The 115,343-nt window shown below is 57.1% G+C and carries 83 protein-coding genes (2 of these 83 running past the window's edge); 41 read left to right on the forward strand and 42 right to left on the reverse strand.

Translation table 11 applies throughout. The annotated features are described in order from the left end of the window. Together FHS27_RS01130 and hemQ are read left to right on the forward strand one after the other, a co-directional pair. A protein-coding gene (locus tag FHS27_RS01130; RefSeq protein ID WP_184300574.1) for a hypothetical protein crosses the window boundary here: on the forward strand, positions 1-748 show its 3' portion. 143 nt of this gene lie to the left of the window's left edge; only the last 748 of its 891 coding nucleotides appear in the window; the start codon falls outside the window, past its left edge; it ends in the stop codon at positions 746-748. A gap of 206 nt (positions 749-954) precedes the next feature. Next, a complete protein-coding gene (gene hemQ, locus FHS27_RS01135) occupies positions 955-1,764 on the forward strand; it encodes a hydrogen peroxide-dependent heme synthase (RefSeq protein WP_184301173.1) in 810 nt (269 codons plus the stop codon). A gap of 39 nt (positions 1,765-1,803) precedes the next feature. Here hemQ and FHS27_RS01140 read toward each other — a convergent pair whose 3' ends face one another. The 3 genes from FHS27_RS01140 to FHS27_RS01150 form a co-directional block, all read right to left on the reverse strand. Continuing rightward, positions 1,804-2,616, reverse strand: a complete 813-nt coding sequence (locus tag FHS27_RS01140) for a PP2C family protein-serine/threonine phosphatase (protein WP_246418972.1) — start codon at positions 2,614-2,616, stop codon at positions 1,804-1,806. Between the two features lie 70 nt (positions 2,617-2,686). Continuing rightward, on the reverse strand, positions 2,687-3,535 hold the full coding sequence (locus FHS27_RS01145) for a serine/threonine-protein kinase (protein ID WP_044255735.1): 849 nt from the start codon (positions 3,533-3,535) through the stop codon (positions 2,687-2,689). A gap of 97 nt (positions 3,536-3,632) precedes the next feature. After that, on the reverse strand, positions 3,633-4,967 hold the full coding sequence (locus FHS27_RS01150; protein WP_184300579.1) for a GNAT family N-acetyltransferase: 1,335 nt from the start codon (positions 4,965-4,967) through the stop codon (positions 3,633-3,635). Between the two features lie 228 nt (positions 4,968-5,195). Between FHS27_RS01150 and FHS27_RS01155 the strand changes: the two genes are divergently transcribed. Together FHS27_RS01155 and FHS27_RS01160 are read left to right on the forward strand one after the other, a co-directional pair. Continuing rightward, positions 5,196-6,491 carry an outer membrane protein assembly factor BamB family protein gene (locus FHS27_RS01155; RefSeq protein ID WP_315854449.1) on the forward strand — a complete coding sequence of 432 codons (1,296 nt, stop codon included), beginning with the start codon at positions 5,196-5,198 and terminating at the stop codon, positions 6,489-6,491. 173 nt (positions 6,492-6,664) lie between these two features. Then, a complete protein-coding gene (locus FHS27_RS01160) occupies positions 6,665-7,747 on the forward strand; it encodes a PDZ domain-containing protein (protein WP_184300582.1) in 1,083 nt (360 codons plus the stop codon). A 381-nt stretch (positions 7,748-8,128) separates the two neighbouring features. On the opposite strand, the gene FHS27_RS30910 is transcribed toward FHS27_RS01160, so the two are convergent. After that, entirely contained in the window at positions 8,129-8,578 is a 450-nt protein-coding gene (locus tag FHS27_RS30910) for a transcriptional regulator (protein ID WP_246418974.1), read from the reverse strand. Between the two features lie 301 nt (positions 8,579-8,879). Between FHS27_RS30910 and FHS27_RS01170 the strand changes: the two genes are divergently transcribed. The 9 genes from FHS27_RS01170 (at position 8,880) to FHS27_RS01210 (ending at position 16,057) form a co-directional block, all read left to right on the forward strand. Next, positions 8,880-9,941 carry a hypothetical protein gene (locus FHS27_RS01170; RefSeq protein WP_221224788.1) on the forward strand — a complete coding sequence of 354 codons (1,062 nt, stop codon included), beginning with the start codon at positions 8,880-8,882 and terminating at the stop codon, positions 9,939-9,941. Continuing rightward, a complete protein-coding gene (locus tag FHS27_RS01175) occupies positions 9,938-10,630 on the forward strand; it encodes a hypothetical protein (RefSeq protein ID WP_184300585.1) in 693 nt (230 codons plus the stop codon). The genes FHS27_RS01170 and FHS27_RS01175 overlap by 4 nt, the downstream gene beginning before the upstream one ends. 60 nt (positions 10,631-10,690) lie before the next feature. Further along, complete coding sequence (locus FHS27_RS01180; RefSeq protein ID WP_184301186.1) at positions 10,691-11,545, forward strand: sugar phosphate isomerase/epimerase family protein; 855 nt, start codon at positions 10,691-10,693, stop codon at positions 11,543-11,545. Between the two features lie 125 nt (positions 11,546-11,670). Beyond that, positions 11,671-12,747 (forward strand): 3-deoxy-7-phosphoheptulonate synthase, encoded by a 1,077-nt coding sequence (aroF, locus tag FHS27_RS01185; RefSeq protein WP_184300588.1) that lies wholly within the window; start codon positions 11,671-11,673, stop codon positions 12,745-12,747. Continuing rightward, a complete protein-coding gene (gene tpiA, locus FHS27_RS01190; protein ID WP_009101323.1) occupies positions 12,744-13,508 on the forward strand; it encodes a triose-phosphate isomerase in 765 nt (254 codons plus the stop codon). The genes aroF and tpiA overlap by 4 nt, the downstream gene beginning before the upstream one ends. Before the next feature lie 82 nt (positions 13,509-13,590). Then, a complete protein-coding gene (gene secG, locus FHS27_RS01195) occupies positions 13,591-14,130 on the forward strand; it encodes a preprotein translocase subunit SecG (RefSeq protein WP_184300591.1) in 540 nt (179 codons plus the stop codon). Positions 14,131-14,178: 48 nt separating this feature from the next. Further along, complete coding sequence (locus tag FHS27_RS01200) at positions 14,179-15,138, forward strand: YicC/YloC family endoribonuclease (protein WP_246418975.1); 960 nt, start codon at positions 14,179-14,181, stop codon at positions 15,136-15,138. A 35-nt stretch (positions 15,139-15,173) separates the two neighbouring features. Further along, entirely contained in the window at positions 15,174-15,800 is a 627-nt protein-coding gene (gene gmk / locus FHS27_RS01205; protein ID WP_044255721.1) for a guanylate kinase, read from the forward strand. Continuing rightward, positions 15,785-16,057: a DNA-directed RNA polymerase subunit omega gene (locus FHS27_RS01210; RefSeq protein ID WP_009101316.1), complete on the forward strand. Its 273-nt coding sequence runs from the start codon at positions 15,785-15,787 to the stop codon at positions 16,055-16,057. The genes gmk and FHS27_RS01210 overlap by 16 nt, the downstream gene beginning before the upstream one ends. Before the next feature lie 157 nt (positions 16,058-16,214). On the opposite strand, the gene FHS27_RS01215 is transcribed toward FHS27_RS01210, so the two are convergent. The 3 genes from FHS27_RS01215 to radC all read right to left on the reverse strand — a co-directional run bounded on the left by FHS27_RS01215 (position 16,215) and on the right by radC (position 18,821). Beyond that, entirely contained in the window at positions 16,215-16,964 is a 750-nt protein-coding gene (locus FHS27_RS01215) for a sulfite exporter TauE/SafE family protein (RefSeq protein ID WP_184300594.1), read from the reverse strand. A 14-nt stretch (positions 16,965-16,978) separates the two neighbouring features. Further along, positions 16,979-17,707: a deoxyribose-phosphate aldolase gene (deoC, locus tag FHS27_RS01220; RefSeq protein WP_184300597.1), complete on the reverse strand. Its 729-nt coding sequence runs from the start codon at positions 17,705-17,707 to the stop codon at positions 16,979-16,981. A gap of 166 nt (positions 17,708-17,873) precedes the next feature. Beyond that, positions 17,874-18,821 carry a RadC family protein gene (gene radC, locus FHS27_RS01225; protein WP_184300600.1) on the reverse strand — a complete coding sequence of 316 codons (948 nt, stop codon included), beginning with the start codon at positions 18,819-18,821 and terminating at the stop codon, positions 17,874-17,876. A 103-nt stretch (positions 18,822-18,924) separates the two neighbouring features. On the opposite strand from radC, the gene FHS27_RS01230 reads away from it, so the two are divergent. Both FHS27_RS01230 and FHS27_RS01235 read left to right on the forward strand, forming a co-directional pair. Then, a complete protein-coding gene (locus tag FHS27_RS01230; RefSeq protein ID WP_184300604.1) occupies positions 18,925-19,263 on the forward strand; it encodes a histidine triad nucleotide-binding protein in 339 nt (112 codons plus the stop codon). 261 nt (positions 19,264-19,524) lie between these two features. Then, positions 19,525-20,157: a hypothetical protein gene (locus FHS27_RS01235; RefSeq protein WP_184300607.1), complete on the forward strand. Its 633-nt coding sequence runs from the start codon at positions 19,525-19,527 to the stop codon at positions 20,155-20,157. A gap of 143 nt (positions 20,158-20,300) precedes the next feature. Here FHS27_RS01235 and FHS27_RS01240 read toward each other — a convergent pair whose 3' ends face one another. Beyond that, positions 20,301-22,286, reverse strand: coding sequence for an ABC transporter ATP-binding protein (locus FHS27_RS01240; RefSeq protein ID WP_184300610.1), 1,986 nt, complete (start codon positions 22,284-22,286; stop codon positions 20,301-20,303). 312 nt (positions 22,287-22,598) lie between these two features. On the opposite strand from FHS27_RS01240, the gene FHS27_RS01245 reads away from it, so the two are divergent. From FHS27_RS01245 to FHS27_RS01260, 4 genes are all read left to right on the forward strand, one after another. Then, on the forward strand, positions 22,599-22,802 hold the full coding sequence (locus FHS27_RS01245) for a hypothetical protein (RefSeq protein ID WP_009101309.1): 204 nt from the start codon (positions 22,599-22,601) through the stop codon (positions 22,800-22,802). Beyond that, the gene (locus FHS27_RS01250; RefSeq protein WP_009101307.1) at positions 22,799-24,058 is read left to right on the forward strand and encodes a DUF1559 domain-containing protein; all 1,260 of its coding nucleotides are present in this window, start codon (positions 22,799-22,801) and stop codon (positions 24,056-24,058) included. Before FHS27_RS01245 ends, FHS27_RS01250 begins: the two co-directional genes overlap by 4 nt. A 309-nt stretch (positions 24,059-24,367) precedes the next feature. Continuing rightward, positions 24,368-28,168, forward strand: a complete 3,801-nt coding sequence (locus tag FHS27_RS01255; RefSeq protein ID WP_184300612.1) for a PVC-type heme-binding CxxCH protein — start codon at positions 24,368-24,370, stop codon at positions 28,166-28,168. A 15-nt stretch (positions 28,169-28,183) separates the two neighbouring features. Then, positions 28,184-29,338, forward strand: a complete 1,155-nt coding sequence (locus tag FHS27_RS01260; protein ID WP_184300614.1) for a hypothetical protein — start codon at positions 28,184-28,186, stop codon at positions 29,336-29,338. Here FHS27_RS01260 and FHS27_RS01265 read toward each other — a convergent pair. The 3 genes from FHS27_RS01265 to FHS27_RS01275 form a co-directional block, all read right to left on the reverse strand. Beyond that, positions 29,335-30,189, reverse strand: coding sequence for a UbiA family prenyltransferase (locus FHS27_RS01265; protein ID WP_184300616.1), 855 nt, complete (start codon positions 30,187-30,189; stop codon positions 29,335-29,337). The two genes, FHS27_RS01260 and FHS27_RS01265, sit on opposite strands and share 4 nt — an antisense overlap. A 191-nt stretch (positions 30,190-30,380) precedes the next feature. Next, positions 30,381-31,226 (reverse strand): inositol monophosphatase family protein, encoded by an 846-nt coding sequence (locus FHS27_RS01270; protein ID WP_184300618.1) that lies wholly within the window; start codon positions 31,224-31,226, stop codon positions 30,381-30,383. A 30-nt stretch (positions 31,227-31,256) separates the two neighbouring features. Further along, the gene (locus FHS27_RS01275; protein WP_184300620.1) at positions 31,257-32,027 is read right to left on the reverse strand and encodes a rhomboid family intramembrane serine protease; all 771 of its coding nucleotides are present in this window, start codon (positions 32,025-32,027) and stop codon (positions 31,257-31,259) included. Positions 32,028-32,189: 162 nt separating this feature from the next. On the opposite strand from FHS27_RS01275, the gene FHS27_RS01280 reads away from it, so the two are divergent. Continuing rightward, the gene (locus FHS27_RS01280) at positions 32,190-32,717 is read left to right on the forward strand and encodes a hypothetical protein (protein ID WP_184300622.1); all 528 of its coding nucleotides are present in this window, start codon (positions 32,190-32,192) and stop codon (positions 32,715-32,717) included. 89 nt (positions 32,718-32,806) lie between these two features. Here the strand turns inward: FHS27_RS01280 and FHS27_RS01285 are convergent, their stop codons facing one another. Beyond that, positions 32,807-33,232 carry a VanZ family protein gene (locus tag FHS27_RS01285; RefSeq protein WP_184300624.1) on the reverse strand — a complete coding sequence of 142 codons (426 nt, stop codon included), beginning with the start codon at positions 33,230-33,232 and terminating at the stop codon, positions 32,807-32,809. 97 nt (positions 33,233-33,329) lie between these two features. Between FHS27_RS01285 and FHS27_RS01290 the strand changes: the two genes are divergently transcribed. The 4 genes from FHS27_RS01290 to FHS27_RS01305 all read left to right on the forward strand — a co-directional run bounded on the left by FHS27_RS01290 (position 33,330) and on the right by FHS27_RS01305 (position 36,386). Continuing rightward, a complete protein-coding gene (locus FHS27_RS01290) occupies positions 33,330-34,097 on the forward strand; it encodes a hypothetical protein (RefSeq protein WP_184300626.1) in 768 nt (255 codons plus the stop codon). A gap of 63 nt (positions 34,098-34,160) precedes the next feature. Further along, positions 34,161-34,643 carry a tRNA adenosine(34) deaminase TadA gene (tadA, locus tag FHS27_RS01295; protein ID WP_184301192.1) on the forward strand — a complete coding sequence of 161 codons (483 nt, stop codon included), beginning with the start codon at positions 34,161-34,163 and terminating at the stop codon, positions 34,641-34,643. A 124-nt stretch (positions 34,644-34,767) separates the two neighbouring features. Further along, positions 34,768-35,982 carry a GAF domain-containing sensor histidine kinase gene (locus FHS27_RS01300; RefSeq protein ID WP_184300628.1) on the forward strand — a complete coding sequence of 405 codons (1,215 nt, stop codon included), beginning with the start codon at positions 34,768-34,770 and terminating at the stop codon, positions 35,980-35,982. 26 nt (positions 35,983-36,008) lie between these two features. Continuing rightward, positions 36,009-36,386: a response regulator gene (locus tag FHS27_RS01305; protein ID WP_184300631.1), complete on the forward strand. Its 378-nt coding sequence runs from the start codon at positions 36,009-36,011 to the stop codon at positions 36,384-36,386. On the opposite strand, the gene FHS27_RS01310 is transcribed toward FHS27_RS01305, so the two are convergent. Next, positions 36,383-36,814, reverse strand: coding sequence for a GNAT family N-acetyltransferase (locus tag FHS27_RS01310; RefSeq protein WP_184300633.1), 432 nt, complete (start codon positions 36,812-36,814; stop codon positions 36,383-36,385). The two genes, FHS27_RS01305 and FHS27_RS01310, sit on opposite strands and share 4 nt — an antisense overlap. Positions 36,815-37,001: 187 nt before the next feature. Between FHS27_RS01310 and FHS27_RS01315 the strand changes: the two genes are divergently transcribed. Continuing rightward, positions 37,002-37,898, forward strand: coding sequence for a sugar phosphate nucleotidyltransferase (locus FHS27_RS01315; protein WP_184300636.1), 897 nt, complete (start codon positions 37,002-37,004; stop codon positions 37,896-37,898). After that, positions 37,895-41,263 carry a UTP--glucose-1-phosphate uridylyltransferase gene (locus FHS27_RS01320; RefSeq protein ID WP_184300639.1) on the forward strand — a complete coding sequence of 1,123 codons (3,369 nt, stop codon included), beginning with the start codon at positions 37,895-37,897 and terminating at the stop codon, positions 41,261-41,263. Before FHS27_RS01315 ends, FHS27_RS01320 begins: the two co-directional genes overlap by 4 nt. Before the next feature lie 162 nt (positions 41,264-41,425). Here the strand turns inward: FHS27_RS01320 and FHS27_RS01325 are convergent, their stop codons facing one another. The 3 genes from FHS27_RS01325 to FHS27_RS01335 all read right to left on the reverse strand — a co-directional run bounded on the left by FHS27_RS01325 (position 41,426) and on the right by FHS27_RS01335 (position 52,776). Then, complete coding sequence (locus FHS27_RS01325; RefSeq protein ID WP_184300642.1) at positions 41,426-44,017, reverse strand: hypothetical protein; 2,592 nt, start codon at positions 44,015-44,017, stop codon at positions 41,426-41,428. Positions 44,018-44,225: 208 nt separating this feature from the next. Then, the gene (locus FHS27_RS01330) at positions 44,226-50,438 is read right to left on the reverse strand and encodes a protein kinase domain-containing protein (protein WP_246418976.1); all 6,213 of its coding nucleotides are present in this window, start codon (positions 50,436-50,438) and stop codon (positions 44,226-44,228) included. Next, the gene (locus FHS27_RS01335; protein WP_184300648.1) at positions 50,422-52,776 is read right to left on the reverse strand and encodes a hypothetical protein; all 2,355 of its coding nucleotides are present in this window, start codon (positions 52,774-52,776) and stop codon (positions 50,422-50,424) included. Before FHS27_RS01335 ends, FHS27_RS01330 begins: the two co-directional genes overlap by 17 nt. Before the next feature lie 281 nt (positions 52,777-53,057). Between FHS27_RS01335 and FHS27_RS01340 the strand changes: the two genes are divergently transcribed. Beyond that, positions 53,058-53,876: a hypothetical protein gene (locus FHS27_RS01340; protein WP_184300652.1), complete on the forward strand. Its 819-nt coding sequence runs from the start codon at positions 53,058-53,060 to the stop codon at positions 53,874-53,876. A gap of 28 nt (positions 53,877-53,904) precedes the next feature. Here the strand turns inward: FHS27_RS01340 and FHS27_RS01345 are convergent, their stop codons facing one another. The 8 genes from FHS27_RS01345 to FHS27_RS01380 all read right to left on the reverse strand — a co-directional run bounded on the left by FHS27_RS01345 (position 53,905) and on the right by FHS27_RS01380 (position 63,193). Further along, entirely contained in the window at positions 53,905-54,291 is a 387-nt protein-coding gene (locus FHS27_RS01345; RefSeq protein WP_009101270.1) for a F0F1 ATP synthase subunit epsilon, read from the reverse strand. 3 nt (positions 54,292-54,294) lie between these two features. Next, the gene (gene atpD / locus FHS27_RS01350; protein ID WP_009101269.1) at positions 54,295-55,737 is read right to left on the reverse strand and encodes a F0F1 ATP synthase subunit beta; all 1,443 of its coding nucleotides are present in this window, start codon (positions 55,735-55,737) and stop codon (positions 54,295-54,297) included. A gap of 115 nt (positions 55,738-55,852) precedes the next feature. Next, entirely contained in the window at positions 55,853-56,749 is an 897-nt protein-coding gene (atpG, locus tag FHS27_RS01355) for an ATP synthase F1 subunit gamma (RefSeq protein WP_184300655.1), read from the reverse strand. Between the two features lie 65 nt (positions 56,750-56,814). Beyond that, entirely contained in the window at positions 56,815-58,332 is a 1,518-nt protein-coding gene (gene atpA, locus FHS27_RS01360) for a F0F1 ATP synthase subunit alpha (protein WP_184300658.1), read from the reverse strand. A 69-nt stretch (positions 58,333-58,401) separates the two neighbouring features. Continuing rightward, entirely contained in the window at positions 58,402-59,025 is a 624-nt protein-coding gene (gene atpH, locus FHS27_RS01365; RefSeq protein WP_315854450.1) for an ATP synthase F1 subunit delta, read from the reverse strand. 159 nt (positions 59,026-59,184) lie between these two features. After that, complete coding sequence (gene atpF / locus FHS27_RS01370; RefSeq protein WP_184300664.1) at positions 59,185-59,910, reverse strand: F0F1 ATP synthase subunit B; 726 nt, start codon at positions 59,908-59,910, stop codon at positions 59,185-59,187. Positions 59,911-60,003: 93 nt separating this feature from the next. Then, complete coding sequence (gene atpE, locus FHS27_RS01375; protein ID WP_009101262.1) at positions 60,004-60,261, reverse strand: ATP synthase F0 subunit C; 258 nt, start codon at positions 60,259-60,261, stop codon at positions 60,004-60,006. Positions 60,262-60,748: 487 nt separating this feature from the next. Continuing rightward, entirely contained in the window at positions 60,749-63,193 is a 2,445-nt protein-coding gene (locus tag FHS27_RS01380; RefSeq protein WP_184300667.1) for a hypothetical protein, read from the reverse strand. A 99-nt stretch (positions 63,194-63,292) separates the two neighbouring features. On the opposite strand from FHS27_RS01380, the gene mnmG reads away from it, so the two are divergent. Continuing rightward, entirely contained in the window at positions 63,293-65,143 is a 1,851-nt protein-coding gene (mnmG, locus tag FHS27_RS01385; RefSeq protein ID WP_184300670.1) for a tRNA uridine-5-carboxymethylaminomethyl(34) synthesis enzyme MnmG, read from the forward strand. Between the two features lie 166 nt (positions 65,144-65,309). On the opposite strand, the gene FHS27_RS01390 is transcribed toward mnmG, so the two are convergent. After that, entirely contained in the window at positions 65,310-65,933 is a 624-nt protein-coding gene (locus FHS27_RS01390; RefSeq protein ID WP_246418977.1) for a hypothetical protein, read from the reverse strand. A 52-nt stretch (positions 65,934-65,985) separates the two neighbouring features. Then, complete coding sequence (locus FHS27_RS01395) at positions 65,986-66,819, reverse strand: SDR family NAD(P)-dependent oxidoreductase (protein ID WP_184300673.1); 834 nt, start codon at positions 66,817-66,819, stop codon at positions 65,986-65,988. Positions 66,820-66,933: 114 nt separating this feature from the next. Here FHS27_RS01395 and pyk point away from each other — a divergent pair, with 114 nt between their 5' ends. Beyond that, complete coding sequence (pyk, locus tag FHS27_RS01400) at positions 66,934-68,382, forward strand: pyruvate kinase (protein WP_184300676.1); 1,449 nt, start codon at positions 66,934-66,936, stop codon at positions 68,380-68,382. A gap of 123 nt (positions 68,383-68,505) precedes the next feature. On the opposite strand, the gene FHS27_RS01405 is transcribed toward pyk, so the two are convergent. Next, positions 68,506-70,986 carry a multiheme c-type cytochrome gene (locus tag FHS27_RS01405; RefSeq protein ID WP_184300679.1) on the reverse strand — a complete coding sequence of 827 codons (2,481 nt, stop codon included), beginning with the start codon at positions 70,984-70,986 and terminating at the stop codon, positions 68,506-68,508. A gap of 328 nt (positions 70,987-71,314) precedes the next feature. Beyond that, positions 71,315-73,015, reverse strand: a complete 1,701-nt coding sequence (ilvD, locus tag FHS27_RS01410) for a dihydroxy-acid dehydratase (RefSeq protein ID WP_184300681.1) — start codon at positions 73,013-73,015, stop codon at positions 71,315-71,317. 100 nt (positions 73,016-73,115) lie between these two features. On the opposite strand from ilvD, the gene FHS27_RS01415 reads away from it, so the two are divergent. The 3 genes from FHS27_RS01415 (at position 73,116) to FHS27_RS01425 (ending at position 77,465) form a co-directional block, all read left to right on the forward strand. Then, positions 73,116-73,991 (forward strand): 3-keto-disaccharide hydrolase, encoded by an 876-nt coding sequence (locus FHS27_RS01415; RefSeq protein WP_184300684.1) that lies wholly within the window; start codon positions 73,116-73,118, stop codon positions 73,989-73,991. A 372-nt stretch (positions 73,992-74,363) separates the two neighbouring features. After that, positions 74,364-75,806, forward strand: coding sequence for a hypothetical protein (locus FHS27_RS01420; protein WP_184301198.1), 1,443 nt, complete (start codon positions 74,364-74,366; stop codon positions 75,804-75,806). A 51-nt stretch (positions 75,807-75,857) separates the two neighbouring features. Further along, positions 75,858-77,465, forward strand: a complete 1,608-nt coding sequence (locus tag FHS27_RS01425) for a hypothetical protein (protein WP_390852385.1) — start codon at positions 75,858-75,860, stop codon at positions 77,463-77,465. Between the two features lie 147 nt (positions 77,466-77,612). Here FHS27_RS01425 and FHS27_RS01430 read toward each other — a convergent pair whose 3' ends face one another. Together FHS27_RS01430 and FHS27_RS01435 are read right to left on the reverse strand one after the other, a co-directional pair. Next, complete coding sequence (locus FHS27_RS01430) at positions 77,613-78,107, reverse strand: hypothetical protein (RefSeq protein ID WP_184300689.1); 495 nt, start codon at positions 78,105-78,107, stop codon at positions 77,613-77,615. A 73-nt stretch (positions 78,108-78,180) separates the two neighbouring features. After that, positions 78,181-79,281 carry a hypothetical protein gene (locus FHS27_RS01435; protein ID WP_184300692.1) on the reverse strand — a complete coding sequence of 367 codons (1,101 nt, stop codon included), beginning with the start codon at positions 79,279-79,281 and terminating at the stop codon, positions 78,181-78,183. A 496-nt stretch (positions 79,282-79,777) separates the two neighbouring features. Between FHS27_RS01435 and FHS27_RS01440 the strand changes: the two genes are divergently transcribed. Further along, positions 79,778-80,614, forward strand: a complete 837-nt coding sequence (locus FHS27_RS01440; RefSeq protein ID WP_184300695.1) for a glycerophosphodiester phosphodiesterase — start codon at positions 79,778-79,780, stop codon at positions 80,612-80,614. Positions 80,615-81,167: 553 nt separating this feature from the next. Beyond that, positions 81,168-82,295, forward strand: a complete 1,128-nt coding sequence (locus tag FHS27_RS01445) for a DinB family protein (protein WP_184300698.1) — start codon at positions 81,168-81,170, stop codon at positions 82,293-82,295. Positions 82,296-82,331: 36 nt separating this feature from the next. Here the strand turns inward: FHS27_RS01445 and FHS27_RS01450 are convergent, their stop codons facing one another. From FHS27_RS01450 to FHS27_RS01475, 6 genes are all read right to left on the reverse strand, one after another. After that, positions 82,332-83,222: a transglutaminase family protein gene (locus FHS27_RS01450; RefSeq protein ID WP_184300702.1), complete on the reverse strand. Its 891-nt coding sequence runs from the start codon at positions 83,220-83,222 to the stop codon at positions 82,332-82,334. A gap of 102 nt (positions 83,223-83,324) precedes the next feature. Next, on the reverse strand, positions 83,325-86,150 hold the full coding sequence (locus FHS27_RS01455) for a circularly permuted type 2 ATP-grasp protein (protein WP_184300705.1): 2,826 nt from the start codon (positions 86,148-86,150) through the stop codon (positions 83,325-83,327). 113 nt (positions 86,151-86,263) lie between these two features. Then, the gene (locus FHS27_RS01460) at positions 86,264-89,683 is read right to left on the reverse strand and encodes a transglutaminase family protein (protein ID WP_184300708.1); all 3,420 of its coding nucleotides are present in this window, start codon (positions 89,681-89,683) and stop codon (positions 86,264-86,266) included. Positions 89,684-89,737: 54 nt separating this feature from the next. Continuing rightward, entirely contained in the window at positions 89,738-90,688 is a 951-nt protein-coding gene (locus FHS27_RS01465) for an alpha-E domain-containing protein (RefSeq protein WP_184300711.1), read from the reverse strand. Between the two features lie 97 nt (positions 90,689-90,785). Next, entirely contained in the window at positions 90,786-92,306 is a 1,521-nt protein-coding gene (locus FHS27_RS01470; protein WP_246418979.1) for a circularly permuted type 2 ATP-grasp protein, read from the reverse strand. Positions 92,307-92,606: 300 nt separating this feature from the next. Further along, positions 92,607-93,008 carry a nucleotide pyrophosphohydrolase gene (locus tag FHS27_RS01475; protein WP_184300714.1) on the reverse strand — a complete coding sequence of 134 codons (402 nt, stop codon included), beginning with the start codon at positions 93,006-93,008 and terminating at the stop codon, positions 92,607-92,609. A gap of 221 nt (positions 93,009-93,229) precedes the next feature. Here FHS27_RS01475 and FHS27_RS01480 point away from each other — a divergent pair, with 221 nt between their 5' ends. Continuing rightward, complete coding sequence (locus FHS27_RS01480) at positions 93,230-94,459, forward strand: S49 family peptidase (RefSeq protein WP_184300717.1); 1,230 nt, start codon at positions 93,230-93,232, stop codon at positions 94,457-94,459. Between the two features lie 134 nt (positions 94,460-94,593). Here FHS27_RS01480 and FHS27_RS01485 read toward each other — a convergent pair whose 3' ends face one another. Next, complete coding sequence (locus tag FHS27_RS01485; RefSeq protein WP_246418980.1) at positions 94,594-97,749, reverse strand: vitamin B12-dependent ribonucleotide reductase; 3,156 nt, start codon at positions 97,747-97,749, stop codon at positions 94,594-94,596. 1,413 nt (positions 97,750-99,162) lie between these two features. Here FHS27_RS01485 and FHS27_RS01490 point away from each other — a divergent pair. From FHS27_RS01490 to FHS27_RS01500, 3 genes are all read left to right on the forward strand, one after another. Further along, entirely contained in the window at positions 99,163-100,827 is a 1,665-nt protein-coding gene (locus FHS27_RS01490) for an efflux RND transporter periplasmic adaptor subunit (RefSeq protein WP_221224824.1), read from the forward strand. Then, positions 100,827-104,135 carry an efflux RND transporter permease subunit gene (locus FHS27_RS01495; protein WP_184300721.1) on the forward strand — a complete coding sequence of 1,103 codons (3,309 nt, stop codon included), beginning with the start codon at positions 100,827-100,829 and terminating at the stop codon, positions 104,133-104,135. The genes FHS27_RS01490 and FHS27_RS01495 overlap by 1 nt, the downstream gene beginning before the upstream one ends. A gap of 279 nt (positions 104,136-104,414) precedes the next feature. Further along, on the forward strand, positions 104,415-105,146 hold the full coding sequence (locus tag FHS27_RS01500; RefSeq protein WP_184301211.1) for a PIG-L deacetylase family protein: 732 nt from the start codon (positions 104,415-104,417) through the stop codon (positions 105,144-105,146). 124 nt (positions 105,147-105,270) lie between these two features. Here the strand turns inward: FHS27_RS01500 and leuD are convergent, their stop codons facing one another. From leuD to glmS, 4 genes are all read right to left on the reverse strand, one after another. Beyond that, on the reverse strand, positions 105,271-105,864 hold the full coding sequence (gene leuD / locus FHS27_RS01505; RefSeq protein WP_009101200.1) for a 3-isopropylmalate dehydratase small subunit: 594 nt from the start codon (positions 105,862-105,864) through the stop codon (positions 105,271-105,273). Between the two features lie 107 nt (positions 105,865-105,971). Further along, a complete protein-coding gene (gene leuC, locus FHS27_RS01510; protein WP_184300724.1) occupies positions 105,972-107,429 on the reverse strand; it encodes a 3-isopropylmalate dehydratase large subunit in 1,458 nt (485 codons plus the stop codon). A 324-nt stretch (positions 107,430-107,753) separates the two neighbouring features. Beyond that, complete coding sequence (locus tag FHS27_RS01515) at positions 107,754-107,954, reverse strand: hypothetical protein (RefSeq protein WP_009101195.1); 201 nt, start codon at positions 107,952-107,954, stop codon at positions 107,754-107,756. A 134-nt stretch (positions 107,955-108,088) separates the two neighbouring features. After that, a complete protein-coding gene (gene glmS / locus FHS27_RS01520; protein WP_184301214.1) occupies positions 108,089-109,942 on the reverse strand; it encodes a glutamine--fructose-6-phosphate transaminase (isomerizing) in 1,854 nt (617 codons plus the stop codon). A gap of 451 nt (positions 109,943-110,393) precedes the next feature. Here glmS and FHS27_RS30915 point away from each other — a divergent pair, with 451 nt between their 5' ends. The 3 genes from FHS27_RS30915 to FHS27_RS01535 all read left to right on the forward strand — a co-directional run bounded on the left by FHS27_RS30915 (position 110,394) and on the right by FHS27_RS01535 (position 114,943). After that, positions 110,394-111,041 carry a DUF502 domain-containing protein gene (locus FHS27_RS30915; protein WP_184300727.1) on the forward strand — a complete coding sequence of 216 codons (648 nt, stop codon included), beginning with the start codon at positions 110,394-110,396 and terminating at the stop codon, positions 111,039-111,041. Between the two features lie 216 nt (positions 111,042-111,257). Beyond that, positions 111,258-112,847, forward strand: coding sequence for a hypothetical protein (locus FHS27_RS01530; protein ID WP_246418981.1), 1,590 nt, complete (start codon positions 111,258-111,260; stop codon positions 112,845-112,847). A gap of 5 nt (positions 112,848-112,852) precedes the next feature. After that, complete coding sequence (locus FHS27_RS01535; RefSeq protein WP_246418982.1) at positions 112,853-114,943, forward strand: MutS family DNA mismatch repair protein; 2,091 nt, start codon at positions 112,853-112,855, stop codon at positions 114,941-114,943. Positions 114,944-114,982: 39 nt separating this feature from the next. Here the strand turns inward: FHS27_RS01535 and FHS27_RS01540 are convergent, their stop codons facing one another. Then, positions 114,983-115,343, reverse strand: the 3' portion of a protein-coding gene (locus FHS27_RS01540) for an alpha/beta hydrolase-fold protein (protein ID WP_184301221.1). 2,189 nt of this gene lie beyond the right edge of the window; the window shows 361 of its 2,550 coding nt (coding positions 2,190-2,550); its start codon lies beyond the right edge, outside the window; its stop codon occupies positions 114,983-114,985.

Genomic DNA, 115,343 nt, shown 5'->3' on the forward strand with positions numbered 1-115,343 from the left:
TGTTGGCGGGTTGAGCGAATTGGGGAGCGAGGAGCGAACGGATGATCGTGCGAAGGAGGATGCAATCTCCTCAAAAACATCTTCTCGCCGCAACGCGGCACAGCGAAACTCACCGACACTAGCGAGACCGATGGATGGTTCAATCGATCGGGCTTCGCACGTCGAGCCTGCCTCGTCCGTGCTCCAGTCGATCGATCAAGACGGGCGATGGGTAGAAATGCCGCAATCGGATTGGGAGCCGGATGCGAGATGGACGGCCGTTCCTGGGAATGCCGTGACGACGCCCTACGTGCCCGCTCCGCCGCATCGAGTGATTCAGTCGCCGCGTCCAGCACCGCAGCCAACGCCCGGGCACACGACAGCGGTCGTCCCGAGCACGCATCACGCCCAAGGCCAGACTTGGCTGGGTTATCAAGAAACGCCGGGGCAAACAAGCGTCGGCTACCAGAACCATTCTCCTACCGGTGTGAGTGGGTCAGCGTCCGGTGCGGTGCCGGGTCTGCATCATCATTTGCCAGACATGCCAGGTGTGGAGAACGATCCGCACAGCGTCGGACCCGGGCATCTCGGGATGGGCACCCATTGGTTAAAAACGCGTCCGCAACCGCGGCAGACGATCCCCGGCGCGACGGTCGCTCCGAGTTGGAAAACGCCGTATTCGTATGGCTATTTCGGCTCCGAAGGCAAACGCCACTGGACGCGACAACACGGATATCGTGACCGCTATCTGCAATGGACGTTGCGTTAAACGGTTCGCGGGGAGAAACTAGACGGTCTGAATGAAATACCGTTGACGTCCGATCTCCCCATTCACGCGAAGCCAGTCCGTTGTCCGATCGACCCTCTGCTCCCTCACCTTCTGAATCACGCCCTTCTGGTCCTCCGGCAGGCGGTCCGCCCGCTTCCGGTGGACGTCCTGGTGGTCCACCACCCGGTGTGCGCCCGCAAGCATCGTTGCCCGAACCGTCGGTGATTCCGGAGCACGGTTGGCACGTTGGTCACTACTTCTATCGCTTCCGTCGCGATTGCCTCGATGCTCCGTTAAGTGCTGAGTTGTGTGAGCAGTTTTGTGCGGCGTTGGCTCCGGGCGATGAGGACATGCCAAAGCGATTGGCGTCGTATTGGATCAGTGGGCATGACGCTGACTTCGGGTTTGTTGTGATGGATCCCGATCCGGCGAAAGTGGAAGGCGTTCATCAAGCTTTGTTGGCACCCGGAATTGGCCGCTGGATCGAACCGGCGTGGTCGTTCATCTCGGTGAGCGAAGTCAGCGAATACGTTCCCACGGTGGAGGCGTATCGTGCTCGATTGATCCGCGAGGGAGCCACGCCAGACACTCCCGAACTCGACGCAAAGGTTACCGCCTATGAACGCCGGTTGCCGATGATGAACCGTAACCGGTTGGAACCAGAGTTTCCCGAATGGCCGTCGGCGTGTTTCTATCCGATGAATAAGAGTCGGGTGCCGGGTGCGAACTGGTTCACCGAACCGTTCAGCCATCGCAACCAAATGATGGCCGAACACGCGCAGAGCGGGATGGCGTTCGCGGGCAAAGTGAGCCAGTTGATCTCTGTCGGCGTCGGTTTGGACGATTGGGAGTGGATGGTCACCCTTTGGGGACGCAACCCTCAGTACCTCAAGGACATCGTGTACAAGATGCGTTTCGACGAAGCGAGCGCGAAGTACGGAGAATTCGGTCCGTTTTACGTCGGATACCGGGCCAATGGCGACGAAATCCTGAAGCACTGCCGGATGAAGGGCTAGTCACGATGGCGTGTTGAACGCCGCCACGCAAGGCCAGAATTAAGGTGCCAGTAACAACACCGCGAGATCGTCCGGCTTGCCGGGCGAATCCGGAGTCGTGAGATTCATCCGGTCGCTCGCTAAGCGGATCAACGCGTTCATCCGCTGCAAAGGTTGGCCGACTCGGGCGAGTTGCGAGATCTCGCTCAGGTGCAAGTTATCAAACAACCCGTCGCTGGCAACGAGCACCGTGTCACGCGGCGTGAGCGTGATCGCGGGGCCGATTTCGATGTGCATGAATCGCGAGCCGACCAGGTTCGAGACAATGTGTCGCTCGTCATGATGCATCGCGTCTTCTTCGGCGAGCATGCCTGACTCGATCGCGTAACCGACCGGTGAGTGCGATGTCGATTTCCATTTGACCGTGCCACGTCCGCCGACAAAGATCGCCATCGAGTCACCGACTTGGTAACCACGTGCGATGCGGTTTTGAATCTCGACGACGCAGATCGTGGTCGCGGCGCCGGTTCCCATGTCGAGGATTTCCTCGTTGGCTTTCTCGATACCGTCGAGGATTGCGGGACGCAGGTCGTCGGATGAACCGTGGGTTGCGAGGCTTTCGGCTAGGCACTGAACCGCGATTGCGGACGCCTTGTATCCGACAGGGGCTCCGCCGACGCCGTCGGCAACCGCCAAAACGAGTCCGCCGCCGGGCGTTTGCACGACCACGGCACTGTCGTCGTTAGGTTCTTCTTTTCCGGGACAGGTTCGCGAGAACGCGACCACGCTTCCCTGTTCACCACGATGCAGCACGGGCGTTTCCATCTCGCTCTCGAGGTAGAAAGTCGTTGATGCGTCGAGGATGGTGGTCATGGAATCGGGAACCCGGAGGTCGACCATAATGGAAGCGGATTGGTACGAAAGGTGAATGCGACGGTAAAGTTTACGCCGTTTTCCGGTTGCGTTTGGCGAATCGAGTCGCTTTTAAGCGTGATTTCTCCCACGCCGCTTCCATTTTATCCGCATCGGCGAACCGGTCACGTGGTTTGATCGAAACGGATTTGCGGATAATCGCAATCAGGTCGGGATGAACGCGTTTCCGCATCGAGGCGGAGCCCGGAAATGGCCATTCGAACGGGTATTCTGGCCATTTTCCCGAAAACATTCGGTACGCGATTAATCCAAGGGAAAACACATCACTTCGTTTTGACGGTTTGCCCATCGCCTGTTCCGGGGCCATGTAACCAAGTGTCCCCGTCCCGGAGCCCTTGATCGTTCGTTGGGCGGCCTTCGCGATTCCGAAATCACCCAAACGCAAGTGATCGGTGTCAAAGAGCATCACGTTCTCAGGTTTGATATCGCAATGAATCACGCCTTGCCCGTGTGCGTAGGAAACCGCACTGAGCAGTTGGCCCGTGAAATCAAACGCGGTGTCAAACCCCATCCGGTTTTTCAGCCGATCGTCGAGCGTTCGTGACGCTAGCGGTGTGACGATGACAAATCGACCGTCGATAAAGCTCGCGTCGCGGATCGCCAAAATGTTGGGGTGTTCCAGCCCCATGGTCAATTTGGCTTCGCGTCGAAACTCATTGATCAACTCATCGGACACCCATTGAGCGTTCGGGATCTTCAACGCGACTTTGATCGATAGCAGCGTATCCGTCGCCGCGTAGACGTCCGCAAACCCGCCCTGCCCGATCCGTCGATCGAGACGATATTTTCCCAGGCGTCCATTGACCCGAAGCGGAGCCAGCGTGCCTGTGTGTGATGATGTGTGAGACGATTTGGCCATGTTCACCTGAGCGGCGGGATACGCTGTGCGTTCTTTCGTTGGAACCTTTGCGTGTGACCCGTTGAACGTAGCATATGCTTAAGATCGAAACACCGGGTTAAGTGTCCGATCCGTGCATTGACGTATCGTAGGAAGAGCTAAACGCCATCGGAAACGGAAGGATGATTGGACTGTCACCCAACGAAGCGTCGTCATCACGATGCTCTTCGTCACGCTCATCGGAGTGTTGGGTCGGGATGGGAAGTCGTTCTCGGAATTTCGAATCAAACGCCTCTTCGAACGATAGTGTTTGAACGAGCGGACGACCGAGTCGTTTTCTCGCGAATTGTTTGCCGAGGAATACCAGATCGTCGATTTTCGCCCGGCATCGACCTTGCAACGTGGGGGCCGACACGGAGGCATGGATCGATGGAATCGGGTGCGCGTTCAGTCGGCGTTTGTACTCTTCGTCGCCACGCATGTAGTCGACTCCCGTCGAGCCTTGGTCGTGGGCATACTTCAGGATCCAGGTGTTGAGCAGGGAGCCTGGTTTGATGTTTGCGAATTCATAGTCGACCCCGGTGCTGTAACAGTACAAACGCCCGTCATCACCGGCGAAATGCAGCTGCGTGGCGATGATCTTTTTGGCTCCTGTGTCGGGATCCGTGTGCACCAGCGACGGCAAAAACAGGCGGCCGTGTGGGAGTGCCTCGAGCGCCGACGCGAGGACAAATTCTTTCATGCCCTGAACCGCGTAGGATCCCGATTCGCCCTGGGATTGCCAATGACGTTGATGGAGTTCAACGAGTTTCTCGATCGTTTTGGTCACGGAGGCTTCATCATCGGCGATCCGAATCGACAGGTCGCTCGCCGGGTGTTCGGGGCCGGCCTCACCGACCCGAATGATGGTGGCGCGGTGACGCCGTCGGGCCCGTCGCGAACTCGTTTCCACGAACGTGTCCCAGTCATCACGACAGGGGAGGAACCAAATGTTCATTCGAGAGGTCAGGCAGATCTTCGCGTCGCGCCGTTCGAATTCCTGCAGCAGGCTTTGCATGCCGGGATCACCTCCGACGATTCCGTCGAACATCAACCGATCCCAACCGAGTTGTGTGTCCGATGCCTGCGCGATCAAGAAGTCCACAATCGCTTCGGTCACGACCGCCAAATTTTCTGGACGCGCAAGGACCGAGACGTGATCGGTGCACACATTGCCACCGGCGATCGTTTGCCAACCGCGGCGACCGCAGCGTTGTAGCGGCATGATTCCGCAGACGTTACCGTGTTCGTCCAAAACAGTGACGAACAAGAGTTCATGCTGGTCGCCGAATTGGCGGCACCAGGACAACAACCATGATGATTGCCTAAACGGGATGCCGCTGGATAAGGCGTCCCACTGCAGCGAGTGTTCGAAAAGACTTTCAGCGTGCCGGTAGGCGATGATGGTATTCATGCGAAATCCTAGGACAGGTAACTCATGCGAGGCTTCGCCGGGGGGAAGGTTTGTTTACAATCGTGAGCATCGCGGTCGACCGGATCGCCATAAACCTTAAAACCCCACCTATCGAGATTCGCCGAAATGATAGTTTTAGTTTTGACACGAAAGCTGTCCTTCTGTTTCGCATGTGCATCTGCTGTGTTGACAATCGGCGGCGTTTCTTCGCTGTATGCGGAATCGCCCGTGACCGTTTCCACTCAGCAAACGGCTGAATCCGGCGAAGAATCCTGGTCTCGATTTCATGGTCCAAACGGAATTGGTAAATCGAGTCATGGGGAATTGCCTGAATCGTGGACCGCGGATGAGTACACGTGGACGGCGTCTCTCCATGGCACCGACGTCGGTTCGCCAGCGGTAACGGGGACACAGGTGTTTGTTCTTGATTCGAGTGGCCGTAGTGCGACGCCCGGAGCATCGGGGGCGATCGATCTGGTCGCGATCGATTTGGAATCGGGGAAGGAGCAATGGCGTCGCAGTCATCCGGTGGCGGATACCAAACGACACACACGTAATTCGCCTGCGTCAACCACACCCGCGGTAGCCGGCGACCGCGTTTACATTGCCTATGGCGATGCCGACGGTGCTTACCTGTATGCGTATTCTCTCAAAGGAGCGCCGCTGTGGCAGCGTCAGCTCGGATCTTGGTCGGGCGTGCACGGGTTCGGGACCAGCCCGATGGTGGTCGGCTCGCAGGTGATTTTGTTTAACTCGCAACAGTCCGACGAGTTGGCGCCGTGGCAAGTGAAGGGGGCCAGCCGAATGATGGCATTTGATGCCGCGACGGGCGAAGACCTTTGGAACACACCGCTGCGAACGACGCGTCCGTGCTACGGGGTGCCCGCAGTCTATCAACCGCCGAACGAGAATCCGCCAGCGTCTAACGATGTGCCCCTGCAGCTCGTCGCCGCTAACAAGGGCAACGGGATGTTCGGGTTGGATGCCAACACGGGTGAGATGCTCTGGTCGTTAGATGTGTTTAACAAACGTTGTTGTGCGTCCCCTTTGTTGGTAGGCGATATCGCGATCGCGAGTTGCGGCAGCGGCGGAGGCGGAAACGTTTTGTCGGCGGTGCGTATTCCCAAACGTCCAGGTGAATCACCCAAAGAACTCTTCCGCGTGACCAGCGCGGCACCCTACGTGCCGTCTTCGGTAGCCAAAGACGGTTTGTTATTCACCGTGTCGGACAGTGGAATCGCGAGTTGTTTCGATCTCAACGACCAGGGACGCAAACGATGGAGCCAACGGTTGGGTGGGAACTTCGGAGCGTCGCCGATCATCGTCGGTGAACAGCTCTTGTTCATTTCGCTCGACGGAACGGCGCACGTAACACGTGCCAGTGGCGCCAAAGAGCGAGTCAGCAGCTTCGAGTTGGGCGGGAGGGTTGGTGCCACACCCGCTGTTTCGTCGTCGTATTTGGTTCTGCGAGTCGGCGGGAAATTGCATTGCCTTCGTATCACCGGGCGAGGATCGCAAGGCTAAATGCGAATTTAATTGGCTGCGTGAATCGTTACGCGTGAGGGGGAGGCTGCGAAAATTGCTGCTGAAAAACGAAGTTTGGTTTGGACTATACTCCAACCCGTCGACGGCAAGCCTGATCGAGCTGCCGTTGATCTCATCGCGAAGCTTCTCTCCTCTCTCTTCTGCATCAAGCCATGAATTCGACCACTCAGCGTTTCGGCGTTTGTAAAAAACTGCTTCTGTCCGCCTTCCTTTTTGTCGGCTGCGGGCAATACGCGCAAGCGAATGATGACGCCGAAGAGGCAGCGAAGGAGGTAACCGAAGAGGTTGTCGCCGAGGATGATAAGGCAACGGACGATGGGGCCGAGAAAGCTGAAGTTGAGGAAGTCATGGAGAAGGAGGCTGCCTCTCAAGAAGACGTTGCAGAGAAGGCTGAATCGAAGGACGAAGCGGACGAGGGTGCTGAAGATGAAGATAAGCAGCCCAAGACGTTCGCCGAACGAATGGAAGCCTTGAAAGCGGACGCGTCGAAGAAGCTTTCCGAGGTTGCCGACACCGCCAAGTCAAAAGTGGCCGAGGCAAAAGAGGTTGCTGGTGTCGCGGTAGCGGACGCGAAGGCGGAAGCCGGCAAGGCAGCGGACGCAGCAAAGGAAGCTGCCGCATCAGCCGGTGAACAAGTCACGGCGATGAAGGAGGAGGCGGTCAAAAAGATCGCCGACGTTGCCAAACAAGCCGAATCGAAAGCGGTTGTTGCGAAAGAGGTCGCCGGTGTGGTTGTTGCGGACGCGACGGCGGAAGCCGGTAAAGCAGCGGACGCGGCGAAGGAAGTTGCCGCAACAGCCGGTGAACAAGTCACGGCGATGAAGGAGGAAGCGGTCAAGACGATCGCCGATGTCGCCGAGCAAGCTGAAACGAAAGCGGTAGAGGCAAAAGAGATTGCCGAAGAAGCGATTGGGGACGTGCGGACTGAGTCGGCCAAAGTTGCCGATCGAGTCAAAAGGCCGGCGTGGGTGGGAGCGAAGATGGAGTCGAGTTCGCTTGTGATCCTCTCGATGGTCCCCTTTTCACCGGCGGCGGTGTCAGAGTTGAAAATCGGTGACCAGGTGATTTCGATCAATGGCAAACAGGTTCACACGATTCAGGACGTCAAGGAACGTCTGTCGGCTACCGGAGCCGGTGAGAAGATGCGTCTCGTCATCAGCCGCGGCGGCGTTTCAAGGAGTATCTCTTTGACGCTCGGCAGTATGGAAGACAAGCGGGCGGTCACTTCTCGCTAGTGCGGCGGCGAGAAGTTCGCGTATCGCGATTCCTGAAGGTGTCCCGGTCTCGGCTGACTTCGGTCGGGCAGTTTATCAGTCGGGCGGTTTTTCGCCGTGAAATTTCGCAGAAATGGGCGAGCAAGAGCGACGGGAGGAGCGTTCACTGCCACGCAGGTTCGCCTCTTGTCGCGGCCGACGGTGGGGCGCCGACCACGACTCAAGTGCAACCTGGCTTCGCTAGCAAAGATGAATCTGCCAAACCGTTCTCATCGGCACGCCCCTTGAGATGCCGATAAGGTCGCATGCGTGCCGCTAGGCGATTCTACCGGCACGCATGTCTACCTTAGGGCTTTTTTGTTCGGGGGGCAAGTGTATTTATGAAAAATGAAGCACTGCGGTTTATTGTCGTGCGGTCTGCGGATCGAGAGGCAGGATCTCGACGGGCATGATCACGTCTTCGCTGCGGATCAAACGAAAGTTGTCGCAGCGGTTGAGGTAGAACTGGCGCGGTTCTTCGCGGCAGAGGCAAAGTCCGAGGAATCGATCTTGGGAGGCAAACCGGATCGGGCTGACGGTCCGTCGGGTGCGATTGCCTTTGCTGTCAGAGTATTCGAACTCAACGACCCACTCATCGGCGTCCAACATGGCGGTTCGCAGCATTTGCATGGGCGAAATGGTGGAGCGTTTGCGGGGGGCGGTGACGGCGACCGAGGCGGGAGCGACGGGGTCGAGATAAAGCGTGGCGGTCGACATGATTTTTGAGTTGGGTAAGCGTTGGGATCGAGGGGAGAAATGATCCACTCCTGGGATACCGGAATCATCGGCGACCCCGGTGACACGTTTGGTCACTCATGCTGATTTTGCGACGAAACACGGTTCTTTTGCGGGATTCACGTCGCCGTGGGCGGCGATGCATGGATTATCCAGGGGTCGGTTTTTCATGTGATTGAGCTGCGTCCTTGTAGCTCGAATGACGGTGACTTTTTGCCGGAACGATCTCGACAACCTGGTGGTTGGTTGGGCTATGATCGGCCGGGTGGCGAGGCGAACGGATCCGCAGTGCGTGTGAACGCGAGGCTCTCGCCTGACCGAACCCATTCCATTCCATTCCTGTTCTTCTGCGGGAGACGATCGTTTGCGATTCCCGCTATTGCCAAGTCGATTTTTCGCGATCGTGTTTGGGTGGCTCGCGTTGAGCGTCGTTTGTGTCGGCAACGTGTCCGCTCAGTCGTTGGTTCCGCCCCCACTCATTCTGAATGCGCCGCGGAACTCAGAACCGTCGGCCAACTTCGACACACGGGGCCCGGCTGCGGCGCGAGCCCGTGTCTCGGCGAGCGACCGTATTCCTGAGGAGCGTGTGGTCAGAAACCCCGCGGCTAGCGATCCAGTTTCGTTGGCCGAGACGGTAACCGCGGGCGTGTCGATGACACCGGAGCAGACTCGTCAGTCGGTGCAGTGGTTGGCCGACCAATTGCTGATGCACGTGCCCCGCCGGATCGATGGCGATGACGATTGGGGTGAAACCAAAAAAGTTTGGGCCGGTGTGAAAGTCCGCCGAGACGGATGGGAGCTGAAAACCCATCGTCGGTGGAAAGAGCTGCGGCATGGACGTTGGGTCCGGTATGAAATCAAGTTGCCTCCCAATTCACCTGCGAGTTCGCTTTCGCATTCGGATGAGGCACCGGGGCCGTTGCAAGGTCTCGGTTCGGTTGTTCATGCCAACGTTCAGCCCGTTAGCGACACCATTCAAATTCACAGTGTTACGTCGGTGACATCGGAAGATGGTTTTCGGCGGTGGCATGTTGATGCGTCGGTGTACACGCCTGCGGACTTTGCCGTCCGAGTGGAGCGATGGAATTTGGGGACGCAGTGGTACAGCATCGAGATTGTGGGCGACATGCGTTTGCGGATGCGAACGGAGTTAACGATGGCGATGGAGGCCGATTTTTCGGAAGTGCCGCCCGCGATGCAACTGGACGTGCAGATTGAAAAGGCATCGTTGAACGTGGTCCGTTTCGAGGTCGACCGGATCAGCAAGCTCGGAGGCGATGTCGCCGAAGAGATCGGCGATTTGGCCGAGAAGACCATCGGCAAGTCGTGGGTTCGTAAGGAGAACGCGAGGCTCGTCAGACGATTGAACGAGGCGATCGCTGATAATCGCGATTCTCTGCGGTGGTCGATGGCCGGTTGGCTTGGTCAATTGGGGCAATGAACTTTCTTTGTCACGCGTTGCCTCATCTCGTCTCGTCGTCACTCGAGTCATCGATCCAGGCGGTTTGCACCGGCGTCCCTGATTTTCTGTCGGTGATCGATCGAAAGATCCGTGCGCGGGGACGTGCGGCTGAGCCTTTTCTGGATTCGGAAGATCCGGTCATGCGTGCCGTCGCACGGGGCATCACTGCACATATTTCCGATGACCGTTGGTTCCACGGCGGCGTGACGTTCGCTCGCATGAATTTGGAGTTTGCGGTCGAGTTGCGAGACCGATTGCCGGGCGATTCTGGGTTCCGTCCCTCTTTCGTTGGCCACATCCTGATCGAGATGTTGTTGGATTCCAATTACGTGATTCATCAACGGGGGTGGGCCGATCTCTATTACGATTTGTTTGACGAAGTGCCGATGGATGCGATCGCGGATTGTGTGAATCGAATTTCGGGCAAGCCGACCGAAAAGATTCCTTCCACTTTGCGGCGATTCGCCGACACCCGGTTTCTCTATGACTATGCCGACGACACGTTGTTGTTGATGCGACTCAATCAGGTGATGTCGCGGGTTGGATTGGCGGCGTTGCCTGAGGAGGTGCGGCGGTGGTTGCCGGAGGCTCGCGCCGAAGTGCTGCGTAATCACGAGCGTTTGCTCAGCTATCCGGGGCAATCGACGCCCTACCCGCCGCTAGGGTAAACTTCTGCACCAGAAGTGTACGTGTCCCGTTTTCCCGTTGAGTTAGGTGAAAAGAATCCGATGAAGTATGGCATGAATCTGTTGTTGTGGTCCGGTGAAGTGACCGCAGAGATGCTGCCGGTTTGCGATCAGCTCAAACAGGCCGGTTTCGATGGCGTCGAATTGCCGATGTTCAATCTGGACCTGGACTACGCCGAATTAGGCAAGCAACTCGATTCGCTCGGATTGGGCCGAACCGCGGTCACGATTCGGAACGAAGAGGACAACCCGATTTCATGCGACCCCGCGATCCGGAAATTGGGTGTTCAACGCAACAAGCAGACCCTCGATTGCTGTGCCGCCGCGGGCGTCGAAACGCTCGTCGGTCCTTACCATTCGGCGATCGGTTTGTTCAGTGGAAACGGACCGACTGAGGACGAGTGGAAGTGGGGCGTGGAAAGCATGCGGGAGATGGCAGAGTATGCCGGAAAGGTTGGTGTGCGGTTGGGCGTTGAAGCCTTGAACCGGTTCGAATGCTATTTCTTGAACACTCATGGCGACTCGACGCGATTCGTTCGTGAAGTCGATCATCCCGCCTGTGGGATCATGTACGACACGTTCCACAGCAACATCGAAGAAAAGAGCATCACTGACGCGGTCAACGCCGCCGGCGACAAGTTGTTCCACATTCACATCAGCGAAAATGACCGCAGCACACCAGGCACCGGTGGGATCAATTGGCAGGAAAACTTCGACGCGATCGTCGGATCCGGCTACGACGGATGGTTGGTGATTGAGGCCTTCGGGTTGGCGTTGCCCGAAATTGCCGCGGCGACCAAGATTTGGCGTCGTATGTTCACCGACGAAATCACCCTCGCCAAAGAGGGGCTCGCGTTCATGAAATCCGAAGTCGAAAAGCGCAAAGCGAACGCGTAGGCGGGGTGGCGAGTTGACCCACTCCCCCTAACCTCCTCTCGACGTTTCTGCTGCCTGCCTGCTAAGGTGTTGCCTCCGATTTGAGGACGTTTCCTCATTTTTCGTCCGCCTAGCAGGCATTCGTCGTGATTCTGATTCTAAAAAACGGTGCAACTGACGAGCAAATCGATCACGTCATTCGACGGGTCGAGGCGATGGGCCTGCAATCGCATCTCAGCCGTGGCACGTTCCGCACGATTGTCGGGCTGATCGGTGAGGAATCAGACATCAACAAAGAGGCTCTGCTGACTCTGCAGGGTGTTGCTCAGGTGATTCCCGTTCTCCCTCCATACAAGCTCGCGTCTCGCGAAGCTCATCCCGAATCGAGCGTGATTGACGTCTCCGGTGTGAAAATCGGCGGCGGGAATTTGGGGATGATCGCGGGACCGTGCAGTGTCGAGGACCGCGACCGGATGATGCGGATCGCTGAGAGCGTCTGTGAATCAGGGGCAAACGTGTTTCGCGGCGGTGCTTACAAGCCGCGAACCAGCCCGTACGCGTTCCAGGGACTCGGTGAAGCCGGATTACAGATCCTCCGTGAAGTCGGCGACCGTTTCGGCGTCCCCGTGGTAACCGAGGTTACCGACCCTCGTAACGTCGAGCTCGTTTCGCAGTATGCCGACATGTTGCAGGTCGGAGCGCGGAACATGCAGAACTTCGTGTTGCTGACCGAGGTCGGCCGGAGTCGACGCCCGGTGCTGCTCAAACGAGGCATGAGTGCCACGATCGCGGATCTGCTGATGAGTGCGGAATACATTCTGTCCGAAGGCAATTCGAACGTTGTTCTGTGCGAGCGGGGAGTCAAGGGTTTTGACCCTTCGACGCGGAATCTGTTCGATGTCGCCGCCGTGCCCGTGGTCCAAGGGTTGACGCACCTGCCGATCATCGTCGATCCTTCGCACGCGACCGGGCGGCCTGATTTGATTCCGCCATGTGCATTGGCGGGGCTCGCGGCCGGGGCCGATGGCGTCCATATCGAAGTGCATGATTGCCCCGAAGAGGCAAAGAGCGATGGGCCGCAGGCATTGTTGCCGGAACAATACAAACAAATTTCGCACCAAATGCGATTGATGGCCGACCTGCTCGGCAAGACCATTTCCCCGTTGGCGAAGACCGCCGGCGGACCCACTCCACCCAAACCACCCTCCGAGGCTCTCGCGTGACTCGTCGTATCTTGATCGCCGGAAACTGGAAAATGAACACGCGATCGGCTGATGCCGCTTCGCTCGCCAAAGGCATCGTCGACGCCGTGGGCAAATCGCCCGCTGTCGAAATCGCCCTTTGCCCACCTTCGGTTTACCTCGCCTCGGTTTCAGAAGTGACCGCGGGTACCCCCGTCGAACTCGGGGCACAGAACCTCTACGCCGCCGATGACGGAGCCTTCACCGGTGAAGTCAACGCCGCCATGTTGACCGACGTCGGTTGCCAATTCGTGATCCTCGGACACAGCGAACGGCGGCAATTGATGGGCGAAACCGACGCCTGCGTGAGCAAGAAACTGCACGCCGCTTTGGCCGGAAACCTGATCCCGATCGTTTGCGTCGGCGAAACGCTCGAACAGCGCGAAACGAACGAAACCGAAGCCGTCATCGAATCCCAAATTCGCGGTTCGCTCGAGGGTCTCGACGAAGCCCGTGCGGCGGGCATCGTGATTGCCTACGAACCTGTTTGGGCGATCGGCACCGGGAAAGTGGCGTCCAAGGAACAAGCGGAGGCGGTCCACGCCTTTATCCGCGATTTACTTGGTAAAATGTTTACGCCCGGCGTGGCGGAACAAATCCGGATTCAGTACGGTGGCAGCGTGAAGCCCGGCAATGCAGCCGAATTGCTCTCACAACCGAACATTGATGGAGCCCTCGTCGGCGGTGCCAGCCTCAAGGTTGAGGATTTTGTCGGCATCATTACCGCGGCGCCCGCCTCCTAGAGTTGCGGAAGTCACTCAGGCTTTTGCACCCACTCCCAACGAACCTTTCACGCATTTGGTTCCTAAAACGGACTGAACAACCATGACGATTTCCCTTCACCTCACTCAATTTTTTCCGCTGGCTAACTTTGGCAGCATGGTCTTGGGGATGCTAATGGCATTCCTCGCTGTGTTTTTGATCATGTTGATCTTGTTGCAACGTGGCCGCGGTGGTGGACTCAGCGGTGCCCTCGGTGGTGCCGGTGGCCAGAGTGCATTCGGCAGCAAGGCGGGCGATACGTTTACTGTGTTGACGATCTCGTTGGCCGGTGTCTGGATTTTCGTTTGTGCGTTCGCGATGTGGTCGCTCGGCATGCACGCTCCGGCGGTTGCCGATTTGATCGAACCGGAAGTGAGTGCGGGCCCTGGATCTGACGACGCCGAAGACATCGCCAGTGGTTTGGTTATCCCGACCACTGAGGGTGAAGAAGATTCCAGCGATAACGGTGATTTGGTGCCCGCGGGTGCCGAAGCCGAATCGACGGGTGACGAAGAGGAAGCTGCAGCCGACGAAAGCGAATCGGAGCCCGCAGCCGATGCATCCTCGGAAGAGGAATCGACCGACGAAGAGAAAACCGAGTAACCACTCTCTTTCGACGCCACCTCAGAATTCACACGATCGCCGAACTTCATGACTGACGACCTTTACCCGCATTTGCGAAGCATGACCGGGCAAGGACGCAGCGAAGTTTCCGGCGAGCACGGAAATCTGGTTGTTGAGTTGCGTTCGGTCAATCACCGCGGGCTGAAGCTCGTTCTGCGGACCAATGACGCCCTCAACGCATTCGAAGGCGTGATCACCGAATCGGTTCGCGGACAAATCGAACGTGGGACGGTCACGATTCACGCGACGCTCAAGCCCCCGCCAGGCCAGGGGCTGCCTCGGGTCAACCAAGCCGCTGTGGCGGCCTATGCCAGCGGTCTCGCCGAAGCCGCACAAGGGCTCTCTGTCCCCACGCAAATCGATCTGAGCGGTCTGTTGGCCCTGCCAGGCGTGCTCTCCACCGAATCGGTCGCGGACGAAAGCGACGCGGTGATCGAGCGGCGGCGTCAATTCGTCGCCGAAGGTGTGGTGGCGGCCGTCGAACGTTTCAACCACATGCGACATCACGAAGCCGTCGCAATGGCGCGCGTGTTGCAATCTGTTTTGGCGACGATTCGTGAGCGTGCGGGCATGATTCAGGAACTCGCGCCGGGGGTGATCGGCCGTTATCGCGATCGTCTGCTCGAGAAAATTCAAAAACTACTCGCCGAACATCACCTCCCCGTTGAACCGGTGGACGTGATTCGCGAGGTTCAGTTGTTCGCCGACCGCAGCGACATCAGTGAGGAGTTGACCCGCTTGGCGAGCCATCTGGAACTGTTCAGTGGTGTTTTGGAGGGGACCCACACCGCTGACGCAAAATCGGATGCTCGTGGAGAAATCGCGAACGAAGCGGTCGGTCGTAAGCTAGATTTTATTATTCAAGAGATGTTTCGCGAAACCAATACGATCGGCAGCAAGGCGGGCAACGCCCGGATTGCCGAGCACATTGTGGAAATCAAATGTGCGATCGAACGGATGCGAGAACTCGTGCAGAATTTGGAGTGATTACCGACATGGCACTAACAACCGATTCCGAACCCGTGAGCACTCCGGCATCCCCGAACGATTCGGCTGTCCAAAAAGGCCAGTTGGTGATTGTCTCTGGACCGAGCGGTTCGGGGAAATCCACGGTGACGAAGCGACTCCGCGAAGTTTGCACGTTACCTCTGGCACCGTCCGTTTCGGCAACAACCCGAGCGCCGCGCGATGGTGAAATCGAAGGCGTGGACTACTTTTTCCTCTCCGACGACGAATTTCAACGTCGACGGCAGGCGGGGGAATTCCTCGAAGCGAAGCAGGTTTTCAGCCTCGGACACTGGTACGGAACGCTCGCCGACCAAGTTGCCACTGGCCTAAACGCAGGAAAGTGGGTAATTTTAGAGATTGACGTGCAGGGCGCCTTGGCGGTTTTAGAGGATCCTCGCTACGCCCCCATCACCATTTTCATCCATCCCGGCAGCATGACCGAACTGGAGCGAAGGCTTCGGGACCGCGGTACCGAGACGGAAGTGGCGATCCAGGCACGACTCAAGACCGCAGCCCGCGAAATGGAATCGCGTGACGTCTACCAACATCAAGTCATCAATGAGACCGTCGACCAAGCGGTCGATGATATCTGCCACATTTTGCAAATTCACAAGGAATCCACTTCGTGCTCGAAGAACTAAAAGAAGAAGAGATCGTCAACAAAGTCGGCGGGCGATTCAAGCTGAGTACGCTGATTCAAAAACGATTGGTCCAACTCAACCAAGGTTCCCGCGCGCTGGTGAACATCGACACCCACGATAAGATGTCGATCGTGTTGCAGGAAATCGTCCAGAATAAGATCTTCCTCAACCTCGATAACGAAGTCGAAACGGCCGACGATTTGGATACGATCGTTGCCGCAGCGGAAGCTCCCGAGTTGGACGCATCGGACCTCTAAAGATCCGGTTTTGATCCGCCCCTTGCATCGTGCGTCGAAATTCCGCGATGCAGATTGAACATCGCAATGCGACTGGCTCACGAGCCGGTCGCATTTTTTTGCGCTGTCGCTCTCCTGATCACGGTGTCTCGCTGGCGAGATAATGCGATCGACGGTGTTAACTGAGAATCAGTTTGACGCCCGTTGCTAACATCACGGCGACGAGAAAGAAGAACACGAATCGGCTGCCGCGTTCAATTGCCAGTTTCGCACCGACGACGCCACCGGCGATGTTGCCTGCCGCCATCACGAGTCCGGGAACCCAGTCGATCATGCCGTGGACTGCAAACACGATTGCAGCGGCTAAGGTGACGACTAACCCGATGCTGTTCTTGATCGCATTGGATGAAACGAGTTTGGAATCGGTGAAATAGCTCATCGCCAAGAGCAACAAGATTCCCATCCCGGCTTGAATGAATCCGACGTAGACGCCGATCGCAAAGAAGACCGGAGATCGCCAGATCGCCGGATAAGTCGGATGGTCACCGGACTCAAGGAAACGTTTCGGGTTGGCAATCAACAGGATCGCCATCGCTAAAAAGAGAAACCCGAAGGCGCGTTCGAAAGCGTCGCCAGGCAAGTAGACCGCGAGGAGAGCACCGAAGGGGACACCCAGTAATGTTGGGATGGCGAGTCGGATCGTCGCCTTGGAATCCAGGTGTCCGTGTTTCCGAAACGTCAGGACGGCCGATCCGGTCGAGCAGAGAATCGCGACCCGATTGGTCGCGTTGGCAGTCTTGGGGTCGAGTCCGAACAGCATCAGCGCGGGTAGCGTCAGAAACGAACCGCCGCCGGCCACTGTGTTGACGATGCCCGCGAGAAACCCCGCGACTACGAGCGAGCCGTAGAGGAAAATCTGCCAGATCAAAAGAGTCTCAGTTTTTAGTAGCTCGAGTCGGCAGGCGATGCGGTCGCGATTGAGATTGCAGGCAGACCGAGTTCTTCACGGAGTGGATCCAGGATCGCTTGGGTTCGGCTGGCACCGCAGCGGGTCACGCCGAGTTCTCGCACTGCACGGAGGCCTTCGAGGTCGCGAACACCGCCAGCGGCTTTGATTTGCACGTGCTCGGCGGAGTGCTTTCGCATCAAACGCAGGTCCTCATGAGTCGCGCCGCTGCTGCCGAAACCGGTCGACGTTTTGACCCAGTCGGCATTCAGTTCGGAGCAGATCTCGCAGAGACGAATCTTTTGTTCGTCGTTGAGATAACAGTTCTCGAAGATCACTTTGACTTTTTGGCCCGCCTCATGGGCGACTTCGATGACGGCGGCAATGTCGCTGCGGACGTAGTCCCATTTACCGCTAACGACGCTGCTGATGTTGACGACCATGTCGAGTTCTTCGCATCCGTCGGCAATCGCCTTCAACGCTTCGGCACGTTTGACTTCGGTCGTGTTAGCACCATGAGGGAAACCGATCACGGTTGACGTTTTGACGGTGCTGCCGGCGAGCATCTCGGCCAATCGGGGAACATAGAACGGCATGATGCAAACGCTCGCGACGTCATAGGCCAGTGCCATCTTCACACCTGCCTCGATCTCTTTGCTCGTCATGTTCGGTGTGAGCAACGCATGATCGATCATCTTGGCGAAGTCGTTGTATTGCTGGCTCATGCTGGGGTCGCGGTGTTCAGGGGGGAAGGTTGATCAGAGAAGAGGTTGTCGGAAGCGAGCCGACATGGGGGCGTACGAAAGGTCGGCGATTCTAACAGGCGAGGTTCCTAGCCGCCATATTGCACGCATCCGGTTCGCGTCTGCGACTCGTTGGATCGACAGGTGGTTACGAGCATTCGCGAATGCTGACGCAGCGTTGTCGTGCGACAACGATGTGATCGAGAACTGAGATTCCGATCAGTTTGCCGGCTTCGGTGAGTCGTTCGGTGACCGAGTGGTCCTCGCGGCTCGGCGTCGGATCGCCCGATGGATGGTTATGCACCAACAGCACCGCGGACGCGGCGTCGCGAATGGCGGGACGAAACACTTCACGCGGGTGAACGAGCGAGGCGTCGAGTGTGCCGATGGTGATCCGGTGCGACCGAATCGGTTTGTGTTTGGTGTCGAGCGTGACGATATGGAATTCTTCCTGCACGGCGTCTCCGGCGAGGTACGCGAATTTTTCGGCACAGTACTGAGTCGCCTCCAGTGTGCTGGTGATTTTGTGGATCACGACGGGGCGTTCCCGGAGAGCTTCGGTGGCCCGTTTGCCGAGTTCGAGTGCGGCGAGTATTTGGCAGTAGCTCGCTTTTGTCACCGCAGGGGTGATCTCTCTGAGTTCCGGCAGCCCGGCGTCGCGGAGTCGATCGAGTTCATCGTGGAAGCGGTTGGCGAGTTTTTGAGCGCCCGTTACTGCGGACTCGCCAACGACTCCGACGCGAATCAGGATCGCAAGAAGATCGGCATCCGATAGCGAGGCGGCACCGAGACGCATGAGTCGCTCACGTGGACGTTCTTGTTCCGGAGTCTCCTTGACTTGGTCGCCGTGAATGCGTCGATCGATCCATTGATTGACCAATCCGACGGGATCGCCTGCGGCCCACTCGTACAGGATTTCGTCATCCTCGCGAACGGTTTCCAAAACCCCGGCTCGGACGACTTCGTTGATCGTTCGGGTGACGAAACTGGCCGTTTCTTCGTCAACGAGGTCAGACATTTCGCTCCGTCGAAACCGCGATCGCTGCGTCAGCGGGTAGAGCACGCCCTGGTAACGCTTGCGTCGTTGTTCACTCATTGGCGGCGGTTCTCGATTCGAGGTCGGCGGGTTGTCGGATCGCTCGAGCACCGGAGAATGTGCTCAACGATCTACCCAAATGCGTTTCACGAGGTCCCGTTCGATGCCGAGCATTTTCAGTAAAATCATTGCCCGAGAGATCCCCGCAGACATCGTATACGAAGACGACGACTGTTTGGCGTTTCGGGATATCTCGCCTAAGGCCCCCGTTCACATTTTGGTGATTCCCAAACGAGAGATCGTTTCGTTGGCGGATCTGAGTGCGGACGATGAGGCGGTGATGGGGCGTTGTGTGGTCGTGGCGTCGAAGGTCGCGGCCGAGGAGGGCCTTTCGGGTGGATACCGTTTGGTCGTCAATTGTGGCGACGATGGTGGCCAAGAGGTGCCGCATGTGCATTTTCATTTGCTAGGCGGTCGTAAAATGACTTGGCCCCCCGGCTGATCGTTTTGAGCAGTGGGCTCGCCGTGAGTGCAAGTGCTGCGTGGGGCGATATGGATTGCTAGGGCAGAACCAAGTATGGGGCGGTGCGCACTCTAGATGGGCCGGATTCGACGTGAAACGGTTTTGGTAAAGTTTGCGGGCTGAGCGGACGATAACGATTGTGTGGCCGAGTTCTCACGCGTGAGATTCGGCTGTTTGTCGTGGTCTCGCGTTGTCGAGTCTGTGACCCAAAATCCGCCCATGTGAACACGGACGTTTGCGATGAACTACGCCGCTCAATCCCTTTTGCTCGTTTTCGGTTTGACCCTGTCGGTCGGTTGTTGTGGACCGATGTGGACCCCTGGTTGCGGCACCGGTTGTGCCGGTGGATGTGCCACCGCATGTAGCGATGGTTGCGGATCATGCGGCGGTTGCGGCGAGCTGTACATCGATCCTTGGATCAACGATCCGGCTGATTGCTGTGACCCGTGTGATTCATGTGGCAACTACAACGGGCAATCGTGCGGCAAATGCCGTCCCGTCTTTGCCGGCGTGAAGAGCCTTTGGGGCTATCGTTGTGACGACGGGTGTGGTGCCGGTTGTGATGGTGCCTGCGGTGGCGGATGCGACGGCGGTTGCGATTCGGGTTGTGGTTGCGACGGCGGTGTTTACGGATCAGGCGTCGGACATCCTGGCGGAGTGGTCAGTGGGTATGTCAACGGCGGTGACATGGAATATGACGTTCGCGATGGAGAGACCATTGTCGAGTCAAGTATCACGAACAATCCACCGACCGCGTCTTCGAGCAACCCTCGCATCATCTCACAACCTCGCGTGACACGACGTCCGAGCAATGCTCGGCAAATCTTCCAACCTCGCCGAGTTGACGAGACACGATCGGCTTTGGCGTACTGAGCAACGATCGGCGATCGTTGTCGCGTAGCAGAACGCCGGTTCTCGGACGCAAATCACAAACGTGATCTGAGCAGCACGACAAACTGGATCGCTCGTTGTGAAGCAATCCGTTCGTCTCTGATGCTGAATCCGATATCGGCGACCTATCCTTGCACGGTCGTGTTGGATTGGTCCATCTGCAGATGCACCATGTCTTGATAGCGCCCACCGAGTGCGAGCAATTCGGCGTGAGTGCCGGTTTCGATCACTTCGCCGTCTTCGAGCATGACGATCAAATCGGCGCCGATGATCGTGCTCAATCGGTGCGCGATCACCAACGCGGTTCGGTCTTCGAGCAACTCTGACAGGCTCTCCTGAATCAGTCCCTCGCTCTCGCTGTCGAGATTGCTGGTGGCTTCGTCGAGTATCAAAATTTGTGGATTAGCCAGGATCGCTCGTGCGATCGCGAGTCGCTGGCGTTGCCCGCCTGAGAGCTTTACGCCACGTTCGCCGATCAATGTGTCGTACCCGTGTTCCAGTTTTTCGATGAACTCGTGGGCTGCTGCCGCAGAGGCCGCTGCAATCACATCGGTACGGCTCGCCCGAGGTCGAGCGTAAGCGATGTTCTCGTGAATCGATCCGTCGAACAAAAAGACATCTTGTTCGACAATGCCGAGTAAGGAACGGTAGCTCGAGAGTTGGATGTCGCGAAGGTCAACGTCGTTGTAGAGAATGGCTCCTTCGGTGGGATCGTAGAAGCGAGCGATCAAGTTGGTTAGCGTGGTTTTACCCGCACCACTGCGTCCGACCAATGCAACGGTTTGGCCAGGTGCGATCTCGATCGAAACGTCCTTCAACACTCGCGTTTCGCTGCCGGGGTAAGCGAACGAAACGTTACGCAACGAGAGCGATCCGCCGCCGACGTGGGACCGCAAACGAGTTGCACCCTCGCGGCTGGGCAGTTCCTCTTCGACGTCGAGTACGTCGAGGATTCGATCCAATCCGGCGAGGTTGTTTTGGAACATGACCGCACTGCCTGCGATCGTTGCCAGAGGATCAAGCAACATTGTTAGGTAGACGAGAAACATCATCAGGTCACCGAGGGTGAGTTCGCCCTGTGTGATTTGGTAACCGCCGTAAAGCAACAATCCTGTCGAGGCGAGTGGAATGACGACTTCCCAGATGGTCTCGATGATCCGCATCCACCACCACGTGAAAAGTTGTTGGCGGACGAGGAAGTCTCCTTCGCGAACGTAACGCGATGACTCCGTGCGGGCACGCGAGAACGTCCGCACGACTCGAATGCCGCCAAACGTTTCGGTTGCTCCGCTGTCGATCCGTTGACGTTGTTTGCGAACGTCGCGAAAGAGTGGTCGGATGCGATTGATGTAGGTGCGATGGGTGATCCAGACGACCGGCAAGAGGATCAATCCGCCGAGCATCAGTTTCCAGTCGACGAACATCAAGATCACTAGCGATCCGGCAAACTGCACGATCGCACGCCATGGGTTGTACAGCATGCTGAAGATGAGATCGGCCACACCACCGGCGTCCTCACGGATCAGGCTCGCGACGCCGCCACTCTTCATCGAGTAGACGTGATGCAGCGGTAAGCGAACGGCGTGCTCGAAAACTTCTCGGCGGATCGAAACTTGGGCTTTGTTGACGGACTTTGTGGCCAGCCAACGTCCAACGAGATTGACTGCCGTGCCGATTGCGGTCAGGACCGTCACAACGACCGCGATCGCAACGAGTGTCCGCATCGGCGAAGTAACGGGGTCGCCGAGCACCCATACCACACCCGGCAATTCAACTAGCCATGCCGGAAGTGGTGACGGTGGTTGCGTCAGCACCGAGTCGATCGCGAGCTTGGTTCCCAGTGGTGGGATCAACCGCAACGCGATCCCAAACGTCAGGAATGATAACGCTGCCAGAATGCTGCCGCGGTGCGAGGCAATCAATCCCCAGAACGCCTTAAATAGTTCGAAGAAGGAACGCTCGCGGTCGCCGATTTTCTTGCGGCTGCGGTTCGATCGCGACTCATCAACGTCAGAATGAGCGGCATGGGGACCCGTTTGGACGCCGCTGTGACGTTGGCGAACGGAAGAACGATAGTTATCGAATCGACGACGACTCGGAAGGATGGTCATAAAAAACGATGGCGGCAAGAAAAGAAAAAACGCAGGCACGGAGCCGGTCGGCAGTGCACTATCCCGGTTCGTCCAGCCACGATGGCCGATGGCGGTTGCTCGTCCGAACGATGTCATCCTAACGCGGCGTTAACAATTGCAACACGTTGGCAACCGACAAACCGCGTGGTCTGAGGGAAGGTAAGTAAATAATTCCGACCGGAATCGGCGTGTAGCGGCTTTGTTCGTCATTGGTATCAAAAATTAACTTGATCCTGTCAAAAGGCTGCCATACAACAGTTCAGCTACTTCCTCGCTATCCCGGGAATTGAAGTGAATAAGTTACTGTCCGAACGAGCCTTGTTTGCGTTTACGCTGATTTCATTCGCTCTGCCGCTGATGTTGTCAGGTTCTGGGTGCGGCCGTCAGGGAGGAGTTGTGGGCGAGACCGACGAATACAGTTACGAGGAGGTCGCCGCTCAGATTCGTGCTGAAGACGAAGCCTCCGAAGCCGAAAGGGAGCTCCGGGACCAATGAATCAATCATCCAATCGCCGTTACCGTTTGGGATTCACACTCGTCGAACTGTTGGTCGTGATCGCGATCATCGGCGTTTTAGTTGGGCTTCTTTTGCCCGCCGTTCAAGCCGCCCGGGAGGCGGCCCGTCGGATGAGTTGTGGCAACAATGTCAAGCAACTCGGTTTGGCGTTACACAACTACCATTCCGCGTTCGGCCAAATGCCGATGCATGGTACCGGCCCCACCAATGAAACGAGCCGTTCAACATCGGCCGCTGAGAAAAGTGACGGCACCGGATTCACCCGGTTGGAATTGTCTTACCTCGTCGGACTGTTGCCGTTCTTCGAACAACAGGCTCTCTGGGAGCAAGTCAGTAACCCGATGGTCGAATCCGATGGCGACCTGTGGCCTGCATTCGGCCCGCGACCTTTGGTGCTCGAGTATCCGCCTTGGTTGACAGAGATTCCTACACTGCGTTGTCCGAGTGATCCCGGAGTCGGGTTGCCGGCACTCGGCCGTACCAATTATGCGGCGTGTACAGGCGATGGATTCTATGATGCCGAAAACGGGGCGACCGTTTGGACGGGTTCCTCCACTAACGGACGATGGCTCTACAACTCGGATCAACAAGCCATGGAACGCACGCGGTGCGGGATGCGTGGTGCGTTCGTTCCGCGACTGTCGATGCGGTTCCGTGATTTGACCGATGGGTTGTCAAACACCATCGCAATCGGCGAAATCATGACGGGACTCAATGACGAAGACATTCGTAGCGTCGGCACGAGTGCCCCGTCGAAAAAGTCGGGCAGCAAATCGGCCGCTCAATCGGTTGCCGATAATCCGAACCAATGCGAAGACCTGGGGTTCGTTGATTTCTCGCGTCCCTCGTTTTGGGACTCGAGCGTCGTGACAACTTACTCAGCCGTTTCGCAACGTGGCTTCCGTTGGGCAGCGTTTCATACGCTGCAATCACAGTTCAACACGATCCTTTCTCCGAACTCGACGATCTGTTTGGTTGGCGGTGCTGATACCTATGGGGTCGCACCTCCGAGCAGTCGTCATATCGGTGGCGTCCATGTCTTGATGGGAGATGGTGCGGTGAAATTCATCACGGATTCCATCGATGCCGGTGATCCGAATGTGCCTTGCGTGTACTGCGATATGCTGTCCGGCGGTGCCAACAGCACGACCGTCGCGGGATCGCGTAGCCCGTACGGTCTCTGGGGAGCGTTAGGCACACGGGCATCGCGAGAAGTGATTGACGCTGAATTCTAAATTCTTGAGCAGCGTGACATGTGTCTGCATCGCCCGATCCGAGGCGGTCGCGGAATCTCTTAATCGATCCGTGCGAGAATCGGTTCTCTCGAATCGATAGGTTTGCACTCAGTGGCAGCGAAACCGGGCGTGAACCGGTTGGTTGGTAGACGCGCCAGGGAGCGAAAGACGTCGGGGGCCGAGTCGGTTGTGTTACCGCCGGTAAAATTCGGAGGTACAGTTACCCCGACTGCGCCCCGAGGACTAAAATGACAGGCTGCGCACCTGCTCTCCCCTCCTTCTTTTCCCGCCTTCGGATATCCCCATCCCATGATGACGCGAATCTCACGATTCAGTGTCGTTGCGACGTTGTTTGCAACCTTCGGCACATCCAGTTTCTTGTTGGCAATCGAGCCCGTTGCCTCCGAGTCTTCAGTGACAAATCGTTCTGACGCGGCGGCGTCTGTTTATCCGATTGAACCAAACCAGAGGATCGCCGCGGTTGGTAATTCGTTAGCCGAACGCATGAATCTGTTCGGAAATTTTGAGACGCGACTTCACCTGCGAAATCTTGCCGAGAAGGTTCGCTTTCGCAATTTCGGATGGCCTGCCGACGAAGTGAACATTCGCCAGCGACCGAGCAGCTATACGAATATTGACGATCCGCTGCTGGTCTATTCGCCGAATCTCTACCTTTGTTTTTACGGTTTCAATGAGTCGTTTGGCGGAGACGATCCCGCGACCGTGGATGCTTTTGTGGCGAACTATCGGGCCTGGATTTCGGAACTCGGTTCTACTTATACCGCCGAAGGCGATGCCGCGAGATTCGTGCTCGTGAGTCCGACGGCGTTTGAGTCGTCGGGTAATCCGCTTCACCCGGATGCAAAACAACGCAATGCGAGTTTGCAGGTCTACCGTGACGCGATCGAAAAACTCGCCCAAGAAGACGGACACCGATTCGTCGACCTGTTCACGCCGACCGTGGGGCCGTTTTCAAAATCCAGTGGATTGCAGTACACGATCAACGGCGTGCACCTCAACGAGGCGGGGGATCGGTTGTTTGCCAAAACGCTCGACGAGTCGTTGTTCGGTGATGAACAGTCGGTTCTCGAGGTAGATCCGCGATACGAAACGGTTCGCCATTGGGTGAACGATAAATCGTGGCTGCATCAGCAAGACTATCGGATGCTCAACGGTTGGTATGTCTACGGAGGTCGTCGCACTTGGGACACCGAAACGTTTCCAACGGAGTACCGGAAAATTCGAGCGATGGTCGATGTGCGCGACCAATACATCTGGGATCTCGCTGCGGGCCGGCCTGTGGCTGATGAACCGGATGATTCGAATACCGGCAGCGTGGTCGTCCCTGAGACCATGTTCGGAACACGCGACGAGAGGTTTCGCGAGATGCGCGAACCGGATGAACTCGTCTATCCGACGCCCGAAGAGTCGATTGAAATGATGAAGGTTCCCGAGGACTTTCGTGTCGAGTTGTTCGCATCCGAAAGAGAGTTTCCTGAACTCGCCAACCCTAACCAGATCGCATTTGATGCCAAGGGTCGGCTGTGGGTATCGTGCATGCCGAATTATCCGCAGTGGCAACCGGGCGCCAAACGTCCGGACGATCGCTTGTTGATTCTCGAGGATACCGATGGCGATGGACGTGCCGATAAGTCGACGACCTTCTACGACAAACTGATTTGCCCGACCGGGTTTGAGTTTTTCGATGGCGGTGTTCTCGTTGTTGATGAACCTCGGATTCTGTTCCTCAAGGACACCGATGGCGATGACCGGGCCGACGAAGTGGTTCAGCTCGTCGACGGGATTGCGACCGACGACACGCACCACGCGATGGGAGCGTGGGAGTATTCGCATGGCGGTCTGCTGTACATGCTCGAAGGAATTTCTCTTTCAACCACCTTGGAAACTCCATGGGGGGCGTTCCGCAATCGGAATCGCGGTGGCGCCTACGTTTACGACCCGTTAAAGATGCAGTTTCGCCACTTCGTAACACCGGGTTACGGCAACCCGTGGTGTTTGGTGTTTGACGAGTGGGGCAACGCGATGATCGGTGATGGCACCAACGCGAAACAACACTGGGCGTCGCCGCTCTCGGGAAAGGAAGTTGAGACCCGCAAAACGTTGCAACCCGTCTTCGACAACGAGGGCATGCGTCCGGCGGTGGGCAATGAGTTCTTGCTGTCACGGCACCTGCCCGAATCCATGCAGGGGCAGTTTATTTACGCCTGTGTGATCAACATGCATGGGATGCCGCGATTTAGCCTGCGTGACGAAGAAGGCACGGCAGGCATGACGGGCGAACGGATCGATGATTTGTTGTCGTCTACTGACATGATGTTCCGCCCTGTCGATCCAAAGATCGGCCCCGATGGCGCGATCTGGTTCGGTGATTGGTGCAACGCCTTGATCGGTCACATGCAGTATTCGCAGCGTGATCCGAATCGAGATCATTCCCACGGGCGCGTCTTCCGAATGGTTTACACGAAGAAACCGTTGCTCGACGTCATCGATTTAGGAACGCAAACGGTTGCGGAGTTGCTCGATCTGCTGCTAGTTCCCGAGTTGCGAACACGCTACCGAGTCCGTCGCGAAATCCGAGAACGATCCAAAGAGGATGTTTTTGCCGCGGTGCGAGAATGGATCGACGATACCGATGATCCACTGCGACTGTGTGAGGCGATGTGGATTCAGGAGAGTTTTCGGGGCGTGGATCCCGGCTTGATCGAACGCATCATGCGGTCCGATGGATTCCATGCTCGTGCCGCTGCAGTGCATGTTGTTTCCAATGAACTAGATCGAATCGGCAACGCGCAGCAGATCTTGACTGCGGCGGTGTCGGATCCTCATCCGCGGGTGCGACTTGAAGCAGTTCGTGGATTGAGTTTCTTCGGTAATGAAGATGCGATGGTGGCGGCGTTGTCGGTGACCGAATCTCCGATGGATTATTGGATCGAGTACACGCTCGAGCATACGCTTCACGCGTTCGAGCCGATTTGGTCGGGACGGACTCAGGACGATGATTTTTTGACCTCCGCGTCGGAATCGCAGAAGGCCTATTTCGGCCGGTATCTGAAGATGACCGGGCCAGGGGCCGCCGCGGTTGTGCCGTTGGAAATTGCCGATGATGGAGATGCCGATCCGGCAAAACGGGAAGCCGCAATCCGTGAACTCGCCCGAGTTGGCGGGGGGGATGACAAGCGGGGTGAAGGCGTGTTCAAACAAGTGTGTTCGGCGTGTCATCAAGTCGGCGATCTTGGTAAACCGTTTGGTCCTAATTTGTCTGATATCGGTTCGCGTTTCGACGCGGAAAAGATCATTCGTTCGATTCTGATGCCTAACGATGAAATCTCAAAAGGCTACGAGACGGTGTTGCTGCTCGACTATGACGGGATCGCCCACACCGGTTTTATCTTGAAAGAGGACGACGAAAGTATCACGCTCGGAATCGCCAACGGAAAAGAAGAGACGTTGCTGAAAGACGATATCGAATTGCGAAAAGAGATGAATGCGAGTTCGATGCCCGAGGGGCTTATTAAGACGATCGCACCAATCGAATTTCTCGATTTGTTGACTTATCTGCGTGAGCAAAAAGATGTTCGGCGTGTGACGCAGAGGGGCAGCAGTCGTCGGCAACAATGGGTGCGAGCGGAGTATCGCGAGGCGCCTCCTTTACGAACCTACGGCGGAACCACCGAAATCTCGCAAGACGCGTGGTTGATGTTGGGACGCCATTTCCGCGATTCGAATTGGAACGACGAGGCACACCTGTTTCTTTCACCGATCGCACGAACGCAAATGGATTTTGCGTTTCATTCCGATCACGACGTTTCGCGTCCCTATGTGACGATCCGGTTGTCCGACGTGAAGGAGATTGATCACATGTGGATCCGCAATCGTCTCGGCGGACAGTTCGACACGCGTGCCGATGGGCTTACCGTCTGGGTGAGCGATGATAATGAAGAGTACAGGAGGGTGTGGACTGCGAGGCAGGCTGAATCGGAATGGATGATTGATTTCCCCGAGGGAACCCGCGCCCGCTACATTCGTATCGGGTTGGCAGGTGAAGGAACATTCCATCTTCACCAAGCAGTCGTTTACGGAGCTCCCTAGGGACGGTTGATTTTCATGCAGGCCACGAATGAAGGTGCATTATCGAGCACACGGATACCGGTGCTCTTTTCACCCACCGTGGACTTCCTTGCCTTTGGCGGCAGCGCGCTTCTCGCGTTGGCGATGTTGCCGTTGGGGGCTGCGCTCGGTGTGTTGCACGCGGACTCTCCTCGTTGGACATGGTTGGCCGCGATCCTTCTGATTGACGTGGCGCATGTCTACGCGACGGGATTTCGCGTTTACTTTGATTGGAGTGAACTGCGCCGTCGTCCGTGGCTCTATGGGCTCACGCCGGCGTTGGCCTTCTTGATTGGGGCTGCCATCTACAGTGAAAGCGTCGCGGTGTTTTGGAGTTTGCTCGCTTATCTCGCGGTGTTTCATTTCATCCGCCAACAATACGGTTGGGTCGCGTTGTACCGCGCCCGCGAAGGTGATCATGATCGCGGCGGATGGTGGATCGATGCCTCCGCGATCTATCTCGCCACGGTGTATCCGCTCGTCTACTGGCACACCAATCTTCCGAGGCAATTTAACTGGTTCGCGGAAGGAGATTTTTTGACGTTGCCGCCGATCTTTGAAACGGTCTTAGAACCGGTCTATTGGACGGCATTGGCGGCCTACGCGATGCGGTCTGGTTATCGAGGTTTACGCCGCGGTGAGTGGAATCCTGGTAAAGATCTGGTCGTCGTAACGACCGCAATCTGTTGGTACGTGGGGATCATCTCACTTAATTCCGACTACGCATTTACTGTCACCAACGTGATCATTCATGGGGTTCCCTACATGGTGTTGATCTACTGGTATCGATGGCATCGCCCGACGGTTTCGTCTCACCCGGAATCGTTGACTGTTTCCGATGAAGTCGCGTCGGTGTCTCGCTGGAAAACAACGGCCGGTCGGTTGTCGCTGTTCTTGGGCGCGATCTGGTTTTTGGCGTATGCGGAAGAGTTAATGTGGGATTGCGGTTTGTGGCATCAACAGGAGTGGTTGTTCGGTTGGGCGGCGTTGAGGAGTGAGCAACCCGGCGGAACCGTGGCAGAAGGATTCGCGAGCACGAATGTTTGGTTGGCACCGTTGCTCGCCGTTCCACAAATCACACATTACGTCCTCGACGGTTTCATTTGGCGTCGTTCGGCACGTCGGGAAGCAGACCGATCATTGTCGACTTAATTGCTGGGGCTAATCAGGAATACGTCGTACTTCCAAACGTAATGCATGCTGAGGATCACGATCACGTTCCAGCCGATGAAGAAGAATTGGCAGAAACGAAGCGGGTATCGTCGTGGACCAAGAAGTGCATCAAATAGAAAAAACGCTGCACCGGCCGCTAAGAACCAGGCGACCCACTGATAGCGAAATGAGGTCGCCGCAATGATCGATTCAAGAACCAGCATCGCGACCAACAAGAGTTTCGAGCCTCGGACGCCAATTTGGATAGCGGTGGAGTGTCGCCCTTGCAATTTGTCTTCATCGACATCCATCAATTGTCCAAACAGATGACTGTGCATGGCAAACAGGGCACCGAACAAGAGTGCCGCGAGTCCGATTTGAGGCACGCCGCAAAGCCAACTTGATAAAACGAGCACCAACAGGTAGCCGCCCTGGTTCAGCAGGTCCAATCCAGGACGCGATTTGAAATTCAGGTTGTTGTACGTGTAGTTGGCTAATCCTACCGCTATGAACCAGAGCAGTAAGATCGGTCCGCCGATCCAGACAAATGCGATCGCGAAGGGGATTTGCGAAACGGCAATGATCCACGGCAATCGATGTCGCAATTCCGCGTCTGGACGTGCGCCAAACAACCATGAGTCTTTGCGTGGGTTGGCCGCATCGGTCACCGCGTCACCGAGATCGTTCCATCCATAAATGAGCAGACCGAGTGGGAAGCAAACGTAAACGCATCCCAACCAAAACGCGGGCGATCCGAACAAATTTCGGCCCGCGAACGGCAGGACGAAAAACCACAATTGTGTCGGCCAAAAACCAGGACGTGCGACTTTGATGATTGAAAGCAGGTCCAAAGGAGTTGCCCGTGGGGTTTGGGGGCGGTGCAGCAGATTCGAGCAACGTTTCAGGGAGCCGAGGGCAACCGGCGGACGAGCCTCAGGGGCGATTTTTTGCTGGCATGATGCTCTAGGCGGCTTTGCCACTTGCGCGGCTTGGCTACCGACTCGGCTTCGTGGGTATTCATGGCTTTGCGATCCCGACGGGGTCATGCTAGCAGGTCGATGACCGATTGATGCAGTCGTTCGTTGGTGCCAACGCCGTCGCCACCTCGAACCGTTTGTGTCCCTTTCCAGTCTGTAAATTGACCGCCCGACTCCAACAAGATCGGCAGAATCGCGGCGACATCCCATGCGTTGCAAATGGGGTCAACCATCACATCGGCGCGTCCGGTTGCCACCATCATGTACCCGTAGCCATCGCCCCATGTGCGGGCGAGGAAGCAAGCGTTTTCGAGCTTCTTGTACGCCTCGGCGTCACCGCGTTTGGCGAACGATCCGACCTCGCTGGTGACAAAGACCGCGTCGGAGAGTTTGTCGCGTTGTGAAACCTTGGCGGGCGTCCATTCGATTTTGTCACTGGAGCCGGCCGTTGGAGACAACAGTCCGTCCGCGTAGTAGGCACCGTGTCCGATCGCGCCGACAATGGCTTGTCCGAGTGCGGGAATCAGAATCATTCCGCCGAGCGGTTGGCCGTTGTGTTCGATTGCCAAGAGAGTGGAATAGAGCGGAACGCCGCAAATGAAGGACTTTGTCCCGTCGATCGGATCGACGGTCCAGCGGTATTCGTTTTCGCCGGTTTGTTCGGCGAATTCTTCTCCGGCGATCGTGTCACTGGGGAATCGCTCGGCGAGCAGTTTCCGAGTCAGCAACTCGGCTTCACGATCGGCAATCGTTACCGGCGAGTCATCGCCCTTGCGAATGACTTCGAGTGACCGGTTTTGAAAATGTTCGAGGGTTTTCGCTCCTGCGGCGAGCCCCACTTCGATCATTGCGGTGAGGCGTCCGTCGTGATGGGTACGCCATTCGTTGAACAATTGTTGTTGAGACTGCATGGAACGAAAATTAACTAAGGAGAGTTGATGTTAGAAACGTCGCTCGAGCACCGGTTCGTTGCCGATGTGGTACCGGTTGACTGCGATCGCAAGCAGCATTCCGGCGGCAAACCCGCCCGCATGTGCCCACCATGCGACTCCATCGACCGCGCCGTTGGTGAGTGAGCCGAGGCCACTGAAAACTTGCATCGCAAACCAGATTCCCAAAAAGACCGGGGCTGGTACGACGATCGTCGTAAAGATAATGATCAAAGGCAATATCGTCAGCACGCGTGCATGTGGATACAAAAACGCGTAGGCGCCCATGACTCCCGCAATCGCACCACTGGCCCCGATCGTGGGAACGGGACTCGATGACTGTGTGATGTAGTGCGATAGCCCGGCAAGGATCCCCGTGCCGAGATACAAGGCTGCGAATCCGACGTGCCCGATGCGGTCTTCCACGTTATCGCCAAATATATACAGAAACCACATATTGCCAATGAAGTGCATCCAGCCTCCGTGTAAGAACATACACGTGATCAGCGTTACCCACGGAGGCACCGGTGAGGGGCCGAGTTCTTGGCGAACGTTGACAACCTCGATGCCTCGTGGCGTTTGTACCTGGCGTTGTGTTTCGATGACCGGGACAGCATCCGGATCGCTCAATCGTAATGGCACCATCGCGAATGCGGAGATGATGCCTTCACCATGATCCGGTGCGGTTTGTTGGGCCATGAACGCGAGTGAGCACAACGCGATCACGATGTAATTGACGACCGGTGTGCGGCGGCTAGGAATATCGTCGCGAAGCGGAATCATGCTGGTTTGTCGTTAGCGATCCAAGAAGTGCCGCGACGCGGTGTTGCCCGGGGCGAGTCCCTGGCGACTTCGATTATCGCGTCGGAGACGGTAGTCTATCCGATCATAGGAAGTTTACGAACGCCCGTTCCTAACCGTCACGAAGGCAACTGAGCAACCGCCATGTCTGAACCGAATCCCGAAAACGAATGGACCCGACAGCTCGACGAGGCCACCGGAACGAACCAATTGCTGCCGATTCTCCAGGATCTCGCTTCGCAGGAGGATGTCCGGGGGATTGCCCGAAGGTGCCTCGAACTGCTCGCTCACAAGGAATCCGAAATTCGAGTTTGGGCGGCCGAAGCGTTGGAATCGGCGGCAAGACCTGACGCGGTCGAAACGGAGGAATTGACGCAGTGGCTCGCGGGGCTGCTCGATCAGCAAGCCGCGGTGACAAAGAAACCGTTTGTTTGGCCGGGCGCCGAAAAGCCCGCAGAGCCGGCAAAGAAACCGGAGGACGATTTGGCGATTTCACTGCTCGCCGATCAGCTCTATTGGACCGCGACGATGTTGGGGCGAATCGGGCCTGATGCTGCGTCTGCGGTGTCCGTTCTGGCTCGTTTGGAAAAGCTCAGTGAGGACGTCAACGCCAAGCCTTTTCATGACGCTGCGGCGAGGGCGAAGGTCATGCGCACACGGTGCACGGCGTAACGCCCAGTAGCCTTAAATCTAGGTAGCCTGAAATCCCGGTAGCTTGAAATCGTTGTTAACCAAAGATTCTCGTTAGCTCAAAATCCCCGTCAGCCCAAAATCGCCGACGTGCGCTCGTTGCAGTTCGCGTTTCGACGTCGGCCCCATTGAACGCGGGCGACGAAGTACAGCCCCACCGCGAGCAGTGTCCCCGCCGAGTCGGCAAGAAAGTCTTGCACGTCGGGACTGCGGCCTCGGACCAGCGATTGGGTCAGTTCGTCCAGTACCGCGTAGACGATGCAGGTCAACGCGATCCAGCCGAACCGCCGCCAGAGACGCGACGAATTGGTGCAATAGCACAGTAGCGTCGCCAGCAAGAAAAACGCCGTGAAATGCATCACTTTGTCGTTCATGCGTGGAACCGCAGCGGGAATCTTGGGAAGATGTGTGCCGGTGAAGATGATGCACCAATACACCGCCAGCGACAAAATTCCCAGCCGAACCCCGAACAGTCGAATTCCCGAAACAGGTTGCATCTATCATGCTCTCTTGAAAACGTTGACTCACACCGAGGTCTGTATCGTGAATTTCAATCGCCCCAATCAATCCATTTCGGCGAACAAGCAAAAATCAATGGTTCGCCCCCCACACCTGTTTGCCGCTCTCGCGAGGGGATGGCTGGCTGTGGCAGTTTGCGTAGTCTCCGCTGATTTGGCGTTTTGCCAAGGTGCCGACACGGATTCTTCATCTGGGACGGTGGTCAAAGCCGAAAACCGCGAAGTATCGGCTCGTTTCACGCCGATGCGAGGTCAGTGGAAACCGGCGTCTTTTGGTGGCGACGGACCGGTCTCCATTAAAAAAACGGAGTCCGGGGACGAACTGATTGAAATGCTCGCCGGTGATCCCATCACAGGGATTCTCTGGGAAGGAGATTTTCCGAAAGAGAACTATGAGATTCGTTTGGAAGCGCGGCGAGTCGAAGGGTTCGATTTTTTCGCCGCCGTGACGTTTCCGGTGGCGGACGAACACTGCTCCTTCGTGCTCGGTGGTTGGGGCGGAGGCATGGTCGGGATCAGCAGCATTGATGGCAACGATGCCTCCAGCAACGAGACCACGCAGTACAAAGAGTTTGAAACAAACCGTTGGTACAAAATTCGTGTCCGCGTCGATGAAATGGCCGTGACATGCTGGCTCGACGATGTCGAATACGCTGTCGTTCCACGTGGTGAACACGAGCTGAGCATTCGGATCGAAATGGATCCCTGTTTGCCGTTGGGCATCGCGAACTTCATGACCCACAGCGAACTGAGAAAGATTGAGATGCGGAAACTAAACGTCGAGTCGGGCTCCACCGATCCCGCCGCTGTTAAAGTTGAGTCGAAAACGGAGCAGGCGAACTAAATGTCGAATTTTGATTTCATTAGCGGTGCGCAACACGGTTCCGACTCGGCCGACGGCGAAGGCATGTTCGATCAAGATTTAATTGATTTCGACATGCACTGGATGGGGCGCGCGATCGAACTCGCACAGGCTGCAGCGATCGATGATGAAGTGCCCGTCGGTGCGGTGATTGTTCGCGAGGGCAAGATGATTGCCGGAGCGGCAAACCAACGCGAGGCGCTGCACGACCCGACTGCTCATGCCGAAATGATTGCGATCACGCAGGCCGCTGCCGCGATCGAAGATTGGCGACTTGAGCAGGCGACACTCTACGTGACATTGGAACCCTGTCTCATGTGTGCTGGTGCGATTCTGCAGGCCCGAGTCCCTCGTGTCGTTTTCGGCGCCGTTGATCCCAAGGCCGGTGCCGTTGTCAGTATGTATCAAGTGCTCAAGGACACACGGCTGAATCATCAATGTGAAGTGACGACGGGCGTGATGGCGGACCGTTGTGGCAGGATGTTGACTGAATTTTTCGCATCTAAACGGGCTATGGGGAAAAAGTAATGTTGGGTGGTGTGCGAAGCCGAAAACACTCCATAGGTTTTTTCGTAGCGTGGTAGCTTCAATCTGCCGATAGGGAATTCATGACTCGCGCCTGTCCATAGAATTCTTGCAAATTGATCGACCCATGGCAGCAACGGCTTTTGAATCACCGCAATCGAATCTGCCGCTGCGTTGCTCTAGTCTGGCTTCGCTGAGATTGGTTGATAGCCCGCCGGAGAAAGATTTTGACAACCTGACGCGTTTGGTTCAGGAAGTGATAGGCGTCCCGGTGGCCCTGGTTTCGATCGTCGAAAAACAGAACGATCGTCAGTATTTCAAGAGCCAGCAAGGATTACCGGAACCTTGGGCGACCACGCGGCAGACCCCCTTGTCGCACTCGTTTTGCCAGCATGTGACGCGGTGTGACGAGATGCTGTTGATCAACAACGCGTTGGAAGATGAGTTAGTAAGCGACAATTTAGCCGTCCGCGATCTCGGCGTGATGGCGTACCTCGGGTTACCAATTTATTCACCTGAGCGAATTTGCATTGGTGCACTCTGCGCTATCGATGTGCGACCACGAGTATGGTCCGAAACCGACGTTCGAGTCATGAGTTCGATCGCTGAGTGTGTTTCCGAGGCGATCCTGTTGCGAGCGGCGTTTCAAACCGCTGCGGAATTGCATGAGGAACAAAAGGCGTTTACCTATGCATTGTCGCATGACCTGAAAGCACCGGTCGTGTCTCTCAAAACGTTGCTCGAGGAATTGCGTTCGGAATGCTCTGGTGCCGGTGAAGACGCCGAGATTCAATTGTTGAGTCTCAGCCTGAATTTGGTGAACCGCATGCAATCGCAAATCGGCGGTCTCTCTGAATTTCACTGCCTCGCGGGAGCGAAGTATCCGCTCGAGACGGTGGACCTGGAACGGGTTGTGTTCGGCGCTTTAGTGAGTCTGAAAGAGCCCATTCACGAATGCCGAGCGGAAGTGGCCGTTGGTTCACTTCCGCATATCGAAGGCATCGAACCGCTGCTGACGTCACTGTTTCAAAATTTGTTCGAGAATGCAATCAAATATCGACGCAAGGACGGCCGGCCGAGCGTCCGAGTGGAATCTGCGATGACAGACGGTTATGTTGAAGTGAGAGTGATCGACAACGGGATCGGAATTCCTGTCGAATCACGCGAGAACGTTTTTAAAATGTTCGAGCGGTTGCACTCTCGAGTCGACTACGAAGGATCGGGTTTGGGTTTGGCGATCTGCAAACGTATCGTGGATATTCACGGTGGCGAGATCGAAATCCAGGCGGCGCCCGGACAAGGCACCGAGGTCATCAAACGGTTGCGAGGTACAGGGAATTGATATTGCCGGCGGACAAAATCCGGATCATGTTCATTGATGACGATCCCGTTGATCAAACCTTGTATCAGCGAATGTGTGATCGGTCGGACGAAGTCGAATCGGCGGTGTATTATTCCTATGCGGACGAAGCGCTGGAACAGTTGACGGCGCATCCTGAGAGTCGGCCCGATTTGATCTTTCTCGACATGCGAATTCCGCGGATGTCCGGTTTGGAATTCTTGCAACAGATTGACGCATTGGGAGCGGACACGACCACGAAGATGAATGTGATCATCGCGACGACGTCGATTCATCCCGACGATAAAGAAGCGGCGACTGCGTTTTCATTCGTGCGTGACTTTGTAACTAAGCCGATTTCGAATGATCAATTGCAGCAAATTATTGATGACTTACGTAGCGTCTAACTCAGTTTCTTAACCATCTTTTGATGTTTGAGCGTGATTCGCTCGAAAATGTCACCGACGGGTTGGTAACCCAGTTTCTCGTAGAATGGCACGCAGGTCTGACGCGCGTCGAGTTGAACCTCGGAGAAACCTTGTTCGCGAATCTTTTCTTCGCAGTGTTTGATCAATTCGGTGCCCTTGCCCGATCGTTGTTGATCAGTTCGGACGGCCATCTGGCGAAACTGCACGACGCCGGACGATTGTGGTTGTGCGACGAGCGTCGCGACGAGTTCATCGTTCTCAAGAACGCCGAAGTGCATTTGGGCGTGCTCACCATCAAGTTCTTCGGGCGTTAACTTAAGTCCCAGAGGCCCGCGAAGCACCTCGTGTCGGAGTTCAAGTTCCGATTGGTATTCCGGAGAACACCATTCAATTTCGATGATTTTCATAGGGGTATTTCGCCTGAAAGTCGTTTTCCCTCCGTCAAATTACTTCGTAATGTACCACAGTCTGGTCGCGTCGACTCCACGGGCGAAACACGCTCGGTGGTCTTTTTTGGGGAGGGAACTATCCTGTGTCAGATCACCTCCCGATGTGAACAAAAAACACCCTTTTTCACCCTGAAGATATTGATCCATGCAAGTCCTCAAGGCGGTCATCACTGCTGCGGCGCCGAATCAAAACACTCTCCCACTGCAACGGTTGGTTGATCGCAACGGCGAAGAAAAAACGGCGTTGCAGCTCATCGTGGAAGAGACGCTGTCCGCGGGCGTCGAGGAAATCGGAGTCGTCATCCAGCCGGGTGATGAAGAGAACTATCGACAAGCCGCCGGCAGCAGCATCGGTGCGTTGCGTTTCTTGCATCAAGATCATCCACGTGGTTACGCCGACGCGTTGTTGCGAGCAGAGTCGTTCTGCGGCGATGACCCGTTCTTGCATCTGGTAGGGGATCACTTGTATCTGTCGGCATCGCAGACCAGTTGTGCCTCACAGCTCGTCGCGATGGCGTGTCAACACGAGTGTTCGGTCTCGGCCGTGCAGTCGACTCGGGAGCACCGATTGCCCTATTTTGGGATCGTCGGCGGGAACAGTATTCCACGCCACGAAGGGCTTTATGACGTTCGCAGTGTGGTCGAAAAGCCGACGCCGACGTTGGCCGAGCAAGAGCTAATCACGCCCGGACTCCGCAGCGGTCATTACCTCGGTTACTTCGGGATGCATGTATTGACGCCTGCGGTGATCGAATGCCTGCATGAAGTCATGAACGATCCGAGCCATGAACGGCCTTCGTTGTCGGACGCGGCGGCGAAGTTGGTCTCTCGGGGTAAGTATCTCGCCTATCAACTCCACGGCGAACGATACAACATTGGGTATCAATACGGTGTCTTGATCGCTCAGCTAGCAATCGGATTGTCGGGGCGTGATCGCGACTATCTGCTGACCGAATTGGTTGAACTGCTCGCCAAACGGGCCGAAGGGAATCCCATCGCCACCGCCGAACAATCAACGTCCTCCGAAGGAGTAGACCGATGACGATTGCGATGCAAACCGACCCGTTCATCGACACAATCTTGGCTGAGGACGGTGACGTTCGTGATCGATCTCTCGAATCGTTGTGCGAGGATCAATCACTCGAACGTTTAATGGAGCATGCCGCGGCGCTCGATCGCTTTCGTCGTGACGAAGACAATTTGTATCGTCGCGTTCGCGCTCTGTTTTTTCTCTCGTCCTTGTATCGGTATCACGTGCCCGCACGGTTTGATGGGCTGGGGACGGGGAGCATTCCCTTCGACGGGTACGAACACTTACTCGGTCGCCGTTTCCAAGAAGCGATCGATGCGTTTTTGAAAGCTCAATCGCAACAAGGTCCTTCCGATGCGCTGGCCAGTGCGCTGGCGCAGGCTTACCACGAACTCGGTTTTCAAACGCTCGCCGATCAGGTTCGTCACAGCGTCCGCACGGTGCGAGGAAACCAGTGGATGTTTCGGCTGGGGCATGTCGCCGAGCATCCGTTGCGTCTGCGTCGTGAACTCGATGTACTCGGCAACGTCGATGGGGTTCAGCCGGTGCTGCGTGAGACGACGGCGGTACGGATGGACGTCTCGCACAGCGCATGGAGCGATATCTTTTTCCTCGGAATGGATTTTCCGCAAGGTGCCCGCGTGGTTAATGTTTCGGTGGACCTCGGTGTGCGCGGACGTGACGACTGCGTTCGTCCACCCATTGAAACGTATTTGCGAGTCATCGATCGCCCCGTCTTCCGCCTCGTCAGTGTTGATCTGGGGGCGTCGACGGAGGTGACCACTGTCGCGGAGATGTTTGACTTTGCACGCGACTATTTGGGGTTGCTCAAGGCCGCGGTCATCGCCTCGGGAGTTGTGCCACCAGGCCTCGAAGGTTGTGGTTCATCGATGGCCTCGTTGCTCGAACGGGTCGTCGGTCGCGGTCGTGGGCTAGAGCTCGTCAGTAAGATTAATGACATTCCGAAAGGCTCTCGATTAGCCGTTTCGACCAATTTGCTCGGGTCGTTGATCAGCAATTTGATGCGGGCGACCGGCCAAATTCGAACGCTCGAAGGCCCGCTTACAGAGTCGGATCGACGACTCGTGGCCGCGCGTGCGATTCTCGGCGAGTGGATCGGCGGCAGCGGTGGTGGGTGGCAGGACTCCGGCGGCGTTTGGCCTGGAATCAAGCTGATTTGTGGTCAAGAGGCGGGACCGGATGATCCGGAATTTGGCGTCAGTCGCGGACGTTTGATGCCTAATCACACTGTTCTGGAACAGGATCGGGTCAGTGACGAGGCACGCAAGAAATTGCAGGATTCGCTCGTTCTCGTTCACGGCGGAATGGCGCAGAACGTCGGGCCGATTTTGGAAATGGTTACCGAGCATTACCTCGTTCGTGGCGACGCACAATGGACGGCGCGAAAAGAGGCGATGAAGATTTATGACGACGTGGTTGAGGCACTTTGTGATGGCGATATCGCGCGCCTCGGAGAACTTACCACCCGTAATTTCGAAGGCCCTTTGCAAACCATTATCCCATGGGCAACCAATCGTTTCACCGACACGATGATTGAGAGTTGTCGCAGTCAATTTGGTAAGCAGTTCTGGGGTTTCTGGATGCTCGGTGGGATGTCGGGCGGCGGTATGGGATTCATCTTTGACCCCGCGGTCAAACAGGCCGCTCAGGATTGGCTGAGCGTTGAGTTGGTGCGTGTGAAACGGTCGCTCGAGACCGCATTGCCGTTCGCGATGGACCCGGTCGTCTATGACTTCGCGATCAACGACAACGGAACTTCGGCGGAACTACTGCGAGATGAAAATGCGGGACTGCCACAGAAGTACTACGCCCTGATGTTGCCGCAGTGGCTTCGCACTCCCCTGCGAGATCTTTCGCCACAAACCCGTGGGGAACTCTCACGGATCTCGTCACGCTGTTCGGAATCGGGATCCTCGGGGCTCGATGCGTCGGAGTTGCTGCGGAGCGTGTTGCCTACCGCGAAAGTCAATGTCGGGAGCGATTCTGGATCGGAGAATGAACCGGTAGAAGACTCGTCATTGAAAGAAATTCTGCATCGCAACGGATTCGATCGTAGCCAGCATGAACAGATTCGTGAAAGCATGCGATCAGGCCGTTTCGGTTTGGCGGCGAATCGCTTGGCTCGTGATTTGAAGATCGCCGACGTCGAATCGCGACACGTTACTGATACTCGAGAGGGAATCGACGAAAAGATGGTGCGGATGGGGGCCGAGGCAATCGCCGCAGGGCAAGTCGGGGTCGTGACGCTGGCTGCGGGGGTTGGGAGTCGTTGGACACAGGGTGCGGGCGTTTGCAAAGCGTTGCATCCGTTTCATCGCTTCGCGGGACGTCACCGCAGCTTTCTCGAAATCCATTTGGCAAAGAACCGGGCGACATCGCGTCGGTATGGCGGGGTGATTCCGCACGTCGTCACCACGAGTTGGATGACGGATGGGGCTATTCGGACGGCTCTCAAGGAAAATGAGAACTACGGTCACGATGGTCCGCTGCACATCTCGAGTGGACGAAGTGTCGGATTGCGAATGGTGCCGATGGTGCGTGATTTGCAATTCTTGTGGGAGGAGACACCACAGCAAGTGCTCGATCAACAACAACAGAAGATGCGAGAGAGTGCGCGATCGGCGATCGCCAATTGGGCTCGTTCGATGGGAGAAGGCAGTGACTATACCGACAACGTGCCTGCCCAATGTGTTCATCCGGTTGGGCATTGGTATGAAGTTCCCAATCTGTTTCGTGGTGGAGTGTTATCACGGTTAATTCGTGAACAACCCGCGCTGAAGTATCTGATGCTGCATAACATCGATACATTGGGGGCGAACGTGGATCCTGGACTCTTGGGGTTGCACATCGACTCCGGTGCAACGTTGAGTTATGAGGTGATCCCGCGGCGGCTAGAGGATCGTGGAGGCGGATTGGCGTTGGTGTCGGGGCGGCCTCGCTTGGTCGAAGGACTGGCGATGCCGGACGATCGTATCGAATTCGGATTGCGGTTCTATAATTCGATGACGACGTGGATCGATATTGATGCCTTGTTGGGGGCGTTCGGGTTGGACCGGAAATCGCTCGACGACGCCGTGACGGTCGATAAGGCGGTTCGAGAAATGGCGGCGAGGTTGCCGACCTACATCACGTTGAAAGAGGTGAAGAAACGTTGGGGGCATGCTCAAGAAGACGTGTTCCCGGTCGCGCAGTTCGAAAAACTGTGGGGCGATATGACGACGTTGTCAGATGTCGATAGCCGGTTCATTGTCACGCCAATGCGACGAGGGCAGCAGTTGAAAGAACCTTCTCAACTCGATGCGTGGAACCGCGACGGCGGTTCGGACTACGTCGATTCACTATGTGATTGGCGGTAGCTGCTCAGTCGGCGGATCGATCCTGATCGTGCTGGCGTGGCGATGGCTCGAGCATTTCCATTTTTGTCGTAGTTGCCGTCGCCAGACGGTGTCCACCCTTTGGCGCACGTAGCTGCGTTCGCAAACCGACGTCGTCGTTTGAAATGCTCGATGTGGGAAAACTCACTCGCCGTAGCGGATGTCTCCGCGACGGAGTCGGGTTTCCCATTTCTTGATGTCGCTGCGGCGGGAGTTGGCGTTCTCCTGATCGGCACGGTATCCGAGTGTATCACCGACGATCATTCGCAGGTTTTCGATCGTTAGCACTCGCACAGCCATGGAGGATGAATCGAGAAATTCAACGAGTTTTTCATCTCCACCCATTTCGAGTTCCTCGGGAGAGAATCCGACTAGCAGTTTGTAAAGTTTCTGACTGTCGGCGAGTTCGGCTCGCTCGATCGCAACTCGAATCGCTTCGGCGGTTTGCGCGTCCGAGGCGATTTGTTGACGGAGCATGTTGAAGTGCTCTTCCCAGTACAACCGTTGACGCGGTCGGTTAAGGATACCGTCGGCTCCGAAGTAGACGTCGGCGCGTCCAAGCAACAATAGAGTTTCCGCGGCCAGGGCGGGGACTTCGACGCGGCGAAAGGCCATCGCTTCACGCAGCGACTTTTCAATCGGTTCGTCTTTGCTGATGAATTCCATCAAACCTTCCCGAGCCGATTCGACGAGTACATCTCGTTTCGCGGGCGCGTCGATCCATCCAGGGAGGCGGTCTACGGTTGTCAACATTGCGGGTTGTACGCCGGTGCCTTGGATCTGTTGTCCGGTTTCGAGCGTAACGGGTTCGTCGGTCGAAACAACCTTGTTGTCTACCATCACGCTGGACTTCAGCATGGCTTTGCCTTGAACAGCGATCACTCGATAGACGGGCAGTCGATTGTTCGGAAGCAACGGATTCGTGCCGAGTCGGCGCAGGTGGGTGAGTTCGACTGCCAAAACCGTTTGTGCCTCGGGCATTGCGATCTGAATTTGACGAGGGCCGGCCAGCAATGTGGCCGTGACATCCGGTTGGGTTGACGCCAGCAATAAGCGTCCGTCGATCAGATGCGTTACCGATCCGACTCCGCGGTCTTGTCCCAGCCTCAAACGTGTCGGTCCGGCGAGTGTCCACTCCAAACCGGTTTGATTGACCAGGATTGGGCGAAACAGAGCGGGAGCGACGACGGTTTGACCAACCTTGATCGCTGAAGTGGTGGAGGTATTGGTCGGCTTCTTCGGCTTAGTGGCTTCTGGTTCATCCGTCTCCGCGGGTGGAACGATGAGCCGTGACCAACTGTCACCGTCACGGACGATCACGAGTGAATTGGGCTGCGACAGTTCAGCGACGATCGTGTTCGAGTCCGTTGCGACCGGTTGTTCGACTACCTCACTGGCATCATCAGGATCGCTGTTTGGCATGTCTTCGGAGGGAACGGTAGCGGCCGATTCCGGTTCACCTGAATCGATGGCAGTGTCGTCGGTGCCCATCTCGGCTGACTCCGGTGCAGAGTCTGGTGTTTCGTTGGAGGTGGAAGACGCGTCACTCGGTCCAGAGGCGTCGACACTGGCATCACCAGGCATGGATTCAGGATCCGAGTCCGGTGCGGCGGCGGCCGAGGTGGTGTCGGAGTTGTCCGAGCTCGGTGTGGCGCCGGTGGGCGTGTCCGTCGCGGGGGGCTTAGGTGGAGGTGTGTTTTCCGCTGGTATGGGCGTTGTTGTTTTGGAGTCCGCTGTTTCGCTCGGCGTGGTCGTTGAGTCGACTGGTGCAGGTGGCGTTTCTGAGGCGGTGTCGTCGATTGAGTTGGGGGCGGGAGTGATCACCGGTTCGGCAACGGGGGCGGTGTCTTCCATCGCGACGGCGCCGATTTCTCGGAGGTTTTGTTTGGTGAGGGGCGCGAAGATTTGTCCGAGGACATACAGAACGACGCCCGTCAATGCGAGCGTGACTAGCCAAGGCGTGATCCGCGATGGACGAATTCCACCACCATAGCCGTCCGTTCGTTCGAGCATCGCTCGCGTCGTGCCGGCAACGATTTCTGCTTCACTGCGACCCGTGTCATCATCGAGATCGGGTTGGTTTCGGATTCTTGCCGAGGCGTTTGAGACTCCCGAATCATCAGGGCCGACAGGGCGAATCGCGGTCGCAGCTGCGGAGGACCAATCGGGAGTCGAACGGTCCGGAGCGCCGGGCAACGCGGATGTGGTCGCGGAGGCACTTACGCCAAGATCGTTTTCTTCGTCTTTGGAATCGTCCGGGATCTCGACCGATGAGTACGCGGCGGCAGATGATTGAGGCGTGTGCGCGTCAGCGGCGGGTTTCGTCTGCTGTTCCATCAAGCGAAGTTCATCGCTCAGCGGTAAGTCGTAGATCCGATTTCTCAATCGTTCGCTAACTCGTGCAGGTTGCCCTAAAACGACGGTCAGAATCTGATGACATGCAGCGGCCTCCGATAACGAGGTGTCCGACTCCAGACACAGGCGTTCAATTTCGGCGATCTGTTCTTGTGACAACGTGCTGTCGAGGTACTCGCTCATGACGTTGGCGTTTTCGAGTGGCCCGATCGCGTCGGGCGAAAGCGCGCCGATTTCTCGACGATCGACCGAATTGCGGATACGTGCGATCAACGATGTCGCGATACCACTCTCTTCGATTTTGGCCTTCAGGACTTCGGTGTCCTCCTCCTCGAGCATGTCGTCGAGGTAGGCCAAGAGAGTGCGAAGTGTCAAACGCATGAGTCTTCTCGTTCAAATATCCAGGGTGTGGTCACTGCGGAAAACCGAAGTGAGGCAGGAGCGTACCGAGCCGAAAGACCGGAAAGTCGGCTGCCATTCATTCAGTATTAGTGACCTGCCAGACGTTGATCCGTGCAGGAAAATCCGGATTCATTCGAGAAAAGCATTCTTGGCCTCCAAAAATCGCTGATTTGCGTTGGATTCGAGGCTAGGGAGCGGGCCAGAGCACCACTTTGCCTTCGCGTCCGGCCGTCATCATCAGAGAGTCGTCGGCGTTGAAGTCGACAGCCATGACGCCGTCGGTGTGCCGGAGTAATTCCAACAGTTCGCGTCCTTGGGGGCCGATGCGTGCTGGCAATTTTGTCCCGTTTTGATTAGGCGGTGGTGCCGAATACAGCGGATCCCAAATGCGGACGCTACGGTCCTGCGAAGCGGTAAATAAGCGCAGTGTTGAACGTGACACGTCGGTAGGCTCGATCTCTCCGATCAAGGCGACGTCCTGGATCGCTTCGGCATGCCCCTGGAATACGGCATCGGGTGAATCGTTGATATCGTGAGTTTTCGAAAGGTCCCACATCCTTGCCAGTCGGTCGCGCCCGGCCGCAGCAACAAACCGGCCGTCTGGTGAGAAACAACCGGCGTGGATCGCCCCAACGTCGGGATCGTCAAATAGAACCCGTTGTGTTTCTTCGTCGAAGTCATGTAGCACGACTCGGCCGCGGTTGGTAGTTGTCAGGATGGAACGACCATCCGGTGAGATTGAGATCGAAAGTGGCTGATGGATTCCGTCTTCGGAGGACCCTGTGGCGTCGCGGATCGTTGCGGTGTTGCTAAATTCTGCGGTGTCCCGGTCGAAGGCCCATCGACGAATGGTGCCGTCATCGCCGCCGGTCAAAAACTCCGTTGCTGTGAGATGATCGTTAAACGCGATGCATCGGACGGCGCCGTCGTGAGGAGATTCGAGTTTACCAATGGCGTTACCATTCCGTGCATCCCAAAGTTTGACACTGCGGCTTCCGGTGGCTACGAATTTGCCGTCGGGTGAAAATGCGGCAACGCTCAACGCCCCGTTAATGCGGTAGCTCATCTCGAGTTTGCGAGAGTTGGTGTTCCACCGGAAAGCCGAGTTACCGTGCATCGTGACCAGTTCATCATCGGATACCGGAGCGGCAGACGATACGTCGCCGATACGATCGGGAAGACCTAGGACGATCGTCTTTTTTGCGTTGCGGATATCGTCGTCTGCCTGCCATCGTTGCACGCGACTGGGGGCATCACCGGGCGGATTGATTGAGACGATTGCTTCCCGCCCTGATGAGTTCATTGCGACCGAAGCGATACCCGGTTGTCCTCCTGATCGTATGCGATTGCGTGCAGAGACGGTCAATTCCACGAGCGTGTTCGGCTGCGCGGGCGATCCGCCTTTCGGTGAAAGTTGCCACCACGTCGCGCGATGGATTGTCGAATTGATTTTCTGAAGTTCCGATGTAGTGATGACGCGGCGACCGTCTTCCGAAAAATCCACATTGGTGACGAATCCGTCATGTTCGAGGCGGTCGACAATTTCGCGAGAACTTAGGTCGATCCGCGAGAGGCGTTGGTCGTCCGCCGCCAGCCATATGCTCTGTCCGTCTGTGGCGAAGGCGGCATCGTTGATGCGCGTGCCAAGAAGCAAGTCGATGGGTGAACCGATTGGTGTCCCTGTTTCGACATCCCACACCAGGACGCGTCCAGCACGGTCAGCCGTTAACGCGTGACTGGCATCGGATGACAGTGCGACCGCAGCGACGGACTCTTCATGGCCACTGAGGCGATGCAGGATTCTGGCCGTCGATGTGCCGGGATCAAAACGCCACAAGATCGCGTTGGATCCCTCGGAACTCGACCCGGTCAAGATAACGTTGGCGTCGCGTGATACCGCGAAAATTTGATTCAGCCCGGTTCCTGTGATGGTTTCCAGTTCGGTTCCACGGCGAAGATTCCAGACTCGGACGACTGAATCCGCTCCGCCGACGAAGAGTCGTTGGGAGGCGACATCGACGTGCATTGACATCGCACGGAACGCAGTTCCTTCGGTGAGATTCGCTATCGGGGCGAGTCCGCTTCGTTCCTCTCGCGTTGCGTTCGTTGATGTGTCCTCTTCGTTGGTGAAGAGGTCGGTCGTCTTATCGAGCGTTAGCGTTGTGGGATTGATCGATAGTACTTTTGCGGTGCGATCGCGACTCGCGGTCACGATGCGGCGTCCATCGGGCGACATCGACGCGGACCAAATTTCATCGTCGTGAACTTGCGTTGCAGTCGGTTCGACGCGGGCGAAAGTGGGGGCGGTTTCGGGCGCGGTCTGCGAGGTGAGTGTGCCCGAGAATGAATCGTCTGCTATCCAGAGTCGAATCGATTGATCGGCGCCCGTCGACAATATCTGCTCGCCGTCGTCGGTTAAGAACGCAGCATCCATGACCGGTCCGCCATGGCCTCGTAGGGTTCGAGCGAGTTCCCAATTAAAACGCGGTGACGACCCTGTGTCCGGTGCGGGTTTCCAAGTGTGGATGAGGTAGTCGTCGCCACAGGTCAGCAAAGTCTCGCCGTTTTCGGAAAACTGAATGTTACGAATCGACTGTTGATGTGCCTTTGCCGTTTCCGAGGTCAAGTCGGACGTTGATAATCCGGACGTTGATGATCGGTCCGCGAAATCGCTTTCGTCGTTGACCAGTCGTGTGAAGATGGTTTGAGACGAGGTTGCATCTGTTGCCGCATTTCGACGATTCGGAGAGGACGATGGCGAGGATGCCTGCACGGCTCGTTTGACGAGTTTGGTGATGTCGTTGTCTTTTAGGTCGGCGATCGACCATACCAGCACGTTGCCCTCGACATCTCCGGATGCGATCGAGTTGGCGTCAGGCGATATGGCAACACTGGTGATCGGTTGCGAGTGTTCGTTAAAAATGCCAATCGATTCAGCGCGGAACTCACGGTCGGTTTGTGCTTCCCAAACGACGACTTGGCCGAGTCCTTTTTCAGCGACGGCAGCGGCGATGCGAAAACCGCGTGATGTGACACCGGTCGACATCCCAGTGACGGGAGCGATATGCCACATCGTTTTCAACTCGGACCCGGTCGCGATTTCCCACACGCGGATGGTGCGATCGGCTGAAGAGGACACGAGGTAATCGTCGCCAACCATTCGAAGGTTGGTGATGCGATCTCGGTGCCCTCGAAGGCGGCGGGAGGTGTTTGCCGTTTGGGGCCGAGCTAAATCCTTGTCGCGAGGATCCCACAACAAAATCTCACCGCGTTGCGTTCCGGCGGCCGCAATGGAACCGTCGCGACTGATCGTGATGGCTGAGACGTTGTGCGGCGAACCCGAATCGTTCTGAGCGGCGGAGAGCTTGGGTAACTCGATCGGTTTCACCGAGAGTGGTCGGTTCTCGGCGGCGGTGTTTGGTGACGGCAGTGTCAACGAGGCGACCGTCCCGTCATCGAGCCGAATGAGGGTTGTGCCGGGACCGCGATCCGTTGTGTTGAATGCGATCGCGAGGCTTGTGGGCACACCGGACGCGTTCACTGACGCGGCGGATTGGTTTGCGAGCGAGGAAAGGTAACGCAATTCCCATGGCACCGAGTGATCGGTACGGTCGCCGATGAGACCGGAGATCAACCGGCGTGCTTCGGTAAACTCATTGCGATCAATGCGTGCCTTTGCCAGTCCGACACCGGAGACATAGGCTTCGTATTCGGCTTTGGTTTTGGCAATCTGAGCGGCCCGTGCATTCTGAATCGCTCTATCGGCATTGCTGTCCGCGCGGTCACGTTCTTCGGCTGCGATTTCCGCGTTGCGGATCGCTCGCTGTTTTTGAATTTCCGCGATACGCGCGCTTTCGATGGCTTCCTCGGAGTTGCGATCCGCCCGTTTGCGTTCCTGAATCGCTTCCTCTTCGTTCTCTTTGGCGAGATCTCGCTGTTCTTGAGCGATCTTGAATTGGTACTTCGCCATCGAGGCGTTGCGTTGAGCACGCGTGCTGGCTTCATGAATGAAGTACAACGCGATTGATCCGCCGATCAAGATAAATGCGAGCATTGCGACGGCAGTCTTTTTGAGCAACGCGAACGTGGCTTCGCGTTGTTCTCTGAGCCGGAGCGCCTCTTTCAAGCGTCCGATCAATTCGGTGTGATCGGGCTCGTTCGGATTGAGCAATGACAGGCCGAGATCGTAGTCTTGGTTGGCGTACGCGGCTTCGGCGTGATCGATCGGTGTCTTCTTCAATCCCGCATGGGCACGGTCGTTTCCATCCCATAAGGCGATGGCTTCTTCGAACCCGAATTGGGCTCGAGTGAACTGCGGGTAGGATCTCGTTTCGTTCGCGATCTTAAGATCTTCGCTGGCGCGTGTTGCTAACGAGATGCTCTCGGCGTGCGATCGGTATTCGCGAATCGCGTCTTGAAACTGAGTCGTGTCGGCGTAGCGATCATCGGGATGGTCGGACATCGCTTTCAGAGCGATGTTCATCAATTCGCCGTTGTGCTTGGCGTCGTATGGGCGGATTTCGTTGTTGGCGACGGCTCGCAAACATTGGCTGACGTTGGCGGCATGGTGCGGCGGTTGGCCCGTGATGACCATGAACAAAGTCGCGCCGAGCAGGTAGATGTCCGCGGCCGGTCCGATACGTTCGACCGGACCGATTGCCATCTCGGGAGCCATCATCGAGGGCGTGCCACCGAGTCGGGTTGCGGGCGTGATCGAATCGAGTTTTTCAAATTCAGGTTTCGCCAACGCGATGCCCCAGTCCATCACCATCACGACGCCGAAGTCGCCGAGCATGACGTTCTCGGGTTTGATGTCACGATGGACCACACCACGCGTATGAGCGAACCCGATCGCGTCGGCGACTTTGATCAGGATTTCGAGATTTTCGTCACGAGTTTTCTCGTTGATGACGTCCGACCAGGGTGTGCCGACGACGCGTTTCATCGAATAGAACAGCGTGTTGTCGCCCGTCACCGCTACGTCGTGAATCGGCACGATGTTGGGGTGGTCGAGGTCTCCGGTGACGACGGCTTCGGACAAAAACTGCTGCCGTCGATTCTGCTCGACCGACTCGAGTTTCCCTTCTTGAGCGAGCCGTTCACGTTTGGCGGTGTCGAGTGGGCGAATCACCTTGACCGCGATCAACCGGTCGAGTGAACCTTGTCGGGCAACGAAAACATTTCCCATCCCGCCACGCCCGAGCAAGCGGACGAGTCGATAATCGGTTCCTTTGTCTTCGTCGTGAATCTGGGTGGCGACGGATTGGTTGCGGAGTTGCAAACGCGTTTCCACGATCGTTCGATCGATGGCGGGTGGCAACTCGGTTGGTTCTCGATCAGAAGTAAACTCAGACGAGATTTCATCCCAGTACTTCGCTTCCGCATCGGAGAGAGCTCGCGGATTGATCGTTTGCCCGAGGTCGGTGTCTTCCAGAACCGAAAGGGATTCGTCGTCGCGATCGCCGGTTTCATCATCGGGGTTGTTACCCGATATCATCGCGAGCGTTTTGGCCGTCTCGTCGAGAGTTTGGTTTGTCTCAGTTTGGGAATTGCCCGACGGTTGCCGATCTGTATCGATGACGGTTTTACCGCAGTGATCGATGCTCGGGACGGTTTTTCCGATCTGGTCGATTGTGGGAGGCGCGTCGATGGTCGTGTCAAGATCGACGTGGCTCTGTTCTTCGAGTGTTGCATCGGGATCGAATTCGCGGTTCTCCTCGACGGTCGCATCGGGATCGAATGAGTTGTTCTCGTCGATGGTGGCGTCCGGATCGAATTTGTCGTCTTCCGACACGGTCGCGTGTGGATCGTCGCTGCGGTGTTCGACTACCGTCGCATTGGGATCAAGAGAGCGATCATCCTCGAGAGTTGCATCGAGATCGAATTCGCGGTTCTCCTCGATCGTCGCATCGGGATCGAATGAGTTACTCTCGTCGATGGTGGCGTCCGGGTCGAATGCGTCGTCCTCCGTCACGGTCGCGTTCGGATCGTCGCTGTGGTCCTCGACAACGGTCGCGTTTGGATCGAAGTCGCGGCCTTCTTCAATGGTTGCGTCAGGATCGAATGCCTGTTCCTCTTCGATCGTTGCGTCAGGGTCAAAGTCACCGTCTTCGACGATGGTTGCATTTGGGTCGGCGCCGGTTTCGTTGAAAGCGGACTCGCCACCGGGTAGCGGCATGTTCTCTTCGACCGTGGCATCCGGATCGAAAGGCGGGGAGTCATCGAGAGTCGCATCAAGGCCAAACCCCGCAATTTCCTCGACCGTGGCATCGGGATTGGTGTTGTCGGATGCGTCACGTTTTGAGTTTTGGTCTGGAGAAGATTCGGAATCGGACTTGGGGTTCGATTCGGATTTCTCGTCTTCGGCTTCCTCACCGATGGAGTCATGATCGTGGTTCATGATCATCCTCTTTGGGAGCCAATCCGGTGTCCGTTTCGCCGTCGGATTCTTCGCTTTCGAGCAATTCAAGTTCCATCGAGCCGGACTCGATATCATCGCTCAAAATGACAGCTTCGCCTCCACGCAGATCCACCCTTAAAATGGTGCGTTGGTCGCTCTCACCGATGACGTATTGAATCTCATAGCTGCCGTCGGGGAGTTCGGTAAAAAGGTCCGTGAGATGTTCCTGCGACATGATGTTATCATGCAGGCGAATCGGTTCAACGAGATCATCGCCCTGGGGGTCAGGAGACAATGTTCGCAGTTGGAAGTACTCTTCGCGAATCGACAGTGGCGAGGCGGACGCTTCGGCTGTTTCGAACGTGACGTTCGAGAGTTCCGTTGTGGAGGTCAAAATGAATGGAGGTGGAGGATCGATGGGCTCAGGGATCACGTTGCGAACCGCGAAGAACGCGGGCGGCAGATCGACTCGTGGGATAACGAAAAAGGCACGCCCGCTTTCGTAATCCGGCACCACGTTACCCTGGAACGTCGACACGGTATTGGGATTGTCGGTTGACGTCAGGAGTTGGCCGGGCACCGCTTCGCTCAATGACGTTCCACCCGCGGTAACGATTTCCCCCGGTGCAACGGTTTGTTCAATCGAGTCGCCCGTGATGACGATGGAAGCATGATGCGAAACGGCGAATCGTACCGCGAGCGGCGCCGTTGCGCTGATGCGACCGTTGAGCGTTGAGTTCAAAATATCGGCTTGCGTGTAGACGTGTGCCACATCCACTTGGGTGCGATCACCCGGTAAGTTTTCGAGGGTTTGGAAACGATTGGATTGTCCGCCCCAGTCGATCGATAGCGTGAGCCCGTTCTCGCCCGCAACGCCGATCTGCACAGAAAGGACGCCCGTCGCGTCGTTTTCATTGGCCTGGGTCAGAATGTTGGTCGAAATCGAATCGACATCGTAAAACGCGGTTTCGATTTCCACAAAGTCGGGATCGTTCGGGTCGGTAATGACACCGGGTTGAACCGCCTCGAATATTCCTGGTTCGATGACGTTGATCTCGGGGCGTGGCGCGAATCGGTGTGCGATGCCGACACCGTTTCCGGTGTTGATTTCAAAGTCATTTCCGATCACAACGTCCGGTGCATTTATGGTGACCGCGCCGTCCGTGATTTGGCTGGCGTAGATCTGAACGGCATCACCGGCCGTCCACGTGTCGCCGGCCGACAGGTTCACGCGTCCGTTCGTGCCACCCGCAATGATTTCGTGGTCTGCGGCAACGTCGCTTCCGTCGTTGGACGAAACGAAGTCGTCGATACGCAAGTCCTCTGTTGCCGAAACCCGGATCTCTCCGTTCGCCGTTGAAAGAACTGTGTCGTTCGCGGGATCGGAGGAGACCAGATCGACGCTGCCATTTACCGTGACAGAAATGTCGCCCCGCACGCTGTTGTCGAGAGTTTCAATCCGGTGAATGACCATCGTGTCGTTGGCGAGCCCAGAGGCATCGCTGCGAAGAATGACGTCACCGTCCGTGCTGATGTCATCAACGATCGCGATCGAGTTGTCCGCCTGAGAGAGATCCACGCCCTCGGTTGCGTTGATCTCCAAACGATTGACGGCGATGTCGGTTCCGCCGGCTTGGGTGACGTTTCCGGTGATCAGGTCGGCGGCATCACCGATTTGGAGCCGACCTTGGTTTACGGTGACGTTTCCGAGAGTGACATCGTCGGCGTTCTCGATCGAGATTGAGCCGTTCGTTCCCGATGATTCCAGTTTGCTCGAGGTGAGATCGATGTCGTTATCGCGTCCGTTAAGGGAAATCGTTTCGGCATCAATGTTCAAGACATTGTCGGACACGCCGAGATTGTCGGGGGTTAGCGTCACGTCGACGGAGTCATTGCCGAGGTCATCGATGACGGTAACGCTCAGATCGACAGGCACATCGATCCGGAGTGTGTCATTGCCGGCACCCAGATTGGTGGTCAAGCGGCCCGTCGTGATTTGGCTCGGGTGTACGGAGTCAACGAAGATCGGGTTTCCGAAAGCGTCGGTCCCCACTCGGATGGGGATGACGGCCGAGTTGGCATCAAAAAGTTCGATTCGGCCCGATCCGTCGATGGACACCTCCACGAAATCGTCCGCCGCGTCACCGGAGATGACGAGGTCGCCCAGCGCCGCGAGTTCAGCAGTCGCATTGAGGACAATTCGCGGTTCCAGCGTGCGGACTCGCGGAATCCATTGCTCAGGACGCGTTTCAGGCTCCGACGCACGGTCACCACGCAACCATCGCCCGACCATTGCGTCGAGAATCGAGCGAAGAGAGTGCGGTGGGCGAATGTTCATGTCGCAGGGCGTGCCGGTGAAAATCGAGTGGCGTTTATTCTACTCAAGAGTGCCGCATTAAAGTGTGGTTCTCGCGGGGATCGGAGATTTGATCGTCAGGAGCGATGTGAAGCTATGCGGGTAATGCGCGATGTTCGTTTGATCATGGTTAAGCGGCTCTGTATAGCGGTGCGGGCGAGTCGAGGGCGTCTCGCGGACGGACTGGCACATAAACGATAGTAACGATACACGTGCGCGTATTGAGTGCGTGAGTCTCGAAATTACCCGAGTCAGTTTTAAATATGAATCGTCTGATCGTTTCCGTGAACGTATTCGCTATCGCAGCGTCGCTGTCGATGGCTAGCGCGGATTCGCCGTACGAACATTCAGAATGGATCACAGGCGACGGCTCTCGGGTGGCAATGGCAGCACCCGACGAGCAGGACGAACTGCGGTTGATGTTGATGGACGAAGGTCCGTCGATTGAGCAAGGTACGCCTGCGACGGATGGTCCAAACGAGCGATCTGATTCCGATCGCTCGGATCCTCTCAGCATTGCAACCGACCTGGACTTCGACTCAGACGGGGCGCAACAAGCCGCGAATGCTGAAAAGCAACAGGCTGACGATCGTTTAGCCCAGCGGATGTCCGTGCTGCGGAAATCGCCTCGGGAGCTTCGCGTGGGGGCGTCGTCAGTCGGAAAGGACGATGTTCCTGTCAATCAAGCGGCTGCGATATTGGACGAACCGCCGCGATGGATCGTCGGTGGTGACCGTATTCCGGAGCCAGCCGATCGCGTTCACACGCGTTTTTGCCATCAGCCGACCTATTACCAAGAGATGAATCTCGAGCGTTGCGGACGTGTTGACTGTGAACGGCTCGGCTGTTTGCAGAATCTGTATTCGAGTTTTTGGTTTGTTACCAATACGGCGATTCTGCCTTACCGAGTGGCCTCGCAACCTCACTGTCGGTGCGTACAAGCCTATGGTGATTGTACGACGTGCCAACGTTACGAGTGCTCGATCGAGCCGCTGGGGTGTGGCGATGATTGCTGTCAGACGGGCGGCGGGCTGCTGAGCGAATCAGCGGCCATTGCCGGCTTCGCGTTCCTACTGTTGTAGGAACGGGTGGCAGGATCGCAGAGAAGTCTTACCGCGAGGCTCGCAGTTGGCCGCGAGCCCGGTGGACCGCGGTTTCTTTGATCTGAGCTTGCTCAGGCGTATCGCTCGGCAGTTCGAGTGCCTCGGCGAGTGATTTGGTTGCCTCATCGGTATTGAGCAGGTCAACCGCGATGGCACGCGCCGTTAGAACGCTGACAACGTCTGCTTCGACTTGAGCGAACCCGCCGTCAACGAAGAACCGTTGGGGACCGGCCGTCGTTTGCAGACGGAGCACGCCATAGCCGAGACGGCCGATCATGGGAGCACGTCCGGCTTGAACACCGAGTTCCCCGTCGTACATCGGAAGCGCGATGAAATCGGCTTCCCGATCCAGTTCGGTTCGTTCGGGCGTAACAACAACACATCGAATGGCCATCGTTTACTTCGACTCCATCTTCTTGGCTTGTGCTTCGGCTTGCTCGATCGCACCGACGTACATGAACGCTTGCTCGGGCAGGTGATCCCACTTGCCGTCGCAGATTTCTTCGAAGCTGCGGATCGTGTCTTCGAGCGACGTGATTTCACCGGGCTTGCCGATGAAGACTTCGGCCACGAGGAACGGTTGCGACAGGAATCGCTCGATCCGACGTGCACGGTGTACGATCGTTTTGTCGTCTTCGCTGAGTTCGTCGACACCGAGAATAGCGATGATGTCTTGGAGTTCGCGGTATCGTTGAAGAATCGTTTGGACGCGGCGGGCGATCGTGTAGTGACGGTCGCCGACGTACTGCGGATCGAGAATTCGCGAGTTCGATGCCAACGGGTCGATCGCAGGGTAGATTCCCTTTTCGGAAATCGAACGCTCGAGATAGATAAACGCGTCGAGCTGACCGAACGCGGTCGCGGGAGCAGGGTCGGTCGGGTCGTCAGCAGGAACGTAAACGGCTTGCACCGATGTAATAGCCCCTTGCTTGGTCGACGTGATTCGTTCTTGCAACGCACCCATTTCGGTTGCGAGCGTTGGCTGGTAACCCACTGCCGATGGCATCCGGCCCAACAGAGCCGATACTTCTGAACCGGCTTGCGAGAAGCGGAAAATATTGTCGACGAAGAGCAGCGTGTCAGCACCCGTGGTGTCACGGAAGTATTCCGCCATGGTCAGAGCTGACAACGCAACGCGAAGACGCGAGCCTGGTGGTTCGTTCATTTGGCCGAACACCATGCAGGTTTGTTCAATCACTTTGCGGCCGGTGCTACCGATTTCGGTATCCTGCATTTCCAACCAAAGGTCGGTGCCCTCACGGGTTCGCTCACCCACGCCGGCGAACACCGAATAACCACCGTGGCTACTCGCGATCCGGGCGATCAGCTCGGTCAGAATAACGGTCTTGCCCAGTCCCGCACCACCGAACAGACCGGCTTTACCACCGCGGACGAACGGGGTGAGCAGGTCGACCACTTTGATACCGGTTTCGAACAACTCGGTGTTCGTTGACAGTTCATTCAGTGGTGGAGCTTGACGGTGAATGGGCCAGTAGTCGTCGGCTTGAACGTCGCCCCGTTTGTCGATTGGCTCGCCGAGCACGTTGAACACGCGGCCGAGTGTTTGTTGTCCGACAGGGACCGAAACCGGTTTACCGGTGTCGACGACTTCCATACCTCGCATCATGCCTTCGGTGCTACCCAGGGCGATTGCCCGCACGCGGCTGCCGCCGAGGTGTTGTTGGACTTCACCAACGAGGTTGATGGTCACACCTTTGTGTTCGCTCTTGATGGTCAGAGCGTTGTAGATCTTGGGCAGTTGGCCTTCGGGAAACTCCGCATCGAAAGTAGATCCGATGATTTGAGAAACACGACCGACGGCATTGGTAGCGGTAGACATTGAATTAGCTCTTAGCTTCTAGCGACTAGCTTCTAGCTGGGTGGGAAAGGTGTGATGAATAGGTGGTACAGGAGGCGGCTTTTCGCGATTCGCAAAGAGCCTGCTCTCGAAAGGGTTAGCCTTCGAGGGCTTCGACGCCGCCGATGATTTCCATGATCTCGCCGGTGATCTGGCTTTGGCGAGCACGGTTGTAGGTCATCGAGAGCTGTTTGATCATGTCGCCCGCACTCTCAGTGGCGCCCTTCATTGCGATCATCCGAGCGACTTGTTCGGAGACGGCTGAATCCAGAAAACACTTAAACAATTTGACTTTGAAACTCGTCGGCACGACTTCTTCGAGAATGCTTTCGGCCGATGGCAGGAATTCGTACTGCGAATTTTCGCTGCCTCCGGCACCCGCATTCGAAGACGCGTCTGTTTCGTCACCGAGCGATCCGAGCGGCAACAGCGTTTCGATCATCGGGATCTGTTTCGACGTGCTGATGAATTTGGTGTAAATCACATCGAGACGATCGATCTTGCCCGTGATGTATTGAGCGAGGTAATCGTTGGCGATCTTTTCGACTTCGTCGTAGGCCGGTTGGTCTTCGAACTGAAGGTACTGGTTGTCGGTTTCGATGCCGCGAAACTTCAGTCCGTTGACACCGCGTTTGCCCGACGCGTCGATGCTCACGTTAGCGACTTCGTCGCGAACTTGCTTGATATGTGGCATCGCCGTCCGGAGGATGGACGCGTTGTAGCCGCCACAAAGTCCGCGGTTACTCGCCAAGACGAGCACGCGTGAGGAGCGAATCTTCTCGCGTTGTTCGAGCAAAGGGTGTTGAACGTCGGTGCCGGCATCGGCCAATCTGCTGACGATCTTCGTGATTTGATCGGTGTACGCGGTTGCCGCCGCAGCCCGATCCATCGCTTTCTTGTAGCGAGCGGTGGCAATCAATTCCATCGTCCGCGTTATCTTGCGGATGTTTCGAATCGACTTGCGTCGTTTGTCGAGAGCACGTGCGTTGGCCATGGCTTATCTGAAGTAAAAGGTTGCAGGTAACGGAAGAGAGAAACGGAACAGTTACCCGTTTCCTGTTACCTTTCGCCTCCCTTGTAGACGGCTTTGAATTCGGTGACGGCCTTGACGATTCGTTCAACGTTCTCGTCGCTCAGTTCTGGTTTGGCAGTCATGTCGCTGACCAACGAGCTGTGTTTGTCGTTGACGAACTGCAGCATTTCTTTTTCGAACTGTTGCACTTCTTTAACCGGCACATCATCGAGCATGCCGTTGGTACCGGCGTAGATGCTGATGACTTGCTCGGCGACCGACAGTGGTTGGTACTGAGGTTGTTTGAGCAGTTCGACCATGCGGTAGCCGCGGTCGAGTTCCTTTTGCGTTGCCGGATCCAGGTCGGTACCGAGCTGCGCGAACGCTTCGAGAGCACGGAAGGCGGCGAGTTGCAGACGCAAACCACCGGAAACCTTTTTCATTGCTTTCGTTTGAGCAGCACCACCGACGCGGGAAACACTAATCCCGGGGTTCATGGCCGGCCGAACGCCGGAGAAGAACAAGTCGGGTTGAACGTAGATCTGACCGTCGGTGATCGAAATCACGTTGGTCGGAATATATGCGGAAACTTCGCCTTCGAGCGTTTCGATGATCGGCAGGCTCGTGATCGAACCACCACCGAGGTCGTCGGACAATTTCGACGACCGTTCGAGCAAACGGCTGTGACAATAGAACACGTCACCAGGGTAAGCTTCGCGGCCTGGTGGGCGACGCATCAGCAAACTCATTTGGCGATACGCGGTTGCTTGTTTGGACAAATCGTCATAAACAACAAGGGCGTGTCCGCCGTTGAACATGAAGTGTTCTGCCATCGCGGTACCTGCGTACGGTGCGATGTATTGCAGAGGAGCCGGTGACGATGCACCTGCGGCGATGACGGTTGTGTATTCCATCGCACCGTAACGCTCGAGCACGTCGACGACGCTGGCGACGGCGGAGTCCTTCTGACCGATGGCGACGTAGAAGCACTTCACGCCCTGGCCCTTTTGGTTCAGGATCGCGTCGATCGCGATAGCGGTCTTACCGGTCTTGCGGTCACCGATGATCAGTTCGCGTTGGCCGCGTCCGATCGGTGTCATTGCGTCGATAGCTTTGATACCGGTTTGCAGTGGCTCGGTAACTGGTTTCCGTTCGGCAACGCCCGTCGCGATGATTTCGACGGGGCGTGTGATGTCGGATTGGACGGGGCCTTTTCCGTCGAGCGGGTTGCCCAATGGATCGAGCACGCGGCCGATGACGGCGTCGCCGGCGGGAACCGATAGCAGTGTTCCGAGGGCTTTGACTTCGTCGCCTTCTTCGATCGTCAGGTAGTCACCGAGAATGATGACACCGACGCTGTTTTCTTCGAGGTTAAACGCGAGGCCGATGGATCCGTTGGGGAATTCGACCATCTCGCCGGCCATGACGCCCGAGAGCCCGTAAACCCGAGCGATCCCGTCACCGACTTCCAAGACTGTACCGACTTCGCGGACATCGATCTTGCTATCAAACTGTTCGATCTCGGCTTGCAAGACCGATGCGATTTCATCGCTGTTGAATTTCACTGGACCGTACCGTTATTTTTTCAAAGAAAAGGCGTTGAATGGAATGTTTTATTGAGGGGAGGCCGGCAATCAGTTGCCGACAAATTGGTCCGATTGTTCGATCAATCGGCGGGCGAAACCGGCTGCCGCGGCGCGACCGACTTTGTCGAGTCGGCTAGCGACCGATGAATCGAACACGGTGTCACCAACTCGGATCACCATGCCGCCGATAACCGACGGGTCGACGATCTCTTTGAGACGAACCTCTTTGCCGAAGTGCACGTTGAGTTGATGAGTGACGTTACCACGCAGGTCGTCCGTCATCGGTACTGCGGTGCGGACTTCGACGAGCAGTCGTCCGGTTGCCTCGTCGTGCAGTTTAACGACCGCATCACGAACGGCATTGACGTATGCGAGACGATGACGTCCGGCCATCACCTTGAGAAATTTCAGCAAGGTGGGGTGAGCCGAACCGGCGAGCATTCGTTCGAGCACTCGGCATTTTTCACCAGCGTCGATTCGCGGCGAAGCGAACGCGGCACGAAGCTGTTCACTGTTAGCGAGAGCATCATCGCACAACTCGTTGAGTTGCTCGATGACTTGATCGGTCGAGCCCTCGGCCTGTGTCGCACCCAACAAAGCTCGGGCATAAGTCTTGCCGAGTTGTTCGGCGCCGACATCGAGCGCGGTGGGCTGGGAAACAGATTCGGACACTTCAGGGATCTCGGCGGGAGGACGGCGAAAAAGTTTGGACTGCAAGGCTTTGAGGCCTGGGATCTTCAGCGGCATCGGCGATTCGCACTCATTCGAAGAATCACTGTGTCCGCCTCAGAAACAGGGCAATTGCGGCACTCGTGGCGTGCCGCAATCAATTTAGTTCTGGCTGGGCAACCGCTGCATCGCTTGCTGGATCAAATCGGCGTGATCTTCCGGAGAGAGTTCACGACCGACAACACCGCGAGCGACTTGCATCGCCATGTCAGAAGTCTTCGAGGCGATTTCCGCCATCGCGACTTTCTTTGCATTTTCAATATCGGCGACTGCACGTTCGCGTTGAGCGGCGGCCTCCGTCTTGGCTTGCTCGACGATCTTTTGGCCGTTTGCTTCGGCGTCGCGTCGGGCTTCCGCCAACATCGCTTGCGTCTGCACTGCCGCTTCATCGAGTTTCGATTGATATCCTGCCAAGATCGCTTGAGCTTCCGCGTTGGCTTTCTCGGCTGACTCCAAATCTTCGCGAATCTTGTCTTCGCGAGATTGCAGGCCGCCCAGAACGTTTGGCCACACAAAGATGGACAAAACCGCCAGCACGCAAACAAAGATCACCAAGTTCCAGAACGCCGATCCGAAATCGAACGACAGGATCGGTGTCTTGGCTTCGTCGGAATGCTCATCGTGCTCCGACGCAGTTTCATCGTCATGCGACACGACATCGTCATCATGCTCGTGGTCGGCATGATCTGCATCCACTTCGACGTCGGCGTAAACCGTCGTCGGTGCGGAGACCATGGCGACACCAGCGACACCGACCATGACCGGCAACGTTGCCGGCACAGGAAGGCTCAAACAGGACATCAGACAAAGGGCGAGAAGGCGTTTCATCTATCAGCTCGGTGACAAACTTCGTTGCGAAATGCGAATCGCGAGTGAGGGTTCACCCACGACACGGGGAGTTTCAGCGTCGAATCGCGACGACTAAGCGGCGCGACAGAGCAGGATGAACACGAGTGCGATGACGGTCGCACCTTCGATCAGAGCCGCCGCGATAATCATGGCGGTCTGGATGCGTCCGCCGGCTTCAGGTTGACGGGACATCGCGTCGACGGCGCTACCACCGATACGACCGATACCGAGACCGGCACCAACGATGATCAAACCGATACCGATACCGAGACCCATGCGTCCGAAGTCGTTCGCGACAGCCTGGGCCAAAATCATTGCCATTTCCAACATCTTCTAAGAGCTCCGTAAATTTTTGAGCGGGTAAACAGGGGGTGAATGGTCAGGTAATCGATCGGAAAACATTCCGTTGCCGTCGAAGGATACGAAGGATACTTCGATCGGCCTGAGGTGGAAGCCCCGCCCGAGATTCATGAGGGGGCAAAGCATAAGGAAATTCAGTGCGAATCGTCGATGGGGCAAAACTCACTAAATTGTCAAGAACGCACATTTTTTAGCCCGGGAAAGCCGATCGCGACAAAATGCCACGCCTGCAGCGGCGAGTGTACCGACTCGCTGAGACTCTGTCAGATGTCTGCGCCACCGCGAGCAAGTTTTTTTGGCTCTCGGCCGAATCCGAGGCTCGCCCCAGTTGTCTCACAATGCCCTCGACCGCATCAGCGGATTCATGCGACTCGGTTTCGAGGTCATGGAGCATTGCTGCCACGGGTTCGGAGACATGTGATGCACGTCCCCGTCAATGGCTGACCGCGCGTCGAAGTTATCGAGTTGGAATCGAACGGAACGCTCTGATTCTCGCGCGTGGTGCCAATCCGCGGGTGTCGATTGGTTCTTCGAGCACGTACCCGCCGACGTTTCCGGCTTGGTCGGTCGCGTCGATTCGCAGATAGATCTGACGTGGCAATTGAGGATCGGCGGGCCACACATAGTCGCCGATGTTACGCAGTCCGGCCGCGATCGTCGTCCACGGTCCGCTCGGTGAATCACTGAACGCGAGCGTGATCGGACGTGAGCTCAAATACCGATCTTCGCAGTGGTACGCGATCACGAGAGAGCCCGCCCGGTCGCCTTCGCCGTACTTTGCACCGGAGATGCCAACGACGGGATCGGTTTGGTCAACGACGACCACAATGTCGGGTGCGTCGCCGGCGAGTGGAGACGGGCTTTTGAGACCATTGGAGGCGACGACGACGATTTGAAATCCGAAGATGCCTTCGCCATTGGTCTCGATGTCGAACGGGCTGACCTTGTCCGGGTCGCTGCCCCACTTCTTCCATGTTTGTCCGCCATCGGTTGTTCCGTAGAGTTCGATCTCTTCGACCCCGCGGCCTCCGATCGCTTCGATTTCGTAGTCCAAACTGAATTGGTTGCTATCGCTATGGCGAACGACCGCACGTTGAGCCAGTCGCTCGAGGTTGAGCGGATCGACGGACGTCACCGGGACACGGCGTTGTTCGCGTGATGCGGAGTCGGTCGAATCCAGTGGCAATTGACCGGGAGCGACCGGACGCGTCTCGGGTTTGGTGCTGAATTGGCGGCTCGGGTTGCGAGTCCGGTTGCTGTCGACCGGCGACCATGGCGATGGGACGGGATCGGTCTCCGATTGCGACTCGTCCACCTCACGCGTCGCCGGCCGGTTGAGCTGAGTCGGTGCCGGTCGTTGGCCTTCGGGGGCTGGAATGTTCTCGGTAACGAACGGAGTTTGCGGCGTGGCGTTGTCCTGTTTCGCGGCCGGCGTTGAGCCTGTCGAAGTTCTTGGTGTGGAGGCTCGCGGTGTCGCGGGAGCGGTTGCCGGAGTCGTTGACCGGGCTGCAGGTGGGGGCGCTGAAGGTTGCGTCGCTGCGGGTTGCATTTGTGGTGTTACGTCGAGCGGCCGCATCGCCTCGGCAGGCGTCTTGGCGGGCGCGGGAGCCGGTGCCTCCGCAGGTGGCGTTGGCAACATCTCGGTGCCAAAGGTGCTCGCGTTGGGCAGCATCTCGATACCGGGAGCGGACCGGCCGAAGTCTTGACTGATCTGGTCGGCGGTCGACGGGAGAGGCAGTGCCGGTGAATTTCCCGCGAGGGTGGCCGTGGTCGGGTTGCGTGCGATCTGTGGGTTGTTGATTTGAGGATTGATCGCTGGAACACCGGCGCCTGGAGCACCTACGAGAGGTCGGCTGCTGTAAATCGATGGCGCCTCGTTGCTGTAGCCCAACGGTGTGTTGTTGGGTTGGTTGGTCTGCGGCGGGGCTCCGTACGGCGTGTTGGCGTAAGGGGCGTTCGTGTAGGGCGAAATGCCGTGTTGGAGATTCGCCGATTGCGGGGGCGCCGGGTATTGAGGGCCCGCTGGGTATTGCGGGCTCATGAGGTGTTGGTTCGCCGGTGGTTGGCTCGCGGGATTGCCGTAGAGCGGGTTGCCGGCACCGAGCGGGCTGGAGGCGAACCGGGTGGATGCGGCGACCGCGACACGTGGTTTTTGCACGCGTTTCTTGACGATCGTTTCATTTCCCGCGCGATCGAGAACGCGTAGCCGCAGCGATAGTTGTTGCCATTGATCGGTGGGTTCGAACGAGAATCGACCACCCTCTTCGGTGCGATCCACCCGCGCCGTTTGCCACTGCTGCAGCGTGTCGGTGACGTAGTGAACGGTGATCTGCGACGCACCCGTGGCGTCTTCGACGGCGAAGCTAGCGGTGACTTTGCCGTCGGCGTCGGCTTCCGCGATCAGATCAACGACCGGTTGGGTCGTGTCGACGGTGACTTTGAGTTCCGGGTCGATCGGCCCGGGCGGGTGCGGCCGGCCACTGGAGTCGATCGTGCGAGTCGCGAACCAGAACGTGCCATCGGGTGTTTCGGAGACTTTGAACTGCCCCACGCTCGGTGATTGACGATCGAGCAAGCGCCACTCGCCCGGTTCGGTCGCAGTGGTGGTGGCGGTGTCTGCAGCAATCCCACGATTTGATTCGGCGGGCGTGCCTGCTGGGATCGCCATGTACAGGTGCACTTCACGCGGCTGCGAACCGCCGGCGGCAATGTTGAACGGAATTTGGAACGAACCCGACCCCAAGACAACGTCCGTCACGCCTTGCGCGAGTCCGGTTCCCGGTGCCATCGCCAAGGCAGCGGCCGCCGCGAGAGCGATAAGTCGACGTCGTCCCGCAACCGAGAATTTGCGATTTTGCAATAGATTCGTGGTCTTGGCACTTCGGTGCTGTTCAAATCGCATGGTTTGGTCAAAATCGAAGGGTTGCGGGCACGCGCAGCGTTTCGACGAAAAAACGCCTCGTTACGGTTATCGGCACTTCCTCATTGCGGACTTCAGCATTTGAATCGCGCTCATCCTCAAAATCGTTATGACTATGACGTCGTCGTCATCGGCGCAGGCCATGCCGGTACCGAAGCGGCAGCGGCGGCGGCACGTCTCGGCGCCAAAACCGCTCTCTTGACGACGAATCTCGATACCGTCGGTCAAATGTCGTGTAATCCCGCGATCGGCGGTGTCGCGAAGGGCCAGATCGTCCGGGAAGTCGACGCGCTCGGCGGATTGATGGGAGAGGCGATCGACGCCACCGGCATTCAGTTTCGAATGCTCAACCGCCGAAAAGGTCCCGCCATGCACAGCCCGCGGGCTCAGGCGGACAAGAAGGCGTACCAGAACCACATCAAGTGGCAGATCGAATCGCAACCCAACCTCGATCTCAGGCAAGAAACCGTCGAAGACCTGATCACCGAAGCCGTCCCCTCGGACCAGTCCGACGGGTTGGCGGCGCAGCGGGTTGTGGGAGTCGCCGTTCGTGGCGACGCGGTCTACTACGCCAAAACCGTTGTCCTAACCACGGGCACGTTCTTGCAAGCGATCATGCACACCGGGGAAGCCCAGAGTGCCGGCGGGCGTGCGGGCGAAGGCACGACAGCAGGAATCAGCGGAGCGTTGAACCGGTTGGGGTTCGAACTCGATCGATTCAAAACCGGAACGCCACCACGACTCAACGCACGCACGATCGATTACTCGCAACTCGAAGAGCAGCCCGGTGACGATGACCCTCAGGCGTTCAGTTATCTGACACGATCGCTCGACATCGAGCAGATGCCTTGTCACATCGCTCACACCAATGATGCCGTCCACGAACTGATTCGGCAAAATCTCTCGCGTGCGCCGATGTACAGCGGCCAGATCGACTCGCGCGGTCCGCGTTATTGTCCTTCGATCGAAGACAAAGTCGTGCGTTTCGCGGACAAGTCGAGCCATCAATTGTTCCTCGAACCCGAGGGCCGCCAGACTCACGAAGTCTACGTCAACGGGATCTCGACCAGCCTCCCACGCGATGTTCAGGATGCCATGTTCCGGTTAATTCCGGGCCTCGAAAACGCGTCGATCATGCGATACGGCTACGCAGTCGAATACGATTACTGTCCCCCCACTCAGTTGTGGCCGCATCTGGAATCAAAAACCGTGGCGGGCTTGTTCCTCGCCGGACAGATCAATGGAACGACGGGCTACGAAGAGGCCGCCGGTCAAGGATTGGTAGCCGGTCTGAACGCCGCACGCACCGTCGCCGGTCAATCGACTTGGGTGCCCTCCCGCCAAGACGCCTATCTCGGTGTGCTCGTCGATGATCTCGTGACCGCGGGAACCGATGAGCCCTATCGGATGTTTACCAGTCGTGCCGAGTACCGTCTGTTGCTGCGTCAAGACAATGCGGATCGTCGATTGACCGCGATGGCGGATGAGCTCGGTTTGATTTCTGCGGAGCGGCGTCAGCGATTCTCTCACAAGCTCGAACAGATTCGACTGGGCCGTGAGATGCTCTCCTCCGCCCGTGTCGAACAGACTCCCGCGGATGTGTATCTGCGTCGTCCCGAAGTGACCTGGGACGTGATTTGCGATCTCGTTCCGGAGTTACAAGCCATTGAACCGGAGGCCGCCGCACAGTGCTGCGTCGACATCAAGTACGCCGGTTATATCGATCGACAGCAAATGGAAGTCGACAAGCAACAGCGGATGAGTGAGAAGCGGATACCGGTCTCGTTCGATTACGGCCGAATCACGCCATTGCGAAATGAAGCTCGTGAAAAGTTCATGAAGGTTCGACCGCTGAATCTCGCCCAGGCCAAACGGATCAGCGGAATCACACCCGCCGACATCGCGTTAGTACTTGCTCATTTGGAGCGATAAATACGCGAGTCGATTGGCGGCAATTTCGGCGACTCGAATCGCGATTGATTCACAGGATGGGGATTCATCGCAGGCGAACGCGATCCTGTTTTTGCTGTCGCCACCGTTCTCAAACAGTGGACCACGTGGCGAATTATTAAGAAATCGCCTCATTTTTCAGTGAGTTCTAGTTTGCCCGCATCGTGTCGGCGAACGTGTTCACGCTCAAACGTAATGCTGACAGGCAGCGGGAGAACACGGGGTGGAAGTCATCCGGTTCGGCGAGGAACAAGCTCACCATCGCCCATGTGTTCTTTTCGGTCAGGAAGACCTTAGCGACTTTAGTGTCTTTGGTCGCTTTGAGCGCGGCGACTTGAGCTCGCAAACGCTCGTCTTCGTTCTCAATGGACCAAAAGTTCGGGTAGGCCAATCGCATCAAGTTTGGATCGTCTTCAGAGATCAGCAGATAGTACGTGCGTCCTTCGAATTTGAACGCGACGTCGCCGTCTTCATCGACACGCGGTGAGTACCCTTCCGTTCGAAGGAACTCCATGTGGCTCTCTTGCATCTTTTCGACGGTCCACGTCACCGGCTTTTCGCTGCTCAATGCCGCTTTGTCTTGTGCCCGGCAGGGGCTCGCGACGAACGCGAACGCCATCGCTAGGGTGGCTGCGGTCAGGGTGATTGTCTTGATGATGGCTCGCATCTCGCTGTCCTCGTCGTCTTCTGATTCGGGGCAATGCCGCGGTGCACCGGAGCACGCGGTCGGCTGACTGTCATGGTACCCCTTCAATGCAAAAGCGTGGGGCAAAGCGGTCAGACGCTGAAGAAGTTTTTCAGACAGAAGGTGTTGGGCGTACGCGTTACTTCGACGATTTTCGACTGAGGATCCAATCAGCGAATTTGGGAGAGATTGCGTTGATCCCCATCAACAGCCGCGTTTTGGCTGGCATGATGATTTCGATTTCTCGCTTTTCGATGCATCGAAGGGCGGCGTCGGCAACGTCAACCGGATCGAGCTGTTTGAGTTTGGCGCCGCCGCCGGGGGCTGCGGCATCGGCGGGCACGTTGGAATCGGCATCGACGCCGTAGCGGTTCGGCGAATGATTGCCCGCGATCGGGCCTGGGCAAACCAAGCCGACGTGCACCCCGTCGGCTTCACATTCCATTCTCATTTGCCGAGTCAGTCCGGCTAACGCGTGTTTGACGACCACGTAACCGCCAAGGAATCGTGGGGCGACACGGGAAGCGAGGGATCCGATGTTCACGATCGCGCCTCGGGTTTGACGCAGCGCGGGCAAACACGCTTGGCTGCATTGCAGCGCGCTGATCACGTTGGCGTCAAACAGTTCGCGAAGAGTTTGGGCGTCCAGGTCTTCGATCCGTCCACGGTCGCTGCGGCCGACAACGTTGACCAACGCGTCGAGTCGGCCGAACGCTCCGAGATGAGCTTCGACGGCGCGTTGGGTGTCGTCGGGTGAAGTGGCATTGGCAACCACCGCGATCAACCGAGATGGATCTATGTTCGCGCCGGCAAGGTCGATACGAGCGGCCTCGAGTCGATCGGCGTCACGTCCCAAAATCGAGACCGCGTAACCTCGTGCCAGTAACCGCCGCGCGATCACCAGTCCAAGGCCTGAGGATCCGCCGCTGACCATGGCTGCGGGGGGAGTTGGTGCTGTTTTCTCGGTCGCCATCCTCGGTGTTTCCTCTGTTGCTTAGCAAACGAAGCGGCATCGGATACATTTCTGCTTTCGATGCCCACGACTCGGTGCCATTGCCGGCGCCTCATTCATTTAAAAGCCTGTTGTATGCCACGTCCCCGATTGAACGAAGCCCGCACGAAAATTGTTGCCACCGTGGGACCCGCGTGTGACAGCGTCGAGCAACTCGCTGATTTGATCGAAGAGGGCGTGGACGTCTTTCGAATCAACAGCGCCCACGGGACGATCGAACAGCACGCTCAGAAACTCGCGAATATTCGTGAAGCGTCCAAGCAAACCGGATTTCCGGTCGGCGTTTTGATGGATTTGGCGGGGCCGAAAATCCGACTAGGCGAGCTTTCTGCTGAGCCCCTGTATTGCCAACTCGGTGCCAAACTCGCGTTCGTGCGTGGCACCGAAAAGTGCAACGATGGGGAACTGACCAGCACCTACCCTCGCCTGATTGACGAGCTTAAAAAAGGTGATCGCGTGATGTTGGCCGACGGGACGGTCTCGTTGCAGGTGCACGCGGTGACGCCGACCCGGGCCGAGTGCGTGGTGGTCGCCGCAGGCGAAATTCGCAGTCGGCAGGGGATCAATCTTCCCGGCGTGAAGCTGTCCGTGGCGGCGATGTTGCCGTCGGACATCGAAACCGCGATCTGGGCGGCAAAGAACGAAATCGATTTCATCAGCCTCTCGTTCGTCCGCAGTGCCGAAGACGTCCGCAGTCTCAAAGATCTGCTCAACAGCTACGAGTGCCGCGCCCTCGTCATTGCAAAGATTGAAAAGCCCGAAGCCCTCGATGACCTTGACCGGATTGTGCAAGAGGCCGACGGGATCATGGTCGCTCGCGGTGACCTCGGTGTCGAAATCGATGTGGCCGAAACGCCGGTCGCACAAAAGCGAATCATTGCGACGTGCAAACGCTTTATGAAACCGGTGATTGTCGCGACCCAAATGCTCGAGTCGATGCACCACAGCGCCCGGCCGACGCGTGCCGAAGCGTCTGATGTTGCCAACGCCGTGATCGACGGGACCGACGCTTGTATGTTGAGCGGTGAGACGGCGATTGGCGAATTTCCTCGCGAGAGCGTCGCGACGATGAACCGGATCATGCGCAAGACCGAAGAGCACTTGCTCGGTTCGTTGCAGTTCCCCTGCGGCGACATCGAGGAGATGCACCGGACGACGCAGGCTGTCACTCGGGCGGGAATCGAAGTCGCCGAGGCGATTGGCAGTAAGCTGATTGCGATCGCAACGCACAGCGGCGGAACCGCGTGGGTGAAGAGTAACACGCGTTCGCTCATCCCGACGGTCGCTGTGAGTGATCACTTGGCATCGGTTCGGCGCATGAACCTGTTCTGGGGAATCGAACCAATTTTCTGCGAGGACATCGAGGACACCGAACACTTGATCGAACAGGTCTCACGTTGGGCATGTCACCAAACCGAGGACGGCGAGTCCATCATTCGTCCTGGTGACACGATGGTCGTTGTCAGCGGCAGTGATATTGTCCTGGGGGCAGACAACGTGATCTCGGTGCACACGCTTTCGTAGTCTCTACTAGATCGGTCCGCGTGTTTTCACGCACATTCAGGTCGCCCGGCGAAAACGGGCGTTTAAATAATGCGATCAGCGAGGCGAGATTCGACGGGTGAATCGGCTCGATGCCGGCTCGTTTTATACCGCCCGGCGTCTACGTCGAAACCACAACGCCGCGCCGGCGCACGCCAGCGGTAATCCGATGAATCCGAACGCCTGCGTCCACGCACTCATCAACACGATTTTGTGGATCAGGGAATTGTGCTGAGCGGCGGTGACGGGCATTTGACCGGTGTACTGCGCGACGTGGTGCAGCAGGCTAACCGCGAGTGATTGCGTTGGGATTTCTTGGTGGCACGACAGGCAGGCACCGTGGCGACTCATGCGTGCCCGTTCGTCATTGTTAAGTGGTCGAGAGAGTTTGAAGTGGTGGCCGATCGTTTGCAATTGATTGCCTTCTTCGTCAACGATTCGTGACCAATCGTTGGCCAGGTTTTCGATCGGTTCCAGTTGTGGCTGCGTCCGCTGTGGCAGGATTTCGCCGTCGATCGTTTCGATGTCGACGGTGAGACGTTGGTTCGGTGGTCTCGTGGAACGACCGCCATCGATCCCGAATCCGAGGGCTTTTTCAGACGTGTGGCACGATTCGCAACTGCGAGCGTTTTTCGTCATTGTGTGCGGCTGAGTCGGAGACATGTCGATTGCGAGTTGTCCCCCTTCGCCTCCGCCTTCGGTGCCTTCGGGCGTCTTGAATATATGGTTGGTCAGAATCGGTTTGCCGTCGGCTCCGATAATCGTGACGCTGGGTTGGCACCCGGGAGCCAGCGGCGTGACGCGGCCTTCGCCGTTGACGCCGAGCATCGGTTGTTCCCACCGCAGGTAGCTGCGTTGTTCGGTAATCTTCCCTGGGATCATGAGGTCTGTGTAGTCCGATTCACCGCGATCGGTGCGGTGGTCCGGATCCATGTGGCGTCGTCCCGCGGCGACCCAGTCAAAGTTCTCTTTCGATTCGTTGCATTCGGGACATTTGTCCTTTTGGCTGAAGTCGATTTTGACGTGGCAGCCATAGCACTGTGGCGTCCATGAAGCATGGCAACTGTAGCACTCCATTTCCTGCAGGTGGCTGGCGACTCCGCTCATCGCGACGAGGCCGTTTTGGCTGAGCTTGCCTTCGTCTTTGATCTTTTTCAGCGTTGGTGTTCGGAGATCTTTCCCGTTTGCGGTGTGGACGATGATGTCTTCCCCGTCCCGCACGACGTTACCGTAAGGGTTGCCGCGAACGGTTAGCAGGTATCCATCGCCGGGCGGATAGATCGTGCCTTGCAGCGTGTGAGACTCTAGCTGCGTGGTGAGTCCGCGGGGTTCGCCTGTCGCGGCTTCGTCTTCGAACTCGTCCATGAACCCGAGCGGCAGGTCCCACGGATAGATGTCAGGAGTACCGTGGCAATCACTGCATTCGATCTGCACAGCGCCGAGGTTGGCGGCGGCGAGGAATCCGTCGCCGTGGACATCGATTGACGTGTGGCAGTCCTGGCAAGTCATTCCTTTTTGATAGTGAATGTCTTGCTCCATCGCGATGTAATGTTTTGAGTGCAGTTTCGGTTGGCCGCTGCCGTCGGCGGCGAAGGGAGATTCGTAGGGCGTCTCCATGAGTCCTTGGAATGAAACGCCGATTCGTTTGCCGCGGTCGTGACATGTCGTGCATGTTTCGACGGGGATACCTGAATACGTTTTGTCGTGAACGGTCACCTTGGCCTCGCGAGTTCCCTGGATGCTGTGCACGAGCATGTGTCCTGGGGCTTCGCGATCGATCGTTTTGTCATCGCCCTCGTAGAAACCTTCGTTGCCATAGGGAACGTGGCACGAACTGCAACCCATGCCGCGATAGTCGCCTCGCGTTTGTCGACCTTTGACCGCGTGGTGACAACGTTGGCATTCTTGGCGGATGTAGGTGAACGCGGCCAGCGTGGGATCATCGTCGAGACGATCGAGTTCATCGAAACCGAGCGCGTCGGGCAACGCTTCGTGACGATCGACGAAGACCTGCGGCTCCATTTTCTTGAGCCGTTGCATGTACGCTTTGTATGCGTCCGTGCCGAGTCGGTCGTCCGGATTCTCTGGATTCTCGACTGCGTAGTTACCGAACTTATGTTCGTAACCGGTGAGGCCTCCGAATGCCCAACAAACCCCTTGGATTTTTCCCGCCTCTGTCATCATCAAACTCTTCCACTGCACTTCCACGTGTTTGGGGTGGCAGGTTCCGCAGGTTTGATCGTTGACCCATGGGGAGCCGGGATCGAGATAGAATGAGTCCGGGTCGTCACCGCCGTGGGCGATGTGTTTGTCCTCTTTTTCGGTCGGGTCACCACCGTGACAAACCACGCATCCGGCGGTGTCTCCTAGTTCTGTCCCCAGGGCGATGATCTGTTGCATCATCTCGCTGCCTGATTCCCGGATTAGTTCGATTTCGCCGTGACAGGCCATGCAACCGCTCGACGCCGATTCGGGGAAGGCGTCGATCATGCGTTCGGCGGCATCGACGTGTGCGTCGCCGTTCACGGCAACACACAGCAGCGTGGTCACGAAAGCGAGCGTGATGAATCGGGCAGCAGCGTGCATGGGAGGCGACGATCGAGAGCAGCGAAAGAAGAACGAGCCAAGAAAAGGACGCCCAGCTTACTCGTTTTTCCTTTGCACCCGCAGGTCGTTTTCGATGCCGGCGGGTTTTCGCGAAATAAAACCCGAGCGAGTGCTCAGGATTCTACCGTCTGTCTTTTGGCAGCTGGTTATTCGCTCACCCGCCACGTTTCGAAAGCACTCGCCACACTTTCAAGCAACCTTTCGGGGGCCCGCGAAAATGAATCGCCGGCGGGGCTGAGCGTTGCTGCGAGCGGTTGTCGCTCGCAGCAATTACCTCGCAAACGTGGCCATTACCGCGCAAAGAGGCTTATTCGTCCGTGACGCAACCTTCAGACGCACTCTTCACGCACTTGATGTATTTGTACAACGTTCCGCGAGTGGCTTTGAGCGGCGGCGCCGTCCAGGCTTTGCGACGCGTTTCCATTTCGGCGGCGTCGATCTCGACGTCGAGCGAATTGGTTTCCGCGTCGATGGTCACGATATCACCGTCTTGAATCAGACCGAGGGGGCCACCTTCCTGGGCTTCCGGGGTGATGTGTCCGACGATGAATCCGTGGCTGCCGCCGCTGAATCGTCCGTCGGTCAACAACGCCACATCGCTGCCCAATCCGGCGCCCATGATGGCGCTCGTCGGTGTCAACATCTCGGGCATTCCGGGGCCGCCCTTAGGACCTTCGTAACGGATCACGACCACATCGCCTTTTAGGATCTCGCTGCGTTCGAGTGCGGCGAGCATGTCTTCTTCGCTGTCATAAACGCGAGCGGGTCCTGAGAATCGGAGGCCTTCTTTGCCGGTGATTTTTGCGACCGCGCCTTCGGGGGCGAGCGATCCACGCAGGATCCGAATGTGCCCCGATTTCTTGATGGGCGAATCGATCTTGGCAACGATCTTCTGTCCCTCTTTGAGTGAAGGGACTTCTCGCAAGTTTTCAGCCAACGTCTTGCCGGTGACCGTCATGTGTCCGCCGCGAATCAAACCTTGTTCGAGCAGGTATTTCATGACTGCGGGCGTGCCACCGACGCTGTGTAGGTCTTCTTGAACGAAGGCACCGCTAGGTTTTAAGTCGGCGAGGTAAGGCGTCCGGTCGCTGACGCTTTGGAAGTCTTCGATTGTCAGTGGCACGTCCACCGAGCGGGCCATCGCGATCAGGTGCAACACCGCGTTGGTGCTGCCACCGAGAGCCATCAATGTCACCATCGCGTCTTCGAAGGCTTCGCGGGTCATGATGTCGCGAGGTTTGATGTCTTTTTCGAGTAAGTGCAGGATCGCTTTTCCGGCGCGATGGCACTCGTCTTTCTTCTCTTCGTTTTCCGCCGGGATGCTGGCCGAGTACGGCAACGCCATTCCGAGGGCTTCGATCGCGGTTGCCATCGTGTTGGCCGTGTACATCCCGCCGCACGCGCCCGCACCGGGACAACTGCGGCGAACGATTTCGCTCCGTTCTTCTTCGCTGATTTGTCCGGCGATGAATTGACCGTAACACTGGAACGCGCTGACGATGTCGAGCTTTTCGTTCTTGTACGAGCCCGGTTTGATCGTTCCGCCGTAGACCATGATCGCCGGCCGATTCAGGCGGCCCATTGCGATCAAACAACCAGGCATGTTTTTGTCGCAGCCCGGCAACGCGATCAACGCGTCGTACCACTGCGCGGCCATGATCGTCTCGATCGAGTCGGCAATCAGGTCGCGACTCTGCAGCGAGTAGCTCATCCCGTCGGTACCCATCGAGATACCGTCGCTGACACCGATCGTGTTGAAACGCATGCCGACCATGCCCGCGTCAACGACGCCTTTGCGTACCTCTGCGGCGAGGTCGAGCAGGTGCATGTTGCAGCTGTTACCCTCATACCACATGCTGCCAATGCCGATTTGAGGTTTGTTCATGTCGTCGGGGGTCATGCCGGTCGCGTACAGCATCGCCTGCGAAGCCCCTTGGCTCTTCGGTTGGGTCACGTGGCGGCTGTATTTGTTCAGAACGCTCTGGTCGGTTTCGGTAGTGGTGCTCATGTCGAGATCGGAGGTTTCGTTTTTTCAGAATGGGGAAACGATGAGTTGGGTGGGCCCAGAGTATGATCGGTAAATCGTTATCTACAAAGATGAGGCAAAAATGACGCGTTTTACAGGCTGGTACGCCTTTTTCACCGCAATCGTGATCGCGATCGCCCCGTCCACGTTCGCTCAGGAGCCGCCCGCCGCAGACCCAACCGGGCCCGCCGAGGCCCAGAGTGTACAAAAGGTCCAGGAGGGACAGGCGACCCCGAAAACACGTTCGCAGCTTACCGATGTGTCCGACAAGGAGTATGCCCTTCGCTCGCGGCCGCTGTTTGATGGGACGGTTTTGGCCGGATGGGAGGGCAACGCCTATTGGTTCCATACCGAGGGCAACGCGGTCGTGGCGGGGCGTCTGGAAAAACGGATTCCTGAGAATCAATTTCTCTGCACGACCGAGACCTTTGATGACTTCGATTTGCGGATGGAGGTTCGCATGCGGGGCACCAACCCCAACGCGGGCGTGCAATTCCGCTCCCGCCGCCCACGCAGCAGTGATGACATTCCCGCCAACGAAGTGATCGGCTATCAGGCCGACATGGGCAACGCCTGGGGACGCTCGGTTTGGGGCGCGCTGTACGACGAATCCCGCCGACGAAAAATGTTGGTCGAACCGGACGTGCCGTTTGATGTCGAGTGGACCACGGGAGTGGCCAAGGTTTCAGATGACGCCACCACCGATCCCGCTCAAGAGGATTCCGGCGAAATCGATTCAGCAACCAGCGCCCCGTCGAGCGTCCCCGAATCCGCTTGGGTGCAAATGCGAATTGTTTGCAAAGGCGACCAGATCGAGATCTTTCTTAACGGCACTCGCACGGTCGAGTACACCGAAACCGATCCCAAAATCCCACGCGCCGGAGTGATCGGGTTGCAAATACACGGAGGTCCGCCCGCCGAAGCGTGGTACCGAAATATCCGTATCCTTTCGTTCTAGCCAGGTCGGTCTGGCACTACGAAACACGGGGTTTTTCGAAACGCCGATTGTTGCTGTTGGGACATTGTCGCGACCGTGAGGGCGTTGCCGCCTTGCGTTTTTTTTCGATCGATCCGAGCGAGTTCTTCAGCTCACCACTAAATTTCACCCACCTTTTTCGTTCTTCTTTGCAACTTTTGCCGAGACCAAGGGTTTCATGGTTCCCTTGCCAACGATTCTCGTTTGGGCGAACACGCGTTGATGTCTGATGTTTCAGATGTCTCGCGATTGAAGCGACCAGCCAAAACCATCATGGCAGTACGACGCATTTACAGCAGAAAGAGGCCTTCTTCGATGATACGTGTCCGACCCCAATGTCTCGTTCGCGGAGTCATGCTTTTCGCCATGATCGCTAGCCCCGCGATCGGTGGAGACTACTTTTTGACCATCGGCGGCGGATATGCCCCATCGGGGAATCAAGCGTCACTCGAACGGAACGTCTTGTTTTCGCAACGCGTCCTCGAGGAAAAGAACATCGGTCTCGACGTGCAGAGCGTTTACTTTGCCGACGGCGATCAACCGCGTCCTGATCTGCAAGTGATCGATCGAAAATCGATCCCGAGGGCAAACCAGTTGATGGCTGAATTCTTCGGCAGCCAAACGGACCTCGGATTGTCTTATCGCAATCACCGTGTGCCACATGTTCGAGGTGCGACGAGCGAAGCAAACCTCCGTCGTTGGTTCAAATCGGTCGGCCCGTCGATGCAAAGCGGTGATCGACTCTTCATCTACGTGACGTCGCATGGCAATAGCAGCAATTCGCGTAACCAGCCTTACAACACCTCGATCTCGTTGTGGAACAATGAACGGCTGGAAGTTGCCGAATTGGTCGAGTTGCTCGATGGGCTGCCCGAAGGTGTCAGTGTCGTCGCGGTGATGGTGCAGTGTCACGCGGGCGGGTTTGCGAGATTCATTTACAACGAAGGCGATCCCGAGCAAGGGCTCTCGACACAGGCACGCTGTGGTTTTTTCGCGACGGTGCACGATCGACCTGCCGCCGGATGCACACCGGATGTGGATGAGTCGACCTATGTCGAATACAGCACGTATTTTTGGGAGGCGATCGCGGGACACAATCGACTGAACCAGCCGGTCGAACTGCCCGACTACAACCGCGACGGCAGAATTTCATTCGACGAAGCCCACGCGTACACGCTTCTCTCGAGCGACACGATCGATTTGCCGATCAACACATCGAGTGAGTTCCTCGGCATCGAAAGCCGATTCCAAAGTGACCAGCATCCTGATTTGTTGCCACGCGATTTGTCGTATGACGAACTACTCGAGTTGGCGACTCCGTCGGATCGTGCCGTGCTCGAAGGGTTGTCGAAACAGCTCGATCTTTCGGGGCAGGACCGATTAGCGCAAGCCGAACGATTGAAGAACGACAGACGCTCGCAGCGACGTGGACGATATCGAGGTCGTCCCGAAGACCCCGCATCGCAGTTGCGGCGAAAGATTGCCGGGAGTCTGAAGTCGCGTTGGCCGGAACTCGCTAATTTGATGAATCCGGTATCGATCGAATTACTAACGACGCGAAGTGATGATTTCGTCCATGCGGTCGAGGTCCATCCTGACTACGAGCGTTTTCGAGAACTCGCTGATGCCGCCTCCACGGAATTGAGTGATCGTGAAAAACGAGTGAAGGTCGAACGGTTCATCCTGGCGGTTGAAAACGTCATCCTTCGCGAGAATCTCGTGCGACTCGGAGATGTCGACACGATTTCTCACTATCAAAGAATCGTCGAGGGTGAGAGTTGCTCGATTGGAGAGTAGAATCTCCTCGGCTTAGCTCTTCGATTCTCACGGTGGAACGGTGGTTTGTTTTTGGATTGGTGGACGGTTTCTCAATTTGCAGCAAAACCCCAGGCCGCAGGTGCTGTCGTCGGTAGCGTGAAGGCCGACGAAGGTTCGAGGGCCGGTCATGCACCGTCGCCCTCGCCGAGTTTGATCGCGAACGCGTCCAAGCCCATCGGGCACACGCGATACGGGTTGTTGGTGTTTGGCGTGATTTGTCAGTTATTGACGATCTGGATCACGTGGCCGCTTTGGCAATCACGTGTCGCACCACCTCACCTGCCCGCACTGGATTTGCCGCAGGTGTCTTTCGGTTGGCTTTTGATTGCTTCGCTCGTGTTGATCGTCGCGAAGCCTCAGTGGGGGCTGCCGTTTCATTGGGGCGTTCTGATCGTGGCGTGTGTGTCGGATCAGTTTCGGTTGCAACCGCAGTTTTTTTCGATCGCCGTTCTGATGACGGCTTGCGTCTGGGATGCGGGCCATCGGGTTGCCCGTTGGACGCTCGTTTCGACTTGGTTGTGGGCCGGGCTTCACAAATTGCTGTCACCGGATTGGTTCGGATACGCTTCGCACTGGCTGGTCGCACGTAGCGGCTTTGACGCGGATTCGTCGTATTGGTGGTTCGCGATGATGGTGGCCGTCGTCGAATTGGTGGTGGGGCTGCTCGCGATTTTTCGGCCCAAGTGGGCGGCACCGGCGTGTCTGGTGATGCATGTTGGAATCGCCTTGATGATTTCGCCGCTTGTGCTGAATTGGAACGAGAGCGTTTTACCGTGGAATATTTCCGTCGCGATGATCGGTTCATGGGTAATGCGGACAACGGAATCGTGGCGACCGATCCTGGGATGGGAGAAAGTGGTGTGCGCGGTTGGCTTGCTCGCACCCATCGGTTTCTACGGCGGGTATTTGGACCACGGATTTTCCGGGGTGCTCTATTCCGGTTCGATACCCCAGGGATTGATCACGACGAAGCAAGGCACGCACCCGATCGAAGGTTGGGGCGAGTTGTGTGTTCCGTTTCCCAAAGAACGACGGACGCTGCGGATCTATTTCGAGCAGTGGGCCCAGCCCGGCGATAAACTGCATCTCGCGGATTCACGTCCGTGGTTGGACGATGCATTTTATGTTTTGGATTCTTCACAACACGCGAGACCGATCGACCGGGATGAGTTCTTCGCGGGCGTTCCCGTGGATAACGGTTTGGAAGAGTCAGGGGTGTCGCCCGAAGGTTCGGTGCCGATCGAAATCAGTGGCGTGGGACTCGACAGTCGGCGATCAAAATTTGAGTTGCAGAAAGCGGGAGTGCGAATGGTTCGTCGATCGGACGACCAACCGATCTACGCGATTGAATTCACTCAAGACACTTTTGACCCGGCGTTGCTCACGCACCTCGAAGGTCTGCCTAATTTGATGCAGATTCAGTTTGCGGGAACGGACATCAAAGACGATGATCTCGCAAAGCTCAAACATCTGCGACTGCTGACGGGGATCGGGCTCGATCGGACGAGAATCACCGACGCAGGAGTCGCCCATCTTAGCGAGCTACCTTTCCTGCAATATGTAGGCTGCGACGAAACCGAAGTTACCCCCGACGTACTCGAGGCTGTTGTCAAAACCCCGTTCTCAGGCCTCGACTAACGCTTAGTGATTTTCTTATTCTTGTTGAAGGCAATCGTTGCAGATCAAACGCTCGGCTCATCGTCGGCGCGCGGGAAAAGCAATGGTGTGCAGGCAAGGCAATGCGGTCCCGATTCTTGTTCGTAGAGTCTGTCGCGAGTTCGATTTTTATACTTGTTTGAACCGCAACGCGTTTTCTGGCAAACGGATTGAAGGGTTGGCTTCTGCTAATGCGGCGTAAAGTTTGGCTCGGTTGAAATGATAGTTTTGGGTGATTCGGATCTTCTCGCCCGACTTCATGTACATCGTGATGGAACTATAGTCGGTGTGCTTTTGGTACGTCTGCTTGATCTCGATAATTTCGCTCACCGGAACCGCAAACGAAGCGTCTTTCGAAAGTGGATCTGCTATTTCGAATCGATCCGCGTTCACCGCCGCTCGGAATGTTCCGTTCTGGACCCAGAAGTAAATGGCGGTCAGTAACAAACCAATCTCAACCAACGGGAACGCGATGTTCACCCAATAGAACAGTTGTTTGCTCGCTTCGGACGGTTCGATGACCTGACGAGCGGCTAGGTACATCGCGAGCAAGATGCCCATGTTGAGCATCAAGATTGCAGCGGTTCGCCGTTGGCGACTTTCGTAAAGAAAGAGTTCACTCACGCTAGCACCGGAATCAAGAGGAGGAGAGCCAATCGTGATCGCCGGGTGATTGAACTCACTGAGTGCCACGGTTTTATTTTTGCCACACGCGAACGCGATGGTTTTCGCTGTCGCCGATAAAGACTGAACCGTCTTTGTCGACGTAGACACCATGAGGACGTGCGAGTCGACACGCCAGCGGATCGTCACCATCGGGGCCATCCCCTTTCGTCCCGTTTCCGACTAGCACTTCGATTGTGCCTTTGTTGACATCGAGATAGCGAATCGAGTGTGATTCCGTGTCCGCGAGATAGACGTTCCCGTCTGCACCGAGGCTAACGCATTTTGGGCCTGAAAGCGTCGCTTTCAAAGCGGGGCCGCCGTTGCCCGTGAACCCTTTCTTGCCCGTTCCCGCGATTCGTGTAAGCGTATTCGCCTTCGGGTCGAGTCGCAGTAATGCGTTTCCTTCTCGGAGTGCGAGATAGCATTTACCGTCGGTGCCAAACGCGAGTGCTCTTGGTCCGTTGAGTGATGATCCGGTGATGGGGGATCCATCGGGCGAGGTTTTTCGTTCGCCCGTGCCACTCCACGTTGAGATCACGCCAGAGGTCATGTCGATCTTGCGAATGCGATGATTCAAAATGTCACAGACGTACAAATCTCCCGCCGCATCGAACGCAAGGCTGTGGGGTTGGTTAAACGTGGCATGGGATGCCGGCCCACCGTCGCCACTAAAACCAGCCACCCCAGTGCCCGCGATTGTGGTGATGACGCGAGTCGCGGCGTCCACACAACGTATGTCGTGATTGCCGAGTTCGACGATGAACAGATTACCATCACGATCCCATGCGAGCTCATAGGGCAAATTCAGTCGAGCCTGATTCGCGGGGCCTCCGTCGCCGGTGTGTCCTTTTCCATGGCCTCCCGCATAGGTCTCGATCGTGCCATCGTCGCGCACGCGGCGGACACGGTGATTGTCGACGTCGCAAAGATACAGCAATCCATCCGGACCGCGAGCAACCGCAAAAACGTTATTCAGCTCTGCCTCGTCGGCGGGCCCATCATCGCCCGAGAATCCTTTGTTTCCCGTGCCGGCGAAAGTCGTCACGGTTGCGGATTGGCACGTTGCGGTGCCCAAGATGCAAAAGGTCAGTATTAGTAAGAAACTCTTCACATCATCTCCAACGTGCAGCATGGTCAAACTTTCAGTAACGCATCAATGAGAACGGCTCCATCAGTCGCCTCGCCGATTTCAATGCTAGCAGAATTGCGATCGGTACAGGGTGGCTCGTGAGGGCTCTCGCGGACCATCGTACTTGAATCTCTTCACGATCTCTTAATCGAATACAGGGAATTCCGTGGTAGGCGGACGGAGGAGGACGCTCTACGCTTATCGAGATTGAAAAAAGTGTGCTGGGGTGGCCTAAGCGGCGAAGTCCAGGCAGGAGACTCGGGAGCGAGAATCGTTGACTAAGCCCGTCCTGCTGACACGCAATTCTTCGCCTTCGGAAAGGGGCCAGGAAAGATAGGCGTGTTGGATGCGGTCGTTTCAGGTCTGCGGTCACGCACGCGAAGTCGATGTGCGGGTAAGCAGTGGTTATCCGTTGGCTGTCGTCGGTTCGCTTTATTTAATCCCTTCATGTGTGTGCAGAACGGCACTCATTTCGAACGCTATCCTCAAAAATCGTACTATGATGCTTCGCTCGTTTACCGCTCTATTCTTCGTGGTTTCGATGTCCATGGGCACTTGTTCAGCACAGTTAATTGTGGCGCACCGAGGGGCTTCTAATGATGCGCCCGAGAATACGCTCGCCTCGTTCGAACTGGCATTCGAGCGAGGTGCCGATGCGATCGAAGGCGACTTCTACCTGACGGCCGATGGCGAAATCGCCTGTATCCACGACAAAACGACCAAACGCGTTGCGCCTGATCAACCTGAACTCGTGGTCGCGGACTCGACGCTCGATCAACTCAGGCTGTTAGATGTGGGGCGTTGGAAAGACGCGAAATACGTCGGTCAGCGAATTCCGACACTCGCCGAAGTCTTGGCCACGGTGCCATCGGGAAAACGTATCTTTGTTGAGATCAAATCCGGTCCGGAAATTGTTCCCACACTGAAGACGCAGTTGGCCTCGTGTGACCTTCAAACGGACCAAATCGTCATCATTGCATTTAGCGAAGCCGTTGTGAAAGCGTGTCGCCAATCGATGCCGCAGTATCAATGCAATTGGTTGACGAGTTTTAAGCGAACCGATGCGCCGGCGTCTTGGAAACCGGAGCAGAAGGATGTCATCGCAAGTTTGACGCGAACAGAGGCAACCGGTCTGGGAGCCCATGGCAACGAAGAAGTTATTGAACGGGAATTTGTCGAGCGTGTTCACGCAGCCGGTTATGAGTTCCATGTTTGGACGATCAACGATTTGGATGCCGCGAGGCGTTTCGTCCGTTTGGGGGTCGATTCTATTACAACCGATCGACCTGGGGTGATACGCAAGTCGCTCACGTCAACTGGTTCTGTTGACGCATGAAACAGATCGCCTCGTGCTCAATGACATTATCTTGCCGCTTCGCATGCTTTTGCGAAATGAGGCGGATTAACTCGCCTGCGTCGCCATGCTGGGTTGGGATTGTTTCGTGTTGCGATTTATCTACAGCCGACTACGTGGGCAAAAAGGTCAACCCTTTTTAATGACGGACTGTTTTTATGGTCACTGGTGCAAGGCATTGGTATGGTTGGTAACGTGGCGTTGGTCGGAGGTGTGATCTCGTCGTTCTGCGTTTTTACACTGATAAAGCTTGAATCTTCGAAGTGAAACGCCTTTCGGAGAGGCTGCGTCGAGAGGCGACGACGATGCCCGCCGATAGTCTTCGCGCTGCTGCGATGTTGGGGGCGTCTCACCTTTAAGCGGACGTGTGTAGAGAGCTACGGTGGTGCCGCAATCACTCCGCTCGGAAAGCGTGTTCCCTGCTGCAGTCCGTCTCGGAAAGGGAAGTGGTATCAACGGTGACTCGCGGTCGGTAAACTCTTGTTGGAAGTTTTTTTGAGACTCATTACTCGAAACCGCTCGGCGAACTACTACGATGAAATTGTTGCTGTTTTGTCCACTGATTGTCTGGATGACCTCGTCGGTCCTTTTCGCGACCGAGGGCGAACCGATAGCGGTGCGTTCGTGGCCTCAAGGGGGCGTTTCGATTGAAAATCAGTGGGGCCTTCAACTCGCGGTCGTGCCATCGGCCAGTGGCGAATTTGCGTCTGCCGAGAATGTCGATCACGTCGTCGCGGTCGGTGGGGATTCTCTGGACCATGTGCTATCGCGACTGCCCAACGAAGCCGAGGTTCGATGGAGTGAGGCAGTGGACGCTCCCAAGCTCGATCCGAACGCGATTTCGGTTCGTTCCATCGATGACCATACGCTTCGAATCGATGTCGACGGCGTGTGTGTGGTTGTCGTGTCGGGTGACGGGACGGGCACGTTCATGGCGACGGAGGCCGACAAACGAGATGTCGACGTGTTGGTGTTGAGTAATGTTGCCGCGGGGAAGATCAACAGCGACCCGATCAAGATGCTCGTGCAGTCGTGGCATCCGATGTTTGTACTTCCACTGGCGATAGCGGAAGGGGAAACGGAGAACCCGAAACGGGCGACCGCGAACACGTTTGCGGTGGCGGCGACAGATGTGCCGAGTGGCAAGCCGACGGCTGTTTTGATCAGTCAAACGCCGTGGGAGATGCCTGGTGACCTCGCCGACCTGTTTGAAAAAATGGAACAGGCATGTAGCGAATCTCAGGACGTGTTCGCGGAACTCTCGGTTGAGCAGTTGAATTTCAAACCGGAAAACGGGACACACACGCCGCGCTGGAATGTCGAGCATATGATGGGACGGCAGCTGCAATTCTTTTCACAAATCTATCACGCGGTTGATCCGACTATCCCCGTGATGAATCTGAATCCGAAGCAAATGCCGCCGGACTATGAGTTCGCTCATCCCGATTGGGATGGATCCGAGGAGGCACGTCAGATGCAACGGGTGAGTGAGTTTTGTCGTCGGTTTGCTTACCTGCTCGACGGAATGGATGTGAACGCGAAAGCACCCGGTAGCCGTTGGCCATCGTTGCGGTCGCTCCTGATTCAGATGCAGCGGCACTATGGCGAGCACACCGCCAACACGGTTAAGAAATTTGAGTTGCCGGGCTGGCCGCAGTCTTAAGCGAGGCCGCGTGGCCCAGATCGTCTGCAATACGTTTCAGTCCACCGGCAACACGTCGACGCTCACTCTCAAGATCGGTTTGCCGCCGCCCATCACGATCCCACGCATGGGGCTGATGTCGTCGTAGTCGCGGCCCAGGCACATTGGGATGTGGTCGGTGCCGGTGCGGACGGCGTTAGTCGGATCGAAATCGACCCAGCCGATTTCGGAACCCGCGTAGACGCTGATCCACGCGTGTGATTCATCGCTGCCGACGAGACGTGGTTTGCCCTCGGGGGGATACGTTCGGAGATAGCCGCTGACATACCGGGTCGGCAATCCGAGGCTGCGGAGACACGCGATTTGGACGTGTGCAAAGTCTTGGCAAACGCCGGCTTTCATTAAAAACGCGTCTTCCGTGGTCGTGTTCACATCCGTTGCTTGCGTGTCGTAGCGGAAGTCGCTGTGGATGTGTTTGGTCAACGCATCGACCGCCTCAATGATGCTGGTATGCGGTTGCATGATCGCACGAGCGTAGTCGGCAAACTTGGCACTCAGTGCAATCCGGCGGGATGCGAACACAAACTCGCGTGCCTTCCAATCGACTGGTTTGTCCCCTCGGCGAACGATTGCAATCAGGTCAGCCCAGGCTGGAGCTCGCGAGAGGTATTCTGCATCCGGGGTCGAGATGCTGACGCGGCTCGTGACACGGACTCGCAACGCTTGGTGCAACGACTCGATGGCGAAGGAGTCGACGACGTTTCCGTAGTAGTCCGGGTGCCGGTGGATCGACGCGGGCGGCGGATCGATTTCGACTTCACACGAATGGCAAACCAAGTTGGCTTGGTTGCGTGGACGCATTCGAAGTTGGTTTTGGCAAAGCGCCACCGGTTCACTGTAGCGGTACGCTGTCTCGTGGATGATTCGGTAGTTAGCGGTTTGAGTCATCAGGTGCGGAATCGAAAAACAGACGAGCGGACGGAGGGGGGGCAGAATGCCAAGCCGGTGGGCTCCACTGGGGAGCCTACCGCCGGAAAAAAATCGACCGCGTCATGGCAGTTTTGTCGGAGGCTGATTGGGTGGTTGGAACTCGAGCGGTGGCAACGCTTTGGATGGCTCGCCGGTGAGCGACTGCGACACCGATGTGTGGATCAGATATCGAGCTTCGAGTGCATTGGCGAGTTTCGGCATGCCGACGCAAACCTGTTCGAGCAGTACCGCGAGTGCCTCGCGTTCTCGATTAGGGTCACACCGTGAGAGTTTGCCGACGTCGGCGACGAGTAATCTTCGCATGAGGTCGGCGGCAATGCGTTCGTCCGCGCCCAGGCCTACTTGAGAAGCGGACGTTGGTAGTTCCAGCAGCACCTGTTCGATGTCCTGCAATTGGAAACGTAACGAACGCGGGTTGGATTCGTCGGTGACGAGGAGGTCAATCGTTGGTGCGGGTTGGACGAGCGAGAGGTATCGCGAACGATACGTCATGAGGCTGTCGGTGGCATCGAGAATCGCTTCGCATAGGCTGCTCTCGTTTGCTAGTGGCACGGTCATCGTGGCGGCGAGCAGTTCAGCGGTTTGATGGGCCCGTTCAATCCGGCGGCCTAGGAGAACGAATCGCCAACCGTGTGTTCGTGTCAAGCTTTCGGCGGCCAATCCGCTGAACGCGAGCAACAGGGTGATGCAGTGATTAAGTCGTTCGATGGCAGCGATTACGTTTGCGCCCCGCGGTCGACTTTGAACGACGACTTCGTTGTGGAGGCTACGGAGGATTCGGTACGCGTCGAGTGAAATCCGGTCGCGGACGGCCGAAGCGTTTCGCAGCGCGCCGACGGCCGCCGATTGGAAGCCGCGTGAGGTGCCGCAATCAAAAACGCTCGCCGGTAGCATTAGGTCGAGTTGCGGCATCGCGCCGTCGAGGCCTTCGATCGCGTAGTCGGGTTCGAGTTGGCCCATCGCCGCGAGGGCTTTGACTAGTCGTGGCATTTCGGACAGTTCGTCGTACTCGTCTTCGCCGGCCAGACGGGTGAGCGTGGTGCGTAATAATCGGGCGATCGACTCGCACCGTTCGGTGTATCGGCCGAGCCAGAACAGGTGTTCGGCCACGCGGCTGGGCAGTTCCGCACCGCTCCGGCGCAGCCGAATGGTTTCCGACTCCGGTGACAACAGAGTGGCTTCGTGGTCGACCGGTTCTTCGCTGACGATCCAGCAATCCTGGGTCATTTGACCGCTCGTTGGCGATCGACCGAGGAGGTCGGGTTTAGGGCTGACTCGCGCGAGTCCACCCGGCAGGACTTCGATCCCGTCGGCGGTTTGGAGTTGGAACGAGCGTAGGGTCAGATGCCATGGTTGCAGTTTGCCTTCGACCCAAACCGGCGTCAGGCTGTGTGACAAACGTTCTTGACCGACGAACCGATGCGGTTCCGCTTTGATTTGTCGAACCAAGTCGGCCTTCTGCTCGGACGTCATGTATTCCGGGATCGACGGCTTGGCTTCGTTGACCGCGTAGGCGCTGCGGATGATCAGTTTGTCGAGGTTTTCGAGAACAAACCGACACGGTCCCTCATCGCCACACCAGTACGTCGCAACGCTCGGCAGGAGCAGTTCTTCGCCAAGTAGTTTTCTCGCCGATGCGGCCAAGAACGGTAACAATGCTGGCATCTCGGCGAGGGCGGCGCCGATGCCGTTGACAACGGAGACGTGCCCGCCGCGAATGGTTTGCAGTAATCCCGTGCAGCCTTCGAGCGACATGGGGTCGAGTTCCAGTGGGTCGCATTTGCGATCGGACACATGACGCCACAGCACCTCGATCGGAAGCAAACCGCCAAGCGTCTTCAAGTTCAGTCGTTCACCCCGGACGGCGAGGTCGCGGCCTTGCACAAGTGTGTAGCCGAGGTAACGGGCGAGATACGCGTCTTCGAATTCACGGTAGCTGCCGGGCCCGGGGGTCAACAACGCAACGCGTGGATTGTCTCGAGCGCGGGGAGCGAGCGAACGGATATGCCCGCGAAGAGATTCGAAGAAAGGCGCCAGCCGACGAACGTTCGCGCGACGATGCAGGTGCGGCAGTGCGCGACTGAGGACGATGCGGTTTTCCAGGAGGTAACCTAACCCGCTCGGCGCACGCGTGCGGTCGCCGGTCACCCACCAACCTCCGTTGTCGCCACGAACGACGTCAAACGCGGTCACGTGCAGTCGACGGGAGGACGCCTGGCTGCGCATCGCACTGGCTTCGTCCGCCGTGGTTTTGTCGGGGCGGCCGAGTTTGTGGTAAGCGCGATAGAATCGAGGATTGCCCCACACGATTTCGGGCGGGATCACTCGATCGGCGATCAGGTTTTGCGGTCCTAGTAAATCATCCAGAACGGCTTCGAGGACCCGGACCCGCTGGGCGAGACCGTCGGCAAGGCCGAGCCAATCTTTTTCATGGAAGGCGACCGGAACGGCCGCTAATTGCCAGGGGCGTGACGGGTCGACCGGTGTCGCGGGCACTTTGCCGGTGGCCGAGGGTTCGATCGGTCCCGTTCCCAGTGGGCCGCTTCCCAGAACACCGCTAGGCAGTGCTCCGTTGGCTCCGGCGGCGACGCCCTGAGGGCCCGTTGTCAGCGGATTGGTTACGTTTGACGGGGCGTTGAGGTAGTCATCGCCGGGAGAGGGTTTTTGATTGGCGTCGACCTGAAAAGTCAGCCCGTTTTCGCGAATGAGCTGCTCGATTTGCAGCGATCGTTCATCCAAACCGGTGGCGCCGATCCGGTTCAGGGTGCCTTCGATGGTGGCCCAATGGGGGCGTATGACGCCGTTGGCATCGCGGCATTCGTCGAAACGGCCAGCCGGTTTTTCATAACTGGCTAGCGACAATTGGGCTGCGATGGTAGTCGACAATGTCGTCAGGGCTCCTGTTTGAGTGCCGATAGGAAAGAGGCGGTGCGATTTCGCTCCGCCCTGTCCTACGATCGACTACCCGCCTTGAGCACGCCGATACGTGAGTCGACATTTTAGAGCCGACGCAAATCCATGGTAACCGGGTACGGCTCCGAACCGACCACGGGCGGTAAATTAGGGACGGCGATTTCGCCACCCGTCATCGTGAACGCGTCAAATCTCGCCGCACGACGGGATTCCGCCTCTTTGGCATTGATCGGGAAGTTGTCACTGCATACCCCACCTGGGTGGACGGCGTGGTAGGTGCATCCGCCGACACTGCGCCGTGCCTTCAGGTCTACCAAATCGAACTGCAGCGGTGTGTGGATTCCGATCGTCGGGTGTAGGCATCGCGGCGGTTGCCAGGCGCGGTATTTTACGCCCGCAACGCCCTGGCCGGTCACACCGGTTTTGTGAAGCGGCACACGATGGCCGAAGCACGTCACGGCATAACGTCCCGGATCCATTCCCTCGACCAAAATTTGCATCCGTTCGAGCGACGAGTCGACGAACCTCGCGGTGCCACCCGAGCCGGGTTCCTCGCCCATGACGTACCACGGTTCGATGGCACTGCGGAGTTCCATTCGCACGCCATCGACGACCAGTTCTCCCATCAACGGGAAGCGGAATTCGTGATGCGGGGCATACCAATCCGACTTCACCGGCGATTCCAATCGCTGCAGTTCGCCCGTCAGATCCTTGAGATCCTGCCAGACAAAGTATGGCAAGAGGTATCGGTCATAGAGCATTGGTCCCCACTGGATCAGAGGCTCTTTGTACGGTTTGTCCCAGAACGCGGCGACGACGGCGCGGATCAAGAGTTGTTGCGACAAGCTCATCTGTGCGTGCGGAGGCATTTCAAAACCTCGCAGTTCGACCAAGCCTAAACGCCCGGTCGAGCTGTCGGGCGAATACATTTTGTCGATGCAGATTTCTGCACGGTGCGTGTTGCCTGTCGTGTCGACGAGCAGGTCTCGGAACAGGCGATCGACGATCCACGGAGGAACGTCGGCTCCTTCGGGAGGTAGCTGTGCGAGCGCGATTTCCATCTCGTACACCGAGTCACTGCGGGCTTCGTCCATCCGCGGTGCTTGGCTGGTCGGACCGATGAATTTGCCGCTGAATAGATACGACATCGCCGGGTGGTTGTGCCAGAACCGGATCAGGCTGCCGAGCAAATGAGGGCGCCGCAGGAACGGGCTGTCGGTCGGTTTAGCGCTTCCCATCACGACATGGTTGCCGCCACCGGTTCCGGTGTGGTGACCGTCGAGGTCGAATTTTTCGGTTCCGAGTCGTGACAGGCGAGCTTCTTCGTAGAGAGTTTCGGTCAACGTGACCAATGACCGCCAGGTTGCCGACGGTTGCGTGTTGACTTCGATCACGCCCGGGTCCGGTGTGACTTTGAAGTAGTCGATTCGGTCGTCCGGTGGTGGCAAGTAACCTTCGACGACGACCGGTAGATCGGTCAGCGCACAGGTTTCTTCGACGGCCGAGATGAGATCGAGGTAATCTTCGAGGCGTTGGGCGGGCGGCATGAAAACGTGCAGTCGTCCGAACCGAGCTTCCACGCAGAGTGCGGTGTGAACGATGTCGTTGTGGGTGGGCAAATCATCTTCATCGACATCGTCGAGAGTTTGTTCATTGACCGCCAAAGCCGCCGATTCGGAAGGTCCTCCGAGTCGCCCGCCGTCACCACCGGTGGTGCCGCCTTGGCGTGCCGCGACGTAGCTTTCCATTCCACGCGGCGTGCCACCGGATGCGCCGGGGCCACGGTAGGGAGCAGGCAGAGGGCTGTGTTGGATCGTCGGATCCAGAGGGGTGGTGTAGAACGGCGCGGTGCTGAACGAATCGGATGGCAGCGTGTCGAGGGGAAGTCGAAGTCCGATCGGTGACTCACCGGGGATGAGGTAAATCTTTTCGCTGCGGACCGGCCATCTTCCGCCCATCCATCCTGGTTTGGCTTGCCACCACGCACGACGAAGGGGCAACACGTAGCCGACGGGCGTTCCGAGTCCGTGGCCGAACGTCCGCATCAACATCGCCCGTTCGTTCGGGTCTTTCAGACGCGGATCGGCGGGATCGATGTCGACGGGCAGGCGGTCTTCTTTCCAGAGGTAGTGGAAAATATCCTCGTGGACGGGAAACGTCATCTTGGCGCTGATGTTCAGTTCCCGCGAAAGGGTTCTGATAAATCGCCGGGCGTCCTCGTGAGTGTGTTTGTAGTCGCGACCCTCGTCGGCTAGCCATTTTTCATCGTTCCAAATGGGTTGGCCGTCACGACGCCATAGGCAGGTCAACGCCCAACGAGGCAATTGTTCGCCGGGATACCATTTGCCTTGCCCGTAGTGCAGCAGACTGCCTTTGGCGATTTGGTCCGTGTCGGCGAGTTTCTCGCGGAATCGTTTCAGCAGGACGTTGCTGAGCACGCGTTTGTCTTCGCCGACCGCGTCGGTGTTCCACTGCGGGTGATCCATGTCATCGATGGATACAAACGTCGGTTCGCCGCCCATTGTGAGTCGGACGTCGCCTTCGTTGAGTTTCTTGTCGATTTCATCACCGGCGACGAGAACTTCGTTCCACGTTGTTTCGGTGTAGGGTTTGGTGACCCGCGGGTCTTCGTGGACGCGGGTCACTTTCATGACGTGTTCGAACGTCACTTCACACGGTTCGTGGCCACCGGTGATCGGGGCGGCGCCCGAATAGGATGGCGTGCACGCGAGCGGGATGTGGCCTTCACCGGCGAGCAACCCGCTCGTTGGGTCCAGTCCGACCCAACCGGCACCTGGCAGATAAACTTCCGTCCAAGCGTGAAGGTCGCAGAAATCTTCCGTCGGACCGGAAGGCCCGTCGAGCGATTCTTGATCCGAGGCGAGTTGAATCAGATATCCCGACACAAACCGTGCCGCTAATCCCATGTGCCGGAACGTGTCGACCAACATCCATGCCGAATCGCGGCACGATCCGCTGCACAGCGTCAGTGTTTCTTCGGGAGATTGCACGCCCGGTTCGAGCCGGATCTTGTAATCAATCTTTTGCTGCGCCGCGCGGTTAATATCGACGATGAAATCGATGGTCCGCTCGTTGGATTGAGGCAGGGATTTGATCCATGCGTCGAGTGCGGGTGTCAGTTCGCCCGGTTCCAAATACGATGCCAACTGTCGTTTGGTGTCGTCGTCGTATTCGAACGGAAACTCGCCGGCCTCTTCGTCGACGAAAAATTCGAAAGGGTTGATCACCGTCATGTCGGCAACCAAGTCGACTGTGACGCATAAGTGATTGACGGGTTTCTCGAAAATCAATCGTGCGATCGGGTTTGCGAACGGGTCTTGTTGCCAGTTCACAAAGTGCTCGCTCGGAGAAACCGTTAACTGGTATGACTGGATCGGTGTGCGACCGTGATAGGCCGGACGTAAACGTACCAATTGCGGCCCGACCATGATCGGACGGTCGTACTCGTAAGAGGTCTTGTGATGCAGCGCGACGCGAATCGTCATAAAGAAACCAGGAGATAATCAGGAGGAAGGAACCGGCGTCCGTGAAAGCTCTTGTTACGCTGAAATCGGAGCTTGGAAATAATCTTCGGCGAGCGTGTTGCCGATGTCGTTGAGTTCTCGTTGCAAAAGGTCCACGAATTCGTGCATCCCTCCGGCGAGAACTTCTTCGACTTGGGTGTGCGCCAAACGGTGTTTGAGGGCGTCCACTTTTTCGCTTGATTTGCTGGACGATTGGTTGCAGGACGCTTGGTCGATTTCGCCGAGCGACCATCCGGCCGAGGCAACGCATCGGTGAACGCTGCGCGGGAACGTTCGATTGAACAGGAAGAAGCCGACCACGTTCGGAATGTCGATTTCGTGGTAGTCACGTCGGTAGGCTTCGAATCCGCTGATCGCGAGCAAGAGTGCGGACCACTGCATGTCATCGATCGCGGTGCCGACATGCTCGACCGAAGGCAGCAAGTTGAAGTATTTCACGTCGAGGATGCGTGAGGTTTTGTCGGCACGTTCGAGCATCCGACCAACGTTGGCAAAGTGCCAGGCGCTGTCCTGGGCCATCGTGCTTTCGAGGACGCCGCTCCACAGCAATGTTTGTTGGCGGATCTCGTCAAAGAACTTGCTCGTCCGGTCGAGTGACTCGTTGCGAGAGGCTTCGTGGACGAAGAGATAGAACTCGTTGATTTGTTCGAAGGCTTCCGAAGAAAGCTTTTCACGAACGCCACGCGCGTTTTCACGTGCCGCTCGCAGGCATGTCAACATCGAGTTGGGGTACTCTTCGTCGAAGGCCAGGAAGTTGACAACGTTTTCCTGGTTGGGGGCCCCGTATTTTTCCTTGAACCATTCTTCGTCGCCGGTCACTCGAACCAGTGGTTCCCAGGGGTCAACCAAGTTTTCAGGTTGATCCAGGATCAGGTGAAGCGTGACTTCGAGGAACCGCGCAAGGTTTTCAGCCCGCTCGATTTGGCGGCTCATCCAATAAACCGATTCGGCAACGCGTGAGAGCATGTTTGAAGACAGGAGTTAAGGAGGGAGAGTTTGAAATCGTGCGTGGACTCGCACTCACGACGGAAAAGGGATACCGCAAGCCAACCGTGGCGTCGTTTTAGGGACGCGCGACGATTTGCCCTGGGCTGGCAACCACCCAAGTGTCTTTGCTGCCGCCGCCTTGCGACGAGTTCACTACGAGTGACCCTTTCTTCAACGCCACTCGCGTCAGTCCGCCTGGCAATACCCAGACATCGTCCGGACCTTCGCAAAGGATATAGGGGCGAAGGTCGACGTGACGCCCCTCGAGCGACTCGCCCGTCATCGTCGGCACTCGGGAGAGTTGCAGCGTCGGTTGAGCGACATAGTTACGCGGGTTCTCGCGAATCTTTTCGGCGAACTCGGCACGCTGTTCGTTGGTTGCGTGCGGCCCGATTAGGATTCCGTAACCGCCTGATTCTCCCGCAGCCTTGACGACTAATTCGTCGAGGTGTTCGAGTACGTATTTGCGGTCGTCGTCACGTTGGCACAGATACGTCGGGACATTGTTGAGGATCGGTTCCTCGCCGAGGTAGTACCGAATCATTTCAGGCACGAACGCGTAAACGACCTTGTCGTCGGCGACGCCGGTTCCCGGTGCATTGGCTAACGCGACGTTGCCGGCTCGATAGGCTCGCATCAATCCGGGAACGCCGAGCACCGATTTCTTGTTGAAAACTTCCGGGTCTAGGAACGTGTCGTCGACGCGGCGGTAAATGACGTCGACCTGTTGTCTTCCGTCGGTTGTCAGCATGAAAACGTGGTCGTTTTCGACCAACAGGTCTCGCCCTTCGACGAGTTCGACGCCCATTTGGTGAGCGAGGAAGGAGTGTTCGTAGTAGGCGCTGTTGTAAACGCCCGGCGTGAGCACGACCACGGTCGGGTTCAGCATGTCATTCGGGGCCATCCGCCTCAGCATCTGATAGAGCCGTGCGGGATAGTCGTTGACGGGCCGGACGCTCGAGTCGGCAAATGCGCGAGGGAAGTTCTTCTTCATCACGGCGCGATTTTGCAAGACGTACGACACGCCCGACGGGCAGCGCAGGTTGTCTTCGAGCACGAACACCGAGCCTTCGTTATCACGAACCAAGTCCGTCCCGGTGATGTGGCACCAAACGCCGGCAGGCGGTTTCAGGCCAACGCACTGCGGAAGATATTGTGGGCAGGAGTCGACGATGTTCGCCGGGATCAAACCTTCGTTGATGATTTGTCGGTCGTTGTAAACGTCATCGAGGAATCGGTTCAGGGCGCGAATCCGCTGTTTCAAACCCAGTTCCACGTCAGACCAAACCGAGGCTGAAATGATGCGCGGGATGATATCGAAGGGCATGATTTTTTCAGTGCCCTCGGCGTCGCTGTAAACCGTGAACGTGATCCCCATTTGATACAGGGAGCGTTCGATCGCACGTTGACGACGAATGAGTTCGCCCGCGGGAAGCCGGTTAAGAAGGTCGACTAACGCCACCGAGTCGGGGCGAGCGACACTGTCTGCACAAACGACCTCGTCGTAAAAACCTTCCGGTTGATAGTCGTTCAGCCTTGGGTAATTGGCCGAAGTTGAATTGGTGTCCGTCATTTGTGACTGCGACTGAGATTGCATAGAGGTATCCATCTCTCGCGTCTGTCAGTCCGCCTCTGACAACGTGGAAGTTTTCGTGTGATAAGAGCGCATAGTGTATCGCAATCAGTGGCAGAAAACACTTTTTCGTATGGAATGTTTGCCAATGCGGCCCCGTTTGCCGCAATTCGGTATTTTCGGTAGCCAGAATCGCCACGGGGATGTGACGAAGGCAGTGTTGGCACCACTCCGCGTTCACGAACAATGGTCAAGATTTGAGCGAAAACCGACCGTATTCTCGATGGGGCAGCGAATGAACGTGCCGGAGTTGGCGATGTGTTTTTAGCTCCCCGATTGGTTATCCCGCGAGAATTTGTTGCCTTCAACCGGGTATTTTTCGGCGTTTCGGATCATTTTTGCCTTTAGCGTTGTCGCCAAATCGATGTCGAGTTTGCTGGCGATGGCCAGCAAATAGGCCAGGCAGTCGGCGACTTCTTCCCCGACGGCGACGCGGCTTTCCGGATCGTCCATCACGCGGAGCGACTCTTCGGGTGTGAGCCACTGGAAATGTTCCATCAACTCCGCCGTTTCGATGGCCAATGACATGGCGAGGTTCTTGGGGGTGTGGAACCGATGCCAATCTCGCTCAGCAACAAATGTTCCGACAACCTGTTTCAGTTCGGTGACGGACGTTTGGTCATCGGTTTTGGGAGCGTCGGAGTCCGTGGGGAGTGCGTTGTTCATTGAAGCGTCCTGCGATTTTAATTTGGGAAGATGTGCGGGTTGTGGGATCGATGGCGATCGTTTGCGTGATTTTGAATGAACCGATCGCGATCAGGTCGGGGCGAATCCCTCGGCGGAGCCGGTTGGTTTGGTCGATGTCCTGACGATGTGGCCTTGCAATGTTTTTCGCGATGGAACGAGCGAAGACGGTCACCGATCGTACTTTTAGGAACGGATTCTCCATGAGATTCACGCAACTCGCAGGCTTTGGCTGCACGCATCGGAAATCTTCGCACCTCGGCGGGTGGTTGCTGTTATCGGGGTTGTTGATCGTCCTCGCGGTCGGATGCCAAACTCCGATCAAAGCCCTCGTTGGCGGGAAGATGAATCTCGGCGGCAAGATGGGCGTCGATGGCGATATCCGGATGAGCGGTGAGATGGTCACGGTCAGCCGCAGCGATAACACCGCGACGCCGATTCGAACGGTGGTCGTCGATGGGAGTCACGGCGTCGGCGGTGGACGAATCGCGATCGTGGACGTCGATGGTTTGATCGTCAATCGCAATTTCAGCGGTTTGAACTCGATGGGTGAGAACCCGGTCGCGCTTTTCCGAGAAAAGATGCGGCGGATCGAATGCGACGGTTCGATCTCCGCCGTGGTGCTGCGGATCAACACGCCCGGTGGTGGCGTGACGGCGACCGATATTTTGGCCCACGACATTGCAAAATTGAAGCAGTGCCGGAACATTCCCGTGGTCGCCTGTTTGATGACGACCGGATGCGGGGGCGGTTACTATCTCGCCACGCACGCGGATCAAATTGTCGCTCACCCGACATCGGTCGTCGGCGGCATCGGCGTGATCCTCAACACATACAACATGGAAGACACGCTGGCGCAGTACAACATCATTCCGGTTCCCGTGAAATCAGGCGACAAGATCGATCTCGGTTCGCCGGAGCGGACGATGGAAAAACGAGAGCGTGCGATTTTGCAAACGATGGCGAATCAATTTCATGATCGGTTCATCGCCCAGGTTCGCACCGCACGTGGCCACCGATTGGCGCAAACCGAAGAGATGCTCGCGCTGGGACTGAGCGACAAAGAGAAAGACCTCCAAGAAGAAGACTTCGAGGATGAGTTCGACGAAGAGTCAGGCCGCGATCTCGGTGAACTGTTCGATGGACGGGTTTGGACGGGCGATCAGGCAGTCGCGTTGGGACTCGTCGATAGCACGGGGTATCTTGACGACGCGATCGAGATCGCGGGAACGATGGCGGGCCTGCAGCCCAACGCACCCGTTGTGTTGCTGCGTCGTGACAACGATCGCGCTTTGAGTGAATTCGATGTCACGCCGAACTCACCGATGAGTTCGCTGTTGCCGTTGAGCATTCCGGGGTTGGATCGTTCGAAAATGCCGACGTTCCTCTATCTATGGCAGCCGGAACCGAGTTTTGTGACGGCCGGAGGTTGATGCGTCGGTGAGATTGGGCGCATGAAAAAACGGCGACCACTGAGTGATCGCCGTTGAGCAGATTTTCAACGTTGAGCCTTTTTAATCTCGTCGAGACGAGTGTGCTTTATCGCGAGTTGCCTCGCCCGTGCCGGTTAGCTGCAACCCATTGAGTTGCCGCAGTTGTGGCAGAGGTAGCAGTTCCCGTTTCGAACCGTGATGCTGCCGCAGTTGTCGCAGCTCGGTGCGTCGGTTTGGAACCGTGAGAACTGATCGGCTTGACCACCGAGTTGCACTTCCGGTTTCGAATCGGAGTGACCGTTGTGGGAGCCGTTGGTTCCCGAAATGCTGGCCATCATGATTGCCCGTTCGGCGATCGCGACGGCGGCACCGGCGTCATTTTTCAGTTCTTGCATGACCGAGCTGGTGCCATTGGTTGCCGGTGGGGCACCGGCAACGGCGACGCCGTTTTCGACGGTCACGCCGCTAAGAATTTCGTTGCCCGTGGCGGTTTCAGGCCCGTTGCCCGGAGACGCGGGGGGAGCGTGATCGTGGCCGGACATGAACGTGATTCCGAGCCAACGTGCGATGTAATCGACCACACTCTTGGCGATGCGGATGTCTTTGTTTGACGTGTGACCCATCGGTTCGAACCGGGTGTGGCTGAACTTGTTAACGAGCACGTCCAACGGCACGCCGTACTGGAGTGCGATCGACAGGGCGGTGCCGAAGCTGTCCATGATGCCGCCGATGGTCGAGCCTTCTTTGGCCATCGTGATGAATATTTCACCCGGGCGACCGTCGGGATAGAGGCCGACGCACAGATAGCCTTCGTGACCAGCGATCGTGAATTTGTGTGTGAGGCTTTGACGGGTGTCAGGCAGTCGTTCACGGCTCGGTTTGTAGACGATCTTCTCAACCGTCTTGGTGACAACCTTGGTCGCACCTGCTTCGGCCGATTCGTCCTGTTTGGTGTTGAGCGGTTGGGACTGCTTGCTGCCGTCGCGATAGATCGCGATCGCTTTGAGGCCGAGTTCCCATCCCCAGAAATACGCGTCAGCGATGTCTTGCGGGGTGACATCGTTGGGCATGTTAACGGTCTTGGAGATCGCACCGGAGAGGAACGGTTGGGCGGCGGCCATCATGGTGATGTGGGCACGCCATCCGATGCTGCGAACGCCATTGGCTGGTTTGAAGGCACAGTCGAAGACGGGCAGGTGCTCGTCTTTGAGCCCGGGGGCTCCTTCGATCGTGTCGTTCTCGTCGACGTACTTCAAGATTTCGTCGATCGCGATCTGATCGTAGCCGAGCGTCTTCAAACCGAGTTTGACGGTTTGGTTGACGATCTTCAGCATCCCGCCGCCGGCGAGTTGTTTGTACTTCACCAACGCGATATCGGGTTCGATGCCGGTCGTGTCGCAGTCCATCATGAAACTGATCGTGCCGGTCGGTGCGAGTACCGTGGCTTGGGCGTTGCGGAAGCCGTACTTCTTGCCAACCTTGGTGACTTCGTCCCACAGTTCTTGTGCGGCGGCCTTGAGTTCAGCGGGGCCTTCGTCGCTGATTTCGTCACAGGCGTCGCGGTGCATTTGCATCACGCGGTTCATCGGCTCTTCGTTGCCTTTGTAGCCTTCAAACGTTCCGACCACTGCCGCCATTTCGGCGCTGGTTCGGTTGGCTTCGCCGTGCAGCAATGCGGTCAACGATCCGCACAGACCACGAGCGGCGTCGCTGTCGTAAGGCAAGCCAGCGGTCATCACGACGCTGCCGAGGTTCGAATAGCCGAGACCGAGCGGGCGATACAGGTGACTGTTGCGAGCGATCGGTTCGGTCGGATAGCTAGCGTGATCGACGAGGATTTCTTGAGCGATGAAGAAGATTCGTGCCGCGGCGCGGAAACGCTCGACGTTGAATTCGCCATTCTTCTGAACGAACTTCATCAAGTTGATGCTCGACAGGTTGCAGGCCGTGTCGTCGAGGAACATGTATTCGCTGCATGGGTTCGACGCGTTGATCGCACCGCTGTTCGGGCAGGTGTGCCACTTGTTGATCGTCGTGTCGTACTGAACACCAGGGTCGCCGCAGTGCCATGCACATTCGGCCATCTTGTTGAGCAACTCTTTGGCGTCGTACTTCGGTGGGGTGTCGGTCGGTTTGTCGGTGATCCAGCGGGTTTGCCACTGTTCGCCCTTGCGAACGGTATCCATGAAGTCGTCGGTCAAACGCACCGAAAGGTTGGCGTTTTGGAAGCAAACGCTGCTGTAAGCTTCGCCGTTGAAGTTGGACTCGTAGCCTTCGCGAATCAGAGCGTGTGCCTTCTTCTCTTCGGCCCACTTGCACTCGATGAACTCGAGGATATCCGGGTGCCAAACTTTGAGCGATTGCATCTTCGCGGCACGACGGGTCTTGCCGCCGGACTTCACGACGCCTGCGATCGAATCATAGACCCGCATGAACGACAGTGGGCCCGATGGGGTTCCGCCACCGGAGAGTTTTTCACGCTGGCTGCGGATCGTGGACAAGTCCGTTCCGGTACCGCTGCCGAATTTAAACAACATCGCTTCGCTGCACGCGAGACGCATGATGTCTTCCATGTTGTCATCGACGCTTTGGATGAAGCACGCGGAACCTTGTGGGTATTCGTAGGGGTTCTCAGGTTGCGCGGTGGTTTGCGTTTCGGCGTCCCAGTGCCAGTTGCACTTCGCACCCGTGACGCCGTACTGAGCATGCAAGCCAACGTTGAACCACACGGGGCTGTTGAAGGCACCGTGTTGGTGCAGGCACAACCAAGTCAGATCGCGATAGAAGCGTTCGCCGTCTTCGGCGGTATCGAAGTAACCGTCGGCCAATCCCCAGTCAGTAATGGTGCGAGTGACGCGGTGGATGAGTTGACGGACGCTGCGTTCGCGTTCGCCTTCGGTGCCGGGGTCGCCGTAGAAGTATTTCGAGACGACGACGTTGGTTGCCAATTGGCTCCAGCTCGAAGGGACTTCGCAGTCGTTTTGCTCGAACAAGACTTTGCCGGTCTCGTCCTTGATCGCTGCGCTACGCAAGTCCCACTGAGTCGTCGCGAACGGGGTGCGACCGTCATCGGGGCAGAAACGCGAGTCGATTTTCAGTCCCGCACGTTTGCCTCGCGGGGTGGCGTTGAACTTTTCCCGTGCGTATTCGACACCGTGTTGGGCGTCTACTTTCTCCAGTGCTGGGTCATTGTGAGGAGTCCGTGACTGCGAACCGGCGCGGCGGTCGGAATCGGATGCGGTGCGTTTGGACTCGGTTGCGGCGGTTTCAGTTGGCAAAACGGTGGACATAATTGGTTCACAGGCTCCGGAAAGAAGTCATCCTTGTGGCGGTCATCCTTGCGCAATTCTTTCTGAAGAGTCGAAAGTTGCAGCGGATTTCAGAAACGATTTATTGGTCGGGCGTCAAATCACTTCGCCTGTCCACACGTCAGCTACTCACTCCCAGCAATTGGGAAGGGCGGGCCATTGGTATCGGCAATACGCGATCCGCAAACTCGCCGTAAAACGAATTGCTATCACTACCGGTAGTGGCTTCCATGCCTTCGAGGCACTACATGTGGACGACGCAAAGAATGTTAGGGATTTGTGAGGATGTGTCAACGAAAACTTTTTGACTGCCCTAAGTCGCGTCTCAGGCATGAGTTGCGGATCGGCTCATTTTGGGTCTGTCGCGTTATTGGTGTCCCCCTTTTCGACGTAAAGTGCGTGGAGGTTGCGGGTTAGTGAAATGCCGCGTCCGAGAGAATCTGGTCGTGGAAAAAATGTCTGAAGTCACTTTTTTTACAAGCTCTTCTCGAGACGCTCACTCGAACCGACAGTCCGGCCGGCAAGATGGTTCGGTTAGGCGGATTTGGTACTGTCCAGCGGTGCAGTCATGCCACCGTTGGGGGTGGTGCTGGGGCCGATGACTTTTCCGATCAGGCGAAAAACGCTTGGTGATCGGATGGTTCCCCTATCGGACACTTGGGGCGCGATCTCGACCGAACGCCGGACGCGTCAGTTTCGGTTTCGGGTGCGACATCGGATTCGGCGATAATGCTCGCAGCCGGCTCTCTTTCACCGGCACAACCTGACTCGCCGAACTTCCAGTGGCCGTGGGGGCAACCATGCTGCAAAAACGGGCACGTTGCCTCGTAGGAGCCCAAACGACCAAAAACGGTGCCGATCGTTTGGATGTGTGTCGCGAACGCACGGTCAGAGGCTGCGAGGTCAGGGCGCGTCTTTATCGTGGTCAGGTGGTTCTGGTTTGGCCGCTTTGACGTGAACGTTTTCATTCGACCGCCGTGCTCGGAACGTCCGGGGGTTGAACGCTTGGCGGCGAATGCTGTTATGTCGATTGCTGTGTGTCCCTTTTTTGTGCCCGCCTCTCCCGGGTGAGATCGGCGTTGTTCAGGCGGCGGAAACGGGGGCCCGAAATGCGAGAGGGCTGGTTTCTTGACGGAGGAATTCGGAGCTGTCGCGGGGGCTTTCGACGCAATGGCGAGGCGGTAGGCTACGACGAGTTCGACGGCAGAGGCGGGCGAATCAGGCGTTTCCGGCTTGCTATCGTTGTATGAGTACAGATGCTCCCCACGTATATCACTGAATTCTACCGAGCCGGTTCTCTTGTCTACATCAATCGCCAATCCTCTTCGTCACCTCGTGCGGTTCGCTGAGGATCGAAAAGTTCGATTACCGCTGTGTCTTTTTGTCACGTTCGGGATGTGTTTGACCGGATGTCGCGAAACTCCGCCTGCTCAGACGGCCAAGTCCCCACGGCCGGTCAGCGTGATGATTCTGGAAGAGACCGTCCCTGAATCCACCTACGCTGCCTCGGGGAGCGTGAAATCGTGGAAGACGGAAGAGATCGGTTTTGAGGTCCCTGGACGGGTCGAGTGGGTCCGCGAGCCGGGACAGGACATCGACGGCCGTCTCGTTGATCCCGATGGTGTGCTGGTACAGCCAGGGACTCCGTTGGCCCAAATCGAACCCGCCCGATATGAGATCGCGGTTGCTGCGGCGGAGGCTGACCTCGAGGTCGCGCGGCTTAAAAAAGAGAGCCTGCAAATTCGCCGGGATGATGCCCTGCCCGCTGAACTGAAGTCAGCGGAAGCGAACTTGGAGTTGGCGAAAATCGAGTTCGGGCGGATGACCAAACTCAATAACCAGAACGCGGCATCGAAATCGGAGTACGACCAAGCCGAGAATGCGGTCAGCACCAGCGAAGCGGCGATCAGTTCGATCCAGGCGAGCATCAAGCAAGCCGAAGCGGAATTGCGGTCCGCGGAGGCGGAGATCAAGCGAGCGGAACAGACTCTGGAGGATGCACGACGAGATCTCGCCAATACGACGCTCTACGGTTCCTATCAAGGTCAGATCTCTGAGGTCATGGCGGTGCCCGGAAGTGTCGTCGATGCCGGAACGCCAGTCCTGACCCTGCAGATGACCAATCCGATCACGGTGGAAGTCGAGTTGTCGGCCGAACAGTCACGAAGCATCCGAAGTCGACGCGATCTCACGACAAAGTTTGTGCTGCCCGATGGCACGCCGCATAACACGCTGGGTTTGGTTTACAGCATCGATCCGAGTGCGGACCCGACGACGCGAACTTTTACGATGACGTTGTTGCTGCTCAATGAAAAGTTCCGCGATAATTTGCCCGCCTCGATTCCTGCTGATACGGTCGCGCGGAGCGAAAACGTTTGGCCGTTGCAATTGAATCGAATGATGGGCACGCCCGACGACGTTGTCCTTGTGGAGGAAGACGCGATCGTGCACGACGATTCGGGGGCGTTCATCTACGTCATCTCGAACGCGAAATTGCGAGAACCGATCCCGAGTGTTCTCAAAGTTCGGCCTCAACGGCTGATTGAAAACGATCTGCGGATACCGTTTTTGGGCAATTGGATTTTTCGTTCGGTAACGTTCGTCAATGACGACGGTACGCCGGTCGACATGTCTCGAACGGCTCTCTACATCGGCAAGATCGAAGATGGCGAAGCGGCACCATCGAATTGGGATGGAGAGTCCGTCGCACTCGATGCCGGTTCGGTTTGGATGCTTCGGCCCGGCGATTTGGTGACAGTCGACTTGGCCAATCATGATTTGAAACCAGGCTTCTACGTCCCGATTGAAACGATCTATCGTGACCTCGACGATTCGTTTGTATTCACAATCGAGGATGGCATGGCCAAACGCATTGCCGTCTCAATTCGCACTCACGGCGATGAGGGCAACGGATCGTTGGTTGAAATCATGTCGCCCTCGTTGCAGTCTGGCATGACGTTGATCGTCGGCGGTGTGCATTACCTGCATGATGGTGACGCGGTGCAGGTGGTCGGCAGGAACATCGACGGCGAAACCATGCCCGGCAAGGAGTCGCTGTAATGGGATTGCCTGCAGCAGCGGCGAAGTATCGAACGATTGTCGTTTCGTTGTCTCTCTTAGCGATGGTTTGGGGGACGATCACGTTCTTTACCATCCCGCGACGTGAAGACCCTCAGTTCACCATCCGGGTCTGTGTCGTTTCCACGACGTGGCCGGGGGCGCCCGCCGAGACGGTGGAGGAACTGATCACCGATAAAATCGAACAGAGTCTGATCAGCATTGAGGAAGTCGATATCACCCGGTCGACCACACTGACCGGTCAGTCGACGGTCTTCGTCGAGTTGGAAGATCGCATCCCACCCTCGGAGATTCAAAACGTTTGGGACAAGGTTCGGGCGCGGGTGGATTTGGTGCCGATGCCGTCGGCGAGCGTGCGTCCGATCGTGAATGATGAGTTCGGCGACACGTCGGTGTTGTTACTCGCGGTACACCAAACGCCATCGCATGGACGAGAAGAAGTTCGTCGTGAAGACGCCTACACGGCGCGGCAACTCGAGGTGTATGCGGAGGACGTGCAGGACGCGTTGCGACTGCTTCCGGGGATCGCCAAAGTCGAAATGTTTGGCGAGCGAGACGAAGCGATTTACATCGAAACGGATCTCGCCAATTGGGCGCAGCTCGGGCTGACGACGGCGCAGTTGCAATCACTCGCAAACGAACGCAATATCATTCAGGCGGGCGGCGAACTCGATAACTCATCGGGACACTACAGCGTCAAGATTGACGGCGAATTCAATGCCGTTCAAGAAATCGAGCAGATCGCTAGTACGGTCAGAACCGGCAGTGGCGACAACAGTGTGCCCTTGAAACAACTCGGCCTAACGGTGACGCGTGGTGTGGAGGATCCCGCTGATTACCTCTGTCGTTATGGCGACGAGTCAGGCAGTTCACCAGCCGTGATGCTCGGAATCACGATGAAGTCGGGGGCGAGCATTATCGATGTTTGCAACGCCGCGAAGCATCGAGTCGACGAGATGTTGCACGTCGAGAAACGGTTGCCACCGGACGTCGGAGTGACGGCGGTCTCGGATCAATCGATGAGCGTGGAAAAGAAGATTAGTGACGTGATCGTTAACGTGATCGAAGCGGTGTTGATCGTGGTGGTTGTCGTTTATGTCGTAGTGGGGTTTCGAACCTCGTTTGTGATGGCGGCGAACATCCCGATCGTGGTGGTGGTGGCGATCGGGTTGATCTCGCTGTTTGGTGTTGAATTGGAACAGATCTCATTGGCGGCATTGATCATTTCGCTGGGATTGTTAGTCGACAACGCGGTGCAGGTTTGTGACCAAGCGCGGTCGAATCAGATCGCGGGGATGGCTCCTTTTCCGGCGGCGATCGAAGGCGCCAATACGCTCGCGATCCCGATGTTGGTGGGAACACTGACGACGATGGCGGCGTTCGTTCCGATGCTCTTTTCGCTCGAGGGTGGCGGAAAGGAATACGTCTACAGTTTGCCGGTCACGGTGTCGACCACGTTGGCGCTGAGTTGGGTGTTGGCGATGACGTTGTGCGTGATTCTGGCGGGGATCTTCATCCGAGCGCCGAAGACCGAGCAGCCCGGATCGCCCGTCGTTGCGGGCTTCAGAGCGATGCAGCGATGGGTGTCACGATTTCGAAAGTCCGGTAAGACGCCGGCCTCACCGGAAAAGACGCTTCATCGAGAGAGCCTGCCCCATCGCGTTTACGGCGTGATCGGCGGTTGGGCGGTGGATCACTATTGGATCACTCTACTGCTGACCGTCGCGATGATCGTCGGCATTCTGACGTTGCCGGTCAGTTCCGAATTCTTTCCTGAGGCAGCGGGCACTCAGTTCGCGGTCAAGGTGATTCTTCCCGAGACGGCGACCATCACGCAAACCAGTGAAGCGGCGGCGGAAGTGGAAACGATCATTCGTCGTCTGAGTCAGCAACAACCTGACGGAAAGAGTTGGCTGCGGTCCTATCGGACGCTGGTCGGTGGTGGCGGGGCGCGTTGGAATTTGAGTTGGAGTCCGGAGCCCAAGAACCGCTCGTTTGCGGAAATCCTCGTGCGGACCACCGATTCCTCGGTCACTCCGCAATTCGTCGAACGAGTCCGTGAGGTCGCCGAACGCGGCGACGCTGCGTTAGGACTATCGCCGGTCGTCGGGGCTCGCGTTGTTCCGGTGCAGTTGGCGTTGGGACCGCCGGCAGACCCGTTGGTGTTTCGAATCTCAGGCAACGGTTTTGCCGATCCCGCGATTTTGCGAACGGCGGCGGATCGTCTCAAACGGATTGTTGACGCACAACGCGAAACATGGGACGTGTCCGACTCATGGGGGATCGACGGCTATCAAATCCGCGTGGCGGTCGATCATGACCGGGCGACGCTCGCGGGCGTGACCAACTCTCAAGTCGCTCAGACTTTGAATTCGTACTACTCCGGTCTGCAATTGACGACGTTTCGTGAAGGCGACCATCAAGTGCCCGTTTACTTTCGTTTGAAACAGAGTCAACGCGAGTCGATCAATGGGTTGCAGGAATCGTTCGTCGAAGGCGACAACGGCAAAGTTCCGTTGGCTTCCATCGCGTCACTCGAGCCAACGTTCGAGCTAGCGAAGATCGGCAGGCGAAACATGAATCGGACGATTGAGGTGAGTTCGAGAATGGAGCCGGGGGTGACGGGCAATGATGTCGTTTCCCGCGTTTTGAAGTCCGATGAAATGCGAGCACTCGAGGCGAGTTTGCCGGTTGGATACTGGATCGAACCCGGTGGTTCGTACGAGGAAAGTGCCGAATCGGGGGCGCAGATGATGAAGTCGTTTGCGATCTCGTTCGTGCTGATCGTGTTGTGTCTGATTTTTCAGTACAACGGATGGTTACGGCCTCTCATCATTCTGTCCACGCTGCCGATCGCGTTGGTGGGAGCCTGGTTGGGTTTGTATCTGTTTGATGAATCGCTCGGTTTCATGCCGCAACTGGGGATTTTGGCGTTGTTCGGCATCGTGTTGAATACTGCGATCATCTTTATCGAGTTCGCGGATATTTTGGTCAACGAACGGTTGGCCGCGAAGACGCAGACGGTTGCGAGCACTCAGGAAAGTGACCAAGGTGTTAAGCCGCGTCTTACGTTTGACGAACTCCGCGAGTGTTTGGTCGAAGCGGGCAAGCAGCGGATGTTGCCAATTTTCTTGACCACGGCGACGACGGTCGGTGGTTTGATTCCGTTGGCTCTCAGCGGCGGGCCGCTCTGGGAAGGTCTCGCGTACTGTATGATTGTCGGTCTGAGTCTAACGACGGCGCTGACGTTGGTGGTGATCCCTGCCTTGTATGCCGCCACGCGGCGGTGAGTTCGAACGGCAAGCCTCTCACACCATGAATGCATTGGCATCGTGTGAACGTTGCGAGTTCAAATAGTGAGGTTGCAGGTTTCTCGTTGCTCGTTGCTGACGCGTCGGCTGGCGCGTTTGTGTTAGGTTGGTTGCTGACGTCATCGTTGTGTTGGCACGGTGAGTTCGCAGAGGCGAGACGATGGCAAGGTTGATTTGTGTTTCATGCATGGCTTGTTCAGGAGACTTGATTTGACAAACACGCACCGCACTCCTGAACACAAAGTGGCTTTGGCTTTCATGGCGCATCCTGATGATGCGGAGATGGCATGTGCGGGCACATTGATTCGGCTCGCTCAGGCCGGATGGCAAATTCATATCGCCACCGTGACGGCAGGCGACTGTGGTTCCCAGACCATGGGCCCGAGTGAGATCGCACGCGTCCGGATCGCCGAGGGGACACGGGCGGCAGAACTCGCCGGTGCCGAATTTCATTGTCTCGAAGAACCTGACGGGCGAGTGGTCTATGACCGTCAAGCGTTACAGAAGTCGATCGATCTGTTTCGCCGGATTGCACCCTCGTTGGTCATTACGATGCCGATGTCGGACTATCATTCCGATCATGAGATCACCGGCAAATTGGGGCGGGCGGCGAGTTTTGTGTACGCGGCGCCGAACGCGTCGGATGTGCCCGTGCCCGATGACGCGGCGGTGCCGTTTCTGTACTACTGCGACGGGATGGAAGGACGGGACCGCATGGGAACGCCGATCGAGCCGACCACTTACGTCGACATCACCGAGCAACTCGAACTTAAGGCATCCATGCTCGCCTGCCATGAGAGTCAACGCGAGTGGCTGCTGTCTCACAACGGGATGGACGATTACCTCGATGCGATGAAACAGCACAGCATCGAGCGTGGCAGGCAATGCGGTGTCGGTGCGGCGGAAGCGTTCGTTCAACACCGCGGGCACGGTCATCCCGCCGACGACCTGTTGCTAGAAATGTTCGCTCACGTCGAGCGAGCACACTAGCAACTTAACAGGGGCACCAACGCGAGAGCTTTTCTGCCAATGACGTAGGTGTTTCAAAATAGCTGCGTTCACCACAACGTGGTCCACCGTCTGGAGACGGTGGGGCAACTAAAAAGGAAATGCTCTAGCCAACCATCTTGGCTTCGAATTCGCTGATCTTTTCTTCGTGTTGCAGCGTTTCGGCGATGTCGTCGAGACCACGGAGAAGTTTGTGGCGACGGCTTTGGTCGATTTCGAAGGATCGTTCGAACCCTTCGCCGTCCGACACGGTTTGGTCTTCGAGGTTAACCGTTAACTGGTACGGGTTGCCTTTGGCCGCTCGTTGGAACAACTCTTCCACATCGGCTTCGCTGAGCACGATCGGCAGCAATCCGTTTTTGAATGAGTTGTTGTAGAAGATGTCTGCGAACGAGGGGGCGATGACGGCGCGAAAGCCGTAATCGTCGAGTGCCCACACGGCGTGTTCGCGACTGCTGCCGCTGCCGAAGTTCTGACGAGCGATCAGGATCGAAGCACCTTTGACGTTGACGCGGTTGAGTTCAAAGTCCGGGTTTTCGGTGGTACCGTCGTCGAGGAAACGCCAATCGAAAAACAGGAACTGGCCAAAGCCGGTTCGCTCGATCCGTTTGAGGAATTGCTTCGGAATGATCGCGTCGGTGTCCACGTTGGCACGGTCGAGAGTGGCGACAACGCCTTGATGAATGGTGAAGTTTTGCATGATGGAAGAATGAGGTTAAGCGTTTGACAGATGGCAGGCGAAAAGGACGGGGGAGACTGAAAACAGGTGCGGGAGCCTACTCCGTGCACCTGTCGTTCGGACGTCTCTTATTTGTAGTCCCACTCGCGGATGTCAACGAAGTGGCCAGCGATGGCAGCGGCAGCGGCCATCGCGGGGCTGACCAAGTGCGTGCGTCCGCCTTTGCCTTGGCGACCTTCGAAGTTGCGGTTGCTGGTACTGGCACAACGCTCACCAGGAGCGAGTTTGTCCGGGTTCATTGCCAAACACATGCTGCATCCCGCTTCACGCCAATCCAGTCCTGCTTCGATAAAGATCTTGTCGAGACCTTCCTTCTCGGCTTGGGCTTTCACCTGACCGCTGCCCGGCACGACCATGGCGCTGACGTTGCTACTGCAGCGATGGCCTTTGACTACGGCGGCGGCGGCACGCAAGTCTTCGATGCGGGCGTTGGTGCATGAACCGATGAAGACGCGGTTGATTTCGATCTCGGTGATCGGTGTCCCGGCTTTGAGGTCCATGTACTGGAGCGAGAGAGCGGTCGTCTTTTGCTCGGTCGGGTCCCTCGAATCCCCTGGATCGGGAACTCGTGCATCGATGCTGACGACTTGGCCGGGGTTGGTTCCCCAGGTGACCTGCGGCCGGATGTCGGCACCTTGGTAGACATTGCTGCGGTCGTAGGAAGCACCCGCGTCGGTCGGGAGTTTCTTCCAGCGTTCGACGGCGGCGTCAAAATCTTTGGGGGCTTCCGGACGGCCGCGAAGGTAGTCGAACGTGGTTTGGTCGGGAGCGATCATGCCGGCGCGGGCACCCGCTTCGATCGACATGTTGCAAACGGTCATGCGTTCTTCCATCGACAACGCGCGGACACAGTCGCCGGTGAACTCGAGCACGTATCCGGTCCCGCCGGCCGTTCCGATCTGACCGATCAGGTACAGGATCATGTCCTTTGCCGTGACGCCGCGGGGGAGTTCCCCGTCGACACGGAGTTCGAACGTTTGGGGTTTGTATTGCAGCAGGGTTTGCGTGGCCAAAACGTGTTCGACTTCGCTGGTGCCGATTCCAAACGCGAGGGCTCCGAAGGCGCCGTGAGTGGCGGTGTGCGAATCGCCACAGACGATCGTCATACCGGGTTGGGTGTAGCCATTTTCAGGTCCGATGACGTGCACGATTCCCTGGCGAACGTCGTGGATATCGAACAGGCGGACATCGAACTCTTTACAGTTCTCTCGCAGTGTTTCGATTTGTTTGCGGCTGATCGGGTCCGCGATCGGCAGGCTCCGGTCGCTCGTTGGGACGTTGTGATCGGGGGTCGCGATGGTGCGTTCGGGGCGACGCACGCGTCGGTTGTTGATCCGCAAACCCTCAAACGCCTGGGGGCTGGTTACCTCGTGGACGAGGTGCAGGTCGATGTAAAGAATCGACGCTTCGCCTTCGGGAGCGTAAACCACATGTTCGTCCCAAATTTTGTCCAGCAACGTACGGTTGCCGGTCGAGACGGAGGTTGAGGCCGGTGCTTCCGCAGCGGCAGCGTTTGAATCAGACATCGAGTGGGGCGGGTCAAAACAGGGAAAGCGAGTAGCGAGAACCAATTCTCGCTGCATCGTTCACACTGTCGACACTCAGGCCCAAAATGTCAAGCGAAGGCAGGCTCCGTGCCCGGTAAACCGGTTTTTGAAAAGGGAGCACTTTGCCGGTGGTAGGCGGGGAATTCTCCGCCGACACTGGATCGCGAGGCCGGTGCCTTGCGTCCGGTCAGATCGAAACGAGCCGGCGTGTTTTAGGGCCGCTCGTTTCTGGTCGGCTCGCGGTTTCGATCGGCGTCATCGTGAAAGAGTCGCCGATTATCTGCTCAGGCCGCCGATTGGTGTTTATACGGGCTCTTCGATGTACTCTTTGACCTGCTCGGTCTGTCCCGGAACGATCCGGGTGATGCTGACCTTCGTGCGGCGAAGTTCTTCGACTTCGTTGAGCAGTTGCGAGAGCAGGTCGGCAAGTTCGGATCCGGCGTTTTCGCCGATATTCACCATCAATGCTTTGCGGGAATTGTAGCTGAGGCCTCGATTGTCCATGGTGTTACTGTCCGTCGCTGAAGAATAGGGTCGTCGAATAAGAAAAGCCTTGGAAACAGGTGTTCACTAGCTTAGTCCGGTTATGCCGCCAAAGGAGAAGGATAATCTCAATTTCCTTCCCCACAACTCAAACTTTACTCAACCGTTACGCTCTTCGCCAAATTGCGTGGCTTGTCTACGTCACAACCCCTCAAAACTGCAATATGGTACGAAAGTAATTGCAGTGGTATTACTGATACAATCGGCTGTAGGAACTCGGGAGCTTCGGGAATCATGATGACATCGTCCGCGATTTTGCGAATTTCTGTGTCATCGGAGCTCGCGATCGCGATCACGGGGCCGCCTCGCGCTTTGACCTCTTCCATGTTCGACAGCACTTTGTCGTAGGTCGTGCCGCGGGGCATGATGAAGATGCTCGGCGTGTCTGCGTCGACCAGGGCGATCGGACCGTGCTTCATTTCGGCCGCCGGGTAGCCTTCGGCGTGGATGTAGCTGATTTCTTTGAGTTTGAGTGCTCCTTCGAGTGCGGTGGGGAAGTTGTACCGCCGTCCGAGGTAAAGCACGTTGGTCGCCGATTGATACTTCTCGGCGACTCTCCGGACTTCTGCGTCGCAGGTCAACGCCTGCTCGATCGTCGCAGGCAGACGTCGCAGGTCTTCGATGATTCGGCCGCCGGTCTCGAAACTCATGTGTCGCATGCGTCCGAAATACAACGCCAACATGGCGAGCACGCAGCACTGGCTGGTGAAGGCTTTGGTACTCGCGACGCCGATTTCCGGACCCGCGTGCAGGTAAACACCGCCATCGGAGGCCTGTGCGATGGAACTGCCGACGACGTTGCAAATCGCCAGGGTTCGATGTCCTTTCCGTTTGGTTTCGTTGAGCGCGGCGAGCGTGTCGGCGGTTTCGCCGCTCTGCGTGATCCCGAACACGAGCGTGTTGTTCTCGATGGGAGGATTGCGGTACCGCAGTTCGCTGGCGTACTCCACGCAGACCGGGATCCGCGCCAATTCCTCAATCATGTATTCGCCGACGAGGGCGGAGTGCCAACTCGTTCCGCACCCGGTCAGGATGATCCGTTCGACACCGCGGAGTTGTTGCGGGGTGAGGTTCAGGCCGCCGAAGACGGCCGTCGCGTCTTGATCGTTCAATCGTCCTCGCATCGCGTTGCGAAGGGCATCGGGTTGCTCGTAGATCTCCTTGAGCATGTAGTGGTCGTAACCGTTCATGCTGACTTCGCCGGAATCCGCTTCCAACGGCTGGATGTTGACGCGGACTTTCCCGCTGTCTCGGTGGAGGACGGAGAATCCATCGGCGGTCAAAACGGCGAGTTGGTGATCGGCGAGATAGACGATGCGGTCGGTCCGACCGGCGATCGGCGACGCGTCACTGGCGACGAAATACTCGCCACGGCCGACTCCGATGACCAGCGGGCTGCCGAAACGTGCGGCGATCATGAATCCAGGCTTATCGCGAAAAACGATGGCCAGACCATAAGTGCCGCGGAGTTGGGCGATCGCCCATTGGACAGCCGTGACGTAACGAGCGTGCGGTTGGTCTTCGATCGCGGGTGTGTTGGAGAGGCCTTCGGCGACCAAGTGCGCGATCACTTCGGAATCGGTGGCCGATTTGAAGTGGTAGCCCTTTTCGATCAAGCCGTCCTTGAGAATCTGGTAGTTCTCGATCACGCCGTTGTGAACCAAAACGACTTCGCCGTCGCCGCCGATATGTGGGTGGGCGTTTTCCTCGGTTGCCGGTCCGTGGGTGGCCCAGCGGGTGTGTCCGAGACCGAGCGTGCCTGGGGGCGGAGTGCCCAAACGATCGGCGAGTGATTGAATCCGGCCGACGGAACGCGTTACCGCGATGTCATCTTCGCAAACGATCGCGACTCCGGCACTGTCGTAGCCGCGATATTCCAACCGACGGAGTCCGTCGATGAGAAATTCAGCCGCGTCTTCGCTGCCGACGTATCCAACAATTCCGCACATCTTGTATAGGCCTTCGTCAAACTGGCGTCGCGAGCGAAACACGCTGTTCTCGCGGTCGCGGCAGTTCTCGTGTGAAGTGAATGATTTATGAAAGCATCGTCACGGTTCCATTGGGGAAACGTAATTAGTCAGGGTTTCGCAACTCTGAATGCTCGCGTCAAGGCCGAGGATGATACTGGCCCGTTTAGGGGGTATGTTAAGCCAGGCACGCTCGTTTTGCAATTTACTTTTTAAATCGCCTTGTAGTACGGTTTTTACGGCCCGATGGGTGTCGGGCGGCCGTCGGTCTCACGCGAGACGCTGAATGTCTCCGCTGAATGTCTCCGCTTAGTTTCTTTGGGCACTCGTGTGGCTAGAGGCGTCGGGCACTTCGAGTTGCTGTGCCAGCCTTGTCGCTGGGGCATCGCGGGGACAGTTCGGGGCTCTTTTTTACCAACATGGATTTACCGTCGTGAAGAAACATGTCACCCGGCACCTCTCGTTTTTACGAGCGACCGCGATCGGCGGGATTTTCTTTTTATTGCCGTTCGCCGTTTTATGCTTTTTCCTAGGGCAGATCGCTCAGGTGGTGGTCGCGATCGCGGTCCAGATCCAGCCGATTTTACGAGACTATCTCGGGATCAATCACGTCACCGGGTACGCGTTGATTTTTGCCATCGCGTTGTTGCTGATCATCCTGGCGTGCTTCATCGCCGGGATGCTGGCCAGCCGCTCGGTGGCGAAGCAGTTCACCGGATGGGTCGAAAAGTACCTGTTGATGATGTTCCCGCGGTACGCAATTTTCAAAGAACAACTCAGCGGGAACATTGGTGGTGACATTTCGAAAAACCGCCTCAAACCGGTGCACGTGCGTCTGGAGGGTTATTCCCGAATCGCCTTCGAGGTCGAGCGATCGAGCGAATCTGACGCGGTCGGGCATGCCGAATTGGTGACGGTGTTTTTGCCAGGTTCACCGGATCCGTGGAATGGGACCGTGATCAATGTGACGCCCGATCGAATCGAGCCGATCACGTCGCCCTTCCCCGACGTCTTGGGGGCGTTCGAAAAGCTCGGCCTCGATTCACAGAAGATCTTGCGTGGTGAATCAGTGCACGGCTAACACCAGACTCGGCCAGAGGGGGGAGTCGTCGGTCAGAGAACGACGCACGGGGGCTGTGGATATCCGAGACGGGGCTGGGGATATCCGCGACGCTCTGCTCTGTTTATCCTATTAAGCAGCTGTTTTTGTCATTAGAGAACTCGCCATTCTCTCCGCTGAACGTTCTCTCCGCTGGGCTGGTTCGCCGCCATTTCCGGTCAGTCAGGTTCTATCGCGATGAGCGAATTCCTTCTCTATTACCGTCGACCTGATCCCACCACGTGGGTGTATATGTCGTCGTTTTTGACGATCGGGTTGTTCTTCGTCTTCCGACGATTCTGGAGCATTCGAAATCTCGACATTCTGCTGCTGATTTTGCTCGCCCCCGGGCTTTTGATGGTCAATGAGGGCTACCGTCGACAAACACGTCTGGACCGCGAACTCGTCCAATCGATCACACTCAAACGAGCAGCCGACGATCAGCAAGCAACGTCTTCGTCGGACGCGGCAAACGAAGATGCATCGAATTCAGCATCGCAGTCTGACGCACCCGCAGAAGATCGCTCGACAAGTGCTGCGGTCTCCGGCGAAGAGGCGAACCGAACGCTCGTTTCGGCAACCGACGCAGCACTCGCTGACGAAACGCCGCTGGCAACACGGCAAACGGGTTTGGATGTTGTCGATGAGGATCCGCGTACGCCGCAACAGATTGCCGCCTACGATTCGGCGATCGGTCTACGACGGGGAGGTTTCATATGGCTGTTCGTGATCGAGATGGGATTGATGATCCGTATGCTGCTCGATCCGTTAATGGTGCGGCGTCCGCTCTTGGATCCAAACCTCACGACCGGTGGATTGAACTTCCTCGGCATTTCGCTGTTCATTTTCATGATGGCCAATGTCGTCGCGAGTACGCCTGAAATTCAGCGAGAGCAGGGCCCCGAACTCGGGCCGGGCTACGCATTGATGAACATGCTGCCGACGATCCCGGTACGGCCGATCAGCGAAGTCCTCGGTGGTGTCGAACCTCCCACACTCGACGAGCTTTCTCCGGCGCAGCAGAGCCGCGCTGCGATCGCGAAGATCATTGCGATCATCAGTCAATCGGCAATGCTGATTGGCATCTTGTTGATCGGCAATCGTCACTTCGGCAACCTGCGATCGGGTGCCGGTTGTGCAACGTTGTATTTGTTGATGCCTTACACCGCTCAAATGACAGGACGGGTCGACCACGTGGTGCCTGCGGCGCTGTTGTTGTGGGCGATCTTGTTGTACCGAAAACCGTTTTTCTCGGGGCTGTTTGTCGGTGCGGCGGCCGGGTTGGTTTACTATCCATTTTTCCTCTTGCCGCTTTGGTTCAGTTTTTATTGGCAGCGTGGTGCTCGCCGTTTTGCGATCGGCGTGTTGTCGATGATCGGTGTGTTGATGGCACTGCTCGTGCTCGGCGGCACAGATCCGTTCTTCGAGCATTTGCGTCAAATGTTCGGTCTGTTCTTCCCCACCCAAGATCCACGCGGGGTTTGGGAATTGGGGTGGAACCCGGTTTGGCGTTTGCCGGTGATTGTCGCCTTCGTGATTCTGAGTTTCTTCTTGGCGGTTTGGCCGGCTCAGAAGAACCTCGGTATCCTGATCAGTTGTTCGGCCGCGTTGATGATCGCGGCTCAATTCTGGCACGGCTACGGCGGCGGGTTGTACATGGGATGGTTCTTGCCGCTGTTGCTGCTGACGATCTTTCGACCCAATTTGCAAGATCGCATTGCCTTGAAAGTCATTGATGCCGCCCCCGCGACGCAACCCCGCGCGACCGCTCAAATGGATGCAGCCTGATACGGATGTCAAATTCTTCTTCCCCTTCCGAGTCTGCCGCTGGGGCAGAACTCGATGGCAGTGCTTCGGATCGGCAACGCGAGCGAGAAACGCTCGATAGCTGTGAGGAGGCACGCACCCGTTACACCGACCGGTTGTCGGGCATCGATTCCGAACTCGAACAATTTTCAGCGACGGATTCCAAACTGGGAACGCTGCGAGTCGGGCTGTTCTTCGTGTTGGTCGTCGGCATCGGGTTTTCGACAACGACAGGCCACCCGTTTTGGATCGCGATCGCGATCGGAGCCTTGCTCGCGTTTCTCGTGACGGTTGTCCGAAACGAAGCCGTGCGAACGGAAATCGAAATACGTCAAAACGAATCTCGCACACTGCGCCGACTCAGTCGTCGTTTGGATCGGGATTGGACGTCGCTCGCGTCTGATTCGATTGGGCAAACCTCTGATGCGATCCGCCTCGATGACCGTCAACGTTATCTTGCTGACGATTTGGATTTGATCGGCGACGCGTCTTTGTTTCAGCTCGTTTCCATGGCCGCGACGACGCCCGGTCAGCGAACATTGGCGAATTGGTTGACCAGTCCAGTGGACCCGGATATCGCCCGAGACCGGCATCATGCCGTTCGGTCCCTCGCCGCTGAACGCGAGCCCCGGTTGCGGTTCTACACGCTCGCCCGAGAGGTCGGTACGTCGACGGGCGATCCCGAGTCGTTTGTGCAATGGGCGAACAGTCCGCTGTGGTTGCCGTCGCGACGATGGCTCGTGCCGTGGGCCAACCTGACGGCGATCGTTTCGGTCCTCTGTATCGCGGCGTTGGTGTTGGCGACACTGACCGAAAACCGTGACCTGACTCGCTTGTCGTTCTTCGCTTTGATCGCCATTGCCGTCGTGAACTTATCGATCGCCTCCTTGATGTTGGGACCGGTCGCTCAGATTTTTTCGATCGCGATCCAGTCGCGACGGAGCGTTGATGATTATGCGGAGTTATTTCAATCGGCAGAGTTGTTACCCGAAGATGCACCGGAGCATCATGCGACGAATCGTTTGGCGGATCGAATTCGGCGAACGCTGTTAGATGTCGGTGATTCAGGCGACGACGGTGGATCGGCGGGGCTCGCGATGGGGCAACTCGCGTCTGTTGCGAAAGCGGGATCGCTGAAGCATTCCGCCGCCACGTTTTTGATTTATCTTCCGTTGCAAGCGTTCGGGTTGTGGGACGTGCGGGTGTTGCGACGACTCGAAGCGTGGCAGCAACGGTATGCGACTCGCGTCGACGAGTGGTTTCTCGCGTTGGGCGAACTTGAATCGTTGCTCTCGGTTGCCGCGCTCGCCGATGAATACCCGCACTGGGCATCGCCTGAGTGGATCGACGATCGTTCCGGCGGCGCCGATGCGGGCAAAGAAGCGATTCTGAATTGCCAGCGGTTGGGGCACCCCTTGCTGCGAGACGAAATTCGCGTTCGCAATGACGTCTCGATCGGACCGGCCGGCACGTTGTTGTTGGTCACAGGCAGCAACATGTCGGGCAAGAGCACGATGCTGCGCAGCGTCGGATTGAACGTGTCGCTCGCGATGGCGGGGGCGCCGGTGTGCTGTTCCCGGATGCGTTTGCCACCGATCGAAATGGCCACGAGTATCCGTGTCAGCGATGATCTCAGCCAAGGCGTATCGTTTTACATGGCTGAACTGAATCGATTGGCAGCAGTGGTCGAACACGCCCGTGAATTGCATGCGTCAGCAAACCAGGAGCCCGCCCACACGCCGTCGGCGAGTGGAGCCACTTCGCGACGTCGACTGTTGTTCTTGCTCGATGAAATCTTGCAGGGAACCAACAGCCGAGAGCGGCAGATCGCGGTCACTCGCGTGCTCGGGATGCTCGTCGAAAGCGGCGCGATCGGTGCGATCACGACGCACGATCTCGAACTCGCCGACGAACCCGAATTACTGCGTATCGCCCACACCGTTCATTTCCGCGAAACGATCACGCCGGACGCCGATGGCGATGAACGGATGACGTTCGATTATCGAATGCGAGACGGTGTTTCGCCGACGACCAACGCTCTTCGCCTGCTCGAGATGGTCGGGCTCGGCGAAAAGTGAACGCGGGTCTGAAGGACGACGTGGTGGCGTCGTTGAGGCTCAGATCTTGAGTTTCCGTCGGTACACTACATTGCCGTTGGTGATGTAGAGATAACCGTGACCGGAGCCCGCGAGCACGCAACTCGTCAGCGGCTTGCTGGGGTTCGGGGCGGGCAGGACCCCGCAGAGACGTCCGGTCGGGTCAAAGATTTGGACGCCGACAGCGCTAGTGACGTAGTACCGTCCTGCGGCATCCACCGCCGATCCGTCACCACGCGACGCGGTGATGTACGGTGGCGGTTCGTTGAACGCAAACTCGCCTTTCGGGTCAATCGGCAATCGCATCGTCATCGTTGGCATTTTGGAATCGAGCGATGCTCCCGCGCCCACACGCATGGTCCACGTGTATTCGCCACCATGA

This window comes from Aporhodopirellula rubra, assembly GCF_014192335.1.
GTDB lineage: Bacteria > Planctomycetota > Planctomycetia > Pirellulales > Pirellulaceae > Rhodopirellula > Rhodopirellula rubra.

Coding starts and splice junctions, on each gene's coding strand:
- FHS27_RS01140 (WP_246418972.1), bottom strand. CDS start 2,616: ATGACCACCATCCTCGACGCATCAACGACTTTCTACCTCGAGAGCGAG.
- FHS27_RS01145 (WP_044255735.1), bottom strand. CDS start 3,535: ATGGCCAAATCGTCTCACACATCATCACACACAGGCACGCTGGCTCCG.
- FHS27_RS01150 (WP_184300579.1), bottom strand. CDS start 4,967: ATGAATACCATCATCGCCTACCGGCACGCTGAAAGTCTTTTCGAACAC.
- FHS27_RS01160 (WP_184300582.1), top strand. CDS start 6,665: ATGAATTCGACCACTCAGCGTTTCGGCGTTTGTAAAAAACTGCTTCTG.
- FHS27_RS01175 (WP_184300585.1), top strand. CDS start 9,938: ATGAACTTTCTTTGTCACGCGTTGCCTCATCTCGTCTCGTCGTCACTC.
- FHS27_RS01180 (WP_184301186.1), top strand. CDS start 10,691: ATGAAGTATGGCATGAATCTGTTGTTGTGGTCCGGTGAAGTGACCGCA.
- secG (WP_184300591.1), top strand. CDS start 13,591: ATGACGATTTCCCTTCACCTCACTCAATTTTTTCCGCTGGCTAACTTT.
- FHS27_RS01200 (WP_246418975.1), top strand. CDS start 14,179: ATGACTGACGACCTTTACCCGCATTTGCGAAGCATGACCGGGCAAGGA.
- deoC (WP_184300597.1), bottom strand. CDS start 17,707: ATGAGCCAGCAATACAACGACTTCGCCAAGATGATCGATCATGCGTTG.
- radC (WP_184300600.1), bottom strand. CDS start 18,821: ATGAGTGAACAACGACGCAAGCGTTACCAGGGCGTGCTCTACCCGCTG.
- FHS27_RS01230 (WP_184300604.1), top strand. CDS start 18,925: ATGCCGAGCATTTTCAGTAAAATCATTGCCCGAGAGATCCCCGCAGAC.
- FHS27_RS01235 (WP_184300607.1), top strand. CDS start 19,525: ATGAACTACGCCGCTCAATCCCTTTTGCTCGTTTTCGGTTTGACCCTG.
- FHS27_RS01240 (WP_184300610.1), bottom strand. CDS start 22,286: ATGACCATCCTTCCGAGTCGTCGTCGATTCGATAACTATCGTTCTTCC.
- FHS27_RS01250 (WP_009101307.1), top strand. CDS start 22,799: ATGAATCAATCATCCAATCGCCGTTACCGTTTGGGATTCACACTCGTC.
- FHS27_RS01255 (WP_184300612.1), top strand. CDS start 24,368: ATGATGACGCGAATCTCACGATTCAGTGTCGTTGCGACGTTGTTTGCA.
- FHS27_RS01260 (WP_184300614.1), top strand. CDS start 28,184: ATGCAGGCCACGAATGAAGGTGCATTATCGAGCACACGGATACCGGTG.
- FHS27_RS01270 (WP_184300618.1), bottom strand. CDS start 31,226: ATGCAGTCTCAACAACAATTGTTCAACGAATGGCGTACCCATCACGAC.
- FHS27_RS01275 (WP_184300620.1), bottom strand. CDS start 32,027: ATGATTCCGCTTCGCGACGATATTCCTAGCCGCCGCACACCGGTCGTC.
- FHS27_RS01280 (WP_184300622.1), top strand. CDS start 32,190: ATGTCTGAACCGAATCCCGAAAACGAATGGACCCGACAGCTCGACGAG.
- FHS27_RS01285 (WP_184300624.1), bottom strand. CDS start 33,232: ATGCAACCTGTTTCGGGAATTCGACTGTTCGGGGTTCGGCTGGGAATT.
- FHS27_RS01290 (WP_184300626.1), top strand. CDS start 33,330: ATGGTTCGCCCCCCACACCTGTTTGCCGCTCTCGCGAGGGGATGGCTG.
- tadA (WP_184301192.1), top strand. CDS start 34,161: ATGTTCGATCAAGATTTAATTGATTTCGACATGCACTGGATGGGGCGC.
- FHS27_RS01300 (WP_184300628.1), top strand. CDS start 34,768: ATGGCAGCAACGGCTTTTGAATCACCGCAATCGAATCTGCCGCTGCGT.
- FHS27_RS01305 (WP_184300631.1), top strand. CDS start 36,009: ATGTTCATTGATGACGATCCCGTTGATCAAACCTTGTATCAGCGAATG.
- FHS27_RS01310 (WP_184300633.1), bottom strand. CDS start 36,814: ATGAAAATCATCGAAATTGAATGGTGTTCTCCGGAATACCAATCGGAA.
- FHS27_RS01315 (WP_184300636.1), top strand. CDS start 37,002: ATGCAAGTCCTCAAGGCGGTCATCACTGCTGCGGCGCCGAATCAAAAC.
- FHS27_RS01320 (WP_184300639.1), top strand. CDS start 37,895: ATGACGATTGCGATGCAAACCGACCCGTTCATCGACACAATCTTGGCT.
- FHS27_RS01325 (WP_184300642.1), bottom strand. CDS start 44,017: ATGCGTTTGACACTTCGCACTCTCTTGGCCTACCTCGACGACATGCTC.
- FHS27_RS01330 (WP_246418976.1), bottom strand. CDS start 50,438: ATGAACCACGATCATGACTCCATCGGTGAGGAAGCCGAAGACGAGAAA.
- FHS27_RS01335 (WP_184300648.1), bottom strand. CDS start 52,776: ATGAACATTCGCCCACCGCACTCTCTTCGCTCGATTCTCGACGCAATG.
- FHS27_RS01340 (WP_184300652.1), top strand. CDS start 53,058: ATGAATCGTCTGATCGTTTCCGTGAACGTATTCGCTATCGCAGCGTCG.
- FHS27_RS01345 (WP_009101270.1), bottom strand. CDS start 54,291: ATGGCCATTCGATGTGTTGTTGTTACGCCCGAACGAACCGAACTGGAT.
- atpD (WP_009101269.1), bottom strand. CDS start 55,737: ATGTCTACCGCTACCAATGCCGTCGGTCGTGTTTCTCAAATCATCGGA.
- atpG (WP_184300655.1), bottom strand. CDS start 56,749: ATGGCCAACGCACGTGCTCTCGACAAACGACGCAAGTCGATTCGAAAC.
- atpF (WP_184300664.1), bottom strand. CDS start 59,910: ATGAAACGCCTTCTCGCCCTTTGTCTGATGTCCTGTTTGAGCCTTCCT.
- atpE (WP_009101262.1), bottom strand. CDS start 60,261: ATGTTGGAAATGGCAATGATTTTGGCCCAGGCTGTCGCGAACGACTTC.
- FHS27_RS01380 (WP_184300667.1), bottom strand. CDS start 63,193: ATGCGATTTGAACAGCACCGAAGTGCCAAGACCACGAATCTATTGCAA.
- FHS27_RS01395 (WP_184300673.1), bottom strand. CDS start 66,819: ATGGCGACCGAGAAAACAGCACCAACTCCCCCCGCAGCCATGGTCAGC.
- pyk (WP_184300676.1), top strand. CDS start 66,934: ATGCCACGTCCCCGATTGAACGAAGCCCGCACGAAAATTGTTGCCACC.
- FHS27_RS01405 (WP_184300679.1), bottom strand. CDS start 70,986: ATGCACGCTGCTGCCCGATTCATCACGCTCGCTTTCGTGACCACGCTG.
- ilvD (WP_184300681.1), bottom strand. CDS start 73,015: ATGAGCACCACTACCGAAACCGACCAGAGCGTTCTGAACAAATACAGC.
- FHS27_RS01415 (WP_184300684.1), top strand. CDS start 73,116: ATGACGCGTTTTACAGGCTGGTACGCCTTTTTCACCGCAATCGTGATC.
- FHS27_RS01420 (WP_184301198.1), top strand. CDS start 74,364: ATGCTTTTCGCCATGATCGCTAGCCCCGCGATCGGTGGAGACTACTTT.
- FHS27_RS01435 (WP_184300692.1), bottom strand. CDS start 79,281: ATGCTGCACGTTGGAGATGATGTGAAGAGTTTCTTACTAATACTGACC.
- FHS27_RS01440 (WP_184300695.1), top strand. CDS start 79,778: ATGATGCTTCGCTCGTTTACCGCTCTATTCTTCGTGGTTTCGATGTCC.
- FHS27_RS01445 (WP_184300698.1), top strand. CDS start 81,168: ATGAAATTGTTGCTGTTTTGTCCACTGATTGTCTGGATGACCTCGTCG.
- FHS27_RS01450 (WP_184300702.1), bottom strand. CDS start 83,222: ATGACTCAAACCGCTAACTACCGAATCATCCACGAGACAGCGTACCGC.
- FHS27_RS01460 (WP_184300708.1), bottom strand. CDS start 89,683: ATGACGATTCGCGTCGCGCTGCATCACAAGACCTCTTACGAGTACGAC.
- FHS27_RS01465 (WP_184300711.1), bottom strand. CDS start 90,688: ATGCTCTCACGCGTTGCCGAATCGGTTTATTGGATGAGCCGCCAAATC.
- FHS27_RS01470 (WP_246418979.1), bottom strand. CDS start 92,306: ATGCAATCTCAGTCGCAGTCACAAATGACGGACACCAATTCAACTTCG.
- FHS27_RS01475 (WP_184300714.1), bottom strand. CDS start 93,008: ATGAACAACGCACTCCCCACGGACTCCGACGCTCCCAAAACCGATGAC.
- FHS27_RS01480 (WP_184300717.1), top strand. CDS start 93,230: ATGAGATTCACGCAACTCGCAGGCTTTGGCTGCACGCATCGGAAATCT.
- FHS27_RS01485 (WP_246418980.1), bottom strand. CDS start 97,749: ATGTCCACCGTTTTGCCAACTGAAACCGCCGCAACCGAGTCCAAACGC.
- FHS27_RS01490 (WP_221224824.1), top strand. CDS start 99,163: ATGTGTTTGACCGGATGTCGCGAAACTCCGCCTGCTCAGACGGCCAAG.
- FHS27_RS01495 (WP_184300721.1), top strand. CDS start 100,827: ATGGGATTGCCTGCAGCAGCGGCGAAGTATCGAACGATTGTCGTTTCG.
- FHS27_RS01500 (WP_184301211.1), top strand. CDS start 104,415: ATGGCGCATCCTGATGATGCGGAGATGGCATGTGCGGGCACATTGATT.
- leuD (WP_009101200.1), bottom strand. CDS start 105,864: ATGCAAAACTTCACCATTCATCAAGGCGTTGTCGCCACTCTCGACCGT.
- leuC (WP_184300724.1), bottom strand. CDS start 107,429: ATGTCTGATTCAAACGCTGCCGCTGCGGAAGCACCGGCCTCAACCTCC.
- FHS27_RS01515 (WP_009101195.1), bottom strand. CDS start 107,954: ATGGACAATCGAGGCCTCAGCTACAATTCCCGCAAAGCATTGATGGTG.
- glmS (WP_184301214.1), bottom strand. CDS start 109,942: ATGTGCGGAATTGTTGGATACGTCGGCAGCGAAGACGCGGCTGAATTT.
- FHS27_RS01530 (WP_246418981.1), top strand. CDS start 111,258: ATGAGCGAATTCCTTCTCTATTACCGTCGACCTGATCCCACCACGTGG.
- FHS27_RS01535 (WP_246418982.1), top strand. CDS start 112,853: ATGTCAAATTCTTCTTCCCCTTCCGAGTCTGCCGCTGGGGCAGAACTC.